The sequence below is a fragment of the Dyadobacter sp. SG02 genome (genome assembly GCF_900109045.1).
In the GTDB taxonomy this organism is placed as follows: Bacteria; Bacteroidota; Bacteroidia; order Cytophagales; family Spirosomataceae; genus Dyadobacter.
Genome location: NZ_FNYL01000008.1, coordinates 230687 through 346029, shown reverse-complemented (window position 1 = coordinate 346029; position 115343 = coordinate 230687). Strand labels below are relative to the sequence as shown.

The 115343-nt window shown below is 49.4% G+C and carries 82 protein-coding genes, 1 tRNA gene and 2 pseudogenes (1 of these 85 cut by a window edge); 39 read left to right on the top strand and 46 right to left on the bottom strand.

All coding sequences use genetic code 11. The features are described 5' to 3' along the window. Positions 1-266 precede the first annotated feature (266 nt). Complete coding sequence (locus BMW93_RS20605) at positions 267-2786, bottom strand: alpha-L-fucosidase (protein ID WP_090380668.1); 2520 nt, start codon at positions 2784-2786, stop codon at positions 267-269. A 166-nt stretch (positions 2787-2952) separates the two neighbouring features. Here BMW93_RS20605 and BMW93_RS20600 point away from each other — a divergent pair, with 166 nt between their 5' ends. Together BMW93_RS20600 and BMW93_RS20595 are read left to right on the top strand one after the other, a co-directional pair. Then, complete coding sequence (locus tag BMW93_RS20600) at positions 2953-4389, top strand: MBOAT family protein (RefSeq protein ID WP_090380665.1); 1437 nt, start codon at positions 2953-2955, stop codon at positions 4387-4389. Positions 4390-4391: 2 nt separating this feature from the next. Next, a complete protein-coding gene (locus BMW93_RS20595) occupies positions 4392-5366 on the top strand; it encodes a hypothetical protein (protein WP_090380663.1) in 975 nt (324 codons plus the stop codon). A 56-nt stretch (positions 5367-5422) separates the two neighbouring features. Here the strand turns inward: BMW93_RS20595 and BMW93_RS20590 are convergent, their stop codons facing one another. From BMW93_RS20590 to BMW93_RS20580, 3 genes and pseudogenes are all read right to left on the bottom strand, one after another. Next, a complete protein-coding gene (locus BMW93_RS20590) occupies positions 5423-7915 on the bottom strand; it encodes an alpha-L-fucosidase (protein WP_090380659.1) in 2493 nt (830 codons plus the stop codon). Positions 7916-7968: 53 nt separating this feature from the next. Further along, the gene (locus tag BMW93_RS20585) at positions 7969-9588 is read right to left on the bottom strand and encodes a right-handed parallel beta-helix repeat-containing protein (protein WP_090380656.1); all 1620 of its coding nucleotides are present in this window, start codon (positions 9586-9588) and stop codon (positions 7969-7971) included. A 291-nt stretch (positions 9589-9879) separates the two neighbouring features. Continuing rightward, positions 9880-11020, bottom strand: a pseudogene (locus BMW93_RS20580) (IS3 family transposase). A 650-nt stretch (positions 11021-11670) separates the two neighbouring features. On the opposite strand from BMW93_RS20580, the gene BMW93_RS20575 reads away from it, so the two are divergent. Further along, entirely contained in the window at positions 11671-12867 is a 1197-nt protein-coding gene (locus tag BMW93_RS20575; RefSeq protein WP_143061687.1) for a hypothetical protein, read from the top strand. 1274 nt (positions 12868-14141) lie between these two features. On the opposite strand, the gene BMW93_RS20565 is transcribed toward BMW93_RS20575, so the two are convergent. Then, positions 14142-14810, bottom strand: a complete 669-nt coding sequence (locus BMW93_RS20565; RefSeq protein ID WP_090380647.1) for a hypothetical protein — start codon at positions 14808-14810, stop codon at positions 14142-14144. A 222-nt stretch (positions 14811-15032) separates the two neighbouring features. Here BMW93_RS20565 and BMW93_RS20560 point away from each other — a divergent pair, with 222 nt between their 5' ends. After that, positions 15033-16175: a hypothetical protein gene (locus tag BMW93_RS20560; RefSeq protein WP_090380644.1), complete on the top strand. Its 1143-nt coding sequence runs from the start codon at positions 15033-15035 to the stop codon at positions 16173-16175. Positions 16176-16309: 134 nt separating this feature from the next. On the opposite strand, the gene BMW93_RS20555 is transcribed toward BMW93_RS20560, so the two are convergent. Next, positions 16310-17323 (bottom strand): acyltransferase, encoded by a 1014-nt coding sequence (locus BMW93_RS20555; protein ID WP_143061686.1) that lies wholly within the window; start codon positions 17321-17323, stop codon positions 16310-16312. Positions 17324-17440: 117 nt separating this feature from the next. Between BMW93_RS20555 and BMW93_RS20550 the strand changes: the two genes are divergently transcribed. From BMW93_RS20550 to BMW93_RS20530, 5 genes are all read left to right on the top strand, one after another. Next, positions 17441-18259 carry an AraC family transcriptional regulator gene (locus BMW93_RS20550; RefSeq protein WP_090380639.1) on the top strand — a complete coding sequence of 273 codons (819 nt, stop codon included), beginning with the start codon at positions 17441-17443 and terminating at the stop codon, positions 18257-18259. 41 nt (positions 18260-18300) lie between these two features. After that, positions 18301-19842 (top strand): FAD-dependent monooxygenase, encoded by a 1542-nt coding sequence (locus tag BMW93_RS20545; RefSeq protein ID WP_090380636.1) that lies wholly within the window; start codon positions 18301-18303, stop codon positions 19840-19842. 104 nt (positions 19843-19946) lie between these two features. Further along, positions 19947-20759, top strand: coding sequence for a helix-turn-helix domain-containing protein (locus BMW93_RS20540; protein WP_090380633.1), 813 nt, complete (start codon positions 19947-19949; stop codon positions 20757-20759). Between the two features lie 93 nt (positions 20760-20852). Beyond that, positions 20853-21623 (top strand): isocitrate lyase/phosphoenolpyruvate mutase family protein, encoded by a 771-nt coding sequence (locus BMW93_RS20535; RefSeq protein ID WP_143061685.1) that lies wholly within the window; start codon positions 20853-20855, stop codon positions 21621-21623. Between the two features lie 234 nt (positions 21624-21857). After that, positions 21858-24800, top strand: coding sequence for a DEAD/DEAH box helicase (locus BMW93_RS20530; RefSeq protein ID WP_090380627.1), 2943 nt, complete (start codon positions 21858-21860; stop codon positions 24798-24800). A gap of 119 nt (positions 24801-24919) precedes the next feature. On the opposite strand, the gene BMW93_RS20525 is transcribed toward BMW93_RS20530, so the two are convergent. The 3 genes from BMW93_RS20525 to BMW93_RS20515 form a co-directional block, all read right to left on the bottom strand. After that, a complete protein-coding gene (locus tag BMW93_RS20525) occupies positions 24920-26227 on the bottom strand; it encodes an adenylosuccinate synthase (protein WP_090380624.1) in 1308 nt (435 codons plus the stop codon). A gap of 78 nt (positions 26228-26305) precedes the next feature. After that, positions 26306-26806 carry a Fur family transcriptional regulator gene (locus tag BMW93_RS20520; RefSeq protein ID WP_090380620.1) on the bottom strand — a complete coding sequence of 167 codons (501 nt, stop codon included), beginning with the start codon at positions 26804-26806 and terminating at the stop codon, positions 26306-26308. Positions 26807-26933: 127 nt separating this feature from the next. Beyond that, a complete protein-coding gene (locus BMW93_RS20515; protein ID WP_090380619.1) occupies positions 26934-29222 on the bottom strand; it encodes a bifunctional (p)ppGpp synthetase/guanosine-3',5'-bis(diphosphate) 3'-pyrophosphohydrolase in 2289 nt (762 codons plus the stop codon). 169 nt (positions 29223-29391) lie between these two features. Here BMW93_RS20515 and BMW93_RS20510 point away from each other — a divergent pair. Together BMW93_RS20510 and tig are read left to right on the top strand one after the other, a co-directional pair. Continuing rightward, a tRNA-Leu gene (locus BMW93_RS20510) sits at positions 29392-29473 on the top strand. 167 nt (positions 29474-29640) lie between these two features. Then, a complete protein-coding gene (tig, locus tag BMW93_RS20505; protein WP_090380618.1) occupies positions 29641-30993 on the top strand; it encodes a trigger factor in 1353 nt (450 codons plus the stop codon). 97 nt (positions 30994-31090) lie between these two features. Here tig and BMW93_RS20500 read toward each other — a convergent pair whose 3' ends face one another. Then, positions 31091-31465: a helix-turn-helix domain-containing protein gene (locus BMW93_RS20500; RefSeq protein WP_090380615.1), complete on the bottom strand. Its 375-nt coding sequence runs from the start codon at positions 31463-31465 to the stop codon at positions 31091-31093. A gap of 249 nt (positions 31466-31714) precedes the next feature. On the opposite strand from BMW93_RS20500, the gene BMW93_RS20495 reads away from it, so the two are divergent. The 5 genes from BMW93_RS20495 to BMW93_RS20475 all read left to right on the top strand — a co-directional run bounded on the left by BMW93_RS20495 (position 31715) and on the right by BMW93_RS20475 (position 36882). Beyond that, the gene (locus tag BMW93_RS20495; protein ID WP_090380613.1) at positions 31715-32389 is read left to right on the top strand and encodes a ClpP family protease; all 675 of its coding nucleotides are present in this window, start codon (positions 31715-31717) and stop codon (positions 32387-32389) included. Positions 32390-32633: 244 nt separating this feature from the next. Further along, positions 32634-33878 carry an ATP-dependent Clp protease ATP-binding subunit ClpX gene (gene clpX / locus BMW93_RS20490; RefSeq protein ID WP_090380610.1) on the top strand — a complete coding sequence of 415 codons (1245 nt, stop codon included), beginning with the start codon at positions 32634-32636 and terminating at the stop codon, positions 33876-33878. A 112-nt stretch (positions 33879-33990) separates the two neighbouring features. Further along, positions 33991-34683, top strand: a complete 693-nt coding sequence (locus BMW93_RS20485) for an SDR family NAD(P)-dependent oxidoreductase (RefSeq protein WP_090380607.1) — start codon at positions 33991-33993, stop codon at positions 34681-34683. A 105-nt stretch (positions 34684-34788) separates the two neighbouring features. Continuing rightward, positions 34789-35748, top strand: coding sequence for a 1-phosphofructokinase family hexose kinase (locus tag BMW93_RS20480; RefSeq protein WP_090380604.1), 960 nt, complete (start codon positions 34789-34791; stop codon positions 35746-35748). 72 nt (positions 35749-35820) lie between these two features. Next, positions 35821-36882, top strand: coding sequence for a 6-bladed beta-propeller (locus BMW93_RS20475; RefSeq protein WP_090380601.1), 1062 nt, complete (start codon positions 35821-35823; stop codon positions 36880-36882). 49 nt (positions 36883-36931) lie between these two features. On the opposite strand, the gene BMW93_RS20470 is transcribed toward BMW93_RS20475, so the two are convergent. Further along, on the bottom strand, positions 36932-37657 hold the full coding sequence (locus tag BMW93_RS20470) for a hypothetical protein (RefSeq protein WP_090380816.1): 726 nt from the start codon (positions 37655-37657) through the stop codon (positions 36932-36934). Positions 37658-37848: 191 nt separating this feature from the next. Between BMW93_RS20470 and BMW93_RS20465 the strand changes: the two genes are divergently transcribed. Both BMW93_RS20465 and BMW93_RS20460 read left to right on the top strand, forming a co-directional pair. After that, positions 37849-40179: a TonB-dependent receptor gene (locus BMW93_RS20465; protein ID WP_090380598.1), complete on the top strand. Its 2331-nt coding sequence runs from the start codon at positions 37849-37851 to the stop codon at positions 40177-40179. A gap of 81 nt (positions 40180-40260) precedes the next feature. Beyond that, entirely contained in the window at positions 40261-40815 is a 555-nt protein-coding gene (locus BMW93_RS20460) for a hypothetical protein (protein ID WP_090380595.1), read from the top strand. A gap of 88 nt (positions 40816-40903) precedes the next feature. On the opposite strand, the gene BMW93_RS20455 is transcribed toward BMW93_RS20460, so the two are convergent. Continuing rightward, positions 40904-41314, bottom strand: coding sequence for a Fur family transcriptional regulator (locus BMW93_RS20455; protein WP_090380592.1), 411 nt, complete (start codon positions 41312-41314; stop codon positions 40904-40906). A 191-nt stretch (positions 41315-41505) separates the two neighbouring features. Here BMW93_RS20455 and BMW93_RS20450 point away from each other — a divergent pair, with 191 nt between their 5' ends. Next, positions 41506-41901, top strand: coding sequence for a MerC domain-containing protein (locus BMW93_RS20450; protein ID WP_090380590.1), 396 nt, complete (start codon positions 41506-41508; stop codon positions 41899-41901). On the opposite strand, the gene BMW93_RS20445 is transcribed toward BMW93_RS20450, so the two are convergent. Continuing rightward, positions 41902-43116: a serine hydrolase gene (locus BMW93_RS20445; RefSeq protein WP_229240615.1), complete on the bottom strand. Its 1215-nt coding sequence runs from the start codon at positions 43114-43116 to the stop codon at positions 41902-41904. A gap of 150 nt (positions 43117-43266) precedes the next feature. Between BMW93_RS20445 and BMW93_RS20440 the strand changes: the two genes are divergently transcribed. Further along, a complete protein-coding gene (locus tag BMW93_RS20440; protein WP_090380585.1) occupies positions 43267-44985 on the top strand; it encodes an IlvD/Edd family dehydratase in 1719 nt (572 codons plus the stop codon). A gap of 94 nt (positions 44986-45079) precedes the next feature. Continuing rightward, positions 45080-45871 (top strand): SDR family NAD(P)-dependent oxidoreductase, encoded by a 792-nt coding sequence (locus BMW93_RS20435; RefSeq protein ID WP_090380582.1) that lies wholly within the window; start codon positions 45080-45082, stop codon positions 45869-45871. Between the two features lie 5 nt (positions 45872-45876). Here BMW93_RS20435 and BMW93_RS20430 read toward each other — a convergent pair whose 3' ends face one another. The 4 genes from BMW93_RS20430 to BMW93_RS20415 all read right to left on the bottom strand — a co-directional run bounded on the left by BMW93_RS20430 (position 45877) and on the right by BMW93_RS20415 (position 50237). Continuing rightward, positions 45877-46584, bottom strand: a complete 708-nt coding sequence (locus BMW93_RS20430) for a hypothetical protein (RefSeq protein WP_090380579.1) — start codon at positions 46582-46584, stop codon at positions 45877-45879. A 76-nt stretch (positions 46585-46660) separates the two neighbouring features. Further along, positions 46661-47254, bottom strand: a complete 594-nt coding sequence (gldD, locus tag BMW93_RS20425; RefSeq protein WP_090380813.1) for a gliding motility lipoprotein GldD — start codon at positions 47252-47254, stop codon at positions 46661-46663. A 127-nt stretch (positions 47255-47381) separates the two neighbouring features. Then, positions 47382-49223 (bottom strand): glutamine--fructose-6-phosphate transaminase (isomerizing), encoded by a 1842-nt coding sequence (gene glmS, locus BMW93_RS20420; RefSeq protein WP_090380577.1) that lies wholly within the window; start codon positions 49221-49223, stop codon positions 47382-47384. A 207-nt stretch (positions 49224-49430) separates the two neighbouring features. Beyond that, entirely contained in the window at positions 49431-50237 is an 807-nt protein-coding gene (locus BMW93_RS20415; RefSeq protein WP_090380574.1) for a glycogen/starch synthase, read from the bottom strand. Positions 50238-50443: 206 nt separating this feature from the next. Here BMW93_RS20415 and panC point away from each other — a divergent pair, with 206 nt between their 5' ends. Continuing rightward, positions 50444-51286, top strand: coding sequence for a pantoate--beta-alanine ligase (gene panC, locus BMW93_RS20410; RefSeq protein ID WP_090380572.1), 843 nt, complete (start codon positions 50444-50446; stop codon positions 51284-51286). Positions 51287-51341: 55 nt separating this feature from the next. Here panC and BMW93_RS20405 read toward each other — a convergent pair whose 3' ends face one another. Further along, positions 51342-52820: a Gfo/Idh/MocA family protein gene (locus BMW93_RS20405; RefSeq protein WP_090380569.1), complete on the bottom strand. Its 1479-nt coding sequence runs from the start codon at positions 52818-52820 to the stop codon at positions 51342-51344. A gap of 237 nt (positions 52821-53057) precedes the next feature. On the opposite strand from BMW93_RS20405, the gene panD reads away from it, so the two are divergent. From panD to BMW93_RS20385, 4 genes are all read left to right on the top strand, one after another. Next, positions 53058-53408: an aspartate 1-decarboxylase gene (gene panD, locus BMW93_RS20400; RefSeq protein WP_090380566.1), complete on the top strand. Its 351-nt coding sequence runs from the start codon at positions 53058-53060 to the stop codon at positions 53406-53408. Between the two features lie 39 nt (positions 53409-53447). Continuing rightward, complete coding sequence (locus BMW93_RS20395) at positions 53448-54485, top strand: lysylphosphatidylglycerol synthase transmembrane domain-containing protein (RefSeq protein ID WP_090380563.1); 1038 nt, start codon at positions 53448-53450, stop codon at positions 54483-54485. Between the two features lie 80 nt (positions 54486-54565). After that, positions 54566-55054: a D-glycero-beta-D-manno-heptose 1-phosphate adenylyltransferase gene (rfaE2, locus tag BMW93_RS20390; RefSeq protein WP_090380560.1), complete on the top strand. Its 489-nt coding sequence runs from the start codon at positions 54566-54568 to the stop codon at positions 55052-55054. A 12-nt stretch (positions 55055-55066) separates the two neighbouring features. Continuing rightward, on the top strand, positions 55067-55744 hold the full coding sequence (locus BMW93_RS20385) for a zinc metallopeptidase (protein WP_177194141.1): 678 nt from the start codon (positions 55067-55069) through the stop codon (positions 55742-55744). A gap of 119 nt (positions 55745-55863) precedes the next feature. Here the strand turns inward: BMW93_RS20385 and BMW93_RS20380 are convergent, their stop codons facing one another. Further along, positions 55864-57033, bottom strand: a complete 1170-nt coding sequence (locus BMW93_RS20380; RefSeq protein WP_090380557.1) for a VCBS repeat-containing protein — start codon at positions 57031-57033, stop codon at positions 55864-55866. 160 nt (positions 57034-57193) lie between these two features. On the opposite strand from BMW93_RS20380, the gene gcvT reads away from it, so the two are divergent. From gcvT to BMW93_RS20345, 8 genes are all read left to right on the top strand, one after another. After that, on the top strand, positions 57194-58276 hold the full coding sequence (gcvT, locus tag BMW93_RS20375; protein ID WP_090380554.1) for a glycine cleavage system aminomethyltransferase GcvT: 1083 nt from the start codon (positions 57194-57196) through the stop codon (positions 58274-58276). A gap of 29 nt (positions 58277-58305) precedes the next feature. Beyond that, on the top strand, positions 58306-59016 hold the full coding sequence (locus BMW93_RS20370; protein WP_090380551.1) for a 2-phosphosulfolactate phosphatase: 711 nt from the start codon (positions 58306-58308) through the stop codon (positions 59014-59016). Positions 59017-59037: 21 nt separating this feature from the next. Continuing rightward, complete coding sequence (locus BMW93_RS20365; protein WP_090380548.1) at positions 59038-61032, top strand: hypothetical protein; 1995 nt, start codon at positions 59038-59040, stop codon at positions 61030-61032. A gap of 39 nt (positions 61033-61071) precedes the next feature. After that, complete coding sequence (locus BMW93_RS20360) at positions 61072-62868, top strand: T9SS type A sorting domain-containing protein (protein WP_229240613.1); 1797 nt, start codon at positions 61072-61074, stop codon at positions 62866-62868. Positions 62869-62916: 48 nt separating this feature from the next. Continuing rightward, positions 62917-63570, top strand: a complete 654-nt coding sequence (locus BMW93_RS20355; RefSeq protein ID WP_090380808.1) for a uridine kinase — start codon at positions 62917-62919, stop codon at positions 63568-63570. 20 nt (positions 63571-63590) lie between these two features. Then, positions 63591-64310: a hypothetical protein gene (locus tag BMW93_RS20350; RefSeq protein ID WP_090380543.1), complete on the top strand. Its 720-nt coding sequence runs from the start codon at positions 63591-63593 to the stop codon at positions 64308-64310. Between the two features lie 135 nt (positions 64311-64445). Next, on the top strand, positions 64446-64601 hold the full coding sequence (locus BMW93_RS35215; protein ID WP_143061684.1) for a lasso RiPP family leader peptide-containing protein: 156 nt from the start codon (positions 64446-64448) through the stop codon (positions 64599-64601). Between the two features lie 33 nt (positions 64602-64634). Then, positions 64635-66596 (top strand): asparagine synthetase B family protein, encoded by a 1962-nt coding sequence (locus BMW93_RS20345; RefSeq protein ID WP_143061683.1) that lies wholly within the window; start codon positions 64635-64637, stop codon positions 66594-66596. Positions 66597-66635: 39 nt separating this feature from the next. Here BMW93_RS20345 and BMW93_RS20340 read toward each other — a convergent pair whose 3' ends face one another. Together BMW93_RS20340 and BMW93_RS20335 are read right to left on the bottom strand one after the other, a co-directional pair. Continuing rightward, entirely contained in the window at positions 66636-69827 is a 3192-nt protein-coding gene (locus BMW93_RS20340) for a C25 family cysteine peptidase (protein WP_177194140.1), read from the bottom strand. 168 nt (positions 69828-69995) lie between these two features. Next, a complete protein-coding gene (locus BMW93_RS20335) occupies positions 69996-72977 on the bottom strand; it encodes a C25 family cysteine peptidase (RefSeq protein WP_090380534.1) in 2982 nt (993 codons plus the stop codon). Between the two features lie 334 nt (positions 72978-73311). Between BMW93_RS20335 and BMW93_RS20330 the strand changes: the two genes are divergently transcribed. Further along, on the top strand, positions 73312-73890 hold the full coding sequence (locus tag BMW93_RS20330; protein ID WP_090380531.1) for a collagen-like protein: 579 nt from the start codon (positions 73312-73314) through the stop codon (positions 73888-73890). Between the two features lie 246 nt (positions 73891-74136). After that, positions 74137-75669, top strand: a pseudogene (locus BMW93_RS20325) (malate:quinone oxidoreductase); the annotation flags it as partial. A 52-nt stretch (positions 75670-75721) separates the two neighbouring features. Here the strand turns inward: BMW93_RS20325 and BMW93_RS20320 are convergent. The 20 genes from BMW93_RS20320 to BMW93_RS20225 form a co-directional block, all read right to left on the bottom strand. Then, positions 75722-76312 carry a Uma2 family endonuclease gene (locus BMW93_RS20320; RefSeq protein ID WP_090380525.1) on the bottom strand — a complete coding sequence of 197 codons (591 nt, stop codon included), beginning with the start codon at positions 76310-76312 and terminating at the stop codon, positions 75722-75724. A 107-nt stretch (positions 76313-76419) separates the two neighbouring features. Beyond that, positions 76420-77265: a sugar phosphate isomerase/epimerase gene (locus BMW93_RS20315; protein ID WP_090380522.1), complete on the bottom strand. Its 846-nt coding sequence runs from the start codon at positions 77263-77265 to the stop codon at positions 76420-76422. A 6-nt stretch (positions 77266-77271) separates the two neighbouring features. After that, a complete protein-coding gene (locus tag BMW93_RS20310; protein ID WP_229240612.1) occupies positions 77272-78444 on the bottom strand; it encodes a VCBS repeat-containing protein in 1173 nt (390 codons plus the stop codon). 68 nt (positions 78445-78512) lie between these two features. Then, positions 78513-82082, bottom strand: a complete 3570-nt coding sequence (locus BMW93_RS20305; protein WP_090380516.1) for a PVC-type heme-binding CxxCH protein — start codon at positions 82080-82082, stop codon at positions 78513-78515. 158 nt (positions 82083-82240) lie between these two features. Then, a complete protein-coding gene (locus tag BMW93_RS20300) occupies positions 82241-83233 on the bottom strand; it encodes a T9SS type A sorting domain-containing protein (RefSeq protein ID WP_229240611.1) in 993 nt (330 codons plus the stop codon). 34 nt (positions 83234-83267) lie between these two features. Beyond that, a complete protein-coding gene (locus tag BMW93_RS20295) occupies positions 83268-84368 on the bottom strand; it encodes a tail fiber domain-containing protein (RefSeq protein WP_090380510.1) in 1101 nt (366 codons plus the stop codon). 31 nt (positions 84369-84399) lie between these two features. Beyond that, positions 84400-85455: a tail fiber domain-containing protein gene (locus BMW93_RS20290; protein ID WP_090380507.1), complete on the bottom strand. Its 1056-nt coding sequence runs from the start codon at positions 85453-85455 to the stop codon at positions 84400-84402. A gap of 23 nt (positions 85456-85478) precedes the next feature. After that, positions 85479-86615 carry a tail fiber domain-containing protein gene (locus BMW93_RS20285; protein ID WP_229240610.1) on the bottom strand — a complete coding sequence of 379 codons (1137 nt, stop codon included), beginning with the start codon at positions 86613-86615 and terminating at the stop codon, positions 85479-85481. Positions 86616-86661: 46 nt separating this feature from the next. Continuing rightward, on the bottom strand, positions 86662-87723 hold the full coding sequence (locus BMW93_RS20280; protein ID WP_090380504.1) for a tail fiber domain-containing protein: 1062 nt from the start codon (positions 87721-87723) through the stop codon (positions 86662-86664). Positions 87724-87840: 117 nt separating this feature from the next. Next, positions 87841-89631, bottom strand: a complete 1791-nt coding sequence (locus tag BMW93_RS20275; RefSeq protein WP_090380501.1) for a hypothetical protein — start codon at positions 89629-89631, stop codon at positions 87841-87843. A 102-nt stretch (positions 89632-89733) separates the two neighbouring features. Continuing rightward, a complete protein-coding gene (locus tag BMW93_RS20270) occupies positions 89734-91467 on the bottom strand; it encodes a hypothetical protein (protein WP_090380498.1) in 1734 nt (577 codons plus the stop codon). A 169-nt stretch (positions 91468-91636) separates the two neighbouring features. After that, the gene (locus BMW93_RS20265; protein WP_090380495.1) at positions 91637-93406 is read right to left on the bottom strand and encodes a RagB/SusD family nutrient uptake outer membrane protein; all 1770 of its coding nucleotides are present in this window, start codon (positions 93404-93406) and stop codon (positions 91637-91639) included. Positions 93407-93420: 14 nt separating this feature from the next. Next, a complete protein-coding gene (locus BMW93_RS20260) occupies positions 93421-96531 on the bottom strand; it encodes a SusC/RagA family TonB-linked outer membrane protein (protein WP_177194139.1) in 3111 nt (1036 codons plus the stop codon). Between the two features lie 33 nt (positions 96532-96564). Next, the gene (locus BMW93_RS20255; protein ID WP_090380489.1) at positions 96565-98463 is read right to left on the bottom strand and encodes a RagB/SusD family nutrient uptake outer membrane protein; all 1899 of its coding nucleotides are present in this window, start codon (positions 98461-98463) and stop codon (positions 96565-96567) included. A gap of 12 nt (positions 98464-98475) precedes the next feature. Then, positions 98476-101973, bottom strand: a complete 3498-nt coding sequence (locus BMW93_RS20250; RefSeq protein WP_218147714.1) for a TonB-dependent receptor — start codon at positions 101971-101973, stop codon at positions 98476-98478. Between the two features lie 21 nt (positions 101974-101994). After that, positions 101995-103080 (bottom strand): FecR family protein, encoded by a 1086-nt coding sequence (locus BMW93_RS20245; RefSeq protein ID WP_090380486.1) that lies wholly within the window; start codon positions 103078-103080, stop codon positions 101995-101997. 88 nt (positions 103081-103168) lie between these two features. Further along, positions 103169-103768 (bottom strand): RNA polymerase sigma factor, encoded by a 600-nt coding sequence (locus BMW93_RS20240; protein WP_177194138.1) that lies wholly within the window; start codon positions 103766-103768, stop codon positions 103169-103171. A 119-nt stretch (positions 103769-103887) separates the two neighbouring features. Next, positions 103888-105126, bottom strand: coding sequence for a DUF6786 family protein (locus tag BMW93_RS20235; RefSeq protein WP_090380481.1), 1239 nt, complete (start codon positions 105124-105126; stop codon positions 103888-103890). Between the two features lie 2 nt (positions 105127-105128). After that, positions 105129-106211, bottom strand: a complete 1083-nt coding sequence (gene rhaT / locus BMW93_RS20230; protein ID WP_090380476.1) for an L-rhamnose/proton symporter RhaT — start codon at positions 106209-106211, stop codon at positions 105129-105131. 86 nt (positions 106212-106297) lie between these two features. Further along, a complete protein-coding gene (locus BMW93_RS20225) occupies positions 106298-108565 on the bottom strand; it encodes an FG-GAP-like repeat-containing protein (RefSeq protein WP_090380473.1) in 2268 nt (755 codons plus the stop codon). Between the two features lie 133 nt (positions 108566-108698). Here BMW93_RS20225 and murF point away from each other — a divergent pair, with 133 nt between their 5' ends. The 3 genes from murF (at position 108699) to BMW93_RS20210 (ending at position 111470) form a co-directional block, all read left to right on the top strand. After that, positions 108699-110006 carry a UDP-N-acetylmuramoyl-tripeptide--D-alanyl-D-alanine ligase gene (gene murF, locus BMW93_RS20220; RefSeq protein WP_090380470.1) on the top strand — a complete coding sequence of 436 codons (1308 nt, stop codon included), beginning with the start codon at positions 108699-108701 and terminating at the stop codon, positions 110004-110006. A gap of 216 nt (positions 110007-110222) precedes the next feature. Then, positions 110223-110774 (top strand): peroxiredoxin, encoded by a 552-nt coding sequence (locus tag BMW93_RS20215; protein WP_090380468.1) that lies wholly within the window; start codon positions 110223-110225, stop codon positions 110772-110774. A gap of 105 nt (positions 110775-110879) precedes the next feature. Continuing rightward, positions 110880-111470 carry a carboxymuconolactone decarboxylase family protein gene (locus BMW93_RS20210; protein ID WP_090380466.1) on the top strand — a complete coding sequence of 197 codons (591 nt, stop codon included), beginning with the start codon at positions 110880-110882 and terminating at the stop codon, positions 111468-111470. A gap of 92 nt (positions 111471-111562) precedes the next feature. Here BMW93_RS20210 and BMW93_RS20205 read toward each other — a convergent pair whose 3' ends face one another. The 5 genes from BMW93_RS20205 to BMW93_RS20185 all read right to left on the bottom strand — a co-directional run. Next, the gene (locus BMW93_RS20205) at positions 111563-112318 is read right to left on the bottom strand and encodes a carboxypeptidase-like regulatory domain-containing protein (protein ID WP_143061682.1); all 756 of its coding nucleotides are present in this window, start codon (positions 112316-112318) and stop codon (positions 111563-111565) included. Positions 112319-112325: 7 nt separating this feature from the next. Beyond that, complete coding sequence (locus BMW93_RS20200; protein ID WP_090380461.1) at positions 112326-113150, bottom strand: hypothetical protein; 825 nt, start codon at positions 113148-113150, stop codon at positions 112326-112328. Between the two features lie 14 nt (positions 113151-113164). Next, positions 113165-113497 (bottom strand): hypothetical protein, encoded by a 333-nt coding sequence (locus BMW93_RS20195; RefSeq protein WP_143061681.1) that lies wholly within the window; start codon positions 113495-113497, stop codon positions 113165-113167. Positions 113498-113510: 13 nt separating this feature from the next. Next, complete coding sequence (locus BMW93_RS20190; RefSeq protein WP_090380455.1) at positions 113511-114977, bottom strand: PKD domain-containing protein; 1467 nt, start codon at positions 114975-114977, stop codon at positions 113511-113513. A 148-nt stretch (positions 114978-115125) separates the two neighbouring features. Further along, positions 115126-115343, bottom strand: the 3' end of a protein-coding gene (locus BMW93_RS20185; RefSeq protein WP_090380452.1) for a LytTR family DNA-binding domain-containing protein. 508 nt of this gene lie beyond the right edge of the window; the window shows 218 of its 726 coding nt (coding positions 509-726); its start codon lies off the right edge, out of view; its stop codon occupies positions 115126-115128.

Here is a 115343-nt window from a genome sequence, read left to right as displayed (position 1 = left end):
TCTTAACGATTTCAAATTCACAATTATAGAACCTTGCACTGCCATTCTCCCGCGTACAAGCTTGGCCTGGGTTGCCAGTGTCGGGGTTCGAATGGTCTGTACACGAAAGTATAACCACCAACAAGAAAATTGCGGCAAGGGCAGAGGTTTTACGACGTGCCATGGGAGTATAAGTTATGTGAGCAATCCAAGCAAACACAACTTAAAGACCTGTCAATCAATAAAATACTTATAAGTCTACTAAAAGATTCATATGAAGCTCCACACTACCTGTACAACTCAAATTCGAGCACGCCCATCGACCCTCCTCTGTCCCCGCTTTTCTCAGGTTTCAGCGAACGGAGTTTGAAATAGCGGGCGTCAATTGGGTTGAATTTCAAGTCGATGTTCAGGTCTGAGTTATCCGATTTCTGAGCGAGCGTGGTCCAATTCTTGTTGTCGGGCGAGGCCATTAACACAAACTCTGTCGAAAACGCAGTCTTGCCAAATGTGATCTTGGCTTCCTTGATGCCCTTTTCCACTTTAATCAGGTCCACTAAAAATGTCCATGGGTATTGACCGCCTGCCTGTGCCCTGGTATTCGGGTCTCCATCGATTCCGTTCTCCGCAAAGTAAATCTGGTTGGCTGGGCCGAGGCCCTGGTCGTTGTTGGCACGCAGCGAAGCGTGTTTGCCGAGCGCCAGATTGGTATTAGCGGCGTCAGCACCGACCTTTTCGTATTTAAGTCCTACCAACTGCCCGATTTTGTCGTCCACGACAGGAAACTTCGCCCCCTGCGGGCTGAGAATATTGTAACCGATCACTCTGTAATCATCGGTCGCAGCAACGCTCTTAAAATCGTCCGGGAAATACTTGTCAACATTGTCTTCACGGAATCCGATCACGTACGATTTGCCTGCCTCCAGTGTGATCGGCGGAATAGCGGCATATTGGTAACCATCCGAGCCTACCGGTAGGACGGCGGTATTCAGTGACGCCGTCAGCAACGGGTAATCGTCGACAAACCTTTTGATGATGATCGTATGCCGCTCGCTATTTCCCGCCACCTGCTTGCGCCCCACTTCGGTAACACGGATCGGGACGCTCCCCACCGTGATGCGCATGCCACGGTAAAAGCCCTTAGGCTCAGTTTTGCCCACGGTCGCCACTTCTACTGCGGCCGATCGAGCTGCCGAGTGTGCAGCGGGCGGTGCGGGATTTGCTTTGGCGGCAGCGAGTTTTGTGCCATCGAGCACGGTAAATGTCTTGTCGAATACTTTGCTGACAGGCATTCCGGGTTCCCACGCCACGGCCTGTACGCGACACGTTTTGCTGATCAAAATGGGGCTCTTGTACAGCTTACTAGTCGTGGTAGGGCGACTGCCGTCGATGGTATAATAGATTTTCGAGCGGGCCGATGCCGTGAGTGATAGTTTCTGGGCGCCACGGTAATCGACGGTATCCGAAAGAGATGCTTGCGGCGTACGGCTCCATCCCTGGTTTTTCCTTACAAAGGCGGCTATTTGCAGGAGCCTGTCCTTATACAAATCGGGCATGATCTCGCCATCCGCAGTTACTGGATAGCTAAGCATGTAAGTTGCGCCTGCCTCCCAGTTCTTTTTGATATTGTTAATCATCATATCCACTGGTTTGGGCGACCGCTGTTTCGGGTCTTCCCTCCACGACCATGAGTTGTCCAGCAGATTATCTACTTCGATAGCCAGTTTTTTTCTTACTGTTGCCGGTTTGGCGACCTCCAATGCAGTCTCATGCGGCGAGGTGCCGCCTTCATACACGATTACGTCCGTATTTGGATATTGGAGGACCGTCCCTCCGAAGCCCAAGCCAGTATTGTTGGCAAAAATAACCTTCGGATTGTTCGTGCGCATGATCGGAATCATCTTGCTCCACGGGAACCAGTTATAATCGAACCCCTGGTACAATTCGGTAGCGGAAGTCATATCTACCCAAAAACCATCAACTCCCATCGCTATCAATTCACGGATAAGGCCCAGGTTAAGCGTGCCATATGTCCCATCGGGAGAGGTGTCGATAACGTCCTTGTTCCAGCCATTGTCCGGCGCGATATAAGCGATGAAGCGAATGTTTTTCTTATGGCAGGCCTCCACGAGTTCTTTTACAATATTACGTTTTGTCTTGAGCTCCAACTTGCTGGGCGTTGTAGAGGGCCAGAGCCGTACGCCGTCGCCAGCTTTAACGTTGGCTGTCAACACTTTTCCTCCCAGGTCTACGACCGTCTGAGCCCATTCGTCAGCGTTGAACTTTGTAATTCTTTTTTCAAACTGCGCGATCCCATCCTTGCCTTTGAGACTAGGGGCGCTATATGCACCCCAGGTAATGTATATGCCAAATTTGGCGTCGGAGAACCATTTAGAACGGTAGGGAGCTGCTTCGAAATTGAGCGGTTTGCTGACCGAGGAACCTTTTGAATCAGTTACTTTGGCGGTAAATTGATAGTTACCCTCCTTTGAAGGCATACCCTGGATTTTGCCGTTTTTATTCAACTTAAGCCCGTTAGGCAATGCACCGCCGGTCAGTGCCCAGGTGTAGGGCGGCGTGCCACCTTCGGCTGTGAGCTGAAAGAATGGTGATGGCCCGGCTTCTGTCCAGGATTGGTAAATAATATTATCCACAAAAGCGGGATAGATAGATGTTTTCGGATTTTTCTGGTATTCGCCAGAAGATGTAGTGGTGATCCTGAGCCCCGAATTCTGGCCAAAGCCGGACAACAGGATCGATAAAAATAGAAACAAGATACCAAAAACCTGTTCTGAAATTCTTTTCATAGCAGCAAGGTTGTTTTGGCAAATATGGTTAGAAATAACGTGCCAAAAGATTACCGGTGCATTAAAATTAGCCTGCGACACGCGCTAATTGGCGGTAATATTGTTACTTTGCCCAACCTTTAACACGCTATTGTTTCACACGGGGGCGTTGAAATGAACTTTCTATATGTTATTTAATTCGATCGAATTTGCAGTATTTCTCCCCATCGTTTTTATACTGTATTGGCTGTTGCCCCGGAAAGATGTAAAGTATCAGAACATCTTGGTGCTAATTGCCAGCTACTACTTTTACGGCTGCTGGGACTGGCGTTTCCTGGGCCTGCTATGTTTTTCGACACTGCTTGATTTTTATAGCGGGTTACGGATTCACAATGCAAGATCGGAGGGTGCCCGCAAACGCTGGCTGGTCGCGAGTGTGACGATTAACCTAGGATTTCTCGCCTATTTCAAGTACTTCGGCTTTTTTGTTGAATCTTTCGCCGAATTCCTTTCGTTAAACGGTTTGCAGGCCTATTCCAGCACATTGAACATTATTTTACCCATCGGGATATCCTTCTACACATTCCATGGACTTTCTTATGTGTTTGATATCTATAACAGAAAAATAACGCCCACCAGCAATTTCATCGACTATGCACTGTTTGTGAGCTTTTTTCCATTACTCGTCGCTGGCCCGATCGAACGTGCTACGCACCTGCTCCCGCAAATTGAGCGCCCGCGTACATTCGAATATTCCAAAGCCGTGGATGGCCTTCGCCAAATGCTGTGGGGCTTTTTCAAGAAGGTGGTGATCGCCGATGGCTGTGCCGCCTACGCAACTCCCATTTTCAGCGATCCGGGCGGTTATAGCGGCAGTACGCTGGCCCTAGGTGCTGTATTTTTCGCATTCCAGATTTACGGCGATTTCTCGGGCTATTCCGATATTGCGCTGGGTACGGCCCGGCTTTTCGGATTTGAATTGCTGAAGAACTTTAACTTCCCATACTTTTCTCGCGATATTGCGGAATTCTGGCGCCGCTGGCACATTTCGCTCTCCTCGTGGTTCAAGGATTACCTATATTACCCGCTCGGTGGAAGTCGTTTTGGCAAACTAAAAACGATCCGCAACACGATGATCATCTTCACTGTCAGCGGATTCTGGCACGGTGCCAACTGGACGTTTATTGCCTGGGGAGTGTACCATGGTCTCCTGTTCCTTCCCTTGCTGATATTTGACAAAAATCGTAAAAATGTAGGCCCTGTGGCCACCAATCGCCTACTGCCGTCGATAAAGGAGGCATTTCAAATGGCGTTGACATTCACGCTCGTTACCATAGGCTGGATACTTTTCCGGGCCGAAAACATTACCAAAGCCTGGGAATACCTACAAGGCATCGCCAGCAAATCATTTTTCTCAGTGCCGCTGCACAGTGGTTACCACACATTAATGCTCTTTATGGCATCAATGTTAACGATCGAATGGCTGGAACGCGCCAGCAATCATCCTTTTGAAACAGTGCGGGTCAAATACCCGTCTATCCGTTGGGGCATATACCTTTTCTTACTGATACTATGCCTTGCCAGCTATAAACAGGATCAGGAATTCATTTACTTTCAGTTCTGACAATGAAGCGATTTGTCACACGCACGACAATTTTTGCTGGCCTCGTAACTCTGCTCCTGGCCGTTGCCCTTTTTATTTTCCCTAATCCGGCCGCAAAGCACAACATGCTCGGCGCATTGCTTGACAAGCATGATAATCTGCGGAAAACGGCCGTCTCCGCTTCCGGTAGCCAGCGGATCATCATCATTGGCGGCTCCAATGTTGCCTATGGGTTGGATAGCAAGCGCATCCAGGATGCGCTACAAATTCCGGTGATCAATGCCGGCCTGCACGCCAGCTTAGGCATGAAATTCTATCTTACCGACATCAAACCCTACATTCGCCAAGGCGACATTCTGGTGGTGATCCCCGAATACAGCCAGTACTACACCGATTCGTTTTACGGCAACATGGAGCTCGTTTCGGTACTTTTCGATGTGTACCCTGAGGGAATGCGCCAGATCGATACCAAACAATGGTGTCACTTGTTGCGTTTTATCCCTTTCTATGCGGCCACGAAATTCAAAATTTCGAAAGAGCCTGGCGCTACCGGCACAGTAGGTGTATATGACAGGAAGGCATTCAACGCTTACGGCGATGCCTATGTGCATTGGACAAAGGCTGGTATTAAATTTAAAGCCGCGCAAAAGGCGAAGGAAGAAGATCACGTAAATCCCGAAGCCGTGCAGTTGTTGGTGGATTTTCAGCAATATGTAGAAGGTAAAAAAGCGACGATGTTTCTCATGCCCCCCGCTTACCAATCGGCATCCTTTGCAAACCAGAAACCGGTGATTGACAAAATTCATGAGGCAGTTGAAGAGAAACACCTTCCGTTGATTGCGGCGCCGGAACGTTATAAACTGCCGGATTCCGTATTCTTTGACACCAACTACCATTTGCTATTACCCGGAATTGAGCGCAGGAGTAAGTTGATGATTGAAGACATCGCGCGTGTATTGCCGGAAATTAAGGCACAGCCTTTTAACACAAAAAAATAACCGTTACGAAAAGTCGACGTAGCGGTTATTTTAGGAACTTATTTTTAGGCTAGTAGTCAACTGTTTCTATTGGAGCCTTGGTCGCAAAATACACCAATTGCAGAAACTGCCATCTGGCCACCAGTTTGCCCTTCAACACTAGGTTGAGTTGCCTTAACAAACACATATCGTGCCAGAATAGAATTAAACTTAAACTCGAACGTCCTCGCTGTGTTGTTACTTATTGATGAAATAAGTTCATTAGGCCCACCACTATTATTCAACGAAGCGTATACTTGAAATTCTGTTGCAAAATTCTCTGTTGTAAAGTCTAAGGTGATCCGATCAATTTTGTGAGGCATCAAAAGATCTATTTGAAGCGTGTATGGATATTCACCTCCTGCTTTGGCAACAGAATCTTTATTCCCATCGGTAGCATTAATTGCAAAGTATTTCTCAGCGGAAGCTCCTAGCTCTCCTCCCGAAGAATTGCTTAGAAATTTCGCAGGTTTACCTAGCGCAAGGTTGGAGCTTCTCTCCAATTTTACTACTTCATATTTCAAGTTCAGAATTTGTCCTTTATTGTCAGTAGGTATAGGAAAGAAATCTCCAAGGGCACTAAGTTTGAACGGTTCCACAATACGAATATGTTGCGTGAAAGGTATACTTGCAAAATCGTTTGAGGCATATGGTTCAAACGGGCCAGTGTCATTGTCATCGCCAGCACCGTCTTCCTGAATACATATGACGTAACTCATCCCACGTTCCAACCGAATTTCTGTTATATTCTTAAATTTGTAACCATCCTCGATCAGTTCTGATCCATCCATCATACCTGAATAGACCGGATATTGATCAAAAAATCTTCGAATGATAATCGATCTCTGAATACTCGCACCTACCGCTTTGCGGCCTACTGCCTTTATAATTACCGGCGCATTACCTATCGTAACTTTCATTCCCCGATAATTCTTTTTTGTCTGGACGTAATTAAGGTCAGAGTCGTTCAAGTTGAACAGCTTTAAATTAGGTCCCGTTGGTGAGAAAGTTTCGATGCTTAACTCTTTTACATAGCCAATATATTTAGCCTGTTCAAGCGTTCGAATCTTCAATTTTGTATTGCGGGCAACTGTTAAAGGTCCAACATATATGTTGCTGTTCAAGGTTGGTTCAGTTCCGTCAAGAGTAAAAAACACCCTACTTAATGTGGGGGCTGCAATATTTACAGTATTCCCCACGTAAGATATTGTAGGATCTGCACTAGATCCTTTGTCTTTGGTAGCCAGACCAATTTGGGTCATTATTGGTTCAAAGTGCGGATGTACCAGTACGCCGTTTGTTTGCACGGGCAATGCAACGGATACGGTAGCTCCGGCTTCCCAATTCAATTTCAGGTTTTCAATTGTGCCGTTTATATCTTTAATCGGCGCCATTCCCATATTTGCTCCCCACGCAAAGTGTTTGCTGAGCATATTTGATACGTAGATCGCCATTTTTTTCTTCGATAATACCGGGACTGCCTTTTCCAGTAACGTTGCGCTTGTTGAGTCGGCAGCAACACTTTCATAAATTACGAAGTCGGAGTACGGGAACTCCACTTGTGTTCCGCCCTTAAAAACACCGGGATTGACACCAAAAATAAAGAATGGGTTGTTGTACCGCATGGTGGGAATCAGATAATCCCAATAGAACCACTTTGGATTTATCTGATCCTCGTTCTCATATACACTAGACGCCCCACCAATATCCACCCAGAGACCATCAATCCCCTTCAAAACCAGTTCCTTTACAAGCCCATTGTTCATCCCTCCCCACGCGTGGGAATATTTGTCCGCATCACTGGTATGTTCATAGTCGGGTAGATTTTGGAAATCAGGCGAATAATAAGACATTACCTTCAATCCTTCTGCATGGAATGCGTTTACAATTTCACCAACAAAATCTCGCGTCGAGTGCATCTCATACCTTGTCTCGGTTGTAGAATTCCAGTTTCGATAGCTATCTTGCCAAATGCCGGAAAATTCTATAAACTTTGCCCCCCATTTGCAAAACTGTGTTGCCCAGGAGGATGCATTCATTGTTGTTAATGCTCGGGCCTGAAAATCTGTTGTTCCAGTCCCTCCATTTGGTCCAGGATCATAATATGGGCTGTTTTTAATGGCTGGATCTGTAAATCTCCCCCAATGGACAGTGACGCCTAACCGCGCATCCCGCAGCCATCGGGAGCGTTCGGGGTAAATTTTCATCGACAACGTTCGGGTATCCGATTCACTCCCAGACTCCGCTGTAACAGAAAAGGTAAAGGTACCCTCTTCCAATGGAGTACCCGAGAGCCGACCCTGTGGACTCAGTTGAAAACCAGGCGGCAATACACCGGAAGACCAAGTTATATTGCTGGCTCCAGTTGCCTTAAACTGAAAATAATTGGTTTTCGATGAACTAATGGACGTCCCTGATCCCCAGCTCTCATATTCAAGACCGTCCATAAAGGCAGGATATATTGCTGTATCTTTATGTAGCAGGTAATCATCGGGTGTTACCGACGATGTTGTAATTATTTCGATGGCCATTTCGCTCGTGGTTAAAACACAGATTAGTGAAAATTCAGAATTAAGGTCTTGAACTACGGAGTGATGATGTTGGTCAAAATTTGCCCAGAAAGTAAATTGAGATCAATTATTCTCGGAGTCACACAATTCTCTGCATAAAGTCCCCTTGTAGTAGCTAAACCAACCTGTCCGATCACGCTATTGCCATTCAAATTCAAATTACTTATATCCTTGACATAAATACCAATAGCCCTGTTTCGTATCTGATTATCTTTAATTACAATTCCGTCAATACTAAATGGAGGGCTACTTGGAGCAGGATTTTTTCCAGTCACAGCAATCGGCAAACAATCAGTCGTTCCCGAATTATCGACTAAACAGTTGTCAGAGATAAGGACATTCTTGAGAGTTGCTGTTAAGTCTGTTCCAACCCTAATCGAATATTTAATAAAAGCGTCAGATACATTTCCTATAATTCGAAGATTCTGATTATCACCACTTTCTGGTATAACAACAATGTTTCGCTCAGGAGCGACCGACCCAACCGCGAAGCGGTTATTATATATATTTAAATTACTTGACGACTTTGCCCAAATACAAGCAATATTTACGCCGATAAATTTGCAATTCTGAATTGTAACGTTTTTGACACTGGAGGGGTTGGTGTACCCAATTTTTATGGAATTCTGTCCAGCAACGAAAGTGCAACTATCAAGAACCAGCCCATCAACATAATCCAGATAGAGAGTTTCCGGAATGTTTTCAAATGTAATCCGTCTAAAAATACTATCTTTATTAGAGACGGTAAACTTAAAGCTAGTGGGCATAACACTTCCGTTCTCTCGGTATATCGTGAAATCCTCGCAAATAATTCTCTCTGGGGTGCTTACCGTGAATAACTCTTGGCCCGAACCGGGAATATCTACCTTGAAGATGGTGCCCCGGCCTTTCATGAAAAGCCCCCCACTGATTGATAGCGGTGTCTTAACCAGGATAGCTCCTTTTTGTGGAAAGATAATCTCTCCGCTCGTAGCAATGGCATTGTTTATCTCACTTTGAATTCTTGCGCTGCTGTCTGCGCCCGAGTTAATCGGGGCTTTTGAAATTGTTGCAGCCCTCTCAAAAAAAGTGTAGACATATTCTGATTTTCGAGTTGCAGAATCTACAATATCTATCGCATTTGTATAACCATCTGTCCGATTGAAAAGATTAAGCGTTTGCCAGGAAATAGTTTGGCTTGAACTCTGAACTGGGGCAGTCGATTTGACAGTTAACGTAATTTCTAGGTTATCGCTTGCAGATTGCAATGTATATGGAAGTATCATTTCTAGCCACAACGGGTTTTCAGAATATGACCTAAGAGTGATCTCGTTTGGTAAAGGGGTCACATCTACTCCTGCCCTCTTTAAAGAAATAGTTAAAATGTCGTTAACAAGACCAACCTTTGATTCTGTAAGCAATAGTCTTAACCAAATTTTATCGCCAGTATTGCTGTTGGTAAAAATTGATGTGACGAAACTTCGTTTTAAGATAGCATTTGCACCGTTGTATCCTTGATTAATAGTTAGCGTGTTTGCGGCAAATGAACTCGCCGGAGGAAATGCTGTTCCTACGGTGGTTCCAATATTATTGCTCCAAATATTCTGGCGATCAGAGAGGATTTTATCTGTAAAATAGCTAACAAATTCTTCCATTGCAAATCCGGTTAAATGTTGACGTAAATTGAACAGTTAAGACGCGAATAGATTTCACGTTGAACACAAGCGTATAAATTAATTTTTTCAAATGCAATAAAGATTTATTTTCTGAGTCCGACGCAACCCGGTTTGTAGAAATGTATCGACAAATGTTGGTATTTATGGCTAGAGCCCATGTATAATACCGTGCAAATAACTGCTCTTAACCTCTATCCTATAAATAACTAATTCCAATTATGGAGAATAGGTAGCTAATCGATTCTTTGGCATTGACGTCCTCCCAGGTATTCAGACGGTTGAAAGTAAAGTTTCCGGTGTTCCTTGATGTAAATTAACAAATTCTTTCGGAGTTAAATCGTTCAGTGCACTGTAAGGTCTGAAGTGATTGTATTCCAATCGAAAGTCTTCAATTTTTTCCTGGGCGTCGCCCAGCGATAAGAATCAATTGACGGAAAGGCATTCATCTCGGAATTTTCCATTAAATGATTCAACGTATGGATTATCAGTAGGTTTTCCGGGCCTGGAAAAGTCGAGCGTCACACCATTTGAATATGCCCATAAATCCATTTCCTTCGAGATAAATTCACTACCATTGTCACATTGAATTCGTTCTGGACGACAGCCTTCAGCCAAGCAAATCCTGGTCAGTTCAGCCGCAACATCAACTCCTTTCAAGGATTTGCCAGGCAGCAGCCCATGGCAAATTTTGCTGCAATTATCGACTACAGTTAATACCCTAAACCGTTCGCCGTTGAAGAGCGCATCTTGCACGAAATCCACACCGCGCGGCGTCCGCTCCACACCTTATTTATTCCTTGGGTGTCCAATCGTTCCAATCGGTGCTCAGCGCTCCGGCTCCTTCTTAGTCTCTTTGTTCGCAAATTCAGCTCACAGGCCTTATAAACACGATAAACTCGCTTGTGATTGTCACTGAATCCTTCTCTTTCAACAGCACAAAAATTCGCTGGAATCCATATCGAACCCTGGTATTGGCGATTTCCTTCATCCGCATTGCCAGCAACGCGTCGTCCCGCCGGTGGTGTTTATAATAATACATCGCCCGAACCAACTTCGCGCACCGGCACGCTCGTTGAATTGAGACGCGATAATTCGAAATAAGCCAATTGCCATTTCCTTTTTGTACGGCAGTTTCACAACTTTTTTTAATGACATCTTGTAGCATCTGCTTGTATAAGCCCAGCCGCGGCGGCCCGCTCCGCTACCATCTTCTTCAATTGGGCGTTTTCTTCCTCCAACTGGCGCAATTTTCGGAGCTCAGTAACCCCCAGCCCACCAAACTTCTTTTTCCAGGCAAAAATATTGCCTGAGAGACGCCCATTTGACGACAGATGTCTTCGACCCGCGTTCCGGCCTCAGATTGCCTAAGGGCATACGCAATCTGCACCTCGGTGAATTTAGACTTTTTCATAGTGACAAATTACAATTTTGACCTGTTTTTGCTACCGAAAATCTCTAATTATCAGCTGTCTCGTTTGACGGAGGGAGGTCATTCTTAGTGGCCTTAGGATTGACCATCATGGGCAAAACATTCCCGAATTCCAGTCGATATGATCGCCTATCCGATATTGTTGGGCCAAGCGGTCACGGTAGCTAACACATACCCTGCAAGGGAGCAGCGTCCGGATCGTGGACTGAACGAAGTCATTTAAATTATTATCCCAATCAAGCATAGCCGCTTCCGCAGAAGAACCGCACTCAAAAAAATCGGTTGTCGGGTCAGGCCCAAGTAATATGTACAAAGGCTCCTCATCAGGCGTGAGTTGGAAAGACGGATGCGCTTGTCCATTAAGCCTCAAAATCGAATATAGCCCGCACTCAGTGCACCCCTCCGTCACTCCCAAAAATTGCGCAAGTAGTGCGATTTTCTTAATGTTTAGTAACTTCGCCCGATGTACTGAGTTTAGCAAGCGAGCTTACCAAAAAAAACTACGAGTGGCAACTGAGTTTTTCGTTTCTTCGATTCTAGATAACTGGCTTAGATATGGCACTATCTATGCCATCATAGTCTGCGTATATTTACTGATTTACAGGAAGGTGTACTGGGGAATATTCGACCCTATGTTCCTCACAACTTTAAATCTTGCAGCAAGCGCATTTTGTGTATACTTTCTCTATGCTGACGACAAGCTAAAGCCAGTCTATGGAATGTCATTCGTTGGCACTGAAATTTCACTTTTCGTCGGGTTACTAACTGGATCCTTTATTCCCGCGTTTCGCATAGGAAAACAACGGAATAACCTTCTGAAAAATGGAAAGGGGATAACCGAATTTGACTTATTTGTCTTCATTGTTTGCGTAGCATATGTGATTGTTGAAGCTATAAATTTAAAGACCGTTGGAATTGTTTTGCTAGATACCGAAAACAATCACGTGTCTGCATACGGCGGTCATGGAATAATTCGAGCATTCCTAGTTTCGTTTCGAACATTGGTCATACTGACTATATATTATAAGACCTTGGTTTTAAAACAACGTTTAAACGCATTAGAGATTATCATCTGCTTAGTGTTGCTATTTGATTTGGCCACAACAGGCTCAAAATCAGGGATATTTACATTTTTTGCACTCTATTTTCTGACTATCTATCCACTAATGCTCCATGGTCAGATAAAGAAAATTAATATCCCATGGCCGTTACTGTTAGTACTAGCAGCATTTCCGATAGGAGTCGTTATGGTTTCAGTTGGAGCCAATGCATCAAGTGCTTTACAACAGGTGGGGCTGCGATTGATGGCAAGTGGCGATATATTCCTTCTTGGGTACTATGATGATGTATTCGCTAGCATACAAGAATCTTCATTTTTCAAGTACGCATTTTATCCAGGTTGGGGAACAATCTTGAAAAATCTTGGTTTCGAAATCGTTCCTCCCGAACCTGTTGGAGTTGATGTTTTCGCATTTTACTCAGGCAGCCGCACATCAGGAGCCAACGGTAGATATAATTACCTTGCCTACCATTTCTTCGGTTTATGGGGCGGTTTTGTCTATGCTCTTATCATAGGCTTATTGGTGGGATATTTGAGGCATCTGTATACAAAATTAGATGCTTCAAAAGTCGGATATTTTGGCTTCTTATTTATGGTAACGTTAATTAGCTGTTCTTCCCGTTTAATCGATGACATTCTGCTATTTGGCAATACAAGTTTTTGGGCGATATTTTTTTTAATTTTTTGTACGATCGTTGCCAAGATCCTTAACTTAGTGCTTAGGGCTCTACTAATCGAGCCACCCATTATTAGCCAGCAACAAAGCTAATCGCCGCCATCAAAAGAAATATCTCTTCTACCAGTACCGACCGTTTCACTCGTAGTTGTTACAAATGAATTGAGAAAATATGTAGCAAATCATCGAGCAACTTTTACATCCTTCTCGTTGGCGCCAAATCTGCCACATACTATATTACTGCAAGTATAGCTTCAGCGCTCAGGCCGGGATACAAGTAAGCGACATAAGAATACGTCACACCGTCTCCAAGCATCCTGAAGATAAGCTAAACCGTCAGCTTGGTGGCCTTAATGACGGCTCACCCAGCATGACTTTGTGACTGGACGTTATAGAATCTTTTTACTTAAGGCTACATAGCCAGCTTATTGACCCAATAGGAAAAGAAATTAAATCACATAAAACCAATTTTTCTAGGATTGGAACTAGGTTAAATATCAATATAATTGAAGATACTCATTAGATTATAGGCAAATCTGAGTGTCAATCACCTAGCATACTTCACCTTGACGAAAAATTAGAGCAAATTGAATTACCTTACATCGCGGACTGTTTGTAATTGTCAGGAAATGTCTCTTTTTCGGACGATCAGCTTGAAGCCATTCTTGCTGAAATGATTGATCCAGAAATAAACGGTTAATTCACTTTTGAACGAGCTGCAGAGACGATAAGAATGTCTCCCTAGATCACGGTTTTAGCCTAGTAACCCGTGTAATATTTGTATTTAAATTATAACCTCAGACAACCTCATTTTTAAACGAAGGTTCTCACATCTGACTCTTTGGTCGCACACAAAACCGCTCCAATGTCTGTAGCTATATTCCTGGTGTTCCGAAGAGGCGCCACGAAGATGCCCATAAAAAGCCACAATATAATAACTTCGGAGAGCTGCTACACTTCCTGTGTCATGACCTCGCCTACGAGAAGTTTAATCGGGACGACCACACAATAATAAATTTATCAAACAAATAATAATTTCATGTTTAGATAATTATATCTGATAAATTCTGTAAATCGATCAGAATTTGGTTCGACATTTGTTCGGTTGCGGGTACTGAATTCAAGCAGTTATGAACTCAGGTTTGTGACTGCTTTTTTTGATACCACGGCTCAAATCAAAAAGTGGACCAGTCCGAAAAAAAAGTTGTGGAGCGTGGATCTCCTGCCAATCATTCAGTTCCTATTACCAGAATTCATCCTCGAAAATTTTGAGTTAGGCCCTATCGACCAGTAGCGCGGTGTATTTCACGTGCATATCGATGATAGGAATGCGGCGGACATCAGAGACCACCAGCGTGAGGAGGTTTTCACAACGCCCCGGCAACGCGAGTTAGATCCTCGATCATCAAATTGCTGCGGCGTTCGATCCCAGGCAGAATGAGATGGTAATTGGAATCATAAAATACTGAATCCGGCAACTTGTAGCGTTCCGGAGCAGCGATCAGTGGAAGGTTTTTCTCTTGGATCGCCTGCTGAATCTTATCGATCATCGGCTTCTGGTTTGTGAAAGATGTCGATTGGTAAGCCGGTGGCATAAGGATCATAGTTGCTTTCTTACCTTCGACGTATTGCTGAAAATCCACGAGTAGCTGCATCGCCTCCGGGTTCACCTGGTTGTCTGCCTGCACTTCTTTTGCAGCCTTAAATTTAGCCGGGGGCTTTGTCCAATGGAGATACGCATCACCGTAGCTGTTGAATGCCTTCCGGTCGTACACGCCTACCTCTGCGGTGGCAGCGGGCAGCTTGGATAGTTTAAGCTTCGAAGCCGCGTAGAAAGGCATAAACGGTATGAGATGCCACCATTGTTTAATATCGATCTGCTGAATGCCGTCGGGATACACGTCGAAAAGGATTGAAACGAGTTCTGTATACCCGTAAAGCAAATCGGTGTAGAATTGGTTGTATTCGGGGATAACCAAAACAATATCACCTTCACGGACGTAGGGTACAGTATTTTCCGTTTCTGGCGACGACAAATTTTGGTTTTGATAAGGTCGTGGAAACACACCGCGACAAGCGTGTGTACAAGTTCCTGGGCCTTAAAAAGAAGAACAGGCCCAAGGACGCAAATGAAATGGCTGCCTGGCTGCGGGAACGCCTTATCACTAACCAACTCCGCGATTCGACGATGCGGATCGTTACCTATACCGAAACAATTGCAACTGATACAAGAAAACTTATAAGCAAAAAAATTACAGATGAAAGACTTATCCACTTACGTTGAGCGGCTCAATGCCGCTTTTTGGACTCGGGTAGTCACATCTACCCGGCAGAATACCGAATCCATCAGTGTTTTCCGGATTATTTATGGATTGTTCCTCCTTACTGTTTGGGGACCGAATTATGCATGGGTGAGTGATATGCCGCAATTCTACTTCGATCCACCGATCCTTAGTGTTGCCAACTTGTTCGATGATTTTCCGGATCAAATGCTGCTGCTGGTAGTCGACTTTATACTGGTCGCATGCGCGCTCGCAATTACATTAGGTATACGCGCGAGGATAGCGGGATTTGCGTTTCTGATCTTCGGCATATTTGCGACAAATTTCCAGTTTTCATTCAGTAAAATAGATCACAATATACTTGTATACGCCACAGTAGCATGCTTTTCATTTTCTGAGTGGGGGACAAAACTTGCATTGGTTCCCGATAAACCCAGGGCAAACAATTGGAATGAACAAGCACTTTCCATACTGTCGATTTTCGTTTGTTTCGGCTTTTTTGCAGCCGGACTGGAAAAGGGCTTTTGGTGGACTAACTTCAATATGGACAAAAGCGGTACCGCCCGATGGCTTTATGACTGCTTTTACGGCGTCAGACGGCAGCACCTGCTGGCATCGGCAGCGATCAACTCCTTGCCATTCTGGAGTTACAAAATACTCGACTTTATTACCGTCGCATTTGAATTAAGCCCGATTTTCTTCCTGATCAAGTCACGCTTGTCGTGGAGGGGCTGGTTATTGGCCACCTGTTCTTTTCACCTGATCAATACGATGGTACTCAACATCAGTTTTAGCTGCAATGCTATCGTATACCTTGCATTCATCGACTATTCACGCGTCTATGCATACGTATCCGACTCGATCAGGCGTCGGTCGCTGCTGTTCTACGGCGTCGGTGGTTTAATTGTAATTGCACTGATAGCCAGGACAAAGCAAATACTATCCATGGTCCCGGCAGAGGTAATTTTTATCCCCAAGGATAATATCTTAGGCTTTCTGTATTTCAGCATCGCCCTCTGGATAACCGTGATCACTGTTTTCATCCTCGATTTCCGCTTCGAACTTCTACGCTCATTACGCGGGCACAGGCATGTTAGCAACGATGTAGCTTATCAGTGAGCCACGACAACGAGTGCTGATCATCGTCACCTGCGCTTAGCGTCCGGTTGCCAGTTATAAATTTTGAAGCAGCTATGAACCCGGGTTCGTAGCTGCTTTTTGTTGCTACATAATCCCCCCTTAAACTTGCACCACTAGTGCTCTTCTACTGTCCTGGTTGCGGCACTTGCCTTCGTATCGTACTTCACTCGTGCAGACATCAGTTTAAATGGCTTCTCAACGTATTTATAATAAAAATACGCCACAAAAACCGACCCCAGCAATGCTACAAAAACCATCATCTGCCGCACGGATTGCACGTCTGAAAATCGCTGCGCAAGATTGATTATTCTAAGGCCAATAGGGAAATGAAGGAGATAAAGTGAGTAAGAAATATTCCCGAAAAAGGCACCTATCCATGTAGGGCGCAATGGAAGCACGGCGGCAATCACTGTGCCTATCGTAACCAAAAGTTCTTTATAACTGTAATTATAAGCTAGAACACCCAGTACCATTACTGCTGAAACAATTACTTCTACCCTATTACTCTTATCTGCGAGATAACGATACAGTAGAATGCCGGTCGTAAAGAATATCGCAAAATTAAAAACGAAGTTTCGATCGAACAGCGAGGCCGACGCATTAAAAGCAATAAGACTGATACCCCAAACCAGCCAGTTTTTGTGATTTATGAATGGGAAAAACACCGCTATGAGCAGGTAATACTGAAATTCGATCGCCAGGGTCCAAAAAACCTGGTTAAGCCAGTCTTTGCCCATTATGCCGTTCAGATAGCCGATATGATAGAACAACTGCTCATAATCAATGTTGAAAGGCTTTCCTACATACACGGGAGAGAGCGTCGTAGCATAGTTGAGCGCCAGCGCCAGTAGCACGCAAAGCAGGTATGGCGGCTCGATCCGAATGAATCTTTTCTTTAAAAAAACGAATACTTTGCTAAGTGTATACTGCCCTTTCGCCATCGAATAGGGTATCACGAGACCGGATATAATAAAGAAAATCTCCACCCCGAAATGTCCCCCGCTAAAAGCCCATTTAACAGGATCATCTGTTGGTAGAAAACCGAATTTATCACTGAAATGGAATAGACACACCGAAACCGCGGCAAATCCCCTCAGGTAATCCAGTGAGTAAAAGTGTTTATTCATTTCTTTGTCTCCCGCAGAGCGTAGGTAATCCCCACTTCCAAATCTAGGCAAAAAAGGATGTAAATACTTTTTGTAACGGTCGATTCCTATCTTACGGTTACTTCATTAACTTGCAAAATGCACCAGGAATTTGAGCCATCGGAAGCGCTTCGGGATATTATTAAATGCTTTTGGTATGATAACCGTGGTTTAGCAGATCAGGAATTCATTTTCCAGGTCGAGCCGGATGGGTATGCGGAGATTATTTTTTACTTCGGAAATCTTTCCAATATCTCCGAAGATGGCAGCTTACGGCCATTACCTTCGCCGTTTCTGATGGGTTTGCTCAACCGGCCTGCTATTTTCCAGGTCCGTGGCTGCCTGGAAATCATCGGCGTCAGGTGTTTTCCGTGGACGGTATTCGACCTGCTCGGGCTTCCGCCGCCCGGAAAAAACGGCATACATATTTTCGCACATCCCATCGCCGCCATTCAATCCACGCTAGGCAGTTTCATGGCCGCAGGCCGGATCGACGACGCGCTTGCGCAGTTGGAACAATATTTCCTGCATACCCGTCCGCAGGCTGCTATCGACAACACATTATCCAAAGCCGGTGCGGCCATGCGTCAGGCGAATGGTACTATTCCTGTAAGCCACGTGGCGGCCGCGGCGCATTCGACGGTCCGTACGTTGGAGCGAAAATTCAAACGATCTTCCGGATTTACCGTAAAAGACGTCTCGGGCCTGATGCGCTTCGAGCAGGTACGAAACCACCTATGGCACGAACCGAAGTCCAATCTCGCCGGTCTGGCACACGAGCTGGGCTACACAGATCAGGCGCATTTGAGCAGGGAATTCAAACGGTACAGCGGCACCACGCCTGCCGCTTTCGCCCGGAATGCTCAAAACCGAAAGCTGCCGGTGAGCGATGATTTTGTCGCGTTTGTACAAGCCTGAGGTACGGGCATTGCGGAATTTTGTAGCTCAATCATCTGAATATGAAAGCTACAAACAATCACCCCATACACGACGTTATCATCTCCGGTGCGGGGCCGGTAGGCCTGTTTCTCGCCTGTGAACTGGCTTTGGCCAAATGCCGCGTACTGGTCCTGGAAAAGGCCACACATCCTGATTCGCCATTAAAGCGCCTTCCGTTCGGGATACGTGGTCTCTCGGCCCCTACCATCGAAGCGCTCTACCGCCGTGGGCTACTCGAAGAACTGGAAATCCATAAACGACTCAAAAACCCGCACACCGCCTCCGCTCCCACGCAAGGAGCGCAGCGCCAGGTGGGGCATTTCGCTGGCATCCCGCTTCTCGAAGGCAACGTCGACGCTTCCCAATGGGAATACCGTCTCCCAGGCTCACTGCCTGCCAGTCTGATATCCGAAATAGCGGAGCTTGAAACGGTGCTGATACGTCGTGCCGAAGCTTTGGGCGTGGAAATCAGGCGCAGGTGCCCGGTTACCGGCGTTTCTCAAACGAATGAAAGTGTAACGGTTTGGTCGGGCGATCGGTCGTTTGAGGCCAGATGGCTCGTCGGCTGCGACGGAAGCCGCAGCATTGTGCGCAAAATGGGCGGATTTGAGTTCGCCGGAACGGAACCGGAATTCACCGGCTACACAACGCTCGTCGATATTGCCGATCCTGAAAAGCTTCGTCCCGGCCGTAATGTGACTTCCACGGGCATGTACATGCAATCGCAGCCAGGCTATGTGCTCATCCAGGACTTCGATGGCGGCGCTTTCCACAACTCCGAAAAGCCGATTACCCGCGAACACGTTCAGGGAGTTCTCCGCCGCATTTCGGGTACAGATGTGACAATTAATGCGCTACATACCGCCACCACATGGACGGACCGCGCCCGTCAGGTCACCACCTACCGCAATGGCCGGATACTGCTGGCGGGCGATGCCGCCCACATTCATTCTCCATTAGGAGGCCAGGGCCTTAACCTCGGCCTGGGCGATGCCATGAACCTCGGCTGGAAGCTCGCCGCCGTCCTCCTTAATCATGCCCCGGAAAGCCTTCTGGACAGCTATCATACCGAACGCTACCCCATTGGCGCACAAGTGCTGGACTGGTCGCGTGCGCAGGTAGCCATCATGCACCCGGGCCCGCACGCACGTGCATTACGCGAGATCTTCCAGGACTTTATCAACACCCGCGACGGCGCGACCTACGTCGCGGGCAGGGTTTGGGGCATCCATATGCATTACGATCTCGATGGCAATCATCTACTTATCGGCCGCAGCGTTCCCAACTTCGAGTTGGAAGGCGGTACCAAAATCGGCGAAGTGATGCATGACGGCCGGATGATATTGCTTGATTTTAATGCAAATACTTCACTTCAAGCGTTGGCAAATGCATATGGCGACCGAATGAAATACATTTCCGGTAGCGTCAAAGACCCACTCGGTTTGGCTGCTTTATTGATTCGCCCGGATGGAATCGTCGCCTGGACATCCGACATTGCAGACATTAGCGACGAACATTTAAGGCAAGTTCTCGACAATTACTGGAATGTTACAAAGCATTGATTTGTTCCGTTTTATACAATCGAAGGATCTTTGCTCAATTTTATATTTGCCTATCCGCTACCGGCAAAATCGGTTTCCGGCAAACGCAACCAACTACTCAGCACATGGAATTCCAATATTTCCATCCCGCCGGAATACTGGCTCCGTACATCCGGTACTATTACGTCTTCCAATCCAAAGGCAATGCCGCTTACGAGGACACGGTGTTTCCCAGCGGCGATATGGAGGTCATATTTAACCTGGGCAACGGGGTATGGGAGTCTTTTCAGAACAATGGCTTTCAAAAGAACCCGTCGATCGAACTTTGGGGGCAGATTACAAAGCCACTGCAAATCCGGTCGTCGGGCGCGCATCTGATGCTGGGTGTCCGGTTCTTCACGCACGGCACTTCCATTTTGCTCGACGACGAAATAGGGATTTTCAATGACCAGGTTTTCAACCTGGCCGATGTGATGGGAAAGGATACCCGCGATTTGCACGGCAGGTTGCAGGAAGCGGGCTCGATTCATGCGCGGATTGCCTTGCTCGACGATTTTTTCACGGGTAAACTAATGCATGCTTCCGGTCGGCAGGAACGATTGAGCAAAGTTGCCCACATCCTGACGAGCATTACCAAGGACCCGACCGAAAATAATATCGGCCGGGTAGCCGGCACGTTCGGGATCACCACACGGTATTTACACAAACTGGTTTACCAACACACCGGCCTTTCGCCGAAGTCGTTCGATAAAATTCATCGCTTCAAAACGAGCCTCAAACTGATCGGGGAAAATAAATTACCGCTTACCTCCATCGCCTACGATGCGGGATATTTTGATCAGTCGCATTTTATCAGGGATTTCAAATCCTTCACCGGACTCACGCCTTCGGCTTACCTGAACAATCTTTCGGCCGTAAACCAGATGATGCTCAATTAAAAATCTGAGCGTTCCGGTTTGTACAATTTCCGGCTTTTCGCCCGAAATACCTTTGTCCTGTCAATTCATGTTAAACAAAGGAAATTTCAGATTATGAGCACTTTCGAAACATTTTCACAGCTTCATCAACAAACGGAACCATTTGTCCTGGGTAACATCTGGGACGTCAACAGCGCGCACATTTTCGAGTCCGCGGGTTACAAGGCCATCGGTACTTCGAGCCACGCCCTGGCCAATGCATTCGGCTACGACGATGGCGAAAACCTGCCCTTCGACTCGATCCTTCGCATAGCCAGGCGCGTGAGCGAAAGCGTGAAGATTCCGTTCACGGTCGATATCGAAGGCGGTTACAGCGATACGGCATCGGGCATAGCGGAACACATTAAAATGCTTTACGAAGCGGGTGTGGCCGGAATTAACCTGGAAGATACCGTGGCAAAACCCACCCGCCAGCTCCGGCCCGCAGCCGAGTTCAAAAACTTACTTACCGAAATCGTGAATCTGCTTGAAAAGGGAAATATCAAAGTATTTCTTAACATCAGGACCGATCCATTCCTGCTGGGCGCTCCCAATGCGCTCGACGAGACCATCAGCCGCATTAATATGTACGAAAACACAGGTGTACATGGCATTTTCGTCCCGTGCGTGGTGAGAGCCGGGGATATTCAAATCATAACCAGCGAAACGGCCTTACCGGTTAATGTAATGTGCATGCCGGCACTGCCGGATTTTGATGCATTGAAATCGCTGAATGTCAAAAGGATCAGCATGGGGCCATTCCTGTTTAATAAAATGACGGCGCAGACCGGCACCCTGGCAAAGAACGTATTGGAAGCGCAAAGTTTCGCACCACTTTTCGCCTAGCGCCTCCCCTATTCACATTTTATCGAAACTTAAACATCAGCAACACCGTCACTTAGAAAACATTTTAATCGGATAGCGAATTTATTCGATAATATTTTTTAGATAATGGCAAAAGGGGTCTTTCTTTTCGGGTTGATTTAGGTTATATTTGAAGTTTCCCAAATCGAAAGATCCCTGCTGATTAACGGGAGGGCTTCTTCGGCGTCAACACGAATCCTAGCCAACGATATCCTAATGAAAGTTTCTCCCTCAGAGCCGTTTAAAATTGTTTATTCAATTCTTAACCATGAGTATCTGGGGTACATCTTCGAAGCCTTTGTCGTCCAGCTCAACAGCCAGGGCGACTTTTCGTTTCAGGTCCAGAACATTTCTTCCAAAAATATCAAGGAGTTCCGTTCGGGACTGGATACCAAAGATTTTGAGCTCGTCAAACTGATCGACGACATTCAGCAGGATGCGGTGCTTAAAAAGTACAACCCGAAAAAACTGAATGCGGTAGACTTTTTCCTGAAAGTTTACGATCCGCAAAAGGGCGATAAAGTCATCCAGGAGACCATTGCCGGCTACCTCGAAAACTGCAAGTCACGCATTCTGGAAAGATTGGCCGGGAAGGACATTTTCATCATGGGCAACGATGGTAATCCCTTGTGGAAACCCGTGATCTGGGAGTCAGAAAAAGCGACGATCCGTTTCCATTTCATCCGGAACGAGGATAATACCCATTACTTCCCGACGATCCGGCACAAAATGCAGAAGCTGGAATTCCAGTACAAAAACGCATTCCTGATCTGCGAAGATCCGGCCTGGCTGGTACTCGACGGTCACCTTTACCATTTCGAGGGAAATGTGGATGGTAAAAAGATCAAACCATTCCTTGCAAAGAAATTCATTGCCATTCCGGGGCAGGTCGAGGAACAATATTATGGCCGTTTCGTGGCGCCGCTCATTGCTTCTTATGATGTGGTGGCCCGTGGGTTCGAGATCAGAAACGTGTCGTCGTTACCAAAAACCATTCTCACGATTTCCGAATATTCATCCAATCCGAAAAAAGCCGCTGTGCTTTTTCAGGACAGTGAAGATGTGGAAGTGATGGAAGAGGAAGACAACGACGTCGCATTCGACCTTTCCTTTCAATATGCAGGCTTTTCGTTTCATTACGACAGCTTCGCGCATGCGTCGAGCGTGCATATGGAAAAAAAGGGCAATGAGTATTTCTTCAATAAGGTCAAAAGGAATATCGAAATGGAGGGCCAGCATGTGCGGACTTTGAAGGATATGGGCCTGAATATCCGTAACGGTAAGGTCCAGATGCCCAAATCCGAAGCGTTCGGCTGGTTGCAAAGCAATGCGATCGCATTGGCGGAGCACGGCATCACCGTCCGGCAGAATACGGCCGATACCAAACGTTATTTCCTGGGTTATTCTTCGCTCGATATTTCCATTCAGGAAGGCCGCGACTGGTTTGATATCCACGCAAAAGTGCTTTTCGGCGAGTTTGAAATACCCTTTATTCAGTTGCGGAACTACATTCTCAACCGTAAAAAGGAATTTTTACTACCTAACGGCGAAATAGCGGTAATTCCCGAATGGTGGTTTACCAAATACTCCGAGTTCTTTTCCTTTACCGAAAGCAGTCAGGACGATGACCAGCTGCGTCTCCGGATGCACCACCTGGCATTGGTACAGGAGCTGAAAGAGGACAATCTGGCCACGGCGGTGATTAGCCGCAAACTCGAAAACCTGCGAAATTTCCAGCAAATCGAGCCGGCGGAATCTCCGGTTAATTTCCAGGGCCTGCTCCGTCCTTATCAGAAAACCGGTTACGACTGGCTGCGCTTTTTGAAACAATACCGCTTCGGAGGCTGCCTGGCGGATGATATGGGTTTGGGTAAAACAGTCCAGACGCTTGCATTGCTGCAATCCGAGAAAGAAGGTGGCGCCGATCTCCCGTCGATCCTCATCATGCCGACGTCGCTGCTCTACAACTGGCAGCTCGAAGCCAGCAAGTTCACGCCCGACCTGCGCGTGCTCTTGTACACGGGCACGAGCCGCGAGAAAGACACCGCGCAGTTCGATAATTATGATTTGATTCTCACTTCCTATGGCATTGTCAGGCTGGATATCGAGCTTTTGGAGGACTATCGCTTCAATTATGTGATCCTCGATGAATCACAGGCGATCAAAAACCCGGGATCGATCATTACCAAGGCAGTAAGGCGCCTCAACTCGGCGCACAGGCTGGTTTTGACGGGTACACCCATTGAAAACAATACGCTTGATCTCTGGTCGCAAATGTCGTTTGTGAATCCCGGGCTCCTGGGTAGCCAGACGTTTTTCAGGGACGAATTCCAGATTCCGATTGAGAAAAAAGGGGATGAAGAAAAGACGAAACGGCTTTACAATCTCATTAAACCATTCATATTAAGGAGATTAAAATCGCAGGTTGCAACCGATTTACCGGAAAAAGTAGATAGCATTCAATACTGCGATATGTCCGACGAGCAGGAGAAGGCTTACGAAGAAGCCAAAGCCTATTACCGCAACCTGATCCTCCAAAGCATTGATTCGGAAGGCATGTCGAAATCGCAGCTGGTGGTATTGCAAGGCCTCACCAAACTGCGGCAGCTCGCGAACCACCCGGTCATGGTCGACCCGGAATATGCCTATGATTCAGGTAAATTCGAAGACGTGCTGTACAAATTGCAAACCATCATGAGCGAGGATCATAAAATATTGATTTTCAGCCAATACATTAAGCATCTCGATCTGTTCCGGCATTATCTGGACGAAAAGGAAATTCATTACGCTTACCTCGACGGCTCCACGCGCGACCGCCAGGAGCAGGTAGAGTCTTTCCAGAACGACGAAAACATCAAGATTTTCCTCATTTCCCTCAAAGCTGGCGGGTTAGGACTTAACCTCACCGCCGCAGACTACGTTTTCATTCTCGATCCATGGTGGAACCCGGCCATCGAAGCGCAGGCCGTCGACCGCGCCCACCGCATTGGTCAGGACCGGACGGTGTTTACTTATAAGTTTATTACTAAAAACTCGGTGGAAGAGAAGATCCTTGCATTGCAGCGCTCGAAGAAGCAGCTGGCCGATGATTTGATTTCGAGCGAGGAGGGGTTTATCAAGTCGCTCACGCGGGAGGATGTTTTGAATTTGTTGTCTTAATTCCGTTTGTTTGCGGCTATATAATAAACGACTGTCAGCCTGAGCGAAGTCGAAGGCGTCCATGCAAGACGCCTTCGACTTCGCTCAGGCTGACAGTACCATTATCTATACTTTCCTCCTTACGCTACCGCAGCGGCCTGCGCGGCAGCGGCCTCACGGCTGATGAGCGCTTCACGGTCCGGGCCGGTTGAAATAAATGTGATCGGCAAATTCAATTCGGCTTCGAGGAACTTCACATACGCATTCAGTTCCGCAGGGATCGCGTCGAAATCGCGGACGCCGTCCAGGGAAGTTTGCCAGCCTTTAAAGTCTTTGTAAACCGGTTCAACCGATTCGTCGCAAAGATCGTAAGGCAGTTGGTCCGTCAATGTTCCATCCGCGAGGCGGTAATGCGTACAAACTTTGATATTATCGAAAATAGTCAGAACGTCTACTTTCATCATAATCAGCTGGGTTACGCCGTTGATCATGATCGCATATTTCAATGCAGGCAGGTCGAGCCAGCCGGTACGGCGCGGGCGACCGGTGGTTGCACCGAACTCGCGTCCCTCCTGACGGATCTTCTCGCCTACTTCGTCGTTCAATTCAGTAGGGAACGGACCGCTACCCACACGTGTACAGTAAGCTTTGAAAATACCGAACACCTCGCCGATCTGACGTGGCGCAATGCCTAATCCGGTAGAAGCACCGGCAGTCATGGTGGTAGAGCTGGTAACGAATGGGTATGAACCAAAATCGATGTCGAGCAACGAGCCTTGCGCGCCTTCTGCAAGCACGGTTTTACCTTGTGTCAATGCGTCGTTCACGACATATTCGCTGTTCACCAATGTGAATTGCTTCATGAAGTCAATCGCATCGAAGAATTTCTCTTCGGCAGCCGGCAACGTTTCTGAATAATCGAATGAATAGAAATCGAGGATTACCTTGTGGGCATCAACGAGCTTCTTGTATTTAGCTGCAAAATTGGGAGAAAGAACATCTCCTACACGCAAGCCCAGGCGTGCCACCTTGTCCTGGTAAGCAGGTCCGATGCCGCGCAAAGTTGAGCCGATCTTGGAATCACCTTTCGAACGCTCGTAAGCAGCGTCGAGCAAAGCGTGGGTAGGGACGATGATGGAAGCCTTTTTCGATACAAACAGGTTGCTGATCAGGTCCAGGTTATATTTCGCGAGACCTTCGATCTCTCTTTTAAATACAACCGGGTCGAGCACGACGCCGTTGCCGATGATATTCTGGATATCACTGCGGAAAATCCCGGACGGGATCTGGTGCAAAACGTGTTTGATACCGTCAAACTCCAATGTGTGTCCGGCATTAGGGCCACCCTGAAAACGGGCTACAACCTGATAGCGTGGCGCCAGGACATCCACAATTTTTCCTTTTCCCTCGTCTCCCCATTGAAGACCAAGTAGTACGTCAACTTTCATTCAAATATTGGATTACTGAAACTTAATATGGTGTAAGCGGCCCGGCAACGTGTCCATTACCGGGCCTGATCGTGATAATTATCTGTCTTCAAAGACTGCGGTTTCGCGCGGTGTCTCCGAGCGGTTCTGGCAATTTTCCTTGTTGCAGTTTCCGTAGAAAATAAGCGAGTGGTGCATGACGCTGAAATTCAGCATTTCTCCTACCATGTTCTGGATCGACTGGATGCGCGGATCGCAGAACTCCATTACTTTATGACAATCTGTACAGATCAGGTGGTCGTGCTGCTTGTTACCGTACGACTTTTCGAATTGCGCGAGGTTTTTGCCAAACTGGTGCTTGGTAACCAGGTCGCAATCCACCAGAACGTCGAGCGTATTGTAAACCGTGGCACGGCTCACGCGGTAACGCTTGTTCTTCATGCTGATATACAGTTCGTCTACATCGAAATGATCCTCCCTGGTGTAAATTTCTTCGAGGATCGCAAAGCGCTCCGGCGTTTTACGAAGTCCCTTATTTTCCAGGTAAGCCGTTAATATTTTCTTAGCGGCCTCGAAATTTGGTTTGCTGGCTTGTGGCATATCTCTGATAATCTTGCGCGAAAATACGCTTTTTTACTTAAATCATTCTCACATTAGCAAGCATAGTGCTGCTACCTCATTAATTACCAATTCAATAACATATTGGAACGGCAATGGTTCAATATCCCTATTTGCCGTTCAGATTGGTATCGAAACGCTGGACATTGTACACCCCTTCGACCTGTTCCAGCTTGGCGATCAGGATGTCAAGGTGCCTGGTATCCTGCACGTAAAGTTTGATATCACCATTAAAAACACCGTCTTTGGTATCGATCGTCAGCCCGCGCATGTTAATGTGCAGCTCGTTCGAAATGATCCGCGTGACGTCGTTCACCAAACCCACGCGATCGGTACCCGACAAATAGAGTCCCGCGAGGAATGCCTCGTCCTTACCCGACCATTTGGCCTTGATAATGCGGTTGCCATGTTTCGACATCAGCTCGGCCGCATTCGGACAAGTGGTGCGGTGTATTTTAATTCCTTCATTGATCGTTACGAACCCGAAAACGTCGTCGCCCGCAATCGGGTTACAGCATTGCGCGAGTTTGTAGTCGATCTTGTCCAAATCGTCGCCGATAAGCAGCGTATCGCTGTCTGCCCGGTCGCCGTGAATTTGCTTTAAATATTTGGTAAGCGCCTTACCGTCGGTACCGGTGGCTGGGGCGGTGTTATTGGTTGCGCCGTTTTCCGCCGCTTTCTTCTCCTTCGCGTCGCGGTCGCGCTTGAAGCGTTTCAGGTCATCGATCGGAATGTAGCCTTTACCTATGCGGTAGAAAAAGTCGGTGGTGGTTTTGCATTCAAAAAACGCCCGGAGCTGGTTCATTACCTCCGCGGTAGCATCCATTCCGAGTATTTTGAGTTTTTTCTCTACCAACTGGCGACCATCGGTTTCGTACCGGCGGTTTTCCTCTTTCAAAAAGTCTTTGATCCGCGCCCTCGCTTTGGAGGTAACTACAATGCGCAGCCAGTCCTCATTGGGCTTTTGCTTGCTGGAAGTAATGATCTCGATCTGATCGCCATTGTTTAAAACATAGCTGATCGGCACGAGGATACCACCGACTTTGGCAGCCATACAATGCGCGCCTACTTCGGAGTGGATGTCGAATGCGAAGTCCAATGCGGTTGAACCGGCCTGCAACACTTTCAGCTCGCCTTTCGGGGTAAATACAAATACCTCTTCATTGAAAAGGTTGCTACGGAATTCGTCCAGGAATTCGATAGCGGCCGTTTTATCTCCAAAACCATTCTCCAGTGTCTCGCGCACCTGCGTGATCCATTGCTCAATATTGCCTTTAACCTTGGTATCATTTCCTTTGTACTTCCAGTGCGCCGCATACCCTTTCTCCGCGATCTCGTCCATGCGCGACGTGCGTATCTGCACCTCTACCCATTGCCCGCTCTTGCTCATTACCGTCGAGTGCAGCGACTGGTACCCATTTGCCCGCGGCGTGCTCAGGAAGTCCTTCAACCTGTCGGGGTTGGGTTTATAATGGTCGGTGACGATGGAATACGCCTGCCAGCAGATCGCCTTTTCACGGTCGCTTTCCGGCGGCGATTCGAGTACGATCCGGATCGCGAACAGGTCATATATTTCCTCAAAAGGCTTGTTCTGCTTCCGCATTTTGTTCCAGATCGAATAAATCGACTTGGGACGGCCTTTAAGGATAAAATTCAGCCCTGCCGATGCCAGATCCTGGGCGATAGGCTCCATAAACTTCGAAATGAAGCGGTCGCGGATATTTTTCGTCTCGCGCAGCTTCCTTGCGATAGCCCGGTATTCCAGGGGTTCGGTGTATTTCAAATAAAGCTCTTCGAGTTCCGACTTAATGCTGTACAACCCAAGCCGGTGCGCGAGCGGCGCGTAAATGAAGATCGTTTCGGAAGCGATTTTGAGCTGTTTGTCGCGCGGCATGCTGTCGAGCGTACGCATATTATGCAGGCGATCGGCGAGCTTGACGAGAATTACCCGCACGTCATCCGACAGCGTGAGCAGCATTTTCCGGAAGTTCTCGGCCTGCTGCGAGGAACCGTATTCGAACCGGCCTGAAATCTTGGTCAAACCGTCGATAATCTTGGCTACTTTCTTGCCAAACAACCGCTCAATATCGTCGATACCCATATCGGTATCCTCCACCACGTCGTGCAGCAGCGCCGCGACGATGCCGGTGGTACCGAGCCCGATCTCTTCGACCACAATCTGAGCCACCGCGAGGGGGTGGTAAATATATGGCTCTCCCGACCGGCGACGCATGTCCTTATGCGCATCTACGGAAGTATAAAAGGCTTTTTTGATTAATTTAGCATCATTATCCTTCAAAAAAGGTTTGGCTGTTCTTAAAAGCCGGCGGTATTTTTTGAGGATATCCTTACGCTCCTGTTCCAGGTCAATGTTGAGGGATTCAACCAGTTGCTCCACTGCTATATTCTAATTGGTATGCTTCACCAAAATAACAAATTTTAACGACATTTTTCAACATGGTTTTACCCAAAGATAAAATTTTGAAAATAATTTGCATGTTTTGGAAAAATAGAAATACCTTTGCACTCCCAATTCGACGATCGTGTTGAAAAACGGGAATAAGTGAGCGGGCGTGGCGGAACTGGTAGACGTGCTAGACTTAGGATCTAGTGCCGCAAGGCGTGGGGGTTCGATTCCCTCCGCCCGTACGAAATACAAGGGAATGACGGGGCGTCAGATTCCTCTTTTACCTGGGAAAATGAGTTGCTCCGTAGTATTGAAACCCGTCAAATGCCCTCAGGACTTCGTTTTGAGGGCATTTTTGTTTTTTTCTGTTCAAATGTAACAAAGGTATTTACCAATAGCTTAGCGACACATGGAAGTTTTGTTAGAAAAGAGTTCGCCGACCTTAGCCTCTCTGAAAATCACGTTGACCAAGGAAGATTATCAACCAAAAGTTGATAAAACGATCAAGGATTATTCGAAACGCGTGAACCTGAAAGGATTTCGTCCCGGCAAAGTACCATCCCATGTGATCCAGCGCATGTATGGTAAAAGCATTCTCGTTGACGAGGTGAACAACATCCTCAGCAATGCAGTGAGCAACTACATCCGCGAAAACAAATTGCAGGTAGTAGGTGATCCTGTACCCGATCGCGACAAAGCGGCGGAAGTGAACTGGGACACCCCAAGCTCATTCGAATTCAGCTATGAACTGGGTATTGCATCGGATTTCGAAGCAAACCTGAGCGAATTGCCCGCTGTTAAACGCTACACCATTAATGTAGACGATAACGAACTGACGAAAACTATCGACAGCCTTCGCGAGCGTTTCGCAGATAGCATTCACCCTGAGGTTAGCGAAGCAGGAGACATGGTTTTCGGCGAATTGAAACAAGAATCAACCGAATTCACCACTCGTACTGCCATCCCTACCAAGCAGGTAAAAGATGAAGCCGCTGCGAAGTTCATCGGTGTTAAAAAAGGTGATGTAGTCACTTTCGACATTCAAGATACATTTACCGACGAGTCGGCGATTGCTCACGTAACCGGTAAGAAGAAAGAAGATACCGCTGATCTTTCAGGCGAATATACCCTGACAGTAGAAGACGTAACACGCTCTGCACCAGCCGAGTTGACACAGGAGTTCTTCGACAAAGTATTAGGCCCTGGACAAGTTGAAAGCGAAGAGCAGTTCAACGAGAAGGTGCTTGAAATCATCAAAGGCAACTACGAGCGCGAAACAGAAGCATTGCTCCGTCGCGATATCGAGAACGCATTGCTGGATTCAATCTCCATCGAATTGCCTGAGGAATTCCTTAAAAACTGGTTGGAGCGCACCAACGAAGGCAAGTTTACCCGCGAGCAAATCGACGAGCAGTTCGGCGATTTCGCAAAATCCCTGAAACTGAGCCTGATCAAAAACAAGATCGCTGATAAATCGGAAGTAAAGGTAGAATATCCTGAAATCCTGGCATTCACCCGTGAAATGGTGAAAGGACAATTCGGTATCTACGGCGACGACGAATCGATGCGTGAAACAATCGACCGCGTGGCACAAGGCTACCTTGCCGACAAAGAACGGGACAACTATACGAGCGTGTTCAACCAGGTGTTTGACAACAAGGTTCTGGAAGTAATCCGCGGCCAAGTAAGCACCGACGAGCAGACGGTAGAAGTATCAGAATTCGAAAAACTGGCGAAAGGCGAAGTTGAAGCCGAAGCTTAGTTTTCAGAAGATACAAAAGGCAAAGAGCAATATAAAAAGCATTTTTTTTCACCGTCCCACGCCTGGCGTGGGCGGTGTTTTTTATTTTAATGCAATTCTAAAAACCAATGCGCGGGCGCTCCTCTCCTATTTGTCTGATAATTCCGTCACCGAACAACTGACGAAACTTCATTTTCCATTGGTCCAGCTCATTTTGCAACCGGCGGTTCTCAGCCATAATGCGGGTATTCTCCTGCCGAAGCCATTCGGTTTCCGACATCGATATGTCAATGCCCAGCAGTTCGGGCAGCGGCACGTCGAGCAGTTTGGCTACATTTTCAAGCCTTGAAACGGAAAGCTCCGTCCGCCCGCGTTCGATATCGCCATAGGCTGTCGTCGATAACCCGAGCATGTCTGCCATATTTTCCTGCGACAGGCCTTTTTGCAGTCTTATCTGCCGTATTTTCTCTGATAAATTGGATGTCACGTTCATAATGTCCGGTTATTAAGCGTGGTATAACGTTTTTATGCTGCAATCTAGTCATTGAACAGGGCTGATGACTGTCGCTTTTTTCGATAATTTATCGCCGAAATTGACAAGGATAATTCGGTGAAATAGTCAAATTTGTGCCATGCAACCGGGAAACCTGCGGCGATATAAATAGAAACTAAGCTATATTGCTTTTTGTTCTCGAACTCAGTTGCCCTTTAACTATTGATAAATTAAAAATTAATTTTTTCGATGAATCACGGAAATGAATTTAGAAAATATGCCGTTCACCACCTGGGAATGAATGGTCTGACCGTAGACGGTTACATGAACCACACTGTTGAAAACATGACCCGTTCGGTAATCGAGGAACGCCCTATGAACTTCCGCGAGGTCGACGTGTTCTCCCGTCTGATGGCCGACCGCATTATTTTTATGGGCACAGGCGTGGACGACAATATCGCCAACATTATTGTAGCGCAGCTACTCTTCCTCGAATCAGCAGATCCTAAGAAGGACATCCTGATGTATATCAACAGCCCCGGCGGTTCGGTTTACGCCGGCTTGGGTATTTACGATACTATGCAATATGTTCGTCCGGACGTAGCGACCGTATGTACCAGCCTCGCGGCCTCTATGGGCGCGGTGTTGCTCGCAGGCGGCGCGGCAGGCAAGCGCTCGGCGCTCCCGCACGCACGTGTGATGATCCACCAGCCATCCGGCGGCGCGCAGGGAACTTCGGTTGATATCGAAATCACCACCCGCGAAATCGTGAAACTCCGTCATGAACTGTATGAAATCCTTGCACAGCACACTGGCCAGACTCCCGAGCAAATCGCATTGGACTCCGACCGTGACAAATGGTTGAAAGCATTGGAAGCAAAAGAATACGGCTTGATCGACGAGGTTTTGACCCGCGAAAAATAAGTTGAACAACCTTTCAAATACCGCCCCGGCAGCCTGGCTGTCGGGGCGTTTTTAGTATATGGCCTATGCTTAATTTGGTAACCCGGTCAAAAAACCGGAAATTTGCAAAAAAGATAACCGCTAATTGTCAATTGAAAGGAAGATTTGAAACATTACATTCTGTCTTCTTGTTAACCTGAATTGACATGCATGTTTAGAACGGCCGCAAGCCGGAAACATTCACCAAACTGCTAAAATCGAATCAATGGCACAAGTAAGTTGTTCGTTCTGCGGACGTAAAAAAAGCGAAGTAGATTTGCTTCTATCCGGGATTGACGCTCACATTTGTAACCACTGTATTGCCCAGGGGCACCAGGTAGTTACCGAAGAGCTGGGACCGAAGGAGGATAAGAAAGAGAAGAAATCGAAGCTTCCGAAACTGAAACCCATTCCTCCTGCTGATATCAAGCATTTCCTCGAACAATATGTCATAGGCCAGGACGAAGCGAAACGCTCGCTGGCAGTGGCAGTATATAACCACTACAAACGTCTGAACCAGCCCAGCTCCGAGGACGACGTTGTGATCGAGAAGTCCAACATTATCATGGTAGGCGAAACCGGTACCGGTAAAACCTATCTTGCGAAATCCATCGCACGCATTCTGCAAGTTCCATTCTGCGTCGCGGATGCCACGGTTGTTACCGAAGCCGGTTATGTGGGTGAAGATGTGGAAACCATTTTAACGCGTCTGCTCCAAGCTGCGGATTACAATGTGGAAGCGGCAGAACGCGGTATCGTTTACATTGACGAGATCGACAAGATCGCCCGCAAGTCTGACAACCCTTCCATTACCCGTGACGTGAGCGGCGAAGGTGTGCAGCAGGCATTGCTGAAATTGCTGGAAGGATCGATCGTGAACGTTCCGCCGCAAGGAGGCCGCAAGCACCCCGATCAAAAGATGATTTCACTCAATACCGAAAACATCCTCTTCATCTGCGGCGGTGCATTCGACGGCATTGAGCGCCACATCGGAAAGCGTATTAATACGCGCCCGATCGGTTTCAATGGCGATAACCGCATTATCGAGATATTTGATAAAGGAAACCTGATGCGCTACGTGACGGCTATGGACCTTAAATCATTCGGGCTAATTCCTGAATTGATCGGCCGCTTACCCGTGCTCACGCATTTGAACCCGCTCGACCGCGAGACTTTGCGCCGCATTCTCACCGAGCCTAAAAATGCATTGGTAAAACAGTACGCCAAACTTTTCGCGATGGAAGGCATTACCCTGCATTTCGAAGACGCGGTGCTCGACTACATCGTAGACCAGGCAATGATCTACAAGCTCGGAGCCCGCGGTTTGCGCGCGATCTGCGAATCGATCATGACCGACGCGATGTTCGACCTGCCTTCGCAAAAAGACGTGAAAGAATTCACACTATCGCTCGACTACGCGAAAGATAAATTCGAAAAATCTTCGATGGCGTTGCTCCGCTCAGTGGCCTAGCAATCATTACATTAGCATATTTACAAGCGCCCTGCCTCTTTCAAAGACGCAGGGCGCTTCTTTTTTCATGCCAATAATCCTACTTTTACGTAGAAACACTATATTATTTTTAATGGAAACCTGGCTCATAAATAAATCGATCGTCGTTATCGGAGGAACCACCGGCGCGGGGCTGTCCGCGGCACAAGCCTTTGTCCGAAACGGCGCGAATGTGGTGGTAGTGGGGCGCAACCCTGAAAGCTGCCTGATGGCAGAACTGAACCTGGGAGGCAATGCGAGGGCTAAACAAGGTGACGCAACGCAGCCTCAAACGGCGTTGGACGCAATCCAGCTCTGCATACGGGAATTCGGAAGTTTCGACGCTTTATACCACGCGCCGGAAGACCACGAGGAGCCTGCGACCGATGGCCCGTTGCACAACCTGGGTCTCGAAAGCTGGCGCAAAACGCTGGACCAGAACCTTACTTCCTTAATGCTCTCCAACCAGGCGGCAGTAAGGACCTTCATGGGAATGAATAAAGGCGGGTCTATTCTTAACCTGAGCCCGGAAATCGCCTCGGCGGAAAATAACCTCGCTACCCATGCCCGTGCGACCTCCAAAGCGGCTGTAATAGGTTTTTCCAAATCCATTGCGGCAGCCTATTCCGGCCATGATATCCGTATCAATGTCATTGCCACCGACACTGCTATGCCCGCTGATATTGACGGCGCAGCGGTGTACCTGATGTCGGATCACGCCCGGTTCACCAACGGACAAGTGCTCGTAGTCGACGGCGGCCGGAGTGTGCTGGAAGAGCAATATTAGCCGCCGTTCCAAACGGTTGTGCTGTGAAGAAATTGCTATCAACGCAGAGAGAATCGCTTTTTTTCTTTTATTCGCGTAAAATAGTTCACCAGACACCGTACTCCTATGGCTACCGGACCGATTGTAACCCTTACAATAAATCCCGCGCTCGACAAAAGCTCCAATGTACCGCGCATCGTACCCGACAACAAACTGCGTTGCGACGCGCCCAATTTTGAGGCGGGCGGAGGCGGTATCAACGTAGCCAAGGCCATTCACAGGCTGGGAGGAAACCCTATCGCTATTTTTACCGTAGGTGGGCCGACAGGCCAGCGTTTGCATAAGCTCGTGAAAAGCGAGGGCGTGGAAACCATGGTGATCGAAACCAAACAATGGACGCGCGAAAACTTTCACGTGCTCGAAACAAGTACCGGTTTCCAGTACCGCTTCGGAATGCCCGGCACCGAAATGATGCCGACCGAAGTACGCTCCATCCTTGAAACGATGGAGGAACTCGACCCAAAACCTTCCTACATTATCGCCAGCGGCAGCCTTCCGCCGGGCGTACCCTCCGATTTTTACGGACAAATCGCTAAAATAGCCCACAACCAGGGCGCACGCTTCATTGCCGATACATCGGGCGATGCATTACGTTACGCCACCGAAGCGGGTGTATATCTTTTAAAACCCAACATTACCGAGCTCAGCGAACTTGTCGGGGTCGATAAACTGGAAATGGACGAGGTCGACGACGCGGCGCGCGCACTCATCATACGCGGGCAATGCGAGATCGTGATCGTATCCATGGGTGCCATGGGCGCAATGCTCGTCACCGAAGATCAGGTAGAACATATTCCCGCCCCGCCTGTGCAACCGAAAAGCACCGTAGGCGCCGGCGACAGCATGCTGGCCGGCATCATCTGGACATTGTCACAAGGCAAATCCTACCGCGAGGCCGTGCGAATGGGTGTTGCATGTGGTACCGCCGCCACGATGAATTCTGGTAGTGAGCTGTTTAGGATGCAGGATGTAAACCGCCTGCTCGATTGGCTGAACCGTTACGGAAAACGCTATTCTGCCAGTTGATCAAAACTATGTATGAACATATAGTAAGAAATAAGCGGTGCAGTCTTTTTTAAAAAATTAAAGAGATTCGTCATGTCCGATACACATTCCCGCCGTCAGTTTGCTAAAATTACCGCAGCCACTGCCGCCGCCCTTACTTTCAAGCCGTTCTACATCCTTCACGCCAAACCTAAGGTCGATGGCGAAGTGATTGGTCATGGTACCCACCGCTACAAGGTGCACCAGGGCTGGGGAAATCTCGACGCTTCGCAGTTTCCTGTCAACAACTGCCACGAAATGGTACAGGATAGCAAAGGCAGGCTTATTATGGTGGGTGATGAGGTCAAAAACAATATCCTGATCTACGATCGCTCAGGTAAGCTGCTTGAAAGCTGGGGACACGAATTTCCGGGCGGGCACGGGCTTACATTATGGAATGCGAACGGTGAAGAATTTCTGTTCATCAGTGATCCGAACATCGGCAAAGTTTTCAAGACCGATTTAAAAGGTAAAATCCTGCTCACCATCGAACATCCGTCGAAAGTAGGTGCTTATAAAGAAGCAGACCCATTCAAACCGACTGAAACTGCCATCGGACCGGACGGTACCATTTACATTGCCGACGGATACGGCTCGCAGTGGATTTTGAGATACACGCCAAAAGGCGAGTTCATCGATAAATTCGGCGGCTCCGGCGATGGCGATGCGCAGTTCTCGACCGCCCACGGCATCGCGATCGATTACCGCGACAAAGCCAATCCAACACTGATCGTTACCTCGCGTGCGCACAATGCATTCAAGAAACTCACTTTGGATGGAAAGTACCTGAGCACCATTTTCCTTCCCGGGGCATTCGTTTGCCGCCCGGTTTTCAAGGAGGATACACTTTACGCGGGCGTATGCTGGTCGCGCCTGCGCTACCTGAACCAGACGCCGAATTCCGGTTTCGTAACGATTATAGATAAATCCAATAAAGTGATTTCAAACCCCGGCGGTACCAAACCGGAATACCGGAACGGCGAATTGCAGCTGATGATCCAGGAGAAACCGATATTCATGCATTGCCACGATGTGTGCGTCGATAACGACCACAACATTTACGTGTGCCAGTGGAATGCGAAAAAAACCTATCCGGTGAAGCTGGAAAGGGTTTAAGCAAAACATCAGATTTTACTCAAACACCATACCTGATCCGCTGGCCCTGCTAGCGGATCAGTTTTATTGTAACCCCATTCACTACCATGGTTGACACGGTCAGAATGCCGTATGCCACGCCGATAGGCATTTGGGGCACCAACCACGCCACACCTATCAGGAAAGCGACGAACCCATAACCCGCCAGCAACAGGCCATACAAAATCCGTATCGCCGCGTCGGAGCCTTGCTGCGAATGCGTAAAAACCGCCAATGTGGAAGTCATGATCGGAAATGGCGTCAGTATTCCGCTCCAAGTCGGGCCGAGGTGATCGGCGGCTTGCGTGAGGGCGACTACGAACAATGTCGCTACCAGCATTCTTAATGGAATATCCCAGGAAGGCTGTTTCTTGAAATCGGCTTTTGTTTTGGGTTTTGGGAAAAAATATAAAACCAGCGTTAGCACCACCAGATTGATCCCTACCCCGGCAGCAAGCGAAATATCCCGCCCTAACGCCAGCAACGCAACCACAAAAAACGCCGCATAACTGATCAGCACAGTCGGAAACCAGCGCAGCCGCGCGGAAAGCGACGCATAAATCAATGCAAAGAGCATGGTACCTACCGACCCGAGCAATGCAGACGGGATCGTGGAGGCCGCGAATGCAGCGCCGTGCTCCAGTGCGATAAAGAAGGAGATCGGGCCCGCTACCCACGGAAACCCGCCGATCCAGCCGCCGAGCCCCTCACCCCATTTACGGACGGCCATCGTTACCCCGGCAATGAGCGGGGGCATCAGCATGATTTTGGTTAAAAGAAGGTCGGACAAGGATTAATGCGGCAAAATGGAGCACAAATTTACATTTAAGGACCTAATCCGCTGAAAATTTGAGAAAATACTTCCGGAATTTAATTGCAACACAGTTGCAATCATCTTATTTTTGCAACGTTGTAACAAAAAGAAAGACCCACTCGCTCCCGGCACAGATGTTATTCGTCAGAAATTCACTCCTTACCTTCCTCCTCGCACTTTCCTGGATCGCCGCCATAGGCCAGCAACCGGCGTGCGAATGCTTTGTGAAGGGCGTCGTGAAAGACCGGCACACCGGCCAGCCGATCATCGGGGCTACCGTGCTGATCGTCGGCCAGAGCAATGGTGTCTTCACCGATGAAAATGGCCGTTACGAGCTCCGGAATCTTTGTCCAGGCAACTACACGCTTGAATGCCGCATTATCGGTTACAGTCCATTTCAGCAAAAAATAGATTTGACGGCAGGACACGAAGAAAACTTCAACCTGCTCGAACAGGAAGTGCATTTGAAAGACGTCGAGATTACCGCGCACCGCACCGATGCACCATCCTCGCAGCCGTTAACCACCATTTCGGGGGCAGATTTAGATAAAACACGTGGGCAGACCTTGGGCGAAAGTCTGAAAGGCGTGACGGGCGTTACCACCCTGCAAACCGGTTCTTCTATTGCGAAACCCGTCATTCACGGCCTGCACAGCAACCGCGTGCTGATCATGAACAACGGTATTCGTCAGGAGGGCCAGCAATGGGGCTCCGAGCATGCACCGGAGATCGATCCGTTCATTGCTACGCGAATATCGGTTGTAAAAGGCGCCGCAGGAGTGCGCTATGGCTCGGATGCGATCGGCGGGGTGATCCTCGTGGAACCGGAAGAGTTGCCGGTGGACAGACCGATCACGGGCGAGCTGAATGCGGTGGGCTTTTCCAATGGCAGGCAGGGCGTAATGTCCGGTACCGTGCAGGGTGGCCTGAACTTTGTGAAAGGCTTCGGCTGGCGCGCACAGGGCACCATTAAGCGCGGCGGGAATATCCGCACACCCAATTATTTCCTGGGCAATACCGGGATCAGTGAAAACAACTTCTCCCTCGCGGCAGGCTACCGTCGCAAAGGCCTGGGGATCGATGTGTTTTACAGCCGGTTCGACACGCAAATAGGCATTTTCTCCGGCTCACATATTGGTAGCGTTACTGATTTACTCAACGTGATAAAGAATGGCGAGCCGTTTGTCAAATCCGGGTTCAGCTATGCCATTAACCGGCCTAATCAGAATGCGACGCACGAACTGCTCAAAGCTGAAACGCATTACCATTTCAACGATGGCAACCGGCTGCAATGGACGATCGCGCGGCAGTACAACAACCGCAACGAGTTCGACCTGCACCGTCCGCGCAACGACAGTATAGCGGCGCTTAACCATCCCGAACTTACATTCAAACTCACTTCATTGACAAACGACGTGGTCTGGGACCACAAACCCATTGCCGGAAAAATCAGCGGGCAGGTTGGTGTAAGCACATTATATCAATACAACCTCATGAGCGGCCGCCCGCTGATCCCGAATTTCAACCAGTTCAATATCGGGCTGTTCTGGATCGAGCGGTATGTGACGAGCAAATGGGAACTGGAAGCCGGCCTGCACTATGATTACCGGACGCTGAAAACCTACCGGATCGTGAACCGCGAGAAAATCGCCGACCATTTCGATTTCGGCAACTTTTCGGGAACCGCGGGTGCTACCCGCAACTTTTCCGAGCGTTTCTCCGCGCGTGTGAACCTGGGTACTGCCTGGCGCGCGCCTAATGTGAGCGAGCTGTTCAGCGACGGCGTGCACCATGGCGCGGCCGCGTACGAAAAAGGCGATGCCACATTGCAGCCTGAGAAAGCGTTGAATTCCATTGCCAGCGTCAAATATGCCGCGCCCGGATGGAGCGTGGAGGTAGGTGGCTATTACAATTACATTTTTGATTTTATATATCTAAAACCACAACCCGAGCCCATTTTGACCATCCGTGGCGCATTTCCCTACTTTAAATACACCCAAACCGACGCTTCTTTCAAAGGCATCGACATTTCGGGGAGCTGGGAGTTTGTGAAGCGCACCACTATTTCGAGCAAGCTCACATACCTGCGCGTGTACGACGAGCGCAACGACGGTTACCTCGTGATGATACCGCCAAACCGGTTGGATAATGCACTGAAATACCAGCTCGCCGACCGTGGCAAGTGGAAGGACGGGTTTATTTCAATTGGTAACCTCTTGGTGGCTGAACAAAAACGCGTACCGCCGAACAGCGACTTCCTGACGCCGCCGAAAGCCTATTCGCTGTGGAGCCTCCAAGCCGGTACTACGCTGAAAGTTTCGGAAAAGCAGCAGCTGGAAATCGGTATCAATGTGCAGAACCTGTTCAATACGGTTTACCGCGATTACCTGAACCGCTTCCGCTACTACGCCGACGATATGGGCCGTAATGCGTCGCTCCGCCTCAAATGGAAGTTTGGCGCTTAACGAAGCCCGGCTTAGCGAAGCCCGGCTTAACGAAGCCCTGCCTGAATATGAATTTTAATGCAATACTTAAACCTATTACGTATGAAAATGAACCGTAAGCTGACCTGGATGCTGCTCGCCGCAATGACAATGGCCTTTGTGCAATGTAAAGATTCGGGCGACGAAGTGGAGCCCGACGACGAGAATGAGCTGATCACCTCCGTGACATTGAAATTCACCGAGCAAGGCACGTCCAATGTGAGCACCTTTTCCTACAAGGATCCCGACGGCGACGGTGGCAATGCACCCACCAAATTCGATACCATTTCGCTGAAACCGAACACGACTTATACATTGGCCATTGAGCTGCTCGACGAGAGCAAGTCTCCCGTGGACGATATTACCAAGGAAGTGGAAGAAGAGTCTTACGAGCACCTTTTTGTGTACACTCCCACCCCGGCGGCTTTGCTGACGTACACTTACGGAGATAAGGACAAAAACAATTATCCGATCGGCCTGACAGGCTCGGCGAAAACCGGTGCAGTGGGCGACGGGAAGCTGAAAGTACAGCTACGCCACCAGCCCGGAGCGAAAAACGGCACGCCAACGCCCGGTAGCGACGATGTGAATCTGGATTTTATATTGAAAGTGAAGTAAACCAAATGTGATCAGGCTGTCGCCCTGAGCGGAGTCGAAGGGCAAATGCGTGATGCAAATGCCCTTCGACTCCGCTCAGGGCGACAGCTTAGTTGCATTTGGGGCAAACGCCCTGTATCAGCAGATTGAAATGCTCGGGATGGTAACCGTCCGGCAGTTGTACAGCCGGAATGTGCAGGTTTTCGAGGCAATTGGTTTCACCGCATGCGCTGCATTTGAAATGGATATGGTCGTGCTGGTGTTTTTCTTCCGAACAACTGTGCGAACATAATGCGTAACGCAGGCCCTCGTCGTCGAGTACCTTGTGTATAATGCCTTTTTCGAGGAACGTTTTGAGAGTCCTGTATATGGTTACACGGTCGTAATTCTCTCCTAGCTCCCCTTCCAGATCCCCGTGCGATAATGCGTTTTTGCGATTGATAAATGTTGAAAGCACGTCTTCCCGGCACGTGGTCGTCCGCAGATGATGTACTTTCAGCGTTTCTCTTAACTGGTCCATTGTTTCCAACAGTTTGATAATTCCTCCCTTCTAAAACCTTTCCCGTCAAAGTTAAGTTCTAACCGGTTCAAATTCCAAGGATTCCGATTACACTTTCATGGATTGGTCAACCGCTGCCTAAAAATATTCTGCAACCCCGTTGCAAGTTCGAACCGATGGTGTTATTTTTGCAACATTATTGTATGTAGGAAATGAAAGCAGTACACTCACATGGCAGGGCCGATTACATTGGGATCTTAGGGTCCGTGTTGTGCATTATCCATTGCATACTGGTTCCCGCATTGGCGCTCGGCTCGTCGGTAGCGACGCATAATCATGCGCATATCGGCCTCATTTCGCTGGATTACCTGTTTATCCTCATCAATGGCATTGCCGTTTACTATGCCACCCGCGACCACCGCTCGCTCGGTATTCGCATCCTGCTTTGGGGCGCATTGGCCATTTTCTCCATTTCGTTGATTTTTGAAGGCCGTCATCAGGTCTTCGCCTGGCTGGGTTACGTAGGCTCGGGATTGCTGATCGTCGGCCACCTCATTAACCTCTACATTTGCCAGATCGCGCCGCGGTTGAAGTTCAGGACACGCTGATCACTTATCATATTCCACTTCAAAACGACTTAAATCGGGACGGTTCGGACGTTTGCGGTCGAGTTCGTATTCAAAGATCGTTTTCCCCAGATTGGCCATGAAAGGAAAGCCTACCGTGTCGTAGTCATATTTATTATCGTTGAAGACGCCGTCTGCATTGCAGTAGATCACGGCCGTTACCATAAACTCGATCCCTTTTTCAAAATCGGCCACATAGGCATTGTCGAGCAGGAAGCCGTATGCATCGCCGCATTTGTTGAAAAGCCGGATATGACGCGGTAGCCTCGTTTTAGTAGCCCCGAAGAGCAGGAATTTCACAAAACCATCGTAATAATCATCGGTATAGCTCGCCGGAAAGCTCGTTTCGACCGGAAATTGCGACATATACTGGTACATGAACCGGTAATCATCCTCGGTGAGGTTGAAACGCTGCGATGCCGGCACCTGGTCGGGAAAGAAGAGCGTTTTCAACAGGCGATGCTGTTCTTCCAGCGGGAAGAAATTCTTTTTGGTAAAATCGAACGGCTCGTTCACCAGTGCACCGTCTTTCATGTAACCCTGACCTAACAGAATCGGCCCCGGTGCATTAAATTCCTTCTCATCATACTTCGCCGGCTGCTCGAAAACGATCTTGCCATCCTTTTCAAACCGGATCGGATTTGTATAACGATTATTCTCCGGCCCGATCGGCGAATCGAGGCGATGGAGAATGCGGGAATCTTTAAAACCTTTCCTGTGCAGGCTGTCGTTGAATTCCTCCTGCCCTATAAACTCATACAGCCTGTTGAATGCATCGTTGTCACTTGCCAGCAATATCTTCTTGGCATAATGCGCGACCGACGGCAGACCATCTTCGGAACTCGTATCCGCCTTCACGGCTGTTTGCTCCGGCCTTACTGCGTCCGTAAACATCGGTGTGTACTTGTCGATGCCCAGCTTGTTCAGCTTTTCAAATGCGAGGGCTACTGCCGGTAGCTTAACCGTGCTCGCCGGATAAAAATATTCGCCGGTATTTACCCGGTAAGCATGCGTAGTAAAGTGCGGAATGTTGTTTTTATTCCTGTCGATCTTCGTATACAGGACTTGCACCTTGTATTTTTCAGGATTTTGCAGGATCGCCGAGAAGCGCTCGGGGTGCTTTTTTAATAGTTTTTCAATGAAATTATCCGCGTTGTACTGAGCGTGAATTGGCAGGGCTGCCAGCTGTAAAGACAAGAGAAGCAACAGTTTATAATGTCTGAAAAAAAGCATGGATTACTATCGGGCACGTGTTAGCCGAATATACGATTTTTATTTTAAAGGGTACCCGGAATTAGTTTTTACTCCCCGGCTCCTTTTCTGAGGAGATATAAAAAATGGCGAATAATGGAAGAAAACAAGTTGCGCAGCAGGGGCTGGTTTGGCAAATCGGGTAAGGACGGTTTCATTTACCGCGCCTGGATGAAAAATCAGGGTTACCCCGCTGATGAGTTTGAAGGACGGCCGGTCATCGGCATTTGTAATACATTTTCGGAGCTTACGCCCTGCAACGGGCATTTCCGCGAGCTGGCCGAATCGGTGAAACGAGGCGTGTGGGAAGCAGGCGGTTTCCCGCTCGAATTCCCCGTGATGTCGCTGGGCGAAACACTCATTAAACCCACAGCGATGCTCTACCGCAACCTCGCGAGTATGGACGTCGAAGAATCGATCCGCGCCAACCCGATTGACGGTGTGGTACTGCTCTGCGGCTGCGATAAAACGACGCCTTCACTCGTCATGGGCGCGGCGAGCGTGAACATTCCTACGATCGTCGTTTCCGGCGGACCAATGCTCACAGGTCGCTACCGGGGCAAAACCATCGGCACCAGCGACGTGTGGCGTTTCAGCGAGCTGCACCGCAAAGGCGAGCTCACGCAGGAAGAACTCTACACCGCCGAAGCCTGCATGTGCCGCTCCGACGGCCATTGCGCGGTAATGGGTACGGCCTCCACCATGGCCTGTATGGTGGAATCGCTCGGGCTTACATTGCCCGAAAATGCAGCGATACCTGCTGCCGATTCGCGTAGAAAGGTGCTGGCGCATTTGTCGGGCCGGCGCATTGTGGATATGGTAAAGGAAGACCTGCGCCTGTCGCAGATCCTTACAAGAGAAGCATTCGAGAATGCGATCATGATCAATGCGGCGATTGGTGGTTCTACCAATTTTGTGATCCATTTGCTTGCTATCGCGGGACGCATCGGGGTGGATTTGCATCTGGATGATTTCAATGACCTCTGCAAAAAAGTACCGCTATTGCTCAACCTGCAACCTTCGGGCGGGTATTTTATGGAAGACTTCTACTATGCGGGAGGCTTGCCGGTGGTGATCAAAGAGCTGAGCAACATATTGCACCAGTCGGTGATTACTGCTAATGGCAAGACAATGGCCGAGAACAGTGCGAGTGCGGAATGCTTCAATCCGGAAGTAATCGGCACCATGGACGAACCCATTAAGGACCTTACGGGCCTCGCGGTAGTTCGTGGGAACCTGTGCGAGAATGGGGCGGTGATCAAACCGTCGGCATCTTTGAAGCCGGAACTGATGCAGCACCGCGGCAAGGCGATCGTTTTTGAGGATATCGACGACTACAAGGCCCGCCTCGACGATCCGAACCTCGATGTGGATGAAAACAGCATATTGGTTTTGAAAAATGTTGGCCCGAAAGGCTACCCGGGAATGCCCGAGGTAGGAAATATGTCGTTACCTAAAAAACTGCTCGCGCAGGGGGTGATCGACATGGTACGCATTTCCGACGGACGAATGAGTGGTACCGGTTTTGGAACGGTTGTTTTGCACGTGTCGCCGGAAGCTGCCGTAGGTGGTAACCTCGCTCTGGTGCAGGATGGAGATTATATTGAACTCGATGTGGAGAACAGAAAGCTGCATCTGGAAGTGTCGGACGAGGAACTTACGCGCCGCAGGCAGCTCTGGAAGCCGCTTGAACTGGGCTACAACCGTGGTTACGTACACCTGCACATCGCGCACGTAACGCAGGCGCACGAAGGCGCCGACCTCGACTTCCTCAAAGGAGGCTCGGGCGATAAAGTAACGAGAGATTCGCATTAACAAGCTTGGTAATGCGGCGGCGCGGCGCTGAACCGTAGCGCTAATCGCCGTAGCGCAGGTCCGACGCATTACCAGCTTTCAAATCAGTATTAGAATGAGCACTCAAATTTTTGATAACCATGTGGCGATTGTCACCGGCGCCGGGCAGGGGATCGGTTTCGAAATAGCGAAACAACTGGCCTGCCAGGGTGCCGGGGTTATCCTGAACGATACCAACAAGGCACTGGCCGCAGAGGCCGCGAAGAAAATACGCAACAAGGAAGGCGAATGTGTGGCTTTCGCAGGCGACGCTTCCCAGCCGGAAGTAATCGACGCGATGGTCGACGAGGCGGTGAAATGCTTCGGAAAACTTACTTTGACGGTCTGCAATGCAGGTATTACGCTCTTCGGCGATTTCTTTGAATACCCGGCGGAAAACCTACGAAAAGTACTGGAAGTGAACCTAATGGGTTCTTTCCTGCTCACGCAAGCGGCCGCGAAGCAAATGCGGAAACAGAAATCGGGCGGCAGAATATTGCTGATGTCGTCGGTGGTAGGGCATCAGGCGCACCAGTTTTTAGGCGCGTATGCGATGACCAAGGCAGGGCTTGAAATGCTGGCGAAAAACCTCGTGATCGAACTTTCTCCGCACGGCATTACCATCAATACCGTGGCACCAGGGGCTACTTTGACAGAGCGTACATTAGCCGAAGACCCGACTTATGCCAAAACGTGGTCGTCCATTACACCAATGGGCCGGCCAGCCATCAGCGAGGACATTGCGAATGCCGCATTGTTCCTGCTATCGCCGTATTCGGGGCATATTACAGGGCAAAGCCTGATAGTCGACGGAGGCTGGACGTCCGTGAGCCCTCTACCCGATCTGAGCAATATGAATGTGAAATAGCCCCCTTATTCCCCCGAAAAAAGCTGCGCTTCCAGGTCATCGATACTTCCGTCCTTTGAAAAGAACAGTTCTCGTGGCTTGGCGGCGGTGCTCGGGTTGACGGTCATGAAGCTGCGGTACTGATCGTCGGTAATGATTTTCAAGTTTAATGCCCTTTTCAGTACCATCGGGAACGGTACTTTGAAGAAATTGGCAATATCAGACGCCAGGAATCCCGGAATTTTGGAAATATCATTCCTGAAAAAGCTCTCTACATCCTCGAACGGCAGCAAAGCCTCGAAAATAAGCTGCTCCGAACGCGCGGCAAGCGATGCCGTATTGGCATAAATCGTGTGCAGGCCAAGCGATACGGTGAGCAAGTGAATGTGGTAATTGCGTTCGTTAATGTCCGAAGCGGCATTCACAAAAACCCAGCCTTTTTGATGATATATTGCTGAAAACCCTTTGAAATGCGGGTCAACATTGTGCAGTTGCGCGATTTTAATACCGTCGGGATACGGCAGCTTGTGCCCGATCTGGTGCACAATGTCCTGCGCGTAGGAAATGTCGGCTACCTCGCCAGCCGGTTCGATCATCCAGTCGCCATTCACCAGGCCCTCGAAAAGATGATCCGCGATCCGCTGGCTTTCAACCTGTCCCAAATGCAGGACAATGCGGTTACCGCGGACAGAATAATCGAGAAGAAGCTGGTTCTTGGGTTGCTTTCTGGGCATATCGGGGGCAGTTGTTGAAGCGTGAACTTCAAAGATACGTCCTATCGGTTACCACCGCAACTACCACCGGCTAATTTTATCGCCACTCCAACGTGTTGAGCAGTTGCAACATATCAGCCTGTAAATAATCGATGACAGGTGCCAGCGAATCATTTTTAGTAGCCGTGGGAAAGTAAATAGCGCCCCTTAGAAAATGCCCGGTACTATCAGTCGTGTAAAACTGATACGGGCTCGGCACATCGCCTTCAATTTTGAACAGCAATGCAGTACGCCCTGTTTTGCCCAAAACACGCTGTTCCTGGATCGACGACGCCCGGATCTGGTGCTTGCTGGCGAGCTTGTAACTATCGTCGATGAAGGCTTTCAGCAACGCAGGATTGTTGTTGAGCGGTTTGTAGGTGATCTGAATATTGGCTTTAAACTGTGGGTAGCTGATGAAAATCCAGTCCTTACCGGCCGTTCTGAAAGTATCCGGCTCCACCACCGCATATTTGGAGTATTCAAATGTATAAGGATGTGCTTCCGTCAACCGGCGGTAGCTGTGCTTTGGCAAGTCAATGCGGTTATAGCCTTTGGGTTTCGGGACGAAGTTTTGCTCCTTTTCTTTTTTGCAACCAGAGATAAACAGTAGTAAAAGAGGCAGGAAGGTGGTTAAAATGAATTTGTACATATAATAGGTCCCGTTGGCAAACATGCGCAAAACTAACGAAAACGTGGAAACATTAATTTTACCTAAGCGCTGAAAACAAAAAAGCGAAACTATCAAAGACAGTCTCGCTCTCCGGCACCCGCCTCCGTTACTCGACGGTAACGGATTTGGCAAGATTTCTTGGTTGATCCACGTTCCGGCCCCGCATCACTGCAATGTAGTACGATAGCAGTTGCAGCGGGATTACGGAAACAAGCGGCGTCAGAATTTCGTGGGTATTGGGCACTTCGATTACAAAATCGACCATGCCGGGTATTAATGTATCGCCCTCTGTCACAATCGCGATTACGCGGCCTTTGCGGGCTTTCACTTCCTGGATATTTGATACGATTTTTTCGTAGGAGCTGTCTTTCGTGGCCAGGAACACTACCGGCATGTCCTCGTCGATCAATGCGATCGGTCCGTGTTTCATCTCGGCCGCGGGGTAACCTTCGGCGTGGATGTAGGAAATTTCCTTCAGTTTCAATGCGCCTTCCAAAGCCACTGGGAAGTTGAGACCGCGCCCCAGGTAAATAAAGTTGCGCGCATAAGTGAATATAAATGCGATCTCCTTGATCTTGGCCGCATTCTCAAACACCTTGTTTACCTTGGCCGGGATCGTTTCGAGCTCAATCAGCAACTGGCGGTATGTTTCTTCGGAAATCGTGCCTTTGCGCTTCGCTACGGCTATGGCCATCAGCGTGAGCACAGTCACCTGGGCAGTAAATGCCTTGGTACTGGCCACACCGATCTCCGGGCCCGCGTGTGTATAGGCGCCTGCATGCGTGGCCCGGGCGATAGACGACCCTACCACGTTACAAACTCCGAAAATAGTGGCCCCTTTGGATTTGGCGAGTTCGATCGCCGCCAGGGTATCCGCCGTTTCACCCGATTGCGAAATGGCTATGACAATGTCGTTTTCTTTAATGACCGGGTTGCGGTACCGGAATTCCGAAGCATATTCAACTTCCACATTGATCCGCGCCAGTTCCTCGAACAAATACTCGGCTACCAGCCCGGCGTGCCAGGAAGTACCGCAGCCCACGATCACCACGCGGTCGGACTGGGCGAGTTTATCAAGGTAATCGTTCAGTCCGCCAAGTTGCAGGTGCGCGTCGTCCGCACGCAGGCGTCCGCGCATGGAGTCGCCAATGGAGCGGGGCTGTTCGAAGATTTCTTTGATCATGAAATGGTCGTAACCGCCTTTTTCGATGGTTTCGAGCTCCATTTCAAGCCTCTGAATGTATGGAATAGTTTCCGTGGTGCTTTCCAGGTGCTGAATACTGAGCTTGCCTTCGCTGATCACCGCTACTTCGTAATCGTCGAGGTACACCACGTCTTTAGTATATTCTATGATCGGTGTAGCGTCGGAGGCGAGGAAATACTCATTTTCTCCAACACCAATAACCAAAGGGCTCCCTTTGCGGGCCGCGATGAGTTGTCCCGGATGATCGAGCGACATGACGACGATCGCGTATGCGCCTACCACTTCTTTCAATGCCAACCGCACAGCATCTTCGAGTGAAGCACCCGTTTCCTTCTGCACATCCTCGATGAAATGGACCAGTACTTCGGTATCGGTATCGCTCAGGAATTTGTGGCCTTTGCCGATCAGGTTCTGTTTGATCGACGCGTAGTTTTCGATAATGCCATTGTGGATGATCGATAAGCGTCGGTTGTTGGAATAATGGGGGTGGGCATTCACGTCGTTCGGTTCTCCGTGTGTAGCCCAGCGGGTGTGCCCAATGCCGATCGTCGCTGGCAGTTGCTTGCCGTTCAGCTCCGATTCAAGGTCGGACACCTTCCCCTTCTTCTTGTAAATATTCAATTCTCCATTTTCGAGCAACGCGACTCCCGAGCTATCATAGCCACGATATTCCAGACGTTTCAGTCCTTTTAAAATCAAAGGATATGCCTCCCTGTTTCCAACATAAGCCACAATTCCGCACATATTCTTAAAATATTTTAATTTTAGTGTATATCCTAGATAGGGCAAATAAATGGCAAACAGGGATCGTTAGCAAGCTAATTTTTAATTAAATACTAAAAAATATCCAATTTATAGACAGTGCTCGAACACACGAAACATTCCTTCAAAACACAAAAAAGCCGGCGACTCTGAGAATCGCCGGCTTTTCTGCCCTGTGAAATCTATCTGTTAGCTGACCAGATCGTTGTAGAGATTGTAATACGACTCCGAGAAATTCTCATCCTGCTCGTCGAGCTGTACGCGTTTCGGCGCATTGTTGAAAATTTCGTTCAGACTCGCGCTGCAATGCTCTTCGGCTTTCAGCACCGCGTCGGCATAAGCACATCCGATTTTGACAAAACCTTCGAAATCGGCAGAATGCAAATGCGCCAGCGCTTCGTCGCTCACGTCCATGGCCTTGGCCTTGCTCTGTAAATCTGCATCGAACTTGTAGTCAAATGCATTGTTGTGTACGGTAAACACACTTTTCGTATCCTTAAACATCGGATCGTTGCGGTAAGTGGTTTTAAGGTACAATGGAATCAGAGCCGTCATCCAGTCATTACAGTGCACCACATCCGGGGCCCAACCCAGTTTTTTAACTGTTTCCAAAACACCCTTGCAAAAGAAGATCGCGCGCTCGTCGTTGTCGTCGAAAAAGTTATTTTCCTTATCGAAGAAAACGGATTTGCGATGGAAATAATCATCGTTATCTATAAAATAGACCTGTAACTTCGCATTTGGAATCGAAGCAACTTTGATGATTAGCGGCTTTTCTTCATCTCCTACGGTAATATTGATTCCTGACAGTCGAACTACTTCATGAAGCCTGTTTTTGCGTTCGTTGATAAGACCGAAACGCGGAACGAGTATCCTGATTTCTGCCCCCCTTTCCTGCATTGCCTGAGGAAGCTTTCTTACGTAATCGGCAACATCAGTGGTTTGGAGGAAGGGATTGATTTCACTGGCTACATACAAAATTCGTAGTTTCTCCATAGATCTTTTAGCAGTTTGTGAAAAAAAGTTTTGCAAAATTATACAAAAAAAATGGCAATTTCAAAAGATATTCCAAACTAATTGTCATATTGCGCCCAGTTTGGGATTTCCTTGTCCTGATGTTCCCAAAATCTGCTTTACGGTTTCTACTATCTTGGAAAAGCAATCGTAGTACGCAGGTTACTCCCTCAGTTTTCGAATTTTACATGGAAGTATTCACTTCGGTCAAAAGCCTCCGCCAGTTCTTAGATCAGCAACTTTTACAACAAAAAACCGTAGGCCTGGTACCCACCATGGGCGCCCTTCACGAAGGCCACATTTCGCTGATCCAAGCCGCAAAAAAGGACAATGATATCGTCGTTTGCAGCGTATTTGTGAACCCGACGCAGTTCAACAACCCCGAAGACCTGGCCAAATACCCGAGAACGTTTGAAGCCGATCGTATCATGCTCGAAAATGCAGGCTGCTCCGCGGTTTTTGCGCCCTCGGTAGAAGAAATGTATCCCGAACAGCCTGTCGTTAAGATGAACTTCGGTGCATTGGAAACAGTCATGGAAGGCGCTTCGCGGCCCGGGCATTTCAATGGCGTCGGCATCGTGGTTTCCAAGCTGTTCAATATCGTAAAGCCGCACCGCGCCTATTTCGGCCAGAAAGATTTGCAGCAAGTATCGGTGGTGCGCCAACTGATCATCGACCTCGGATTCGGATTTGAGCTGGTTATATGCCCTACCATTCGCGAAAAGGACGGACTGGCGATGTCCTCGCGCAATACGCGCCTGAACGCGGCCGAGCGCACGATCGCGCCACACATTTACCGCATACTCGCGGGTGCAGGTGAAGACCTGCGTGCGGGCAGGCACGTAAGCGAAGCAATCAACTGGGCTAAGAGTGAATTTGAGAAGATCAAGGAATTCACCCTTGACTATTTTGAAGTCATTAACCTTAAAACCCTGCTTCCTATTGAAAAAATAGGACCTGCGGGTACCAATGCGATCTGTGTAGCGGCTTTCTTAGGTCCGGTAAGGCTGATCGACAATATCATATTCTGAATTACTCACCAACACAATAAAGCGAAGAAGGCCCCTTTCGGAGCCTTCTTTTTGTTTATGCCAGTTTCCAGTCGCCGCGGTATTTGCGTTGTACGAACTGGTTCGCTTCGTCGAAGTTGGTCACCTTCATGTTCTTGCCATCCCACAACAGCTTTTTGCGGCCTGGGTAGCTGAAACCTTTGCCGTCCGCATTAGCGGTACGCAGGTTGTAGCTGCGGATACCGAGGTTACCCATGATCACTGTTTCTGTCAAAGGACCAGCGTAGTCGAATGAAGAGGTAAGCGCTTTGTGCTCTTTGCTGTTGAAACCAGCTTTGCAAGCATCACTCCATGACACGTGGTGCCCGAATTCCGGCATCGGCGTGTATTTGTTAGCGAAGTCACCTTGTTTGTATTCCAGTTTGGTACCGTCTTTCAGATATACTTTCGGAGCGATACCGTAAGTTCCGCAGGTCATTACCCCTTTTTCACCGATCAGGAGCACGCCGTTGCTGCTATCCGGCTCGCCTAGCGGATCGTTCGCAGGGATCAAATCCGGGTGGAACGGACGGAGACCGCCGTCGTGCCAGGTCAAAGTCACTTCCGACTTGTTTACTTTGTTCGCAGGGAATTTCAATTGTACGCGTGACGACGGCGGACAGCCTTCCGGAATGTATTCGGCTGTCCAGTCTTTGATAAACACCTGGCCTACCGAGCATTCAACTTCCGTAGGATAACCCAGGCCGAGTGTACGGAACGCAGGGTCGATCAGGTGGCAACCCATATCACCCAATGCACCGGTACCGAAGTTCCACCAGCCTCTCCATTTGAACGGGTGCCATGCCGGGTTGTAATCCACCCAGTCGGCGCATCCTACCCACAGTTCCCAGTCGATATCCGCAGGCACTTCGTGCTTGCCGGTCGGAACGGGAATACCTTGCGGCCAAACGGGACGGTTGGTCCAGACGTGTGCTTCGTGGACGTTACCGATGAGGCCTTTGTTAAACCATTCCTTCATCTGGTTCTGCGCCGGGTTCGAAGCACCCTGGTTACCCATTTGGGTTACTACCTTGTATTTGCGCGCAGCTTCGGTGAGCATACGGGCTTCGTAAATGTCATGGGTAAGGGGTTTTTGAACGTACACGTGCTTGCCGCGCTGCATAGCCGCCATCGCGATGATCGCGTGCATGTGATCGGCCGTCGAAACCGTTACGGCATCGATGCTCTTATCCATTTCGTCGAACATCTTGCGGAAGTCCTTGTATTTCTTGGCATCCGGGTGCAGTTCGAAGTTCTTTTTAACCTGTGGTTGTCCCCAATCCACATCGCAAAGTGCCACCAGGTTTTCGGCGCCTTTGTTCCATGCATTGTTGGTGTCTGAAAAACCTTTGCCACCCACACCGACACCGGCGATATTCAGCTTGTCGCTGGGCGCTTTATATCCTTTCCCCAGCACGTGGCGGGGTACTATGAAGAAACTTCCAATGGCCGCCGCGGATGACTTTTGGATAAAGTCCCGGCGATTAACGTCTTTCGGTTTGTTTTCTGTACTCATCGGTTTTGGTAATGAAAATATAAAGTAGATTAATATAGATTAAAGGAATAAGTTTTTATCGGGAGTCTAATGGTATTAAATCCCGCTTAAATATAATAATGTTCTCACGAAACCCATGAACGGCGGCATTTCAATTGCTACGGAACCGTCCCACCGGAGAGTATGTTTTGATGGCTGGGTATTATTCCTGTAACTTTGCGGGGTAATGCATTTCAATTAGACCAATACCACCGGGTAATGCAAATCACAGTAATGAAATCGAAGATTCACCGGGTTAAGGTGACTCAGGCGGAATTGAACTACGTAGGCAGCATCACGATCGACGAAGATCTGATCGACGCCGCGGGACTTATAGAAAATGAACAGGTTCACATTGTAAACAATAATAATGGCGAACGTTTTGTCACATATGTGATCAAAGGCGAGCGGGGTACGGGTATGATTTGCCTCAATGGCGCGGCGGCGCGCAGGGTGCAGATCGGCGACATCATCATCATCATCGCCTACGGCAGCATGAGCCAGGAAGAGGCGAAGACATTCAAACCGATGATCGTTTTCCCCGACCATAACAATCACCTGGTAAGCTGACCTCCCATAAACCGGTACTAATACGTCAATTAGCATAGCATGAAAAATATACTGCGTTACACGATATCGCTTGTCCTGGCAGGCGGTCTGCTCTGGTTTGTATTTAAAGATATCAACCTGGGAGAAATGCTCGACCGTTTTGCTAAATCCGACTGGCGGTGGATCGCTGTATCATGCTTTTGTCTCCTGCTAGCGCACGTTATGCGTGCGTGGCGCTGGGGAATGCTTATCGAGCCGCTGGATCATAAGCCGGGCATTGTGAACAGCACGATGTCGGTGATGACAGGTTATTTTGCCAACTACATCGTGCCCCGCATGGGCGAAGTAACACGTTGCGGGACACTTTACCGCCTGGAACGTATTCCTGTAAGTTTGAGCTTTGGTACGGTCGTGGCCGAGCGGATTTTTGACGTCATTATTTTAGTATTAATGATTGGATTAAACTTCATCCTCGAATTCGAACGCCTCAGCACTTTTTTCACTGATTTCTTCCAAAGTAAAATAGGCGGCAGCCAGGGCGGCGGCTCTGGTAGCGGCATGTTACTGAGCATTCTGATCGTAGGCTTGCTCGCTGTCGGTGTTGCAGCGACGGTTATTTTCAGGAATGCCGCATTGCGCAACAAATTGCAGCAGAACGCGGTCATCGCCAAGATCATCGGCTTTGCGCAGGGAATGCTCGAAGGACTTTTGAGCGTACGCAAACTACGTACTCCGGGCCTTTTCATTTTCAGCACCATCATGATCTGGGTATTGTATTACCTGGTTTCCTATGTGCTTTTCTTCTGCATCCCTGAAACATCGGATCTCGGCCCATTGGCCGGGTTAACGTTGCTCGTAGTTGGTGCCATCGGTATGACCGCGCCTACGCAGGGCGGAATCGGCGCTTACCACCTGCTGGTAGGTAATGTAATGGTGCTTTACGGGCTTTCACAGAACGACGGTATCACGTTGGCGACCTTCATTCACGGCGCGCAAATGTTGTTTATGCTCGTGATCGGCGCTTTGGCATTCCTATACGTGCTGATCGTGAACAAAAACAAGGTTGAAGAGCCGGAACAAGTGTCTGCGGCAAACTAATTGTATCTTTAATAGTCCTGAAAAATGGAAATGGAGTATGTTACGTTATTCCATTTCTTAAATCCATATTGTCTTTTACGATGAATTTGACAGAAAGCAAGATCCTGAGACTAGAAGAAGCCATCCCGACCGTTGAAGCATGGCAGCGCGCCGGACAAAAAGTTGTATTCACCAACGGATGTTTCGATATTGTGCATCTCGGACACATCGATTACCTAGAAAAAGCCCGTGCATTGGGCGACAGAATGGTACTCGGTCTGAACACCGACGCTTCGGTAAGCCGCCTCAAAGGCCCGCTTCGCCCGGTTGTCAATGAGTACGCAAGGGCCCGTCTGATGGCAGCGCTCTCTTTCATCGATGCTGTCATTTTGTTCGACGAACCGACGCCGAGTCAGTTGATCGAGGCCATAAAACCTGACATTTTGGTCAAAGGCGACGATTATACGATCGAGAACATTGCTGGCGCGGATTTTGTTTTGGGTAGAGGAGGTGAGGTAAAAACGATTGCTTTGGTACAAGGCTACTCGACTACCGCACTGATCGAGAAAATAAAACAAGGATATAAATAAATAGCAATAACTATGGGAGGTTACTTAATTCTGATCCTAGTAATGGGCGTCAGCTTTTACGTACAATGGCGCTTGAAGAGCAAATTTGAAGAATATTCACAGGTAGGATTGAGCAACGGCATGAGCGGTAAGGAAATCGCTGAAACAATGCTCCGGGAAAGCGGCATTTACGACGTAAGAGTGGTGTCCGTGGAAGGCCGCCTGACCGACCACTACAATCCGCAGGATAAGACAGTCAACCTGAGCCCCGATGTATATTACGGACGTAGCGTAGCTGCCGCGGCTGTGGCTTCCCACGAATGCGGGCACGCGGTGCAACACGCTACCGCGTATAGCTGGCTGCAATTCCGTTCGCAGATGGTACCGTTCCTGAGTGTTGCCTCGCAATACATGCAGTGGATCATTTTCATCGGAGTGCTATTGATCAACACTACCGCCATTCCATTGACCATCGGTGTGGCATTGTTCGCAGTCACTACATTGTTCAGCTTCATCACATTGCCTGTTGAATACGATGCAAGCAACCGTGCATTGGCATGGATCCAAAAAAACCGCATCGTGAACGAGCGTGAATATGTAATGTCCGCCGATGCATTGAAATGGGCAGCGCGTACTTACCTGGTAGCAGCGATTGGCTCATTGGCTACATTGCTTTACTATGTGAGCCTGCTGATGGGTCGTCGTGACTAAGAACTAAAAAAATTGTTAAAATGATACTGTCAGCCTGAATTGGGTGGAAGGCGTCCACGCAAGACGCCTTCCGCTCAATTCAGACTGACAGTAACGTTTTATATACATTATAATCAGTATTACTTCTTCCGCTGGTTCCAATACACCACCAGATTATGCGTCGCGCGGCCGGCGGCTATAATATCTAGATCGCCATCGCCATCCAGGTCTGCGGGCAGCAAATCCTCGCACGCGATTTTGATCTTTTCATCCAAAGTATATTCTGTCCATTTCTTGCCCTCGGCGTCGTTTCCTACGTAAATGCGAACGCCGGTTTCGCCGGTCACATTCGGGTTTCGCCAGCCCATTACCACCTGATCGCGGCCCTGGCCGAAGAAATCGGCGCAAGCCAACGCGTGACCTTCCTTAATGCGGTCGGTGAGTACGGTGCGACCGTCTTTGGTGTAGACCACCAGTTCCGTTCCGTGCATCGGCTCGATGGTCGCGGTGAATAGCTGCTTTTTACCCAAACTGCCCGTTCTGATCTCCCCTACTCCGCGCTCCGGTACCATCCAGTTGCCCGAAGGAGCCCAACCGTCGGCCCCGTCGAGGAAGACCTGCACGCCTTCCTTTCCCGCAATGGACAATCCCGCCATTCTGCCGGGGATTTCCATCGGCTGGAAATTGTGGGTCATATGCATATTGGTTTCAATGAGATTATACGGCCAGATTCCCTTTTTGTTTTCAGGTACGTCGAAAACGATCAGTTTCACGCCCGCACCGTTTCCGCCGGTATTTCCTTCGCCATGCAATGGCAATACAGCCAGTTGGAATGGTCCGTCGGCTGTTTTTACCCAATGCATCCGGTGAATGGTTACCTCATGATGCAGCCGCACCGGCACCCAGGGCTTCGTACGGTCGTCGGAGGCAACCAGGTAGAATACTGCTCCCGAAGTTTTCAGATCCTTCGTTTCGGACGGGTTCCAGCCCGCGCCTGCTGCTACTTCCACTTTGCCGTCGCCATCGATGTCCCGCGCAGCAATGCATACGTTATCCTGCTCGGTGAGATCTTTCGCGATCACGTAGCGCGTCCATGCGCCGTCCTTTTTCCCGGGATTTTTATACCAAACTATTTCCTTCTTGTCGGCCAGGAGAATATCCAGCTTACCGTCGCCATCCACATCGCCGGAAGCCACGCCGTAGCCGATACTGACCTTGTCGTCGATCGTCTCGCCATTAAAAGTGGCTGTTTGCGCAAATGCGCCCCCGGCTATTGAAAATGCCATCGAGAACAATAGTTGTTTATTCATATTTATGAAAATCGGCGGCCGCCGATGAATAAATGTTTTAACCTATTTTTTAACAATATACTTCAAAATGCACTCTGCGGACATTGAAAAAACAGTTTTTTGTGTCGCTTTGAGCAGCATTACCTACTTTTGTGAATTAATGTGAAACCAAATATCCTTCATGAAAACAGTCCCTTTACATCAGCTCCATATCCGTTTGGGCGCAAAAATGGTCCCGTTTGCAGGTTTTGAAATGCCTGTCCGTTACTCGTCGGATCTGGATGAACATCACACCGTAAGAAATGCCGTGGGTGTTTTTGATGTATCGCACATGGGCGAATTCAGTATAAAAGGGCCCGGTGCGCTGGCATTGGTGCAGAAAGTGACGTCGAATGACGCTACTGCGCTGTATGATGGAAAAGTGCAATACGGCTACCTGCCCAACGCCACCGGCGGGGTGGTCGACGACCTGCTCGTATACCGCATTGCCGAAGACGATTATTTCCTCGTGGTAAATGCATCGAACATCGAAAAGGACTGGAACTGGATCCAGAGCCACAATACCGAAGGCGTAGCCATGGAAAACCTGTCGGATTCTCTTTGCCTGCTGGCAGTACAGGGACCCAATGCGACTGCCGCATTACAGAAATTAACCGAAGTGGATCTTGCCTCAATGGAATACTACACCTTCAAAATAGGTGAAATGGCGGGTATCAGGGACATTATCATCTCCGCAACCGGCTACACCGGCGCGGGAGGTTTTGAAATATATGTAAAGAATGCAGATGCCGAGAAAATGTGGAACGCCATTTTTGAAGCTGGCGCCGAATTCGGTATCAAGCCGGTAGGACTGGGCGCGCGCGATACGCTGCGACTGGAAAAAGCATTCTGCCTCTACGGTAACGATATCGACGACGAAACATCGCCGCTGGAAGCCGGCCTGGGCTGGGTGACCAAATTCACGAAGGATTTTACCAATTCAGAAGCATTGAAAGCGCAAAAAGAGGCCGGACTGAAACGCAAACTGATCGGATTCGAAATGATCGACCGCGGCATTCCGCGCGGGCATTACGAACTGTGCGATGCGGAAGGTAACAAACTGGGCGAAGTTACGTCCGGTACCCAATCGCCTACTTTGCAAAAAGGCATCGGATTGGGCTACGTACCGACGGAATTCAGCAAAGCCGGCACCGAAATCTTCGTCAAAGTGCGCGACAGGCTGCTGAAAGCGCAGGTTGTGAAAACGCCTTTTGTTAAAAACTAATCCCTCCTATTCAGTTCGATTGCATTTTTATGAAACAACTTGACGTTTGTCTTACCCCCGATTTACTTCATCTGCACAAACTCGATAATTCAATAGTGGTGGTGGCCGATGTTTTCAGGGCCACTTCTTGTATGGTAACAGGCCTGGCTTACGGTGTGAAGAGCATTACACCGGTGGCCAGCGTAGAAGAATGTAAATTTTTGCAAGACAAAGGATACATAGCCGCTGCCGAACGCGACGCGCGGAAAGTAGAAGGTTTCGACCTCGACAATTCGCCATTCAGCTACATGCACGAAAGCCTGATCGGCGCACAGATAGCCATGACGACTACGAATGGTACATTGTCCATTTCGAAAGCGAAATCGTCGGCTGTAAAGGTCATGATCGGTTCGTTCCTCAACCTGGGCGCATTGGCTAATCACCTCAAAACCGAGCCTTACGACGTGCTGGTGCTATGCGCAGGCTGGAAAGGCCGTCCTAATCTCGAAGATACCTTGTTTGCGGGCGCATTGGCCGAGGCATTGAAAGATCAATTTATGTTGCTCGAAGACGGAACCCTGATGGCGCAGCGTTTATACCTCCAAAGCCGCGACAACCTGCTGGCGAGCGTATCCAACTCGTCGCACGTAAGGCGTCTGCAACGCCTGGGCATCCAAAAAGACATTTCCTACTGCCTGCAAACCGACCTGTATGACGTAGTTCCCGTCCTCAGAGGCAGCACGCTCGTTTCCATGAATTAATATTTACTCAAACTCAATTGCATGTTCCGATTCGTCTTCGTCATTTTTCTAGGGTTACTTCTGATGACTGGCCAGGCTGAGGCCCAGCGCAGGACTTCTCCTCCAAGAAAACAGCTCATTACCCCTAAGAAAAAGGCCCCGGTACCGGCCAAACCACAGGCAGTTGCTGTAAAAGACACGACAAAGACGCAGGTTGCGGACACAACGGGGGCCGCCCCCTCTGTGGCAGTTCCCAATGTGGCAGTTCCCACTGCGGCAGACACTACTATGCCTAGTGGGATTTCAGCCACCGGCGACACGCTCACGGAAGCAGCAAATGAGGCCAGGCTGCCCGTAGAAAAAGCCGATAGCATTCATTCGTACAAAATTACGATCGAAGATATTTCATACCTGGCAGTTTGCCCCGGCACCAATGTTACCATCCCATTCAAAACGGAGGGGCCGTTCGACGAAGACAATACATTTATCGCGCATATCATCGACGCGACGGGTAAATCGGTACCCATCTCACTTCCTGTGAAGAAAAGCCCGTTGAAAGCCGTGATACCTTCCTATAAAGTGGGCGGCGAAGTATATCGCATTCAGATTATCTCTTCCATTCCTGTGATCAAAAGCCAGGAAGTTCCATTAAGGTTACTACAAGCACCCGCCGCGAAGATCGACCTGATCGACGGCACACAAACCGTGCGCATTATGCCAGGGCAGGAGGCGCACCTGCGCGTGAACCTTACGGGGGCTGCACCCTGGTCGTTCCGGCTTTCGGACAGCACAACAGTATTGCAGACGCTCTCAAACCCGCATTATATTACGGTTAAACCCACGGATGTGAAAGCTTACCGCGTGACGGGCGTTTCCAATGCCTGCGGGAGTGGTAGTACTTCAGGTGAGGCGATTGTGAATGTGAACAATAACCCTGAGCCTAAACTGGAACTGAAAGAGATCGAAAAAATCGCAAAACTTTGCGCGGGCGTTCCGTTCCAGGTGCCTTTCAATGCAACCGGCAAGTATAAGGAAGGAAACAAATTCGTCGTTCAAATCGCCGAACGCAGCGGCGGCGCATTCAAAAGCATTTCAACACCCGATTCAAGCGGCTACATCACCACGCAGATTCCCGACAGTTACAAGCCCGGGGAATATCGCCTGCGTGTGACTTCCACCGCACCTTACCTTGTAAGCCAAACCACCAACATTTCGATCCTTTCACCTACCGTAGCAACCCTGCAAAAGGACTCGTTGAGATTGGGCGAAAACGAATCCGGTCAGCTTACGGTGAAGTTTACCGGCGGAGGGCCGTGGTTTGTGCTGCTATCGGACGGGACTTACGAGAACAATATCCAGGAGTCGCCTCATAAGATCAAGGTAAAACCATTTTATGATACTAATTACCAGATCAGCTCTGCGGGTGGTCTTTGTGGTGTAGGTAAGTTCTCTGGCTCGGCGAAAGTCACTGTAAAAGCTCCGCCGGCCAGCATTACGCTTGATAAATTACCACAGAATATGGTCTGCGCCGGTTCTACCATTGATATTCCTTACAAAACAGAAGGCCGCTATAATCCGAATAATAAATTTACGGTCCAGATGACCGACAAATCAGGTCGGTTTGTAACGCTACCCACCACGGTAACGCCTACCGCTATGCAGGTAAAAATCGCAGCAGCGGCACCGGGTGATACGAGCAAAATTCAGAAAATCCGCATCGTTTCCTCTTCCCCGGCGGTTTCCAGCGCTATTGAAGAACTGGAAGTAATCGCGCCCGATAAGGCCGTTGCAGAAGTGTCCGGACGCGGTACGGTTTCGGCAGGACGCTCGACCCGCATTCAATTAAGATTCAAAAACGGTCTCCCGCCATGGTCCTTCACGCTTTCCGACGGCACGACGATCAACGGTACATTCCTTAACCCGTACCTGATTTCCGTATCACCTGCCTCTACGACCGAGTACACCATCAGCTCACTGAAAAGTGGATGCGGCACCGGTACCGGGCGTGGCTCGGCCGTCGTGACGGTAGAAAACTAGCATTCAGCCATGTGTAAAGGGAGGATATTGTTTTTCTTAATGGCTGCCGTATTCGGCCCTTTACGCATTCTCGGGCAGGTTTTGCCGCTGGGACAATGGCAGAGCCATTTCAATTATCTCTCTGCCAGGCAAGTTGTCGACGCAGGTTCCAAAGTGTACTGCGCCTCTTACAATGGCCTTTTTTCCGTAAACACAGCAAATGGAGAGACCAAAACCCTCTCCAAAGCCAACGGCCTTAGCCAGACCGGCATTAGCGCCATGGGTTACCTGCCGGAGACCAAACTCCTGCTGCTTGCATACCGGAACGGTACCATCGATTTCGTATACCTGAATGAACAAGCCGAGCCCGACCAGATCGAAACCTGGGACCTTTTGAACCAAACGCAGGGATTGCCTGCCGATAAAGCGATCCGGCGCATTGTTTTCAGGGAAAATCTGGCCTACATCGCCACCGGGTTCGGAGTGCTCGTTTTGGATACCCAACTTCGGCAGGTGGAAGAAACCTATCGCTACATTGGGCCGAACGGCACGCAAGTAACAGTAAGCGATCTTACATTTTCGGGAGATTCTCTCTTCGTCTTGACTTCCCAGGGCACATTGGCCACTTCCATGCGCGATGATGTGAACAGGCAGTACTTCGCAAACTGGAAGGCGATCACCAGCCCGGGTAGCATTTCAAGCATCGCGTTCTTTTCCGGTACGGTTCATGCTGCTGTTTTGGGAAAAGGTATTTCTAAATATGAAAATGGAATCTGGAAATTCGTCTATACCTCCAATAGTCCCGCATTACGCATTCTCGACACGGGTGATTTGCTGACATTGACGACCGGCAATTCAATTCTCACGCTCGATCCACTTTACACGGTTCAGACTTTTACCAACCCGCTCCTCGGAAGCGTCCGATCAGGTATTCGAAAGGAATCGAAATTATTCTGGATCGCCGATCCGAAAAATGGGTTAGTCACCAATCAGTTTTCAATTTTCAAACAGGTTTCACCTGCACAGGGAGACACTACCATTTCGCCACGCCCTGACTCGACGATCACCGATCTCAACGGTCTCGCATGGACGCGCCTGCCTGAGACGCTCGGTGGCGGCATTATGGTGAGCAATGCGGATGGTTCGCGAAAAAAGGTGCTTTCCACATCGGTAGGCACAGGTACATTACCGGCGTCAAAGATAAACAGCCTCGCGCTCGATCAGGACGGGTATGTATGGTTCGCCAGTGCGAAAGGGGTAGGCTACTTCATACCGGATGGTGTTCTGGAAGCAACCCGCGTGGATGCGATATTGCCTATTTATGGTCAACGAAAACTTTTCAACAACGAAGAATGCACCGCTTTGGCTATCGAACCAGGTAACCGCAAGTGGATCGGCACCCGAACGGGACTTTACCTTTTCAATGCTGATGGTACAGAGCTGATCAGGAAATTTACATCCGCCGACAGTCCGCTTCCTTCGGATGTGATCAGCGCGCTTCGCTTTGAGGTAGAAACCGGCCTGCTTTTCGTAGACACGCCCGCAGGCATGGTTTCCTACCAGAGCGATGCCAAAGCGCCTGCCGAAAGCTTGAACCGTATTACCATTTTCCCCAACCCTATCCGGCCGGGCTATTCCGGGAATGTCGGCATCAGCGGTCTGACCGGCCAATCGACCGTCAAAATCACCGACCTCGCGGGCAGGCTCGTGTTCGAAACGCGTTCGGAAGGCGGCCTCGCCTCGTGGAACCTGAACGACTATACGGGGCGTCGGGCACGGGCCGGAGTGTATATTGTATTCGTCGTGTCGGCTGATGGCACCGGGCAGCAGGCGGGTAAATTGGCAATTATCAATTAAAATCATAAATTAATCAGGCGTTCGAACTAAGTGGACCAGCAGACTAATATGACGTCGAATCAGGAACAAGCACCATATATTGTGGGTATCACCGGTGGCAGCGCGTCGGGGAAGACCTATTTCATGAAAAACCTTATCGACGCGTTCAGTAAGGACGATGTCACGCGCATTTCTCAGGACAATTACTACCGCCCGATCCACGAAATCCCACGCGACGAAAACGGCGTGGAAAATTTCGACTTACCCGAGACGATAGATCATCACCTTTTTGCTGAACATATCGCCGTGCTCAGGGCCGGCCGTTCCGTTCAGCAAAAGGAGTATACATTCAATAATCCGCTTATCAAACCTGAGATACTGCATTTCGAACCGCGGCCCATTATTATTGTTGAAGGCATTTTTGTTTTCTATTTCCCTGAAATCGCCCGGCTTATCGATTTAAAAATTTTTGTAGATGCCAAGGAGCACGTTAAAATAAAACGACGGATTATTCGTGATAATAACGAGCGCGGCTACGACCTCGACGACGTCCTGTACCGTTGGGAGCACCATGTGGCGCCGACTTACGATAAGTTCATCCTGCCCTTGCGCGCAGAGGCAGATATGATCATCAACAACAACTCCCGGTTCGATACAGGTTTGCAGGTGCTGATCGGGTTTTTGAAGGGTAAGCTGCAAGAACAATACAAACATTCATCATAGTCATCAAATTAATCGAGTTAATGAAGAATTCTTTACTGACGATTGGGCGGAATTTCACTAAACACATCACTATCCTGGCGATTGCTTCAATTGCTTTTTCGGCTTGCGACGACGACAATACCGACCCTGTTGATCCCTATAATTACTATCCGCTCGAAATCGGCCACTATGTCGTGTACGACGTTAATCAGGAAGTGTACTCCGCGGGCCAGTCTGCGCCGGTGATAACCAAATGGCAGGAAAAGGACGAAGTCGACAAGATCGTTTCGGACTCGGCCGGGATCGTAACTTACATTGTTGCCAGATCGACCCGTAATTCAGCGGCCGACTATTGGCAAAAGGCGAAAGAATATGCAGTTCACAAATATCCCGACAAGATCTTGACGAATATCGATAACCAGCTGTTCCAGTCGCTGATATTTCCGATCGATTCGCGCACTACGTGGAACGGTAATGCCTACAACAACCTCGACAAACAGGATTACTACTACGAACCGGGAATCAAATCCACCAAAATCGGCGAGCATTCCTTCGACAAGGTGCTGACGGTCGTTGAGCGCAAAGACACGTCCATCATCAATAAATATGTAACTATCAAGGAGTACGGACTTGGCGTAGGCCTTCTCAGCGAAGACCAGACTACCTTTGAATTTTGCCAAAAAGACGATTGCATCGGACTGGGGCAAATTGAATCGGGAAGTCACAAAACACGCAAAATCATAGAATTTGGCACTCGGTAATTGTTCAAATACGACAGGTACAATCAGTTAAAACTTGATTTTTTCATATTCGTTTTGAATAATGCTTGCAAATTCAATTTATCTGCCTAAATTTACGACGGATACTGGTATTAATCATTCATTAACCGATAAACAATGAAAACATTGACATCGCACTCTACACAGACAAAAAAGTCTTACCGCAAGCCGGTTTTGGTACAACACGGAAACGTTAGAAACCTTACCAAAGGAAAGCAAGGCAGCCTTCAGGATCTTGATCCAGCTGATTTCAAATTCTCGACAGAAGGTTGATATTCAGCAAGGCGGCTGGTAGTTTGATATATTTTGAAGCAAAAACTACAAGGATACCTTTCATATACTCGCTCAGCAAATATTGAACTGAGTGATAAATTTGAAGAATCGGTAGAGCTTGAAAACGGGTATATCGGCCAAAATGGCTTCCATAAGTGTTCTTACTTTTCCTATTTAATCCAAATAGAGAAAGAATCTTCAGAGCCAGAATTTCTAAGTAATTTATCACTTAGAAATTCTGGCTCTTTTTTAGGTAGTCTCGAAGAGCTCGACAATTCCAATGTTATGCTCTCGGTCGGCGCCGGTTACAATGCTACTCTGAGGAAACTTATACTGTTTCGGTCAATCTTCGGTAACCTACCACTTTTCTACATCCATATCCCACACCGCTTTGTTCTGTTTTCAACAAGCCTATCCGGGATAATCAGCCACAAGCTTGTTCGGGAGCAATATTTGAATCTGGATTTAAAACGAATTCAAACGCACCTGGATGTCGGGCAAACCGAAACGTTGACACATTCGGTGAACACTTTTTACTCCTTCATCAAGCTCGTCCCCCCCGGTCATATCGTGGAGTTTAATGAGTCGAGCGTCAAAATTGAAAAGCTTACAACTTTCCGCCTATCGAGGTGGGATAATGTATTAAAAACTACGCATGACGTCACCGACGCATTCTTCTCACTTTTCAAACAGGCCGTTGAACTAAGCGCGGGATCAACCAGCAGTACTCCGATTGCGACCCATTTGAGTGGTGGGCTCGATTCTTCTTCGGTTAGCGCTATGCTAAGATACATTCAGCCTGACCGGGTCCTTCACACCATTCACAATAAGTCAAAATTCGCGGACTCCGATGAAAGTGCGTATGCCATCGCCGTTTCAGACAAGATAAACTCAGTCCACCACGAAGTATATCAATCGGAAGAGGATTTTGAATTGATTCGTTTACTTACCGCCGCGCATGGGCAGCCCATTGCAACAAAAATGCCGCCCACATTGATTACAAGCATGCTTCTGTATGCCAAGGACCGGGGTTGTGAAGTATTGCTTTCCGGAAGTGGCGGCGATTCAATTGTCGGGAGCGGGTTCGAAATTTTCCAACATGCCTTTGAAACGCGCGATTGGGCTCTTTTGGAAAACTTGCTGGAAAAGCGGGCTCCTTATTTTTCCTATTCGCATATGTACAGTGACTGGGATAATCTTTCTTCTGAAAAGAAGGTGGATCTTGTGAAGCAATTCTACTTCTACAACAGAGTTGTGCGGCAAAAACACAAGGGAGTTTCTCAGGTGGTCAAAACTTACCTGGATTTAGCCAGGAACACCGACCTTTCTCATTCTTATTTTTTGAAACGTGCGTGGACCAGCTTAATGAACCGTGCGAATAAGCCCAGCGTTTCAGGCACGCTCAACATTGCGGCCCACGATCTCATCGAAGCAAGCAATAGTAAGCAACAGCCGTCATTCAACTATCCTGCATCCCTTGCAGACAGCCTCGGCAGCACAGCTGCTAATTTGTTCACGGATGTGTTCAATCCCACAATAAACCGCTCCCAGGAAGGCTTTTTTGACTTAGGAAATCATATTGGCATAAGCAGCAGGTCTCCGTTACAAAACAAAGCGCTCCTGGAATTATGCATGGCGGTGCCCGACACCGTGAAGTACGGTAATGGCCTCGGACGCGAGCATTTCCGAAACAGCATGAGACATTTATTGCCGGAGGTAGTTGTAAACCGACCCGGCAAGGCTACATTAACCTCCGCTTATGGGCAGGAAATAACTTTCCGCCTGTGGAATCAGGCAAAAGAAGAATTCATGGAATCGACCAATATCTGGTCGTTTATTGACAGGAAGAAATTTTTAGGCGAAATAGCCATTCTTGAAAATGAGCAAATTCCCTACACTCAAAAATCAAATACCTGGTGCCACGTTACCCGCGCAGTAACGCTTCATACCTGGCTGGAATGGATGAGCTCCTCCGGATACCCGATAAGCTATTAAGGGTACCAGGAGACATCCGAAAGTGTTGCCCAACCTGCGTTATCTTACGATTACTACTCTGCCCGTTTTTTCGAACTCAGCTGTGGAGCTCTGGCCTTCAATAAATACCTTGTAGATATAAATACCCGGAGTCAGATTGCTTACGGGCAGATACCACTCAAATCGCTCTGTTCTGGGAATGGTGACTTTGCTTTCGAAAACCACATTACCGCGGGCGTCGTAAATCAGATTCCTCGCTTTACCGCCGCTATTTCCAAATGTCCCCAACTTAGCTTCCATTCGCAGGTATGAAGATGTCGGATTAGGGCTCGATGTCACTTCAATACTTTCGGAGCCAACTTCCTGTATCTCGAAAAAGATATGGTAAGGTTCGCTGTAAGTGTTACCGGCTACATCTTTTCCATTCACCAGCAATTCGTATTTACCAGCGGGCAAATTGGCCGAAAGGTAATTGAACTGGATCGAATGTGTGTTAATCGAATCCAGGCTGACATTCGTCAACTTATAACTTACTTTGACAAACTTGCAGCTTTCGTCCTGGCAGGGGCGCAGGAGGACTTCAATCAGGCTGGTGTCACGCAGTACCAACCTGTCATCTTCCAGGTACACGCGTATCCGGGGATTCGGCGCGATTACTTCATTGTTTTCCAGATTGCGCTCATTGAACGTCACATGGATAACCGGCGGCACAATGTCCTTGATGGCCGTCGAAGGATACACCGTCAATCCCTCAGCAACATCCCAGTCAATAGGCAATTCCGCAATATTATTTTTGCGGCTTATTTCGATCAAAGTGCTCTGCGGATCGATTACAACCTGAATAGAACGTATCGACTTATTCGTTTCGAATTTTACTTCAAGCGTGTCTGAAAATGCAAACGATGGAACCGATTCCGTTTTCGTTACCGTTCCGTCTCTTCCAACATAGTTAATCTGTACCGGAACCAATTCGCCCTTTTTATATCTTCCGTGGTTAGTCATCGCAACTTTTAATTGCAAATTTGCCGAATTACCAATCGTCTTATTTGCCGACTCCGAGTAAATGGAAATGCTTTCCTGCGGGTCAACTGCATAATCCGGATTTTCAACAGTGACGAGCCTCAGCGCAGGGTCGCCTTGCAGGATCGACTGGTGGATATTCGCAACCGCATAAGTGCCTTTATCTTCCGCGAGAATGTCTTTTGCAACTGCTATCTGAATTTTTCCAATGGTTTGACCGAATGTGGCAGGAGCGACAAACATACTATTGTAAAGTCGCTCGAGATATTTTTCGGACGGACTTACAAAGCTTTCAAACGAATTCGCAATAATGGCGATCGATCCCCTTTTTGCTGCCAGTAACCAGTCCATCGATAGCGAGTAACGGTCGTTAGTATTAGGTGCGGGGTTAAAGCGGCCGCTGAATATGTTGCCCACCCCGCAACCGTTGAAGTACATCATCGGATACCTCAGATTGTTGGCATATGCCCTTACTTCATCCGTCGCATATCCCATATCGAGGTCGGTAACGGTTACAGATCCGTGACCGAAATAGGTGATCAGCCCAACACCTGCATTAACTTCCGGTGTAATATTCACTTTTTCAACCTCGCCGATCCCTTGCTGCTTGGAAAACGGGGTTACTTTTCCTCCGATTATCCCGTCAGTTACGTAAGGGACAAGGTCTTTCAGCATATCTCTCAATTGGCTGATTTCGCTGGCAGTTTTACCTCCATTCAAATGCAAAACCTTTTTACGCCAGGCCACATCGCCAAAACTGTTCGATTCATATTCTTTGACCTTCTGAAGATAGTCGTTTATAGTCGCATTGGTAACTGCGGGAATACGTCCCAGTGGCAGTGAAGGCACATTGCTTGCAGCACCACCGAGTCCTTCTACGAGTAACACGTCCGATCCCGGATACCCTACCGTGGGCACTTCGTCGGGAAGCTCACGTTTCATACGCTCGTTGTGCGTGATGGACTTTCCTATCAACAGCATGTATTTATCCTTGGAGCCTTGCGACAAAAGATAGTCTGTAAACCGCCGAATGCCCACCGGGCTGGGCTCACCGTAATTGAATTGGTCGTAAATGTCCTTAATATTGACCACAACCGGTTTGTAGCTACCGCCGGCGGCGGATGCACGGTAGTTTGCGTACGTCTGCGCGCCTTCCAGCAAGTTTTCACTGGTAACAATTACATAATTGGCAGGACTTAAATCATATTTTTTGAATTTCAGAGACAGAATATTTGCGGCGGCTACGGTAACCACCTCATTGCTGACCAGCAAATTCGAAGATCTTCCGGATTCCCGTGTAAGTGTAAAGTCGGTTAGTGCGCTTTGAACTACAACAGGGACATCCACATTACTGATGTCAAGAATTTTCGCATCAGCGGGAGCATTTTTAAGAGAGAGCCTGGCCTGCGCGCCAGCCGTTGCGGGGATCGTAAAATTGAAGGATTTTACCCCGGCCATATTCAAGTCTCGGGGATAGTTTATCGCGAAATAATCCAGTGAAAACCGATCCAGGGGATCCGTTGCCACCGATTTGAGCCCCAATGTAGCCTTGCCGTCCGAATCAACGTCATCCTCCCCGATATCGAAGCTATATTCCGTGGCATCAAATCCTGCGTTTGCAGGACTTCCGGTCAGGCGCAAAGTTTGCTCGGTTTTCCCTACGTAAACTTCCAACTTCCTGACGTTATTACTCCGCCCGTGAAAGAGCAACTTCACAGTGGTTTTTGCGCCCGATTTAGGCACTCTGCCCGTAAGCGTAAATGGGAACAACGTCAATTTATTTCCCAGCGTCGTCTTGCCCGTTTTGCTCGCCGAAAATTCGAAAAAGCTATTATAGAAGCCTGGACGAATCGGGCTTTCCGTGCTCATCGAATACTCTTGCTGATACACATTCAAGTTTGTTCCGACAACCGATGCAAGAGGCTGGATTTCTGATTTCGAAGTCTGGATTTTGGCTCTTGAACCAGCCACATCGCCATTTACAAGAAAGTATGCACTCTTATCCGAATACATACTGAAGTACGGATTCTTACGCGAGCTCATAGGCCGGTAGAACAGCGAATCAGTAGCGCCATCGTTGGGCACGGCATAAAAAAGGACTTCACTATTTGCCGTGCTAATGATCGAAACCTGCTTTCCACGATGCCAAAGCTGAATCTTATCGGGCTCCTTCACCGAAAAATCGGCAGGTAAAGAACCAAAGGGAATCCGGTGGATTCCCTTTTGGCTCACATAAATCTTAACATAGTTTTTATCGTACGAAATCCAGCTGTTTGAATAGGGTGCCCCCCATTGGGCGAAGACTTGCGCAGTACCGAAAATCTGAACTGCTAAAAAAAATAAAACTAATCGTAAACCAATGCGAGACATACCTATTCAATTTATAATGCTGACCTTCTATTACTTTTTAAATATCTTTTTCAGATAAACGTCGTCATTCTCTGTCACAATTTTCAAGATATATCCACCGCTGGTAAGTCCCTGAACATTGACTTTATTCCCCTTACGATCTTTCTGGTAAGTGTTACCTTTTTGATCGAGAATGTCCCAGCTTTTAATACCTACCGGGATATTTACCTGGATATTAATCCAGTCGGTCGCAGGGTTTGGCGAAACTACCAACGCCGAGGTGCCTTCTCTGGTAACGGAAACAATTCTTGAGAATGTAGCCTTTCCTTCAATTACATTTCCATTCTCAACTACCGTACGGTCTACTTGTTTCAGGCGGTAGTAGTTGACGCCCGCCAGCGGACTAGCATCAATAAATGCATAAGAACTCAGCGCGTCGCTGTCGCCTTTGCCTTCTACCTGTCCGATCACTTCGAAATTTTTGGCGTTGTAGCTTCTTTCGATAACGAAGTGACTGTTATTTCTTTCAGAAGCTGTCTCCCACGTCAGCTGAATTCTGCTGTTATCGATAGCCTTGGCATCAAACGATACGAGGCTTACAGGCAATGGATCTTCGTTAATCAGAATACGAAGTGCGGGGTCTCCTTGCAGAATGACCTGATGAACGTTCGCGCGGTCTGCTTGATAAACAGCTGCGATACGCGCGTTGTCACCCAAGTTGTAATTATATCCTTTGGTGGTTTTTGTTTCCAGTGCCACCTCTTTCAGTATTTGCCCGATCGTTCCACGGTCAGCATCCTTCTCGCCGAAGATTTTGGGATAGAGTCTATCCAGATATTCATTCGAGGTCGATGCATAGGCATCCCAGTCATTACCAAACACTACGATCGCACCTCCTTTGGGAGCCAGAAGCCAGTCTAGTGACAGTGGTCTTTTTCCTGAGGAACCTGGTACGGTACCAGTGAAAGGGTTGAATCTGTTACTGAAAATGTTATTCACACCACATCCGTTATAGAACAGAACGGGATATTTGCCATTGTTAGTATACGCTTTTCCTGGATCGGTTGCATAGCCAAAATCGTAGTCGGTATTGTCCACGTTTCCGTGACCGAAATAAGTAACCATCCCAACTCCCTGAACATTCGTATAGGGTGCTGGGGCCGTGCCCGTTAACCACGGCGCGATCGTGGTGGTGATAGTGCTATTAACCTCTTGTGTCTTTGGCCTGTTGATCGTATCCCCCGAAAACGGCGCATTGATAATAGGACCGCTGATAGACGAAAGGTAATTGTAAAACTGCCCTACTTCCCCTGGTGCTTTTCCTCCATTGATGTGCAGGACGTTTTTTCGCCAGTCAAGATCTTTTTGCTCTTCATAGGTTTTGATCTTGTCGAGATAATCCACCACCTGCTGATCGCTGATTGCCGAAATGCGTCCAACCGGGATTACAGGCACGTCGTCCGGAGCACCTCCAAGACCGTCTGTCAGCAATATATCGGAACCTGGAAAGCCCACTGTTGGAACCTCGTCCGGCATTTCGCGCGTGGTCCGCTCGTAATAGGTAATCGATTTACCGAGCAGTAACAAGTATTTGTCCGTATTACCATCTGAAACCATTAAGTCTACGAAACGACGGATCGCTACCGGACTTGGCTCGCCGTAGTTGAACTGATTATAGATATCTTTAATCTTAATGACCAGCGGCTTGTATTTTTTGCCTGGCGATTGTGTTTGCCGGTAAGTTGCGTAAGTCGCTGCCGAACCTGCAAGCGTTTCGTTCGTAATGATCAGATAATCATACTGCGCCGGATTGAGATCCTGGAAACTCACAGCAGTAGCCGCAACGGTTGTTGATTCGTTGGTTACAAGCATTTTCATGCTATTGCCATTTCTTGAAAACATCAGGTTGCCGGCAGTTCCATTGATAATGCGTGGGTGGTCGGCGTCGGAAACATCAAGGAATTTCAAAGTACCTGCGGGCTGGTTCTGAATGGCAATGCGTGTATTGGCCGAAGAGGCAGGAAAATTAAACTCGTATGAGTTCAGGCCTTGCATGTCGATATTCTGGTCGTATGTTACGGAGTAGTACGAGACAGAGATACCGTCCGTTGCGCCACCGGTATTTTTAATTCCCAAATAGCCTACACCGTTCAATACATCACCGTCCTGTAATGATGCGGTGGGAAAATCTGCATCGAGATACCCTATCACGTTGGTCGTTCCGAGCGAGCGCATAGAAGCATCCGCCTTACTCTTTCCTGCAAAAATTTCGACCGTGCTGTTCGCGCTGAACTGGTACCCGCGGCCTTTCAAATGCACATTTAATTGCGGTGCATCCGTTCCGAATTTCGATTTAATTTGAAAGGTAAAGTCTTCGCCAGCTGCGGGATAACTGTTGGTAAAAATCGCGGGCTTGGGGTTGACATATTTGATTGTATTGTTATTTGGCAGCCTCGTACCTGTTCCCTGTTTCCCTTCCTCAAAGTAGGCGTTCATAGTCGTCGGCCTGCTTGGGTACGACGTCATGTGCGAGTACTCGATAGTGAATTCTTTGAAATAGGTAAATTTATGAGATTCCTGTAATGGTACACCCCCATCCGGCGCCAGGTTCTCCGAGACAGTTGCCGTCCTCGGCGTCGAATCAAATGTCAGGAAGTAGGCACTTTCATCCGAATAAAGACTGAAATACGGGTTTTTCCGGGTCGTAGGGAATCTATACAGCCAAGCGTCGCTAGCTCCATCGTTGGCTACGCCGTAAAATTCAATTTCCGTGTTGCTTGCACTTACCAGCGATACCTCGACACCCCTGTGATAAAGGTGGAGAAGGGTTGGTTTATTCTGAAAGTTAGCCGGTAACGCCACCTTGAATACGCCGCTTTTGGACACCCCGATACGCAGCCAGGATTGCCCATACTTTCCGTCCAGCCAATCGTTTCCGTAGGTCCCGCTCCACGGTGTCTGCGCACCGGCAATAAAACCGAACAGGACAGAGGAGGCGATAAATAATAGAATCGTAAATTTTCTCGTGCTCATAGAACCTTCTTTAGTTAAACTTTCTTTTTGCGTGTATTTAATAACATTACTTTATTTCAATACTTTACGATGGTAAAAATATACCAAGATGATCAAATAGTAACAAATATACTATTCAGTAGCAGGAAAATTAATTATTGCCTGGCTAACTTTTTGATTACGCAAAATATCTTCCAGACAACACAACCTCAAAGACTTTCACTGGCACGATTTTTGAACTTTTTCGACTTCAAATGTCATCCATTGCATCCAATAAGCCTGCTTTCCTTTGCTATTGGATGAAATGGTGTTTTATTTGCTGAAAAACTAACGTTCTAACTTAACTTAAACAGCTATGATTAAAAAGCTCACTTTTATCGCATGGATTGCATTAGTCGGATTGATAACCAGTTGCGACGGCGACAAAGGAGATGTAGGGCCAGCGGGGCCTGCCGGACCAAAAGGTGAAACAGGGGCACCAGGGAAAGACGGGGTTAACGGCGAAGATGGAGTTGGAGCAAAGGAAATTGTGGCTGGGGCCGTAAAAACTACCAAAGGTGGATATACCCTTGGAAAAGCAAATTTGACGCAGGCCGACACTGCCATGGTCAACAAAAGCGTAGTGGTACTTTTTATCAAAAGCAAAGACCTTTGGTGGGCGCAGCCTGGCAAAGTCGAGTTTGCTGATAACCAATGGACCCAGTTTAATTTCGTTACCTTATTGAGAGGAACCACGCTATTTGTGGATATTCGTCCAGTAGCATGGTCGGAGCAGCAGGAGACAGCGCCTGAAAGAGATTTGCAGGGCATAAGAGCGGTAATCATTCCAGCTGAAAAGCTCAGACTAAACGCAGAGGTCGACCTCACAAACTACGATGAAGTTGTTTCCAAATTGGGAATCAAAGAATCGGATATTCTTGAAGCGGATATTTAATTCCTCTCCAACTACAAATTTGATAGCGGCCTCGAGCCGCTTCTTTTTTGTCCATTCGCCTCATCAGGATCACAAAGTTTTGCAACAAAGAAAGTTTTAATTGCCCCCTGCCAAGAAGTTGCAAAGCGCCATAACTTTTATTTTTGAAATTATACTATTTTCGAAACAAATATTGCTGGGACTGTTGTTACCTGGCAGTGATTTGTACTTTTCCGGGCTCAGGCCCTCTTACCATATTATCTTTTTTTCGTGATGAATACCAAAAAGTCTTCAAAAACGAGCTCACCTGACGTGGTTTTGATTGGGGCAGGCATTATGAGCGCTACGCTCGGGGTTCTACTGAAAAAGCTTAATCCGTCCATTACCATTTCCGTTTTCGAACGTCTCGATCGCGTCACTGCGGAGAGCTCTGACCCGTGGAATAATGCCGGTACCGGCCATTCCGCTTTTTGTGAATTGAACTACACACCGCAGTTGGCCGACGGCTCTGTTGAAACCAAAAAGGCCGTCAAAATTGCCGAGTCTTTCGAGGTATCGAAAGAATTCTGGGCGTACCTGGTTGAAAATGGTGTGATCGACTCGCCTGATTCATTTATCCACAACATTCCCCATCTGAGTTTTGTCTGGGGTGAGGAAAACGTGGAGTATCTCCGCAAACGTTACAAAGCGCTGACAAGCCACCACTTGTTCCAGGGAATGGAATTCACCGAGGACAAGGAGACGATCGAAAGTTGGATTCCCCTGGTGATGAATGGCCGGGACGCCGATGAAAAAGTGGCGGCTACCCGCATGGAGCTTGGTACCGACGTCAATTTCGGTGCGCTGACCAAAGCTATGTTTGATTACCTGGAAAAGCAGGACGGCGTGAACCTGTACCTCAACTACGAGGTCGACGACCTGTCGCGCAAGAAAGACAATTCGTGGCTGATCGAAGTGAAGGACCGGGCTACAAAAAAAGAAAGTAAGATTAATACCCAATTCGTATTCATCGGAGCTGGTGGCGGTTCGTTGCCATTGCTCGAAAAATCGAATATCCCGGAAGGAAAAGGCTTCGGCGGTTTCCCGGTGAGCGGACAATGGCTGGTATGCAACAAGCCGGAAATCATTGAAAAACACCAGGCAAAAGTATATGGTAAGGCTTCCGTAGGATCACCACCGATGTCGGTACCTCACTTGGATACCCGCATTATCGACGGTAAAAAGGCATTGCTGTTCGGGCCTTATGCAGGGTTTTCGACCAAGTTTTTGAAAAACGGCTCCTACCTGGATCTTCCGCTTTCCATTAAGCTGAACAACATCAAACCAATGCTGGCTGCGGGATTGCACAACATTCCGCTAACCAAATATCTGATCGACCAGGTTAGACAATCGCCACAGGACCGTCTGGAAGCCCTGAAAGATTACTTCCCGGAAGCGAAACTCGAAGACTGGGACCTCGAGACGGCGGGTCAGCGTGTGCAGGTGATCAAAAAAGATAAGAAAGCAGGCGGTGTGCTCGAATTCGGTACCGAAATGGTAACAGCAGCGGACGGTTCGCTGGCCGCACTGCTGGGTGCTTCCCCGGGCGCTTCTACCGCCGTGTCGATTATGCTGGAATTGATTCACAAATGCTTTGCAGAAGCCAAGTCTCCTGAATGGCAGCGCGAATTCAAGAAGATCATTCCTTCATTCGGCAAATCACTTTCGAAAGAAAAAGACCTGGCCGCCAAAACCCGCGCCTGGACTACCGATGTGCTGCATTTAAGCGCCTCGCATTTGGAAGAAGAAGTGACTGCGTGATTAAAATTCATATAATAACAACAAAGCCCCGGGGTCACCTGGGGCTTTGTTGTTACTCTGCAAATATTTCGGAAAGATTGATAACGAGATCGGGGAAAACAGCCGACTGCAACATTTGACCATTATTCTTCGGGTGCTGTCCCTTGAACTTGCCTGATTCGTCTAGCAAAAAAATATTGACGTGACCATATTCCGGATAAACCACCCAATATTCCCGCACGCCACTTTCTTCATAAACATTAAACTTTTGGTCTACTTCCCTTGACGAGTTGCCGGGAGAAAGTACTTCAATTACGAGGTCCGGCGCTCCCAGACACCCTTTATCATCCAGTTTCGAGAGATCGCTTAACACACAAATATCCGGCTGCAAGACCGTTGTGATTTCCTGATTACTCTTTTTATCCTTGATTGGCAGTCTCACATCAAATGGCGCTGAATAAGCTTTGCAGGGGTGTCCTTTAATATGGTTTCCGATTGCCACATTCAGGTTCCAAACAATATCCTGATGCCGGCGTGAAGGAGCCGGGGACATTTTATAAATATATCCCTTAATCAGTTCCAGACGCTCCTTGAATTGCCATTTCAGGTAATCTGCGTAAGTGTACTGTCGAGTGAGGTCCAATTGGTCGAAACTGGTGATCATGAGCCTGTTTGTTTTTACAATATTACCAAATCCCCATGCCTATTCCCACAACAGATGCCGAACAGCCTGTTTCGATATGCGAAGGAACGAACTGAATAATCATCTGGCTAAAACGCCAGCGACCGCAAAAACCTTAACCCCTCCACCGCGATCGCCTCGCGCGAGGGTTCTACCTGCCGCCATATGGACGCCGCTTTGGCAATGACTTTCACATCCGGCGTAAAGGATTCGATCACAATGTCGCCCTGGTAATGGATACGGTCCAATGCCGCGAAAATGCGGTCCCAATTGATCTGGTCGCCGCCTGGGGTACCACGATCGCTGCCGGAGGCGTGCAGAAGGCCCAGTCTGTTGCCTGCCTTCTGTATGGCCAGCGCCGGGTCCTTTTCTTCCAGATTCATGTGGAAAGTGTCGAGGTGTACCTGCAATGCATTGCTCCCTACCGTTTCAATCATCCGTAACGCCTGTTCGCAGGTGTTGATAAAATCGGTTTCATAGCGGTTCAATGGCTCGATAGCGAGTTTTACATCATGCGCTGCTGCATAATCTGCCAGCGCTTTCAGGTTACCCGCAACAAGCTCCCATTGTTTCCGTTTCTCGTCGTCAGGCACAAATTCCGCCCGACCTACCGATGAATAAATAGGCCCAGCCACAAGCTTGCTGCCGAGTACCGGCGCAATGCGGATCAATGCTTCAACATATTCAATGGCCGTAACCTGGTCCTTACGCGTACCGCGCAAGTCACGCCCGGGCCCGGTGGCCGCACATACGGAGCGACACTCCAGCCCGCAATCATCCAAAGCTTTCCGAACCAACACGGGATCGATATCGGCAGGATCTTCCAACGCAATCTCCACAAAATCAAAACCCCAGTTTTTAAACTGGGGAAAATAAGAGGCGCTTTCGTTCGTGAATGGTGAAGAAAACAGATACGTATTGATACCAAACTTCATCAGTGCTTACTTCCCTTTTAGCTGTGTGAAAATGCGTACGCCTTTTTTGTTGCCGGTGACGATGTCGGGTAGCCCGTCGCCATTCAGGTCTTCGACGGTAACATGCAAACCAACGCCCGAATTGTCATCAATATCGTGCCTGATCCAGGTCGGTACCTTGCCGGGTTTATATTCAAACCAGGAAACAAATGCCGGTTCGAACTCGCCCGGATCGTTTCCATTGTGGGCGAAATAGCGCTTGCCCGTAATAAAATCGGGGTGGCCGTCACCGTTCATATCTTTCAATGCCAAACCGTGCGTCTGCGAGATGGTTTTATCGATCTCATGGTGAATCCAGACGGTTTCTTTGCCTTCCTTACGCTGCTCGTGCCACCATATACCATAGTTATGCGCCGAAGCGCTAAGCACGTCGTTCAGGCCGTCGCCATTCAAATCCAGCACATACATTTGTGAGCAATCCTGCCCCAGATCGGCCGGGTGGAATTTCCAGTCCTTGTCTTTGGGATATTTGGCAGGCCCTTCCGCCGGGCCTTCCCACCAGCCGCTTCTCACAAGCACGTCTTTGCGCCCGTCGCCATTGATATCGCCATAACCTGTCCCGTGCGTGTACATATGCGTTGAGTTATTGGGATCGTTGCTGATCACATATTTCTCCCAAGTCGTCTCTCCCTTTTTGGATGGACATTTCAGCCAGATCACCTTCTTACCCGTCGGGTCATTGCAAAGCAGATCCAGCCGGCCATCCCCGTCTATATCTACTAACTGTGGGGATTCATTTCCTACCGAAGAATAAATAGTATGTACCGGCCAATGACCCGGTTTGTTCTGTGGGTTCTCGTGCCATGCGGCGGCTTTGCCCGGCCAGTCGATGCGGATAAGGTCTACCCATCCATCCTGGTTCACATCCTGGGCGAAATCCAGGAAAGAATCACTATAACTGCCGTTTACAATAAATTCCTGGGGCTTGGCGAGTTCATGTTCCTTCCAATCCGGTGCTTCAAACCAATAGGCTCCCGAGAGAATGTCCTTTTTACCATCCTTATTCACATCGCCCATCGCGGCGCCTTCGGCGATAAACCGTTTGGTCAATTCCGTCTTTTTAAATGTAACAGCTGATCCGCTCTTTCCTTTCGTCTGCGCGGCTGCATTGGTCCAGGCAAAGGCAACTATATTGATCAAACAACACCACTTCAAAACTCTTCCGGTTAACAGCATCGGATTTATGGGTTAGGATTAATACTCAAATATCATTTTACGCCCAGGAGGTAGTCGAGCAGCGCGTAAAAGTCCTTTTCAGGGATGATATTCCGGAACTGGTCGGGCATTAGCGTGTATTTGGATGCCCGGTATTCTTTCATATCGCCTCTCACCACCGAAAACTCCTGCCCTGTCATGTCCGCGAACACGATCGTTTCGCCTTCCGTCCTGCGGTACAAGCCCGTGAGGGTCTTTTCATTTTTCAATGTGATATTATAAGTACGAAATGCCTCAGTTATATTCCTGTTGGGGTCAAGGATTTTTTGGGTCAATGCCTTGTGACCCCAATTTCCGATGCCGTCGAGTTGCGGACCGACGAGCCCTCCCGAGCCCTGGATCTGGTGGCAGCCGCTGCAATTCTGCACAAAAATGACTTTTCCCGCATCCGAAAATGTGGTAGCAGGCTTGAAATTAGCGATACGTGCATCGATCAGCTTCTGGCGCTCCTCGCGCTCACTCGCACCGATGGTCAGCAATTGCCGCATTTGTGTCTGCTGCGAAGCGACCGCATTGTTGGTAAGCCGCTCCTGCACCGGCACTTCTGTCGCAATGTCCGCCCCAAGCTCTTCGTCTTTGAATGCATTCAGCAAATAGCCGATCCCTTCCGAAGTGTTAGCCAGCACCGTTGCAATGACGATTTGAAGGTTTCGCGCACCGCTGGCCAGTTGCTTTTTCAAAGTTTCGTAGACAGACGGCGATGCGGCCTGGCCCATTGCCACGGCAAGCTTCTCCCGCAAAGTCGGTAACTCCGCCGGATCATTAAATACGGCCGAAAGCACATCTACATTTCCTTTTGGATCAATGTTCATCAATGCGCCTGCCGCGGCACTTCTCACGGCATAATCCATCCATTTAGTTTGTAAAATACTTCTTAATGCAGGTTGAAGGGATTGAATGCGGTATTCGCCGGCTATTTCCGCTGCCGCAATTCGCTGCTCGGAAGTTGTCGACGGGCCTTTTTCGGGAACGGCAACAATCGCCGGTTCGAACTGCCCTATACCAACCGAGCCCGTTTGCGAACTGTCCACCGCCTCGATATAACCCATTTGCCCCGCATATGCCGCGAGATTGAACGTCGCATTCCGTATCAGTTCTTTGAACTGCATGGTCTCCACCTGGTTCACCCGATATTCCGCAACCACCTTCCCGCTGCCAGCCAGCCTTATTTTCACTGAGTTTTTAGAAACACCTTTTCGTTCCGCCCGGTTATGGACGTCGTTATCAAAAACATTCATTTTTAATGTCTCAGGAAGTTCAAACGGAACCGAATACAAGGCCGACTGCGGACCATAGCCGCCCTTTTCACTCAAAACAATACGGAATGCCGGCATTACATCCACGAGAAAATGCTCCGAAACCGTCCACGAATTCACCGGATCGGCATTTTTGGTCACCTTCCTGATTTTCCAGGTCTCGGTTTCGGCAGAAATATTATTCAAAAACTTCCCGGCCAACTGGTCACCCCAGGCCACCATTTTCGGACTTGGCGCCGTCCCGCTCTGCCGGACCCCAGTCTGAATTGTCCGGTAGAGCGAAAGCTGCTTTTCCGGTTCATTAGCAAACCTGGTATTGATCAACCCAATAGCCTTTTCGACCTGGTAAGGTGCCGCCAGCCGGCCAATGTATTCGAGATTATTTAAAAGGTCTTTGGGATCGAGCTCGTGCGTGAGCGTGTAGTCGAGCACAAACGCCGCGCCCGCAGACGAGGGGGCATCGAGCAGCGCTTTGTTAAGCAACGCGAGTTGACTGTCTGTCCACTTCATCGCCGGAACCCGCCACATTACGCTGGTATTTTTCAGGTTGTTCCGCACACCAAGCATGGCGGTATAGCGTAGATGGGTATCCTCCGCAGGTACTTTTTCATACAAATCCATAAGCAATGCCAGGTTTTCCGCCCTTGGAAAGCGCGTCAAAACTTCCGCTGCTGTCCGCTGGATAAATGGATCTGGACTTTTCAATGCTTCCGTAACCTCGCGGTAATGCGCGTCGGAAATTGTAGTGCGTTCTCCAAGAATACGAAGCGCGTGGATTTTCACGACTTGTTCATTGCCTGCCAATGCATTGCCGAGCAACCGGTCGTCGAGCGTGCCGAGGCGGTGCAAAATCCACAATGCGTGCACCTGTGAAATCGCGTCAGCATGATTTGTTAAAAGGCCTTTCACAGGTGCAATGGCTTTTTCCTTCCAGGTATCCACAAGCCGGTCAGCCACTTTGAGACGCGTATTGAGCTGCGGATGTTTCAGCCCTTCCAGCAATTGCGCGATCGTCGCTTTGGACCAATCGGTAACCGGTAGATTCTCGTGCGGCTCAGTTCCTTTATAAGTAATTTTCCAAATGCGGCCGCTCACCCGGTCGCGGCCGGGGTGATTTAATGCCACTTCATAATGCCCGATGATCCTGTTGTAAAAATCGGCGATATACAATGCACCGTCAGGCCCCACTTTAATATCCACCGGCCTGAACCACGGATCTTTGCTCACGAGAAGCGGCTCTTCCTTTTTCGAAGAGGGTGTAGAGCCATTGAACGTAACCGTATTCCGGTCGATACGGCAAGTAACCACATCACCGGTGAAGAAACTACCGCGGTATTTGGCCGGAAACTGTTTTCCCGTATAATAAATGAGCCCTGCCAGCGCGGTCGAACCGAGATCATAAACCATCATTGCCGGAGCGAAACTCAGCCCGACGGGTGCCTTCTTTCCAAAATGCGGATAGTCACCCCCAAAAATCAGCTGGGTAATGGGTTTGGTATGACAATCCACCGAATACAAATAGCCCTTCTCATCATAGGCATAACCAAACGGATTCACCCGCCCGAACGTAGTTTGCTCTACATGGCTCCCATCCATTTTCACCCGGAAAGTATTTCCGGAAGTCATCCGTATCGAATCCCCATCCGTACCCGCGACATTTGAAACATTGGAAAAACCATGGCATACATGCAGCCAGCCATCGTACCCGCGCATGAGGTTGTTCACCATCCCGTGCGTGTCTTTATGCCCGAAACCGCCCAGCAATATCTCCCGGCTATCGGCTTTCCCATCGTTATTGTTATCCTTGAAATGATACAGGTTTGGAATGCTGTACCCTATCGCGCCGTCGGCTACGGGCATAATGCCGATCGGAATGTTGAGGTGATCGTCGAAATGGGTGAAGGTATCCGCCCGGCCGTCGCCGTTTTTGTCTTCGAGGATCGTAATGCGATCGGTTCCGTCGCTTTCGCCTGCCGCCACCGGGTACTCCGACGATTGCGTGACCCACAACCGGCCGCGATCATCGAATTCCATATTCATCGGCTTGGTAATGTCGGGCTCCGATGCAAAAAGTGTTACTTCGAAACCTTCGGGCAACACAAAACTGAGGCGTTCTTCTTCCGGCGTTTGGAAACCGGTTGTCCGGATATGCTCCGCGTAAATGTCTGTCGCCGCTTTCTGAGGCGCTGTGGCAACCGTTACATTCTGGCCGGACTTTTTGGGAGGTTTGCAACTTTGAGCATGGAACAGCAGGGAGGCGGTCAGCAATGACAGACCGATTCTGAAAGTACTTCGGAATGGCAACATACGATCAGGAAGGATAGCAGGGTTAAGGAATTTCGTTGAATAGGTATTGGTAACTAAACCCGGCAAGCCGGTAGTTTTACTATGTTAATTTGCATTTAAATTAGAATCCGGACCATCGTGCGCGTTACCGACAACACCATAGCCCGGATCAGGGAATCTCAGTATTTTACAAAATGGGTACTTGCCGAAGAACCGCCGCGGTATTCAACTCTTAAAATGTAATTTCCGGGTTTAAAGCCGTTGATCCGCACATATTTTTTGTTGGACGAAGTCACCCGCTTATGCTCTTCTACTACACTACCACCGGCATTCAATATCTTCACGCATACTACGTTGGCCCAATCTTCCACATCCATTTCAAGCACGTCCACCGCCGGGTTCGGAAAAACCGCCAGCGCATTGCTGTTCCATTCCACCTTTCTGATCTGGCTGAATGCAAAAGTGCCGTCGCGGTCGACCATTTTCAGGCGGTAATAATTGTCGCCGGCAATGGGAATCCCGTCCGTAAAATCATAGGATACCTGGCCCTTGCTCTCCCGTGCGGAAGCTACCCGGCCCAGCGGCTGCCATTCATTCGCATTCCGGCTGCGCTGGATTTCAAAGAAATCGCTGTTGGTTTCGGAAGATGTTTTCCAGCTCAGCTTCACGGCCCTTTCGTCTTTTTGTGCGTCAAATGCAACCAGCGTAACAGGCAACGCGCTCTGCCCGTTCACGAGCGTGAGCATGCGCATGTCGAGATCGGCCACGTCTTTTGAAACATAATGTATTCCCAGATCACGTGTAGAACCAGTCATCGTAACAAACTCCGACTCATCCGACCAGGAATTGGCCAGTTCCAGCAAAGATTCCGTGTTTCCGTTCAGCTGCGAGGGAGCATAAATGATCCCGAGGTTCCCATGAAAATTGACCGGTTTATTAAAAACATAGGTCTTTTTAATACTCGCATTTGGGTTCCCCGGCACGGCTGTATACTTAACTTCAAGGGAATAATCATCTCCCAGGTTCAGGCCTTCGGTGGGTACCATGACCAGGCTATCCACCGAGAAAACGGTTCCGATGTTAACAAACATATTATTGCCTGTGACGAACTGGGCATGGGTCCGGGCTGAGCAAACGAGCAGCAGCCCGAGCATTGTAATTCTTTTAATCATATTTCAATAAGATTTAGTCGTGGATAGATCGCATTTACAGCTTTGAGAAAAGCACCCTTCTTCTTCTGCGGGTCTTTGAATTCTGGTCATTTTCAGCGAGCTGCGTTCTTATTCCTTCAACTTCCAGAAGGAGTTCGCTGTGCCTCCGCCTTAATTCCTGCGTCCTCTTAACCAGAGCTTGCACGGCAATCAGGTTTACGCCTTCCAGATCGGCTTGATTGATCGTCGTATCAGTGCCGATGGTACCATACCCGTCCTGCCCGAAAGCTTTGAAGAAGTCCTGTGCCATCGGGCCGTAATGGCGGAACGTTTTGGGGTCCTGTCCCTTATAGTTCCAGGATGTCAACGGCATCTTTTCGATTTTTTCAAGAAACGCCTCACCATCGACAGTACTGAAATTCTCCTTTTTATTTACATCCGAGATCATCTGCCAGGAATTCCCGCCCGGCGCCAGACTAACCCCCATCGAGGTCAGGCTATTGGTAAAAAACCGGTAACCTCCGGCGAACCGCATCGAAATCTGGTTATCACCACTGCTGGCAAGCTGGGTATTCTTGTTGTTATCCCCAAAAACAAATGCGCCCACCTTGCCATTAGTAGTAACGAGAGTGCCCAGCGCCACCGAATTGGAGCCGCTGGCAATGGCCGATTCCCCGTGCGCAAAAGAACAGAAAGCCGATGCTGTCGAATTTTCACCGCTTGCAAACGAGGCCGTGCCGGAGGATAAGGTTTTCAACCCCAAAGCTGTCGCACCAACACCTGTCGCAAAAACTTCAAACCCTGACGCAAACGAATATTTCCCGATAACCAGGGGGTCAAGGCCACCATTTCCTACTCTTTCGCCAATTGTGCGGAAAGCGCTTTTGTCGTGAAACCATTTCATTTTGAATTCCACCGGATCGGGGAAACTCGGATTGTAATAAGGACTGTTATCAGGCGCTAATTGAGGTGTACTTGCTAATACCGACCCATCATGCACATGCAGTGTAGCCTGAGGGGCGCTGGTCCCGATACCGACCTGTGCGATTGATTTACCCGGCAGAAAAGCCAAGGTAAGGGCAGATATTCCGAGCGTAACAACATTTAAACAATTTACAACCGGTTTCGCCAAACCTACCGTCAAAGCAATTTTCATAGTGTGATTAAAGTTTAAATTAAAAAAACAATTATTGGGGCTTACTCGCCAGTACCGCATGCTTTTTCATGCGAAAATCATTGTTAACCGAAAGCTGTGCCCTCAGTTTGAGTAACTCGCGTTCCAGATCATCGTTCATTGTTTGAAGATCATCGGTTTCTTCCGCCAATGCCTGAATTGCAATGAGCGTCACACCGTCCAGGTCAGACTGATTGATGGTCGTATCCGAGCCTATCGAACCATAGGCATCTTTTCCGAATGCAGCGAAAAAGTCCTGCGCCATCGCTCCGTAATGACGGCAGGTCTTCACATCCTGCTCCTTGTAGTTCCACGACGATAGGGGCAAGCCGGCAATCTTGTCGAGAAAGCCTTTCCCATTTATGGGAGCGAAATTCTCCTTCTTCCTGACATCGGAAATCACACTCCATGCATTTGCGTCTGCGGCAAGAAGAATGCCGGTTGAAAGATTGCTGGTTGTAAAAAACCGATAGCCTCCCCCAAACAACATTTTGATTTGATGATTATCTGTGCTCTGTGAGGAAACTACCGCATGTCCCAGGATAAATGCGCCGATCAGATAGTTATTCGCCAGATTTGTTCCCATTGAAATGCATCCAGGCCCATCGGCAGAAGCAAAATTCCCCTGCGCAAACGAATGACTTCCATAGGCAATCGAGAATTGCCCGCTTGCGAAAGTAGCGAAAGCCTCTGAACGTGTTCTCAAACCTATCGCCGATGACCCAAGCCCCGTCGCAAAAGCGTCGAATCCGGAAGCAAACGAATACTTGCCAACCGCCGTGGGATCGATCGCTTGATTGAAAATACTCTTCCCTACGGCTCGAAATGCTGATTTCTCATGCATCCATTTAAATGCATGATGCACCGGATCGTCATCGAAATTGAGTGGATCATAAAAAGGGCTATTTTCCGAGCCTAGCGTCGGTGTCTGGGAAAGAAACGCACCATTATATACGTGTAATCTTGCTTTTGGGAAAGCGGTTCCGATGCCGATCTGAGCATTTGCGAGCCCGTGATCAAGCACGCAGATCACTACTAGTGAACAGATTTTTACTATTAAATTTCTCATAAGTTGATTGTGTAACAGGATGATTATCTTTGACTTACAAGAATTCGTTTTCTTTTCCTAACGGGCGCAAACTGAGCCTCCGCAAGTTGTGCTTTGATGGTAGCGATTTCTGCAAGGAGATCGCTATTCATGCGTTGCAGATCCTCTGTTCTCTTGACCAAGGTCTGAATTGCAATGAGGTTTACACCGTCAAAATCAGCCTGATTGATAGTCGTATCAGTCCCGATTACGCCCACGTTGTCTTTGCCGAAGGCTTGATAAAAGTCTTGCGCCATGGGTCCGTAGTGGCGAAATAATTGGGCCTCCTGTCCGGTATAGTTCCAGGACGTCAGCTGGAAAGAACTAATCTTTTCCAAAAGACGCTCCCCATTTACGGGACTGAATTTCTCTTTTTTAGTAACATCCGACCAAATGGTCCAAGAATTGCCCGACGGCACGAGTCGTACACCTACACTAGAAGGCGTGTCTGAGAAAAACTTGTATCCTCCCGAGAATCGCATTATTATTTGATGGTTTGCATCGTTCTTGCTAATCGCACCTGAAACATTATCCCCGTATGCGAACGACCCTTCCCTACCATTAGTGGTTGCATAGGACCCAATTGTCACCGAGTTGTTACCGCTGGCAAAGCATTGATAACCATAAGCGAAAGAAGTTGAGCCACTCGCCGTTGCGGAAGCACCTGCAAACGAATAATTTCCGCTCGCGATCGATGTTGCGCCTAAGGCCGTAGAGACGATACCCGAAGCAACAGCCTCATAGCCAGAAGCAAAGGAAAATATCCCAACTTGTTGAGGATTGAACCCATTGTTTCCCAATACCCCTCCAACCGCTCTGAATGCACTTTTATCATGAATCCAATGCATCCGGGAATAATAAATCTCAGGCGAGGCAGGATTATACCATGGAACAAGTGTGGGGTCAGCTATTTCACCCGTTCCTAACGCAGAACCTTCATTTAAGTGAAGTGCCGCCAGAGGTAGAGTGGTACCTATGCCCGTTTGGGCGATGGAAATCTGACAAGCCAATAAGCAAAAACCAGCAATAAAGAGACAACTTTTGAGATAACCATTATTCAAAAACCCCCTAAACTCGATAGGTCGAAAAATAGGATATTCTGACAAAACTGTGGTATGACCGGATACATGTAAAGTTTTCATTATGATAATTAGGTCAGTTTAAAAGACAACACTCAATTACTATGCACTATCTCTTACTTAAAAGGGCCCTTTTCTTCTTTTTGCGATCCGCTGCAAAATCAGAGAAAGCTAACTGTGCTTTAATATTTGAGAGTTCGATCGTTAATTCTTTGTGTGTTTGTAGCAGGCTGTCGGTTCTCTTTACCAAAGCTTGAATCGCAATCAGATTTACGCCATCAAAGTCAGCCTGATTTATGGTCGTATCGGTGCCGATAGTGCCCAGACTATCCTTTCCGAAGGCTCGAAAAAAGTCTTGTGCCATGGGACCGTAATGGCGAAATGTTTTCGGGTCCTGCCCCTTATAATTCCAGGACGTCAGACGTAAGGCTGCGATTTTCTTCAAAAAATCCTCCCCATTTACAGGAATAAAGTTTTCTTTCTTATTCACGTCCGACATCACGGCCCAGGCATTGGCCCCTGGTGAAAGCGATACGCCTATAGTTGAAAGCGGGTTGGAAAAAAGCTTATATCCTCCTGAGAATCGCATTACCATTTGATGATTTGCATCATTTGTCAAATTTCCACCCGCATGATCTCCGAATATAAACGAACCCTGTTTGCCATTGGTCGATACTGCGGATCCCATAGCGACGGAATAATCACCGGTCGCTGAAATACCGGATCCATGCGCGAACGACATCAGTCCAGTTGCATAGGTGTTTGAGCCGCTCGCAAACGACCAACTACCTCCGGCGGTTGTTCTTGCCCCGAATGCCGCTGATCCGATACCCGATGCTACACTCTCATATCCCGAAGCGATCGAAAACAACCCAACCTGCTGTGAATCAAAGCCATCGTTTGTAATTATTCCTCCAAGAACGCGGAATGCGCTTTTGTCGTGATACCAGCGCATGCGATAGTAAACGGTCAGTGGATCGCTGGGGTCATAAAAAGGGTTAATGGCCGGATCTGGGGCTGTTGTTGTGGCTAATATAGAGCCCTCATTAACATGCAACTTCGCTTGAGGTAATACCGTCCCGATCCCCACCTGTGCTTCGGAGGCAAAAGCGATCAAATTCAGGGCGACAGCGCAAAAGGCGATGCGCCCCACATTCTCTAATTTTTTCATCGTGCGTGATTGTAAAAGTTTAACATTCGACATCATTTTAGAGCCGAATGTCACCCTATTGACCTACAATCACGCTGAACATTACCCAAGTGGCCTGTCGCGTTTATTTATCGGAAATCATGGCTTGTAATGGTAGTTCCCCCGCCCCATCGGCGCAGTATCGCCGTTCAGCCAGAAATCCATGACGTCCCCTTCATGTTGCATGTTGTCGCTCCATTTGAATTCGAAATCCGGCTCGCCCGTGATGTTTAGCATTGCCTTCGGGACTTTAATTTCCAGTCTATTTTTGGAAACCGAATATTCCACTTCGCCCGCTCTCTGCCAATTCCAGGCGGCGTCCGTCTTTTCCAATACGGCCTTTTGTCCGGGATTAATGCGGTTGATCACGACGTCGTAACCTTCCCAACCCGTGTTTTTGTCGCGATCGGTATCGATGAAAAGCCGCATCCAGCCCGGATCGGCCGCCGGACTTAGCGGTTGGGCCGTTTCCGCGTAAAAATAAATGTGGTCCCGATCGCGGGCGACTTTGGACAGGACGATATCGTTCCGACCGGTGGTATTACGGTACACCATACTCCCCCATCCGGCGCTATTTCGGGGGATTGTATTGCCTTTGTGCGCTTTGAATGCAGGCGTAACGCGGTCCCATTCTTCAAACTGACCGTCAATTTTGATGGTTTGAATGCCTGAAACCGGTTGGCGTGCGGGCAAACCTTTGAAGCGGCGGATATTGGCCGCCATCTGATAATAATAGTTGTCGCCATGCCCGCCTTTCATCGGCTCGATGTCGCGGCTGCCTTCTTGATCGAATTCGTCGGGGAAGGCATTGGGCTGCTGCTGCCAAACGTCGTACCGACCGGCGATCCATTCGTTCCAGCCGGTAATGAAAATGAATTCCGGATTGATTTCCAGCGCCCTGTCCCATTGCTCCTGAAAATTGTGACCGTAGTTTACCGCCCCCGGTTCGGTAATGTGCCCTTTCGTACCGGTGTAACTACGCCCGAAAGAGCCGGTTGCATTCAATGCGGTGAGGCCGCGTTCTTTTGTCCAGTTCTGGGCTACGCCCACGGTTGCCTGCTCAAAACTGCCGTCGGTATTCTTTTTAAAACCGTGTTGCGGGTAAATTTCCAGCCAGCCCCAATGGTCGGGCCTCTCCGGGCCTTTGTTATAAACCGGCTGGCCGGGCCTGAATGTAAAGAATTCACGCATTTCTTTTTCCAGTTCCGGCTGCGCTGGCTGCCCCTTCATGGCTTCCGCAAAGGCAGGATCGGCCATGATGAACGGCTTTCCCTTCCACATAAACCATAAGTCCTTGTATTTACCGGGTTTATAAAGATCACGATAGATCTCCCTGATAATTTCCTTACCGCCGTCACCAACCCAGAACGGCAGCATGAATGCGATCTGTGGTGTTTTGACGCCGTCTTTCCTGGCCTGTGTAAATACCTCGCAAAGCTTCATGTACGACTCTTTCCAGGTGATATTGCCATTGGTACAATCGAATATGATCATGTCCACACCGGCGTCGGCGAGCATTTCGGCGTGTTTGCGCAGTACCCATTCGTCGGTATCGATGTAATACCCAAACAAAGGCTCGGCCCAGAACCACGGACTGTTCCGCTTCGGCCAGATCGGGTTTTTGAAATCGTGGATAGCCTTCGGATCGCGGGCCAGGTACTCGGTCACATTTAGCGGCGGGTTGTTTTTGGCCTGCTGGGTATGCCAGGTCCAATAGAACAGGCCTACGAATTTGTCCTTTTTCAAATCGCCGACTTGCTCGCGATCGGGCAACTTGCGGCCCACGACATCGGTTGCGGTAACGTCGGCGGTGTAATTCTGGGCAAATACATTTGTAATGAAAAACCCCGAAAATAATATCCAAATGATGGGACCATATTTGATTTTCATAATCTACAATTCTTACGGTGCGCTGCACCTTGTCGGATATTTGTTTTTGACAGTATTAGGAGCAGAGCCTGGCAATACTTTTGGCAGACATTGTGAATTGATTTATTGATTTACAACAAAATTGAATCGTCCTCCCGGTGCGGCGTCTCCATTCACATACCAGTCCAGCGGGTTACCTTCCTCCTGCATATTATCCGACCATTTGAATTCCAGATTTAGAGGTGTTTTTAGATTGGCAAGATAGCTTCTTGGAATCGTCACCATCATCCGGTTTCCCTGCACCTGGTAGGTCACTTTTTTTACATCGTGCCAGTTGCCTGCCCGGTATTGCTGTAAAGTGTTACCCGCCACAATGCGGTAATCGTAGCCTTTCCAGCCAGTATTTGGTTTTCGGTCGGTGTCGAGGTAGAGGCGCATCCAGTTGTCGCCCGAGTTGGGGGTGATTTCCGCGGTAGTCCGGGCGTAGAAATAGAGGTTTTTATTATCCTGTGCTACTTTCAGTTGGTCAAAATCATTCCGTCCGGTTTTGTTTACGTACGTATGCGCGGGCTCGGTTTGCGCGCCCGGGTGGTTGCGCTCTTGCGTGTCGCCGGTATAATCGCGGTAGGTAGGCGTTACGTCTTTCCAATCGTCTAGCACCTTGATAGTTCTGGCCGGGCCTAATGCCGGATTGGCCTCTACTCCTTTATACCGACGCATATTACTGACCAGCTGCATATAATAGTGGTCCTTCAAACCGGCAGTCAGCGAGGGTTCTATGTCCCGGCTATATTCCGGGCTCGCCTGGTCGCAGAACCATGAATGCTCGGGGTTCTTGTCGTGGCTCGGGAATTTACCGGCGATCCACTCATTCCAGCCCGTTACATATATAAAAGGCACATTTTGTTTGATGGCGTAGTCCCATTGTTCCTGTACATTATAACCATAAGCAATATCCTTTTTGGGATCGCCGTGAGAGCTGTTGCGATAGCTGCGGCCCCAATTGTCCATATTACCATAAAACGCCGAGCCGCCCATTCCGGCTGTCGGATTGGGGTGCTGGGCCACGGAGACGTTGATAATCTCGCCTTCGCCTTTCGTATTATAATGCACCTTCTGCGGCCGCGTGAACGAAATCCAGGGCCAGCCATTCACCTTTTGCTTCTCGGTGGGCCATTGCGATTCGCGGAAAGTGAAAAAAGGCTCGAAGTTTTTGCCTTTGGCTTCACTGCCAATGCCGATGATCAGCGGTTTGCCGTCGAGCAGGTACCAGCAGTCGGGATGGCGGTAGGGAGCACCTTCTTTGTAGAACATATCATAGGCCTCCTGCATGGTCTCACCGGATTGTGTATTGGTATAAAACACAATTTTAGGTGCATTGCGGCCCTGTGCGCGGACGGCGTCCATGGCTTTCATGAGCACATCGGCCTGTTTGGGGTAGGTAAGCCGGTTGGTAGCATCAATGACGAGAAAATCCACGCCCGCATCGGTAAGCAGCTGAATGCTGCGGAGGTGCACCCAATAATCATCGGCTTTGTAATATCCGTAAATGGGCTGGCCCCAGTAATACATGCCCAGGCTCTTCGGGTCTCCGCCCCAATGCGGGTTATCGAAATCTTCGAGCACTTCGGGGTATGCGGACACGATTTCGTGGAGGTCCCAGGACTTCGCGGGAGCTACATCATGCCACAAAAAATAAAACATACCTACCTGCCGATTGGCTTTCGGGTCGCCCACGGCGGCATTTTGGGGCAATGTCCGTCCGAGATCGTCGGTACCGGCCAGCGGCTGGGCCTGCGCGGTACGTGTCATGGCTGCAAGAATAATGAAGAGATATAGCGTTATGTGTTTTTGCATTGATTTAAGCCTTTTGATGATCGACTGAGAGATTACTGGGGCATTTGGTTTTACGGCCATTGTCATGCTGATGGCCGATTACGGTCGCCGGATCGCCGGGCCGCCGGGCCGCCGGATCGCCGGATCGCCGGGCGGCCGGATCGCCGGACCGCTGACATTCGGTTTGATGTCAATCCAGCCAGCCGGGGTTTTGCCAGTCTGTGCCGGAGAGGCCGATGATCTTGTCGACTTCGCTCTGGTCGATCGGGTACATTAAGTATTTATCCGAGAATGCATTGCGGTTCTGGAACTTGAAGCGTTTGTAGACAAAATTGGTCCCGCTTTTGGTAATGCGCATGCCTGTCACGAAGCGGTCGGTCTGGTCGAGGATTTTCCAGCGGCGGACGTCAAAAAAACGATGTTCCTCAAATGCCAGCTCGATGCGGCGTTCGTTGCGGTATTTCTTTTCAAATGCATCCTTGCTCATGCCCAATGGGAAGCCCGGCATCCCGGCGCGGGTGCGGACCGCATTCACAGCATCGCGCGCCGACATCGAGAAGTTACCCGCTTTCACCGGCACATCCGGCCCCGCCGACTGGTAAGCCGATTCGGCAAAATTCAGGTACAGCTCCGCCAGCCGCAACAACCGTACCGCCCCATCGGCGTCGTTATCCTGCCCGGAGCGGTAGTTGTTGAATTTCCGTAGATAATAGCCTGTGCGGGTGTGCTTACGGTTAATGTCCGAAATCTCCTCCGCACCGCCTGCGAACGTCTCTACTTTCTTCCCATTCGGCTGGTCGAGGTTGCGCACCGCGCCATTGTAGTAAATAGAAGCATAAAAACGCGGATCTCGGCCTGCATAAGGATCATTCTCTTTGTAACCTGATTTGGAATTAATGACAGGTACTGTCCGGCTTTCGTCGGAATAACCGGTAATGGGCGCTTCGCCATTGGCCATTTCGTAAGCGTCCACCAGGTCCTGCGTCGGACACGGGCCGGTGCGCTCCATACCCGGATTGGTAGGCATGCCCGCGTAGCGCCACACCTGCATTTTGTCGCCGACGTGGTAAATCGTCTCCTTATCCGTAGCGCGCTGGTCGTTGGAACTTGTGAAGAAAAATAATGCATAGGCATTCTGCGCAATGTTCGCGGCCGGCTTCTCGTCGAACAGGCGGTAACCATTGGCAAGGCACTGCGACAATGCCTCGGCATTAATCTCTGTTGCCTTCGCCCAGGTGTAAGTACCATCGGTCCAGAGCGGGGAAGCGGCGTAGGTTACAGCCTGGCTTTTGACCGCATAAGCCACAGCACGGGTCATAATACCATATTGATTATCATAAATCTCCCACGGGAGCCCGTCGCGCGTGGCGGGGTATGACAATGCTTTGTCACAGTCGGAAAGAATGAATGTGACCACTTCCGAGAATTTCGCACGCTTGTCGGTAGAGAAGTCGTGATCGATGCCCAGTGGTTTGTCAAAAATCGGGACGCCGCCGTAGCGCTTGATGAGTTGCAGGTAATACAATGCCCGAAGCGTATGCGCCTGGGCCGTCCAGGCATTTTTCTCCCCCTCGCTCGCATACACGGGGGCGGTTTTGATATTCTCGATAAACACATTGCATTTGCGGATGGCCTCGTACAAATCGCCCCACGGACTTTTGTCTGCGGAGTTTTCGGCGTAGGTGTTGGAAGTTACATTGCCTCCATACCAGACGATGTAGCGTGAGCCGGGAGTAATGTCGTCGGCGTCCTGCGCTTCGTCGGTGAACGAAGCCCGGTCCATGTAAGGTTTGGGAACCGAGCCATAGCAAGAATTGAGATAGCCGCGCGTGCGGTTATAGTCGCTGAAAACCTGGTCCATGGTAATACGGCCGTCGGTGGGCAGGTCGAGCTGCTCGTTGCAGGCGGCAAGCAGGCCGGTTATCGCGGAGGTCAGCAGAAGTAGTTTATATTTTTTCATATCAAAAACCTGATTTAGAAAGTCACACTGATACCCGCATTGAAAACCCGGTAGGCCGGAAAGGCCAGGTAGCCATCGCCTTCCGGTCCGAAATCGCCGGATTTCATTTTGTCCCAGGTAACGAGGTTCTGCCCGCTCACAAGCACCCGCAGCTTATCCGCCCGGATCAGCCTGGATATTGAAAACGGCAACGTATACGAAAGCTCCACGTTTTTCAGCCGCACGTACGAGCGGTCGTACAGGTAATAATCGCTCGCTTCGTGGTTCACCGTCCGTGCCAGCGACAATGCGGGCGACGTGATTTTCTCTCCCGCCGCATACCGCTCGGGCGTCCACGCATTGCGGTGCAGCGCGCCGAACACGCCGTCGTAATCGGTTTCAAAAACGCCCGTGCCTGCATACATGGTCGAATAATTGCCCACGCCCTGGAATAGCACACTCAGGTCGAAGTTTTTGTAGGTAATGCCGGCGGAAATGCCATAAACGACGCTGGGAAGCGTGCCTGTACCGATCGGCGCCTTGTCGCGCTCGTCGATTTTACCGTCGGCATTCAGGTCCTGGTATTTCAAATCGCCCGGGCGCGGTGTGCCGAAACTGTATGCAAGGTTACTGTTATCGATTTCCTGCTGCGAATTGAAAAAGCCATTACCATTGCTGTAATCCACCCGATAGCCGAATGCCTGCCCGAATGCATAGCCTTCCTCCCATTTACGATAGGCATAATCCTCCGTTTTCCGTGCCTCGTTCCAGCTGATGACCTTATTTTTAGTATAGCTCAGCATCAGTCCGGCGTGCGCGGAAAAGTCTTTGGAAAATCTTTTAGTATAACCCACATTGATATCCACACCTTTATTCTCGAAAACCCCCGCATTGATTTTGGGATAATTATCCAAAGGAATACCCTGGTAAAGCGGGATTGTCGACAACGCGCCCACCACCATATTGTCCATCCGCTCTTTGAACACATCCACCGAAACCGAGAATGCATTCCACAATCCGAAATCGATGCCGTAGTTCTGCTTTTTGGAAACTTCCGCGCGGATATTCGGATTACCAACCTGCCCTTCCTCCACCAGGTATTGCAGCGACCCGATCGGCCCGCCGCCCTTGGCGGTCACGTTGTCCAGATACGCAAACCGCATCAGCCCGCTCTGGTCGTTAGCGGTTTTGCCGTAGGAAGCGCGGATTTTCATGTTGGTCAGGAATGCATTGTTTTTCAGAAACGGCTCGTTGGACACCGCCCAGGCCGCCGAAACCGCCGGCGTGCTGGTGTAACGCACATTCCGCGCATATTGCTCCGACCCCGAATAACCCAGGTCCAGCTTCACCAGGTAGCGGTTATCGAAACCATAGGAAACCTCAAAACCCGAGCTTACACGATTGTAAGGCAGCAAGTCGGGCGATGAATTATCGGCCTTTGTGAGGTTCTGATAAAAGATATAGGCCATCCCGCCCACCCGGTGCCGTCCAAAATCGCGCTTGTAATTCATGGCGATATTGTAGGTGAGGTGGTAGTAATAGGAATGGCTCTTGGAATAGGCCAGCGGCGTGTTGTTCTGCGCACCTTTTTTGGTAAATGTCAGTGCCGAATCACTGGATTGCACCCAGCGTTCATAGTCCTGCTTGGTGGAAAGGCTACCCACCGAGTTGGTCTGGTATGCCATGGTACCGGTCAGGTTGAGGCCTTTGGTTAGAAAACCCATATCGAGGTCCAGGCCGAACTGAGAGACGATATTGGTGACGGTATGCCGCGTATACCCCGTCCGGTTGAGCATGCCGTAGGTAGGTGATTCGACCCGTTCGGTAGTGATCACTTTTCCTCCGGCGTCGAGCACTTCACCTGACGGACTAATTACTTCCGGCGTTACCGGCCCGTAGAGGGTCGGCGGGATCTGGAAAATGCTTTTATACACATCCGCATTACTTGCACCGCCGGGCGTACGCTCGCGCTTCACATTACCCGCGAGGCGGATAAATGCTTTCAGATAGCGGTTCAGGCTCATATCGATGTTGGAGCGGTAATTGACCCAGATATTGTTCGCATTCGGGTCGTAGCGCGGCTGGTCGGTTTTGAAATAGCCGCCCTGGTGCATGAAATTGATATTGGAGAAAAACTGCACCTTATCATTGCCGCCCGTCACATTCACGCTCGCGCGCTGCATGGCCGCGAAGTTTTTGAGATAGCGGTGGTACCAATTGTTGTTCGGGTACAAATCGCTGTTCTGCCCTGAGCGGTAGCCGTCAATTTGTTGCGGACTGAAAAGGTAGTTCGCGCCTAAGCCATCGTTCAATGCGGCCTGGTTGCGCATTTGGGCATATTCGCCAGCATTGTAGAATGCAGGTTTCGTGGTAACCTGCTGCATCGACTGGTCAAAACGCGTCTTGATCTGCAAGGGACCTCTCCTACCGCGTTTGGTCGTGATCACCAATAGTCCATTAGCTCCCTGAATACCGTACAGTGCCTGCGTAGAGGCGTCTTTAAGTAAAGTAATGGATTCGATTTCGTTGGCGGTGATGTATTCCAATGTCTGGTTGCTGTTGTAGGCATTGATAATACCATCGATGATCACGAGCGGACCGGTAGTACGGGCTGCGGAAAGGCCGCGGATCGACAGGTTGGTCGTTGCGCGCGAAAGTTCGGAGAATGCTTCCTGCGTGGTGAGCCCCGAAAGCCTGCCTGCCAGCGTCTGCGTCAGGTTCGCGACGGGCGATTTTTCCAGCTCCTCGCCTTTCACGGTCGATACCGCGCCGGAGAGCTCGCTGCGCAACTGGGATGTATAGCCGAGCTGCACCACCTCGTCTTTGAGGTGCGCGTCCCATTCAAGGCGCACCTGCACTTCCTGTTTATCCGAAACAGCGATTTTCTGGTTACCATAGCCATTGAGCGAGAACACGAGCGCACGGCTTCCGTCGTCGACCGTCATCGTGAACTCCCCTTTCACATTGGTAGCTGTCCCGTTTTTCCCGTTTTCGGAAAGGATCGTCACGCCCGCGAGCGGCTGGCCGAATTCGTTCAGCACCGTGCCGGCCACAGTTCCCGTGAGCTCCTGCGCGTGAAGCTGCATTCCGCCCAGCAGGCAGGCCAGAACGGGTATTATTATTTTTGATTTGATAAAATGTATCATATCCTTGAAGATCTGGTCTTTTGAAAACATGGACTACCAACCTGCATTCTGCCAGTCGGCCCCGGTGATGGAGCGGAGGCGGTTCGCTTCGTTAAGCGGAATGGGCACCCAGAGGAACTTGTTGGCGTAGTTCTTGCGCTCGGTGTTACGGACAGGCCTGCGTGCGTAGGTGAAGGAGCCGTCGGCATTGCGGGTGATTTCCATGGCGGTTACCCATCGGTCCGTTTTCGACAGATCATCGGTTGGTTTCGACCAGCGGCGGAGATCGAAATAGCGGTTTTCCTCCATCGCCAACTCCACCCTTCTTTCGGCGTGAATGCGTTTGATAAGGTCGGCTTTCGACAGCGAGGCGGGTAATGCGGGCATTCCGGCACGGGTACGGATTTCGTTCACTGCCTTGACCGCATCGGCCAGCTGACCGGCTTCGGCAGCGGCTTCGGCGAAATTGAGGACCACCTCGCCCAGACGGAACAATTTCCAGTTAGCCCCGGCAATGGGGTTATCGCCGCCGGAGTTCGGGTGCAGGAACTTCCGCTCGTAGTAGCCCGTGCGCGTAGCCTTGCGTGTGCTCGGGTGAATGCCCGTTTGCGGCTCGTTTTTATAGGTTGCAATGATCCGCGTACGGTTACCGATCGGGGCAGGATAGTTTTCAAACGACTCCGGCGCTTCGGCAAAGTTCCACATAGCTTTTCTTTTGGAGCCATTGTAATAAATGGAGGCATAAAAGCGCGGGTCGCGTTTGGCATACGGGTTTTTCACGTCGTAGGTTTTGTTGGCGGTATTGTAGTTCGGTTGTAAATGCTGGTCGTCGAGGTAAGGCTTGTCCAGGTCGAGTACCGGCTGACCGTCGATGGTTTCGTAGGCATCGACGAGTTCCTGCGTCGGGCAAGTGCCGGATTTATAACCATCCTGCGAGCCGATGCCGTCGATGTTCCAGATATTACCCTGGTTCTCGCGGCTTTGGTAAATAGTCTCACGGTCGACCGGATTAGGCGCGTACTTCATGGTTTGGGTGAAATACTCGTTGTACAGCGCCGTTTTCTCGTTCTTGTCGGGGCCCAGAAATGCCACATCCGACAAATAGGTTTGCGACAGGTTCACTTTGTTGTACAGCTCGTACCCATTCGTCCGCAGATTTTCCAGTGATGTTTTATTCACCTGATAAGCCTCCTGCCAGTAATTCTGGCCTGCATTGTTCATTGGGCTGGCTGCGAACAGGATCATTTTGGATTTGATCGCCTCGGCCAATGCCTTGTTCACCCGGCCGCCTTCGCTGTCGGTGGTAATGCGCCAGGGGAGTTCTGCCGTGCTTAGTGCCACGTCGCAGTCTTCCATAATGAATTTGACCAATTCGTAATAGCTCGCTTTGGTTACCGTCGAAAAATCCTGCTGGAAATCGTAAGGCTCGCGCTCGATGGACAGCACGGCACCGAACCATTTCAGCAGTTCGGAATAATAATAGGCCCGTAGCAAATGTGCCTCGGCTTTCCAGCGGGCGCGGTCGGCCGGGTTGCGTACCGTGGCCTTGTCGATGCGACTGATGAACAACGTGCAGTTACGGATCGCGCTCCAATACCGCGCCCAGTAGTCGCCATTGCCTCCCTCGGAACTGATATTCGTGATAGGATGATTACCCGCGGAAGCATCGCCATTGTACATTCGCCCCGACATAATCCACGATTCGGCCTCGGCGTCGGTATCCCAGCTCTCGTCGCTCCAATTCACCGGTCCGCGGCTCCAAAAGAAGTAACGTGTGCCTTTCACGGGGATATTGGCATAGCAGCTGTTCAGGAATGCGCCGGTTTTGTCGTTATCGGCAAAGATCTCGTCCATCGTAAGCTTGCCGTCGGGGGCCATGTCCAGCACGTCTTTGCAGGAAGTGAGTGTGATCATCGCCAGTATCAATGCATATCGTAAAGCTTTCATTTTCATATTGCGGCGCTGTTAGAAAGTGATATTCAAACCGAAATTGGCCATTTTGGTCACCGGGTAACCCAGCGAAGCGTCGTTCTCGGGATCGAGGTGGCCCATTTTCAAATGCGCCCAGGTGAAGTAGTTCTGCGCACTCACATACACCCGCATTTTGCTCACGCCGATGGCTTTTAAGGAACCCGCGGGCAGCGTATAACCGAGTACCAGGTTTTTCAGGCGCGTGAAAGAGCGGTTCATGACGAAAAAGTCATTCGCCGTGTGGTTGGTATTGCTATGCGTGCTGAGTGCCGGGTAAGTGATCTTCTCGCCGGCGGCATACCGTTCGGGTGTCCAGGCTGTTTTGTGGTAATCAAAATAGGTTCCCCGGATAATGTATTCGTAGACTCCTTGCTGGGAATAATTGCTCGAATATTTGCCTACCCCCTGAAAGAATGTGGTAAGGTCGAAGCCCTTGTATTCAAAAGTAAGCGAGAGGCCGTAGATCACCCGTGGAATGTTGGAATAGCCGATCGGCGCCTGGTCTTTGTCGTCGATCACGCCGTCTTTGTTCAAATCCACGTATTTGAAATCGCCTATCCGAGGCTCGCCGAAGCCATAGGTGGTGGTTTTGAGATAACTGTCGAGTTCTTCTTTTGAATTAAAATACCCGTTCCCATTGCTGTAATCGATTTTATAGCCCCACGACTGGTTGAGCGAAAAGCCCGTGGAACGGTAGCGATAAGCATAGGTCTCGTCCCGCGCCGATTCATCCACAAACTTCACGGTATTATGGTTGTAACCGTAATTCCCGGAAACCATTATCCTGAAATCTTTGGAAAATGCTTTGTTATAGGACAATTCCAGTTCAAAACCTTTGTTATCCACCAAACCCATATTCACTTTTGGAATATTGCCCAGCGGCACGCCCTGGAATTCCGGCACGGTTCCGCGGGAGATCAGGATATTGCTGCGACGCTCTTTGAATACATCCACAGAAAGGTTGAGGTCGCGCAAAACCTGCACATCGAGACCATAGTTCTGTTTTTTGGCGATCTCCCAGGTGATATTCGGGTTGCCTAGCAAGCCCTGGTTGACCGTTTGTCCTAAACCCAGGCTCGGCAATGGCCCGCTTCCACCGAGTGTAATGTCGCTCTGGTAAAGAAACCGGGCGCTGCCCATTTTATCATTCCCCACCTTGCCATACGAAGCCCGCAGTTTCAGGTTGGTGATGTAGCGGTTGTTTTTAAGAAAATTCTCATTGCTGATGACCCAACCGGCCGAAAACGCGGGAAAAAAGCCGTAGCGGTGCCCCGGTGCAAACTGCTCCGAGCCATTGTAACCCATATTGACTTCGGCCAGGTAACGTTCGTCGTAGCCATAAGTAGCCCTCGCAGCCACACCCAGCACATTGAATGGGATCTCACCACCCGTCGATTCCCAGGTATCGCGCTGGCCGAGGATCATCCCCGTCACATCGTGCTTGCCGAATGCCCGGGCGTAGTTGATCGAGCCCTGCATATTGATATTGTAGCGCGAATCAGCACTCTTTGACAGTGAGAGCAGCGTTTCATCCGAACGTTTCACGGCATAGCTGAGCTTGTCGTTCACCATATCCACTTCGGCCAGATACAGTCTTTCGGATTTCTTGCCCTGCATGGCTGTTGTCGCTTTGGAATCGTATGAGAGCATTCCTTTCAGGCTCAAACCTTTGGTGATGACGTTACTTAAATCCCACTCCGCGCCGAAAGATGCATTCAGGTTGGAGCGGACTTCGTTGCGGGCGCCCATGCGGTTCATGATTTCGAATGCGGAGCGGTCCATATAACCCGGATCAACGATCTGGCCCGGCGCGACGCCGAAGCCGTCGATGGTAGTAGGGCCGGGTGTAATGGGCAAAATCGTTTGCGCCTGGTAAATGAGGTCGCTCATCATCCAGCCGGTGTCGCTGTCGCCGTAGAGCCAGGCTGCGGGCATATTCACCTGTTCGATGTAGCTTCCGATATTCAGGAACGATTTCAGGGAGTTTGTCACCTTGTAATCGAGGTTCGCGCGGAAGTTGTAGCGGTCCATTTTGGCGGCGGGATCGTAGCCCAGCACTGATTTCGGCTCGGTATTGAGGTTACCGCCCTGGTGCAGATACCCGCCATTCACAAAGTAGGAAACCTTGTCGGTACCGCCGGTCACGTTCATGTTCACGCGCGTCTGCGGGGCGTAGCGCGAGATGTACTCGCGGTAGTAGTCGTGGTCGGGATAAATGTATTTCCGCACCATTGCCTTTCTGGCATAATCGGGGTCGTTGGGGTCGAGGCCGGCGAGCGGGTTGGCGTATTTGGCCATTACTTCCTCGGGAAAAGGTAATGGCGTAATGCCATCGTTTTTGGAAGCCTCGTTGCGCAGGGCCATGTATTCGAGCGAATGCAGGCGCTCGGGCTCACGTGTGAAAGAGGTGAAGCTCTGTTCGGCATTGATCGTCAGTTCGTTCTTACCGGCGCTGCCGCGTTTGGTGGTGATCAGAATTACCCCGTTTGCACCGCGTACACCGAAAACGGCTGTCGCCGAAGCATCCTTCAGAATCGAAACAGAAGCTACCTCGCTGGCGTCGAGCGTGCGGATATTGTCGCGGGGCACACCGTCGATGAGGATCAGCGGGCTCCGGCCATTCGTCGTAGCGGCGCCCCGGAGGTACATCGTGGCGTCATCGCGTCCCGGCTGGCCCCCACCCGACTGGATGGAGGTCAGGCCCGGTAAGCGTCCCGACAAAGAATTGGCCAAGCTTGCTGATGAACTCTGCTGCAATACTTCCGACGTGACCGACGACACCGAGCCGGTCACTGATACCTTTTTCTGCTCGCCAAAACCTACCACGACAACTTCTTCCAATGCTTTTTCATCGACTTTCAATGTAATATCGAGGTTGGTAGCGCTGCCGAGCTGGATTTCCCGGCTCACATAACCCACAAAACTGAATATGACAATATCCTTATCCTCCGGTACCGAAAGCTGGTAAATGCCCTCGATATTGGTAGAAGTACCAACGGTCGTTCCCTTTACCACCACGCTCGCGCCGGGAATGGGTTCACCTTTTTCATCGAGTACTTTGCCAGTGATTTCACGGTCGGTATCTTTTGGGACCGTGTTTTCAAAGGATTCCGTTTTCAGAGAAGTCTTCTTTTCCGCTGCCTTTCTGAGCAGTATCGTTTTTTTGGTAACCTTATATTCAATGCCCAGCGGGCCGAGCAGTGTTTCGAGCACGGAATCGAGCCGCTGGTTCTGGTAGTCGAGCGTCACTTTGCGTTCGGCGTGGATTACCTCGGCGCTGTAAATGAAGCGTACCTTCGTCTGACCTTCTATTTTTTCCAGCACTTTTTCCATATCCATATCAGTAACGGATATTGATATACGCTGACTCAAAATCTCCTGCGCGCGCAGGTCTTTCGCCAGTGAAAGTTGCGCACAGAGCATCCACAGCAAACACGGGACAATGCTGATTTTCATGATCTGCCCAATGATCTCCTTGTAATGTTTTCCCATAAGTAAAAAGGTTAAGTAATGCTATTCGCAACCTTCGGAGGCGACAACCACCGTGCTGCTGCCATGCGTTTCATACCGTGCATTCACGACCGCGCAAATGAGGTCCAGCTTTTCGTGCACCGGCTCGTCGCCCAGCTTGGCCGTAAGCGTGCAATGCGCAATGGTTTTAGCGTCGAACTGAATGCGAATGCCGTAGATTTTTTCCAGTTCGGCAAATACCTCGGCCAGCGGCGTCCGTCTGAACTCGAAGTTCTGGCTTTCTGCGGGCAGGTTGAGCAGAATCGGTTTCTGTACCGTTTTGGTGACCATATTTTGGCTTTTGCGGTTGAATGTAACCTGTTCGTTTGGCTTCAAAATCAGCTTTTTCCCGGCGCTAATCTCGCTTTTACCTCCATCCTTCGATGCTGAAACTTCCACCAAACCTGTTTTCACGACCAGTTCCACATTGTCGTCCTCGTCATTGGCCTTGATACTGAAACTCGTGCCTTTGACTTTGGTGACCATCGAGCCTGCGTACACAAAAAACGGTTGATCCGGGTTTTTCACGACTTCGAAAAACGCTTCCCCACGCAGGGTAACTTGCCGGCGATCTGCTGCGAATGCTGCGGGATAGCTGATTCGCGCATGTTTTTTCAGGATCACCGAGCTGCCGTCGGGCAGGTTCACGAGCTGTATGGCATGGGTTTCGTTATAAACTTCCAATTGATCGGCATTGTCCGCGTCGCGGAGCCCTGCTACAAAAGTTTGCAGGCTGTGAAGGCTTTCTTTTTCCCTGAATAATGCCGTTACAATGCCTGATGCAAGCAATAGCATAGCTGCCATTTTGAGCCAATTGCTTTTCCACCAGGGCAATGCGCGCAGTTTCTCGTCCGGAATCGCATTCAGGATTTCGCTCACACGCAGCTTCACTTCCGAGTCGGGCAGCGCGTCGAGCTCGCCCCGGACGGCTAGCAATATCTCGCGGGCTTGCTCGATGTTCGAAAGCTGGCCTGGATTGTTTTGAACAAATTCTATCCAGAAACCGTCCTGCTCGCCATGATAAACCCAGCGCTGAAACGCCGCGTCGTCAAGCCAATCCTTCACCTGGAAGTGACTATAATTATTCATGGATTTTGTTTAACTATTTGCTTTGATACGATGAGTAACCCGTTCGCAAATAGTACCCATGGGTTTCAAAAAAATTTTCGGAAAATTTTCAGTACCGGGAAATTTCGGAGCATAATGCGAGGAAGATAGCTGCATGCTGCCAGTATTCGCGTAGTTTCTGGATACCGTATTGCAGGTAATTGGCCACAGCCTGCCGTTGCAATCCCATTACGGTCGCGATCTCTTCGTAGGACAGGTTTTCGTAATATTTGAGGTAGAGGGCTTCCTTCTGGCGTTTGGGCAATGCGTCGATGGCCTGTTTCAGGCGGTGGCTCGTCAGCTGGTCCGTTTCCTGAACGATCCAGTCGGATTCGGGGGAAATGTCATCTTCGACGTCATCGTCGCGGATGTCGGAGAAAACCGATTGCCTGCGGATGCGGCGGATGAGGTTGTTCCGCAGCGATTGGAAGAGGTAGGGTTTGATGGCGGCAATATAGGAGAGCGTTTCGCGCTTTTCCCAGATTTCGAGGAAAAGGTCCTGCAAACAGTCCTTGATCAGGTCGCGGTCGGGCGTGAAACGGGTACCGTAATGGTAGAGCACGGCGTAGTTCAGCTCGGTGAGCTCGCCGAACGCACTTTTATCCCCTGCACAAAACTGCTGCCAGCGTGTGATCAGATAGGTTTCTGATGAACGTTCTGAATTTTTCACAGGATCAGGAATAGTCAGCGGTCTGAAATACGCTCCTTGATGTTCGGCAAACGCCCGGCATCAATACGTAAATATCTGTACTGACTAAGCCTCAACTATCCTGCCCTGTCATGTTTTATTTAAAAAATTTCTCCGATTTGGTCAATATTTACACCAAGTACCTTTTCTGCGATCGCATTCAGCGCCGCCTTGTCGCCTTCGAAATGGAACGTGCTCTGCCGGTGCGTAATGGCTTCACCTCCCTTCAACGCCTTCACCGACGAGTTCGATTCCAGCTCATAGAATGGTCCCATTTGTGTTCCGTCGGCCAGTTTGCCGTCGTTATAGGCATTCAATGCGTCGCCGTTGTAAGGATCTTTGTGTAGCTCCCAGGTCGATTTCATATACTGACCGCGCGGATCGAGGTCGTATTGGATAATGGTGAGAATGCCTTTTTCCGCGTCGTAGCTCCCGGCAACATTTCGGGCCGATTTCGGGGCGATGCCGATCTTGCTGCGGTGCTTGCCGTCGGCTTTGAGGAACAATACCGAGTCTTTGACAACGAGCCTCTCGGCTGGTATTTTACCAAAATAGTCGTCGGTAATGAGCGGCTTTTCGGATAATGCTTTGGAAAACGGCGCGATGATCGTCGTCTTATCCGATGGCCGGAACATGCCCAACAGCCAGATGCCCAGCATACCGGTTTCGGGTTTCCACGCCTCGTCTTTGTTCGTCACTGAATTAATGGAGCGGTAAGCAACGGCTTTGACGCCGCTCAATGCCGGCAGATCAAGCAGATTAGCGATATTTTCCTTTGTCAGCATTTGTACCTTTCGGCTGATCCCGATCACGAACATCTTGCCCGAGTAATTCTCGATCATCGCATCGACCTCAAACCGTACCGATGAAGCATCCGATTCCGCGACTTTATAAGCGACCGTATCGATCAGCGCCGGCGTCTGCCAGTTTTCGAACTCAAAGCTTTGTCCCTTTTTGAAATACACCGAAAACTGCCCGCCTTCGGGCGACAGCCAGAAACGTTCTTCGCCGCCGAAACCGTTCATATGCAGCTGGTACTGACCGCTTTCGATGAGTTTGTAGTTGATCCATCCGTAGCTGTTACCGCTATCGCCGTTGGCCGTGCTGGTCATCACCCTGCCTTGAAAGGCAGGGTTAATGAGCGCCCTGGCTTCGGGATTGTCCGGGGCCGTGAGGACGATGGTTTCTTTGTATTTCTTCAAAAATGCGAGGTCGTAACCGAATGTACCGGCTGCCTGCGTTTGCTGTTTTTCCAACTTGTTCTGATCATTTTTGTGTTCCGACGAACAGCCTGCAACCGCTGCCATTATTGCCAGAACTACCGGGTAATGCGCTTTCATGGCTATTCTTTCAAATAGTTGCCATAACCGACGATCAATACGGAAAGAACGATCACCAGAATACCGATGATGATCGAGGAAATGGTCTTTTTACTTACTCCTTTCCACTCTTTCAGGACTAGTCCCCACGAGTTGGCTACCAGGATAATGAATGCCATGTGCAAGATCCATGAACTCGGCCCGTTGCCTAACTTGCTCTCGCCCATGCCGTAAAAGAAAAATTGCAGGAACCACGTAGTACCGGCCAGTGCGGAAAAAATATAGTTTGAAAGCAGCGGCGTCGAAGAATCGGTGTAGTTGCCGAAGGTTTTGTTGCGCGCATTGAGGAGCATACACCAGATGAAATTGGTGGTAAGGCCGCCCCAGAGGATCACCACGTAGGTTACATTGTTTTGAAACAAAAACTCACCCTGCCCCGGATTGGCCGCTTTCCATACCTCGTTCGCTTCCTGCGCCATGACCTTGCCCGCGTCGATCCCGAATGCGAAACAGGCGCTGAGAATACCCGAAATGATCGAAACCGTAAGCCCAAGGCCGATTTTGAATTCGGTATTATCCGCCGCGACGTGGCCGGTTTTACGCAAATCGGCGTCCTTCATGGCCCCCGCCCTGCCACAAATGATGATGCCTATCACACAAACGAGCAATCCTATCAGCACCCATTGCCCCCAGGCATTATTGAAAAGCATTGAAATCGTATCCTTGCCCGGCTGCGGGTTGAATTCGTAATAAACAGAGGGAATTAGTGCGCCGAAAACCGAGCAAAGTCCCAGGATGATCGAGCTCCCGAGCGCGACGCCCAGGTAGCGCACGCCCAGCCCGTACGTGAGGCCGCCTATGCCCCAGAGCACGCCAAAAAAGTAGGTCAGGAAGAGAATGCCGCCGTTGGTATGGGCGATGATTTCGGTGTAACCGGGGATGGTCAGGTAAGCTGCGAGCGGCGGGACGATCAGCCAGGAGAAAAGCCCGCCGACGATCCAGTAGGATTCCCAGGCCCAGCCTTTGACCTGCTTGTAAGGAATATAAAAACTGCCGGAGGCGAAGCCACCGATGAAATGGAAGATAACACCCAGAAGAGCTTGCATGAATAGTTTTTGAATTTTATCATGTAAGAGCGTTCCTCCGGGTATCTACTTGAACACATTACAAGTCTTTAACAGTTGCCGAAGGTTCAATCGCCAACCACCACCTTCCTCACAACCCGACTGTTACCCGCTTTTAGCTCTACCAGGTACAGCCCCGCGGGCCATTGCGCGGTGGATATTTGCTGCGTTTCGTTAGCCCGAATGCTGCGGTTTTTCAGCATAGGCACACCGCCCGTCGTAAGCACGTCGAATGTGCCGGTTTTGGAAGAATATATTCTAAAAAAATCGACGGAAGGATTCGGAAATACCTTTACCTCACCCGCATTGCCCGGTTCCACGCCGGTTACCGACACCGGCAATATGTTGGTCAGCAACCGCACGCCGCCGGCATTGTTGCCGATCGCGACGTCTGGCTTTTTGTCGCCGTTCAGGTCGGCGATGGCTAGCGAGAGGTAGTTACCGAAATTCACATTGCCCGCCTTGCCATTCACGCTTACGATGGTACTGGCGCGGTCGGTCCATTTGCCCCAATCGGCATTGTTGAACACCCGGATCGTTCCGGTATGGTCCACGGTCGCGAGGTCGGGCTTGCCGTCGAGATCGATATCTGCCACGGCTACTTGCGAGAAACGGCCGGCGAAATTGATATCCACGCCTGCGAATGCGTCGGTTTCGAGCTTGAATGTGTATTGTTTGTTGGTACCGGTGTTGGTATAATAGTAAATATTGCCCTGGCTTTTCCCGATGAGCAAGTCGAGGTCGCCATCGCCGTCGGCATCGTAGAAATAGGGCGAATCGCCTATTTGCAGTTCCGCCGGCAATGCTATACTTACCGCGTCGGCCAGGTTCAGTTGCGCCGCGGCGCCGTTTGTCCCTTTGTTGGGAATGTAGCGGTATTCGAGTTTCAGGTTGGAAGTAGCCGTAGCCGCAAAACCCAGGTCGGGTACGCCATCTCCATTAAAATCAGCCCATTGCGGTTTGATATTGTAGATCGAAAGCTTAGGCAATAATTCAAGATAATCCTGCGATTCGAATACAAAATTGGGCTCGGTGGCGGTTCCGGTGTTTCTCAAAAGCCAGAAACTACCTTTATAGCCGCCCGCATACGGCATTCCTCCGGTTCCCATAAGCATATCCAGGTCGCCGTCGCCGTCGATGTCGAAAAAGGAAGGCACCGCATTCTCGCCGACGTCGATCATCTGGTCCTGCAAGAAGTTCTTGCGCACGAGTTTGAAAACCGGCTTATCGCTCGTGCCCTCATTGTGGTAGTACCAGCCCGACGATTTAAAATCGGTCATATTCGCGTCGTTGGCGGGCAGGCTCGGTGCGATCAGCAGGTCTTTGACGCCATCGAAATCCACATCTTCGTAAAAACCGGCCGGGAAAATGTGCAGCGACACGGGGTCAACCGTGGGGTACGTGTTGGTAAAACTTGTAAAATTGGCAATGATGCCTTTCGCTGAGTTGGGCAGGAAAGAAATGTGGTCGTTGCTGATGTGGCCAGCCAAAAGATCCTTGGTGCCGTCGCCGTTCAGGTCGTGCAGGAGAATGGAGTTGCCCGCGTGCAGGATGTGCGCGGGCGAGGCCTCCCGTTTCGAGGGATCGGTTACCACGCCGCAATCGACGCCCACAACGAAATCTTCGAGATCGCCTTTGTGAAAATTGCCCCAGCAATCACCATTACGCTGAAAAACCGGGCTGGCCTGTGTTCCGAGGCTATCTCGTACGCCGAATTTCTCGACGCTCAGGTTCTGGTGCAATTCGATATAGTTACCCGAAAAGTCGAAGGTCAGCAAGTCGAGGTCGCCGTCGTCGTCGATATCGGTAATAGCCGGAATATCGGTCCCCGACACCTGCATATTGATATTCCCCGAGAAGCCTTTGGTATACAAAACATCCCTTACCTTTTTCCACGACCATACATTGCCCGTTTTGACCTGCTGATAAACCACAATGCCCAGTGACGTGCTTGCGAAAAGGTCTTTCAGGCCGTCGCCATTGTAATCGGCGAGGACCATCCAGTTATCCACCTGCGGGAAAAGCGTTTCGTAATAGGGCGCGTGGATGAATGTTTTTTTACCTGCATTCACCGGATCGGGCCCGGCCAGGAATGTGGTAACCTTGCTATTGGTGCGGTCGTAAACCACCAGGTCCTCGTCGGCGTCGTTGTTCAGATGCATTTTCAGGAATTGCGACGCATTGAGGCCGCCGCCCCAGGGATTAGTCATTTTCACGCCGCCAGTCGATACGCTGGTGAGTGTATCGAGCTTGAACCAGGCTTGCTGCGCGAGCAGTTGCGAAGGTTTGTAAAGGCAAGTAAGGAAGAGGATGAAGGAGGTAAATTTGGTTCGCATCGTTGAGGAATAATCTATTAGTTTTGTATGTTTTCGCGTCTACCGCGCGGATTGAGTCCGGACTCCGTATGGGCTAGTTCGTCCTAAACCTAACGAAATAAGCCTGCATTACTTTATAACGATCTGTCAATTCATGTATACTTCCATAGAAACGCTTTACGATATATTCCGCAAGGGCGCCAAAGTTTCCACCGACACCCGCCAGATCACCGACGGCTGCATTTTCTTCGCATTGAAGGGCGACAAATTCGACGGTAACCAATATGCGGCGGAAGCATTGGAAAAAGGTGCGGCCTATGCCGTAGTCGACGACCCGGACGTGGTGACCGGCGACCGGTTTCTCCTCTTCGCCGACGGCCTTACCGCATTGCAGGACCTGGCACGGCATCATCGTAAAACATTGGAAATCCCCGTGGTCGCATTGACCGGTTCCAACGGCAAAACCACCACCAAAGAGCTGATCGCGAAGGTACTTTCGATGAAGTTCAACACGTACGCCACACGCGGGAACCTCAACAACCACATCGGCGTACCGCTCACGATCCTTAGTATCGACCCGGCCAGGCACGAAATGGCCGTCGTTGAAATGGGCGCCAACCATCAGCAGGAAATCGCACTGCTCGCCAGCATCGCGCAGCCTACGCACGGACTCATTACCAACATCGGCAAGGCGCACCTGGAGGGCTTCGGCGGGGTAGCGGGCATTATCAAAGGCAAGGGAGAGCTGTTCGACTACCTTTCCAAGAAAAAGGGAACCGTATTTGTAAACACCACGCAGGATGTGATCATGGACATGGTGAGCAAGCGCCGGGCATTTGGCGAGATCGTATTCTATTGCTCCGAGAACAGTCCGGTGAACCCCACACTGGTGGAGGAAAACCCGAACGTCGTTTTCAGCAACGGCGGCAAGACTGTAACCTCCCATTTACCCGGAAGGTACAATTTCGACAACATTTGCGCCGCGCTGGCGGTAGGAAAGCATTTCGGTGTGGAAGATGCGGATGCATACGAGGCCGTTGCGACGTACGAGCCAGATAACAACCGTTCCCAAATCGTCAAAAAAGGCTCGAATACGGTGATTATGGATGCTTATAATGCCAACCCATCGTCGATGGCGGCGGCTGTGGCAAATTTTGGCAGAATGGAAGCGCCGCGGAAGATCCTTATTCTCGGTGATATGTTCGAGTTGGGCGATGCGGCGCCGGAGGAACATTTGGCTTTGGGAAAACAGATTGCCGGTGAGAAGTTCGACGTCGTAATACTTGCAGGCAAACTCATGCAACATGCGCTGCCCGCATTACCCAAGGCTTACTATTTTCCCGATAAATTCTCCCTGCACAACTGGATTATGGATAACCCGCAGGAAAATACATATTTCCTCATCAAAGGCTCACGCGGGATGTCGCTCGAAACTGTGCTCGGTGTGATGCCCGATAAATAATTTATAATTACAGTTATTATTAGTATAATTATATTGCAAAAATTGATGGCAATATAAATGCCATTTATAATAACTCCGTTCCTATAAATAAAACTAAATTCATTTGATTAAATCAACTCTTTCCTGGCATAATACCAGGTTAGGGTTTGACCCATGTACTCATCGTTCGTAGTTTTGTAACACCAAAAAATACAATTTATAAACAAACGAGCAATCATGGCTAATAGACTGTTATCAGTAGGATCGGTTTTCCCGGAATTCAAAAAAACATCCGTAGTATCGCTTGATAAAGGCAACGAATTCTACGATATTACCTCAGAAGACCACAAAAACGCTGAGAAATGGATGGTAATGTTCTGGTGGCCAAAAGACTTCACTTTTGTGTGCCCTACCGAGATTGCAGAATTCAACAAACACACTGCAGACTTCGCTGACCGCGACACGATCCTGATCGGTGCTTCTACCGACAGCGAGTACGTGCACCTGGCATGGCGCAAAAACCACGACGACCTGCGCGACCTGCAATTCCCGATGCTGGCCGACACTTCGAAATCATTGGCAGAAGAACTGGGTATCCTCGAAGCGAACGAGAAAATCGCTTACCGCGTGACTTACATCGTGGATCCACAAGGTATCATCCGTTGGGTAAGCGTTAACGACCTTTCAGTAGGCCGTAACGTATCTGAGGTATTGCGTGTACTCGATGCATTGCAAACCGACGAGCTTTGCCCTTGCAACTGGCAAAAAGGCGAGGCTACACTTGCCTAAACCATTCCAAAGCAGTTCACAGCGGTCAGTCATTCGCACGCCGGTTCTGTGAACTGCTTTTTTTCTATCCACGGGAAAACCTTCCCGCTCAAAATTCAAACGAACATGTATCCATTTGCAGCCACAGGGAACACGAAAGAGTCCCTGTATAAAGAGGTCAATTTACCTGCGGAATTCGAAAGCGTGCTCATCAACAAGCTCGCGGCACTTGACCATCGTTACCTCAAAGACCTGAAAATCAATGTAGGTAATGTTTTGAAATCACAGACATTGAACCGCAAGGAAGCATTGCTGCTCGCATTGTCGGTGGCGGTGAATGAAAAGAACGCGGCGTTGATCGCTGCGTTGGAAGAACTGGCTACGCAGGAAGGAGCGGACGAGAAGGAAATCGCGGAAGTAACAGCCTGTGTTTCACTCATGAATGCGAACAACGTATTCTACCGTTTCCGCCACTTCATGCACAAGGAGTTTTACGATAATGCGCCTGCGGGCATCAAAATGAGCATTATGGTGAACCCGGTGCTGGGCAAGGAATTCTTCGAGCTATTGAGCCTTGTGATATCCGCATTGAACGGTTGCGAAATGTGCGTCACTTCACACGAGCAATCGGTACTGAACCACGGCGGTACGCAGGCACGTATATTCGATGCAGTTAGGCTCGGAGCGATCTTCAAGAGCTTTTCTGTTTTGGTATAAAACAAAACTAGCCAGGTCTTGAAGATCTGGCTAGTCTCAAATTATCCATCCTATTTCTCTATTGTTTTCTTTGTTGGATACTGCGTATCAGTCTATTCCACATAACTGATGTAAAAGGAATTCCGGCCCCACATTGTGCTGGGTTCGAAATCGATCACCAGCGTGTTCTCATACTCGTCTTCCGAAAAGTGGTTGCGCAGTTTAAGCGGCGATTTGCCGTTTTCCCCGTTGTAATAGGCAGTCATTTCGTACCGGCCCAGGGGAATATCTACCAGGTAGCCATAATTTTTCGAATAGGGTTTTCCTGACTTCATTTTCAACACCGAGCCTTTGGAACCGTCGATGAGGTTGCCAACGGGTGTGAGTGTGAATTCAATATTTTCTTCATCGAAAATGCTGCTGTACAGTGACTTGTTCAGGCCGATCGTCGCTCCGAAATAACCCTCGCCTTCCGGACGCTCGCCCGTGAGCTTCCACTCGAAGTTCCGCACGGCGCCGTCAATGCTGAATGCTTCGAAAACATCCGGGGCCAGGTCCAGCTCATAGCGACGGCCATTGTACTGCTTCACGATCTGGGCCGAGGCCATAAATGTGCCTACTTTGGGGAGCTGGATTTCGTAATTGCCATTCGCATCGGTATTCCCGAGGGAGTACGACGCGTGGATCATTGTATTATCGATCACAACTTCCACACCCTTGATGGGGTTACCCTTCGTGTCGATGACCTTTCCGGTGGCATACCCCTCTTTCGAACCCTGCGAGCCTACGCCCGGCTCGTCGTCGGTGGTGCAGGCTGCAATGGCCCCTATTATCAGGGCCCATTGCAGCATTAAAACCCATTTTTTCATATCCAGCCTACTCGACCTTACGCAACTCGGTGGTGGAAGTATTCTCTTCTCCCTTTTCGATCGACTTCACGATCCCCACGCCCGGCGCCGTCCAGACCGTTACATTAACCAGCTCCGTTGTAATTTCCGGCTCCGTCACCTCGGTTTCGAACTTGGTGTAAACCTCGTACGAATATTCCCATTTGGTGCATTTGAATTCCCCGGCCGGTGTAGTGATGGATTCTTCGGCTACCGCTTTTCCATTCTTATGCGTCATGCGCGCTTCGAGCTTGCCGATCACCGAGCCTTCCTCCCCAACCGGAATTTCCAGTTCCATCAACACTTTGATCGGATCACCTTTGAATGTGAGCGCGCTGTTGACCTTACCGTTATTTTCCAGAAACTGGTATTGCGGGAAGCCTGTGATTTTCAAATCCGAAATGTAAGCGACGTCGTTAATCTCGTTAACCAGCTCTTTCATCGCTACCGGGTAAGGTAACTCGTTGGTCGTTGTGCCCCCTTTTGCATAGGCTTTGGACATGAAAGTCCGCTCCTCTTCATTTTCCCTGATGAAATTACTGATGGTATGCACATCCATTCCGGCTGAGTCTTTGGTACTCACGATTTTGGTGAGCATATCGCCGGTAGAGCCGTCCGAATCGGTGATTTTGTAAGTATAGCTCTTGTCTTTAGTCGGAATGAAAGCCTTTTCGGTACCGCCGTTGTTGCCGCCGTCGGGGTTCGGATTGTCGTCGTCCTTGCAGGCAGTGAAGGACATGGCCAGAACGGCCAGGGCCAATGCCGATTTGGTGAATCTGCTAATGACCAGTGAGGGTGCAATTTTATTTTTCATGGCAAATTTTAGATTTATTGTTCTTGATTCAATTCATAGAGCCTGAGAGCCGACTGACCTGTCGTGTCCCTTTCCAGCTCTTTGCGGAGTTTTTCATTGAGGTACTTTCGTACGGAAAGCTTCCTGATGTCGAGTACCCCGGGCTCCGTCGTCTCCGACACTAGGTGGTTGCTATGAGCATAATACCTGACGATCGTCGATTTTTTATCCGGAGCAGTTTCCGTCACCCAAAAGCCCTTTTCAGGAAACGGCTGACGCGCCGTGCGGGTGGTTTTGCTTGCGGCCCGACCTTGCATGCCGGCGGCGACCAATAGCGCCGCCAGCATATAATGTGCAGTGATTTTCATGGCTTCAAAAACCCTACTCTTTCAGGAGCTTCGCCTGTGCATTGTCTTTGAATGTGTTGACAGTTTCAACGTCGCCATTAATGGTGCCCTGGTAGTTGACGAAGATGCCGTAGCCCCCGCTGTTGGAGATCACCGATTTGCGGATTGTCATGCGCGACTGTCCGCCGTAGACCGCGATGTTGGCCTTCTTGCCCGACACGATCGCAATGTTACCGCCGCCTGATACTTCCGCATTTTCGATCACGTTCTGGTCGCTGGTCGAGAAGCAAATCATTCCTTTCCAGTAAGCAGCCGTATTTTCGGCGCCACGGATGATGATTTTGTTGGTTTCTGTACCTACCGCATTGAAATAACCGTCGTCGATGGTAATGGAGCCAGCACGGCCTACTTCGATAATCACGCCCGGCAGAAGTTTCCAGTTGGCGTCGGAAGTGAGGCTTTCCAGAAGACGGTACGGGCTTTTGTCTTTAAAACCTTTCCAGACCACTTCGGAAGCTGCATTTTTGGGGAGCGCCGAGGCGAAGATCTCCACCACATTGCGGCCGTTGCCGTTAGTAAATTTGGAATCCGTGTCGAGGTTCTTCACGTTTTCCGCACCGATCAGAAGGCCGGCTTCGGTATTGTCTTTGAAGTTGTTCTTTTCAAACGATGCGAGGTTCGCGCCCTGCTGAATGTAAAGGCCGTACCCGGCATTCGCTTCGAAGAGACAGTGTTTGATATTAACTTCTGCCTGGCTACCCAAAACCGCCATGCCCGCTTTGGTAGTGCTGTACAATGGCTTGCTACCTGCGTGCAGTACCTGTACGTATTCGAGCGTGTTCGCGCTGCTCGACGAGCGGAACGTCACACCCGACCAGAAACCTTTCGTCGTTTCCTTGCCGATGAAACGGATCGGGTTCGCCGAGTCGCCTTTTGCGAGCAGTACCCCGCCACCGTCGTTGATTTCCAGACGCGTATCCCGTGCAAATGCGATTACCACGCCCGGTTTGATTTCGAGCTCCGCATTTACCGTCACGTTTGCATTCACGACGTAATCCGGAACATTAGGATTATTGATGCGGTCGGACAGTGTGAGTTTGGCGCGGATGTTGGCGTCGATCACGATCGGTTCGATTACGGTTGCCGTAATCAGGACTTTGTCTTTGCTCTGTCCATTGGCATTGCTGATGGTCAGTTCCACTTCGTACTCACCCGGAAGATCGGCGGTGAAAGTGGGTTTGGCGGTAGTAGCCGAGCCCAGGCTGGCAGTACTTCCCGTCGGTTTTTTACTGAATGCCCAGCTGAATTCGAAAGGCTTGTTCTCGCTGTCGCTGGAAGCGCTACCGTCGAGGTTCACAACAGAGCCTGCATTTACATTCTGGTCCGCGCCTGCTTTGGCGGTCAATGTGTTGGATGGTGTTGGATCTTCGTCCTCCTTGCAGCTACCCAGCAACAGGGCAAAGGACAAGGCTGCCCAAAGAATTCTTCTTGTTTTTAACATGGCTAATATTCCAAATGATTTAAATGAATTACATTCCATTTCTCAATGGCGGTGCAAGTTTAAACCGATTTGGCGAGGCTGAGAAGGGCGGGAAAGCGAGTGTCGATCAACAGCGGATTTTGTCGACAAACGCCTTTTGCGGCGCCGTTTAAAAGGTGAGCTTGAAGCGGCGCTGGCAGTCGTTACGGAAGTTACGGCCAATGGGCAGCTCCTTTCCGGCGATTTCCAGCTTGTGGGAATGGTAACTTTCGACCTTATCGACGGAGACAATGAACGACCGGTGAATGCGGATGAAACCGTCCTCGGGCAGGAGTTCTTCCAAAAGGCTGATTTTCTGTTTTGAAATGAGTGCCTTGTCTTTCAAAA

Coding starts and splice junctions, on each gene's coding strand:
- BMW93_RS20605 (WP_090380668.1), bottom strand. CDS start 2,786: ATGAAAAGAATTTCAGAACAGGTTTTTGGTATCTTGTTTCTATTTTTA.
- BMW93_RS20600 (WP_090380665.1), top strand. CDS start 2,953: ATGTTATTTAATTCGATCGAATTTGCAGTATTTCTCCCCATCGTTTTT.
- BMW93_RS20595 (WP_090380663.1), top strand. CDS start 4,392: ATGAAGCGATTTGTCACACGCACGACAATTTTTGCTGGCCTCGTAACT.
- BMW93_RS20590 (WP_090380659.1), bottom strand. CDS start 7,915: ATGGCCATCGAAATAATTACAACATCGTCGGTAACACCCGATGATTAC.
- BMW93_RS20585 (WP_090380656.1), bottom strand. CDS start 9,588: ATGGAAGAATTTGTTAGCTATTTTACAGATAAAATCCTCTCTGATCGC.
- BMW93_RS20575 (WP_143061687.1), top strand. CDS start 11,671: ATGTTCCTCACAACTTTAAATCTTGCAGCAAGCGCATTTTGTGTATAC.
- BMW93_RS20560 (WP_090380644.1), top strand. CDS start 15,033: ATGAAAGACTTATCCACTTACGTTGAGCGGCTCAATGCCGCTTTTTGG.
- BMW93_RS20555 (WP_143061686.1), bottom strand. CDS start 17,323: ATGAATAAACACTTTTACTCACTGGATTACCTGAGGGGATTTGCCGCG.
- BMW93_RS20550 (WP_090380639.1), top strand. CDS start 17,441: ATGCACCAGGAATTTGAGCCATCGGAAGCGCTTCGGGATATTATTAAA.
- BMW93_RS20545 (WP_090380636.1), top strand. CDS start 18,301: ATGAAAGCTACAAACAATCACCCCATACACGACGTTATCATCTCCGGT.
- BMW93_RS20540 (WP_090380633.1), top strand. CDS start 19,947: ATGGAATTCCAATATTTCCATCCCGCCGGAATACTGGCTCCGTACATC.
- BMW93_RS20535 (WP_143061685.1), top strand. CDS start 20,853: ATGAGCACTTTCGAAACATTTTCACAGCTTCATCAACAAACGGAACCA.
- BMW93_RS20530 (WP_090380627.1), top strand. CDS start 21,858: ATGAAAGTTTCTCCCTCAGAGCCGTTTAAAATTGTTTATTCAATTCTT.
- BMW93_RS20525 (WP_090380624.1), bottom strand. CDS start 26,227: ATGAAAGTTGACGTACTACTTGGTCTTCAATGGGGAGACGAGGGAAAA.
- BMW93_RS20520 (WP_090380620.1), bottom strand. CDS start 26,806: ATGCCACAAGCCAGCAAACCAAATTTCGAGGCCGCTAAGAAAATATTA.
- tig (WP_090380618.1), top strand. CDS start 29,641: ATGGAAGTTTTGTTAGAAAAGAGTTCGCCGACCTTAGCCTCTCTGAAA.
- BMW93_RS20500 (WP_090380615.1), bottom strand. CDS start 31,465: ATGAACGTGACATCCAATTTATCAGAGAAAATACGGCAGATAAGACTG.
- BMW93_RS20495 (WP_090380613.1), top strand. CDS start 31,715: ATGAATCACGGAAATGAATTTAGAAAATATGCCGTTCACCACCTGGGA.
- clpX (WP_090380610.1), top strand. CDS start 32,634: ATGGCACAAGTAAGTTGTTCGTTCTGCGGACGTAAAAAAAGCGAAGTA.
- BMW93_RS20485 (WP_090380607.1), top strand. CDS start 33,991: ATGGAAACCTGGCTCATAAATAAATCGATCGTCGTTATCGGAGGAACC.
- BMW93_RS20480 (WP_090380604.1), top strand. CDS start 34,789: ATGGCTACCGGACCGATTGTAACCCTTACAATAAATCCCGCGCTCGAC.
- BMW93_RS20475 (WP_090380601.1), top strand. CDS start 35,821: ATGTCCGATACACATTCCCGCCGTCAGTTTGCTAAAATTACCGCAGCC.
- BMW93_RS20470 (WP_090380816.1), bottom strand. CDS start 37,657: ATGCCCCCGCTCATTGCCGGGGTAACGATGGCCGTCCGTAAATGGGGT.
- BMW93_RS20465 (WP_090380598.1), top strand. CDS start 37,849: ATGTTATTCGTCAGAAATTCACTCCTTACCTTCCTCCTCGCACTTTCC.
- BMW93_RS20460 (WP_090380595.1), top strand. CDS start 40,261: ATGAAAATGAACCGTAAGCTGACCTGGATGCTGCTCGCCGCAATGACA.
- BMW93_RS20455 (WP_090380592.1), bottom strand. CDS start 41,314: ATGGACCAGTTAAGAGAAACGCTGAAAGTACATCATCTGCGGACGACC.
- BMW93_RS20450 (WP_090380590.1), top strand. CDS start 41,506: ATGAAAGCAGTACACTCACATGGCAGGGCCGATTACATTGGGATCTTA.
- BMW93_RS20440 (WP_090380585.1), top strand. CDS start 43,267: ATGGAAGAAAACAAGTTGCGCAGCAGGGGCTGGTTTGGCAAATCGGGT.
- BMW93_RS20435 (WP_090380582.1), top strand. CDS start 45,080: ATGAGCACTCAAATTTTTGATAACCATGTGGCGATTGTCACCGGCGCC.
- BMW93_RS20430 (WP_090380579.1), bottom strand. CDS start 46,584: ATGCCCAGAAAGCAACCCAAGAACCAGCTTCTTCTCGATTATTCTGTC.
- gldD (WP_090380813.1), bottom strand. CDS start 47,254: ATGTACAAATTCATTTTAACCACCTTCCTGCCTCTTTTACTACTGTTT.
- glmS (WP_090380577.1), bottom strand. CDS start 49,223: ATGTGCGGAATTGTGGCTTATGTTGGAAACAGGGAGGCATATCCTTTG.
- BMW93_RS20415 (WP_090380574.1), bottom strand. CDS start 50,237: ATGGAGAAACTACGAATTTTGTATGTAGCCAGTGAAATCAATCCCTTC.
- panC (WP_090380572.1), top strand. CDS start 50,444: ATGGAAGTATTCACTTCGGTCAAAAGCCTCCGCCAGTTCTTAGATCAG.
- BMW93_RS20405 (WP_090380569.1), bottom strand. CDS start 52,820: ATGAGTACAGAAAACAAACCGAAAGACGTTAATCGCCGGGACTTTATC.
- panD (WP_090380566.1), top strand. CDS start 53,058: ATGCAAATCACAGTAATGAAATCGAAGATTCACCGGGTTAAGGTGACT.
- BMW93_RS20395 (WP_090380563.1), top strand. CDS start 53,448: ATGAAAAATATACTGCGTTACACGATATCGCTTGTCCTGGCAGGCGGT.
- rfaE2 (WP_090380560.1), top strand. CDS start 54,566: ATGAATTTGACAGAAAGCAAGATCCTGAGACTAGAAGAAGCCATCCCG.
- BMW93_RS20385 (WP_177194141.1), top strand. CDS start 55,067: ATGGGAGGTTACTTAATTCTGATCCTAGTAATGGGCGTCAGCTTTTAC.
- BMW93_RS20380 (WP_090380557.1), bottom strand. CDS start 57,033: ATGAATAAACAACTATTGTTCTCGATGGCATTTTCAATAGCCGGGGGC.
- gcvT (WP_090380554.1), top strand. CDS start 57,194: ATGAAAACAGTCCCTTTACATCAGCTCCATATCCGTTTGGGCGCAAAA.
- BMW93_RS20370 (WP_090380551.1), top strand. CDS start 58,306: ATGAAACAACTTGACGTTTGTCTTACCCCCGATTTACTTCATCTGCAC.
- BMW93_RS20365 (WP_090380548.1), top strand. CDS start 59,038: ATGTTCCGATTCGTCTTCGTCATTTTTCTAGGGTTACTTCTGATGACT.
- BMW93_RS20360 (WP_229240613.1), top strand. CDS start 61,072: ATGGCTGCCGTATTCGGCCCTTTACGCATTCTCGGGCAGGTTTTGCCG.
- BMW93_RS20355 (WP_090380808.1), top strand. CDS start 62,917: ATGACGTCGAATCAGGAACAAGCACCATATATTGTGGGTATCACCGGT.
- BMW93_RS20350 (WP_090380543.1), top strand. CDS start 63,591: ATGAAGAATTCTTTACTGACGATTGGGCGGAATTTCACTAAACACATC.
- BMW93_RS35215 (WP_143061684.1), top strand. CDS start 64,446: ATGAAAACATTGACATCGCACTCTACACAGACAAAAAAGTCTTACCGC.
- BMW93_RS20335 (WP_090380534.1), bottom strand. CDS start 72,977: ATGAGCACGAGAAAATTTACGATTCTATTATTTATCGCCTCCTCTGTC.
- BMW93_RS20330 (WP_090380531.1), top strand. CDS start 73,312: ATGATTAAAAAGCTCACTTTTATCGCATGGATTGCATTAGTCGGATTG.
- BMW93_RS20320 (WP_090380525.1), bottom strand. CDS start 76,312: ATGATCACCAGTTTCGACCAATTGGACCTCACTCGACAGTACACTTAC.
- BMW93_RS20315 (WP_090380522.1), bottom strand. CDS start 77,265: ATGAAGTTTGGTATCAATACGTATCTGTTTTCTTCACCATTCACGAAC.
- BMW93_RS20305 (WP_090380516.1), bottom strand. CDS start 82,082: ATGTTGCCATTCCGAAGTACTTTCAGAATCGGTCTGTCATTGCTGACC.
- BMW93_RS20300 (WP_229240611.1), bottom strand. CDS start 83,233: ATGATTAAAAGAATTACAATGCTCGGGCTGCTGCTCGTTTGCTCAGCC.
- BMW93_RS20295 (WP_090380510.1), bottom strand. CDS start 84,368: ATGAAAATTGCTTTGACGGTAGGTTTGGCGAAACCGGTTGTAAATTGT.
- BMW93_RS20290 (WP_090380507.1), bottom strand. CDS start 85,455: ATGAGAAATTTAATAGTAAAAATCTGTTCACTAGTAGTGATCTGCGTG.
- BMW93_RS20285 (WP_229240610.1), bottom strand. CDS start 86,615: ATGAAAACTTTACATGTATCCGGTCATACCACAGTTTTGTCAGAATAT.
- BMW93_RS20280 (WP_090380504.1), bottom strand. CDS start 87,723: ATGAAAAAATTAGAGAATGTGGGGCGCATCGCCTTTTGCGCTGTCGCC.
- BMW93_RS20275 (WP_090380501.1), bottom strand. CDS start 89,631: ATGAAAATCAAATATGGTCCCATCATTTGGATATTATTTTCGGGGTTT.
- BMW93_RS20270 (WP_090380498.1), bottom strand. CDS start 91,467: ATGCAAAAACACATAACGCTATATCTCTTCATTATTCTTGCAGCCATG.
- BMW93_RS20265 (WP_090380495.1), bottom strand. CDS start 93,406: ATGAAAAAATATAAACTACTTCTGCTGACCTCCGCGATAACCGGCCTG.
- BMW93_RS20260 (WP_177194139.1), bottom strand. CDS start 96,531: ATGATACATTTTATCAAATCAAAAATAATAATACCCGTTCTGGCCTGC.
- BMW93_RS20255 (WP_090380489.1), bottom strand. CDS start 98,463: ATGAAAATGAAAGCTTTACGATATGCATTGATACTGGCGATGATCACA.
- BMW93_RS20250 (WP_218147714.1), bottom strand. CDS start 101,973: ATGGGAAAACATTACAAGGAGATCATTGGGCAGATCATGAAAATCAGC.
- BMW93_RS20245 (WP_090380486.1), bottom strand. CDS start 103,080: ATGAATAATTATAGTCACTTCCAGGTGAAGGATTGGCTTGACGACGCG.
- BMW93_RS20235 (WP_090380481.1), bottom strand. CDS start 105,126: ATGAAAGCGCATTACCCGGTAGTTCTGGCAATAATGGCAGCGGTTGCA.
- rhaT (WP_090380476.1), bottom strand. CDS start 106,211: ATGCAAGCTCTTCTGGGTGTTATCTTCCATTTCATCGGTGGCTTCGCC.
- BMW93_RS20225 (WP_090380473.1), bottom strand. CDS start 108,565: ATGCGAACCAAATTTACCTCCTTCATCCTCTTCCTTACTTGCCTTTAC.
- murF (WP_090380470.1), top strand. CDS start 108,699: ATGTATACTTCCATAGAAACGCTTTACGATATATTCCGCAAGGGCGCC.
- BMW93_RS20215 (WP_090380468.1), top strand. CDS start 110,223: ATGGCTAATAGACTGTTATCAGTAGGATCGGTTTTCCCGGAATTCAAA.
- BMW93_RS20210 (WP_090380466.1), top strand. CDS start 110,880: ATGTATCCATTTGCAGCCACAGGGAACACGAAAGAGTCCCTGTATAAA.
- BMW93_RS20205 (WP_143061682.1), bottom strand. CDS start 112,318: ATGAAAAAATGGGTTTTAATGCTGCAATGGGCCCTGATAATAGGGGCC.
- BMW93_RS20200 (WP_090380461.1), bottom strand. CDS start 113,150: ATGAAAAATAAAATTGCACCCTCACTGGTCATTAGCAGATTCACCAAA.
- BMW93_RS20195 (WP_143061681.1), bottom strand. CDS start 113,497: ATGAAAATCACTGCACATTATATGCTGGCGGCGCTATTGGTCGCCGCC.
- BMW93_RS20190 (WP_090380455.1), bottom strand. CDS start 114,977: ATGTTAAAAACAAGAAGAATTCTTTGGGCAGCCTTGTCCTTTGCCCTG.